Origin of the sequence: Streptantibioticus rubrisoli (genome assembly GCF_024436055.1) — a bacterium.
Classification (GTDB): domain Bacteria; phylum Actinomycetota; class Actinomycetes; order Streptomycetales; family Streptomycetaceae; genus Streptantibioticus_A; species Streptantibioticus_A rubrisoli.
This window is the reverse complement of the sequence record NZ_JANFNH010000029.1, coordinates 1-83,020: the sequence shown is the minus strand read 5'-3', so window position 1 is coordinate 83,020 and position 83,020 is coordinate 1. Positions and strand designations below refer to the sequence as shown.

The following is an 83,020-nucleotide window of genomic DNA, read 5'->3' as shown; positions in this document are numbered from 1 at the left end:
GTTCGCTCGCGCTGGCGGTACGGGTTTTGTCCCGCCCGCCCACCCGTGTGCCGTTTCGCCTTTGTGTGGCGTTGCGCACGGTGCGGGTTGTGGTGCGCTTCTGCGGTGCGGGTGTGTGCTTGACCGGGCCGCGGTCGCCAGCGCGCGGGCGAACACGAGGACCCGGGCGCCGTCCTGCGTGCCCGGTGGGCGATGATGGACTGCGGGTCTTCGTCCAGCAGGGCGGAAGGTCCGTGTACGTCATGTCATCGGCCGGGGGGCCGGGGCTCGCCCCCGGAAAACGCAGTCTGAAAGGTCCACCCTCGGTATGGCACCGCGCATGTTCCTCGTCCGGCACGGGCAGACCGAGTGGTCGGTCACCGGCCGCCACACCGGCCGCACCGACATCCCGCTCACCGAGGAGGGACGGCGCACCGCACGGCTGCTCGCCGACCGGCTGCGCCGCGCGCCCTGGAACGGCCTGCCGGACGTCGAGGTACGCACCAGCCCGCTGTCCCGCGCCCGGGAGACGTGCGAGCTGGCCGGGTTCGGCCCCCGCGCCAAGGAGTGGGAGACGCTCCTGGAGTGGGACTACGGCGACTACGAGGGCCTGACCCCGGCGGAGATACGGGCGGGCCGCCCGGACTGGCTGGTCTGGCGGGACGGCGCCGAGCGAGGCGAGACGGTCGCAGAGATGACCGCGCGGGCCGACGAGGCCGTGGCGTGGGCGCGGTCCGCCGACCGCGATGTGCTGGTGTTCGCCCACGGCCACTTCCTGCGCGCCCTCGGCGCGCGCTGGCTCGGCCATGACCTCGCCTTCGGCGCGACGATCAGGTTGGACCCGGCGTCGTTGTCCGTGCTGGGCTGGGCCTACGGCGCGCCCGCCATCGAGCGCTGGAACGACACGGGCCACCTCGACTGACGTCTCGGTGGGGATCGGGGCTTTTTTGGGGGGGCAAGCCCCCCAAACCCCCCAGCGGTCTTGGGTTGGTTGGGGGCATGCCCCCAAGCCCCCAGGACTCGAGTGGCTGGGGCAAGCCCCCAAATCTCACGGCGATCCGGGTTAGTTGGGGCGCAGGCCCCAAGCCTCCAGGGCCCGGCTAGTTGGGGGGCGAGCCCTAACCCCCCGGGCAAGCCCTCCAACCCCCAACCCCCCGGAGGGCGTTCTCACAGTGCGTGTTTGGCGATGTATCCGTTGAAGAACGCGGCCACCGCTGACCTGCGCCGGTACGGGCGCAGTGCGCGTGCCGCCAGGTCCAGCATGCCCTGGATGCGGGAGGACTTGACCCGCTCGCCCAGCAACTCCAGTGCCCGGCACCCCGCGTTGGCGGCCTCGTCGGGTTCGCCGCTCGCGGCCAGGTCACCGGCGAGCTCCGCGCTGTAGAGCGCGATGTTCCGGGTGAAGTGGGCGTCTTGGAGCGCGACGCCCCGGCGGGCGTGCGCCGCCGCGCGCCGGTAGTCGCCCAGTCGCGACCAGCACTGTGCCTCAAGCCCTGCCATCTCGGCCTCGCCGTAGAACGTCATCCACTCCGGATCGCAGTCGGCCGGGCCGCGCCCGTACAGCCGCTGCGCCCTCAGCAGCGCCCGCTCGCACGCCACCCGGTCGCCGAGCCCGGCCCAGCCGCCCGCCTCGCGCAGCGCCAGCAGCGACAGCAGCCGGGACGAGCCGAGCCGGGCCGCCGCCTGCTGGGCCGCCTGCGCGGCGCGTACCGCCTCCCGTGGCCGGTCGGCGTCCCGGGCCAGGAACGAGGTGTTGCAGAACGCGTGCGCCTCCAGCGCCGGATCGCCCGCCATCCGCGCGGTGGCCAGCGCTTCCGCGTAGTACGAGCGGGCCTCCTCGTGCCGCCCCGAGTCGTGCGCCAACCATCCGACGGAGATGGCCAGTTCCCCGGAACCGCTGTGCAGCCGGTCGGCCACCGGTTGGCTGTACGCGCCCTCTTCGAGCATCGAGTAGGCGTTGCGCAGCCAGTGCCCGGCGCGCTCGTAGAGTCCGTCCGCGCCGTGCCGGTCGTCGAGCAGCCGGATCTGGCGCACCGCCTCCTCCACGGTCCGCACCTCGGGGCCGCCGACGCGGCGGGGCGCGGCCGAGGCGGAGCCGCGCGGCAGCGTCGCCGCCAGCGCGGCGGCCGGGCCGCTGGTCATGAATGCGCGACGTAGCACGTCGCTCTCCTCGTCACTGTGGGTGTGTTCTTCGCGTGCGCCGAACCCGTACGCCTCCGGGCCGGAACCGGCCGCGGCAGCCGCCCGGCGGGCCTCGCGTGCCCGCCGCCCGCGCACCGTGTCGCGCGGTGCGAACCCGAGCTCCGCGAGCGAATAGCCGGGGAACATGTGCTTGAACACCCGCTCGTACGCGTAGTTGGGGCATCGGATCTCGCCGGACTCCACGCGCCCGATGTACCGGGCGTCGCAGCTCACTCGCTCGCCGATCTCGCGGGCCGCCCGCCGCACCGCCGCCGAGAACTCGCCCGGCGAAAGGTCGCCGCGCATCCGACGGAAGGCGGTGTTGGGTCCGGGACGGTCCGGTGTGGGTGAGGGTGCCATGGCGGGGCCTCCCCTGATCCTGCGGTCGTGTGCTGGTGGCTGATTCGGCGGACACGACCGTACCGACTGTGATCAGCCAACCACCCAATGTTTCGCTACAAAACGGATATCTCATCCAGCATTCGCCATTAAGTGCCATCCTTTGCGGCGGCACACGCCCGTAGCGGTTGACGGGGCGCGGCGTTGTGCATGGTGTACGGACGAGGCAGTTGCGCTCCCGACTGCGAGGAGGGTTCACCTTGTTGGACACCGGTGGGGCACACAGGTCGTATGCGACAGCGCGCGGTGACGGGCTGGCGCCCGCCCCCGCCTGGGAGCTGGTCACCGTGCCCTCCCGGCAGGGCCTGGAGGCGGTGGACATCCTGCGGCTGCGCACCGGCGTCGGACCGGTGCTGCACGACGCCTCCGGTGACACCCTCGGCTTTCTGGTGCCCACCGGTACCGCCGCCGACTGGGACCTGCCGGGCAGCGCCTGCACCCAGACCCACGGGCGGGGCCGCGACGAGGTCGGCGAGCCGCCGGTCGCGGGCACCCGCTGGCTGGTCGCTCCGGAGCACGGCATCCCGGTCAACGACCCGACGCTGCTGCGGCTGGCACTCGGTGAGGCCGCCCGTACCATCGAGGCCGCCGACGGCATCCAGGCTGTTGACGGGCGGTAGCCCCGCGGTGACCCGGGGGCCTCGCCGATACTGGTGGGGTGGCAGGCAACAGGCAAGGCAGGTCGCGCACCCCGGAGCCGGTGCGCGAGAAGGTCGACGGCGGCGTCGCGGAGCTGGTGCCCGACCGTGACCGGCCGCATGCCTGGTCACTGCTGATCGACGGTGCCCCGCAGTCCCATGTGGACCTTGACGATCCCACCCGGCTGGAGTTCGCCTACCAGCGGCGGCTCGGCCACGTCGTGGACCTGGTGAGCCCGCCCGGCCAGCCGCTGCACGTGGTGCACCTTGGCGGCGGGGCGCTGACCCTGCCGCGCTACGTCGCCGCGACCCGGCCCCGGTCCACCCAGCAGGTCATCGAGAACGACGCCGCCCTGGTCCAACTGGTGCGCAGGGAACTGCCGTTGGACCGGTCCTGGCGGATCCGGGTGCGCGGCGGGGACGCCCGCGAGGGCCTGGCCAAGCTCCCCGAGCACTGGGCGCACCTGATCATCGCCGATGTCTTCACCGGCGCCCGCACCCCCGCCCATCTGACCAGCACCGAGTTCCTCGCCGAGGTCGCTCGGGTGCTGCGGCCCAGCGGCTGGTACGCGGCCAACCTCGCCGACGGGCGGCGGCTGGACTTCCTGCGCTCCCAGGTCGCCACCGTACGGGCCTGCTTCACCGAGTGCCTGCTCGCCGCCGACCCGGCCGTACTGCGCGGCCGCCGCTTCGGCAACGCGCTGCTGCTGGGCACCGCGGGCGAACTCCCGGTCGCCGACCTGACCCGCCGCATCGCCACCGACCCGCACCCCGGTCGGGTCGAACACGGCCGCGCCCTGGCCGACTTCACAGCGGGCGCCGCCGCGGTCACCGACGCGACCGCCAAGCCGTCCCCGCCCCCACCGGACGACGCGTTCCACTGAGCGCTCCGCTGGGAGTGCCGCGATGCGCGGTCGATCGTCCGCGGCGCCGTTGTGGCTGGTCGCGCCCAGGCGGCGGAGCCGCACATGAACACAGCCCCGCGCCCCGTCAGGGCCCAACGGGGGTTCGGGGGCGAAGCTCCACCTGAGTCGTCAAGACTCATAGGTCTGAACGGTCGGCGCATGCCCGTTCCACGTACAGAACACCGAGGAGGCGTGACCGCCCGAGGTGAAGTCCACCCGTAGCCAGCCGTTCTGCTTCCATACCTGCATGGACCAGCCCGAGTTGGGCGTCGCGGACACCAACGAGGCCGAGGACGGCGCCAGATCGATCGCCACCCGGCCGCCGTTGACCGTGTAGCTGTAGACGGTCCCGGTGGACTGCGTCTGGTGCGGCGACAGTTGGGAGGCGGCGGGCTGGGACGGTGATGCTGACGGGGAGTCCTGCGGCCTGGGCCGGTGGGTGGACGAGGTCTCAGGACTGCTGCTGGGCAGCGCGCTGGCCGACGCGTCGCCCCCGGAGATCGGCAACGCGCGCGGCGGGTCGTACACCGTACCGGCCAACACGGTGTGAACCCCGTACCAGGACAGACCGATCGCCGCCCCCGTGGCCAACGCCCACGCACCGGTGTGAACCAACGCTCTTCGCACCCAACCATCCTGCCCCACCCGTCCCGGGCGCCGGAACGCGCCGGGAGCGGCTGGCCCGTTATGGCGTACGGTGCCGGGCATGGCAAGTGTGCTCGTGGTCGAGGACGACCAGTTCGTGCGTTCCGCGCTCATCCGCCACCTCAGCGAGGCATCGCACACCGTACGCAGTGTCGGCACCGCCCTGGAGGCGCTGCGCGAGGTGGCGCAGGTGGGGTTCGACGTGGTGATCCTGGACCTCGGCCTGCCCGACCTCGACGGCGCCGAGGCGCTGAAGATGCTGCGCGGCATCACCAACGTGCCGGTGATTGTGGCCACCGCGCGCGACGACGAGGCGGAGATCGTCCGGCTGCTCAACGACGGCGCCGACGACTACCTGGTCAAACCCTTCTCGGTGGAACACCTTTCGGCGCGGCTGGCCGCGGTACTGCGCCGCTCGCGCACCGCCGAGGCGTCCCCGGTGCTGCACGTCGGAGGACTGCGGATCGACGTGCAGCGGCGTGAGGCGCTGCTGGACGGCGCCGCGTTGGACCTGACCCGGCGCGAGTTCGACCTACTGGCCTTCCTCGCCGCCCGGCCCGGAGTGGTGGTGGCCCGCCGTGAACTGCTCGCCGAGGTGTGGCAGCAGGCCTACGGCGACGACCAGACCATCGATGTGCACCTGTCCTGGCTGCGCCGCAAACTCGGTGAGACCGCGGCGAGTCCGCGCTATCTGCACACCGTGCGCGGTGTCGGGGTCAAGCTGGAGCCGCCGGGGCCGCGGCCATGAGATGGGCACTGGTCAGAGTGGTCGTGGCGGTGACCGCCATGGTGGTGCTGGCGTTCGCCGTACCGCTCGGCCTGGTGGTACGGGAGATGGCCCGCGACCGCGCGCTGACCAACGCCGAGCGGCAGGCGGCGGCGATCGGCCCGGCCCTGGCCATCACCACCGACCGCACCCAGCTGGACCGTGCGGTCGCCTCCACCCAGGCGGGCGCCGACGGCCGGATCGCCGTCCACGTACCGGCCGCCGGATCCGGCGGGGAGGTCGAGATCGGCCGCCAGTGGGTCACCCGGGCCGACCTCGACACCGCCAGCAGGCTCGGCCGGGCGTCGACCCTGCGGGTGCCCGGCGGTTACGCGCTGCTGCAACCCACCGCCGTCAGTTCCGGCTCGATCGCCGTGGTCGAGGTCTTCGTGCCGGAGGGCGAGGTGACCCGCGGGGTGACCGCGGCATGGGCGGTGCTCGCGCTGGTCGGCGCCGGTCTGGTGGTGGGCTCGGTGGCGGTCGCCGACCGGCTGGGCACCCGGCTGGTCCGCCCGGCCCGGCGGCTGGCCGCCGCCGCCCGCGACCTCGGCCAGGGCCGGTTGGGGGTACGGGTACGTGAGGACGGGCCGTCCGAACTGCGCGCCGCCGCGGTCGCGTTCAACTCCATGGCCGACAAGGTCGCCCAACTACTCGCCAATGAACGGGAGTTGGCCGCCGACCTGTCGCACCGGTTGCGCACCCCGCTCACCGTGCTACGGCTGAACGCGGCATCGCTGGGCGACGGCCCGGCCGCCGAGCAGACACGGCAGGCGGTGGCCCAACTGGAGCGCGAGGTCGACCAGATCATCCGCACCGCGCGCGGCCAGGCCCAGCACTCCGCCTCGGCCAGCGCGGCGGCCGCGGGGTGCGACGCGGCAGAGGTGATCAGGGAGCGGATGGCGTTCTGGTCGGCGCTCGCCGAGGACCAGGGCCGCCGGGTGAGCACCGCGGGCGTGGACCGCCCGGCGCGGGTGCCGGTGGCCCGTGCCGAACTCGCCGCGGCGCTGGACGCGTTGCTCGGCAATGTCTTCCGGCACACCCCGGAGGGCACCGCGTTCGCCGTCGACGTGCACAGCTCCGAGGACGCGGTGATCGTGCTGGTCTCCGACGCCGGTCCCGGCATCAAGGACCCGGCGGCGGCGCTGCGGCGCGGGCAGGGTGACGGGCGCCCGGGCTCCACCGGCCTCGGGCTGGACATCGTGCGCCGGGTCGCCGAATCCACCGGCGGCGACGTGGCGTTGGGCCGCTCGGTGCTGGGCGGCACCGAGGTACGGGTGTGGCTGGCGCTGCAGCCCCGCACCCGGATCGGGGCGCGCCGGGGGCACCGGGTCGTACGGCGCCGCAGGGGGCTGGCGGCTGGGTCCTGGGTGTCGCGGATGCGGCCGTCCCGCAACCGCCGAACCGCGCCGTCTCGGCTGCTCGCCGCCGCGGCGGAGAACGTCCGCCGTCGCGACGGCTGATCGGCGTCCCCGAGGCCGCGTAGAAGCCCCCGAACCCCTCCCAGAACCGCTGCGACGGCGGGCGACCGAGGCGGCGCGGCGGCGAAGCATAACCCCTGCCGATGGGTTCCTTAAGCACGCCATAAGACCAGCCGTGCCCGCCCTGAACTGGCTTTTTGTCCGTTTTCCAGCCGCTAGCGTGCTGCCATCCCCCCACACCCCGGACACAGAGGTAGGCAACCCCGATGAGTAGTTCGCACCGCCACCGCGCCAGCCGCAGGCTCCAGTTGATCGGCGGCGTCGTGGTCTGCGCGGCGGTCGCGGGCACCGCGGTCGCCCTCGCGGGCTCGGCGCAGGCGGCCTCGCTGGGTGCCGCGTTCACCAAGACCAGCGGCTGGAGCGGTGGTTACACCGGCCAGTATGTGATCACCAACTCCTCGAACCAGGCGCTGTCCGGCTGGACGCTGAAGTTCGACCTGCCCAGCGGCACGAAGATCAGCTCGCTGTGGAACGGCAAGTACACCGCCAGCGGTCAGACGATCACCGTCACCGGTGAGTCCTGGGACAGCTCCATACCGGCCGGGAAGTCGGTCACCGTCGGCTTCGTCGCCATCGGCGGGTCCGCGGCCGCCCCGGCCAACTGCCTCATCAACGAAGGCAAGTGCTCGGCGGGTGAAGGACCCACCCCGACCCCCACCGGCCGCCCCACGGCCACCCCGCCCCCGTCCCCGACCGCCACTCCCACCCAGAGCCCGACACCGACCGCCACTCCCACCATCGTTACCGGCAACGGCAGTTCGGCCAACGCGGGCTTCTCCCCGTACGTCGACACCTCGCTCTACCCGGCGTACGACCTGGTGGCCGCCGAGAAGGCGACCGGCGTCAAGCAGTTCAACCTCGCCTTCATCACCGACGGCGGCTCCTGCACCCCCAAGTGGGGCGGCGTGACCGACCTGGGCGGTAACACCACCGCCGGTCAGATCGGCGCGCTGCGCGCGGCGGGCGGCGACGTACGGGTCTCCTTCGGCGGCGCCAACGGCAACGAGCTGGCCACCACCTGCTCGTCGGCGTCCGCGCTGGCGTCCGCGTACGGCAAGGTCATCGACCAGTACAAGCTCACCAAGGTCGACTTCGACGTGGAGGGCGGCGCGCTCACCAACACCTCCGCCAACACCCAGCGCGCCCAGGCCATCGCCCAACTGCAGAAGTCCCACCCGGGCCTTGAGGTCTCCTTCACACTGCCCGCCATGCCCACCGGGCTCACCCAGGACGGCATCAACCTGCTGGCCGACGCCAAGCGCAACGGCGTGGACATCAACGCGGTCAACATCATGGCGATGGACTACGGCTCGTCGTTCACCGGCGACATGGGCCAGTACGCCATCGACGGCGCCACCGCCACCCAGAGCCAGGTCAAGAGCGTGCTGGGGATCTCCGACGCGGACGCGTGGAAGAAGATCGCGGTCACTCCGATGATCGGGGTCAACGACGTCAGCACCGAGACCTTCACCGTGGCGGACGCCACCAAGCTGGCCGACTTCGCCAAGTCCAAGAACCTGGCGTGGCTGTCGATGTGGTCCGCGACCCGGGACAAGCAGTGCCCCGGTGGCGCCAAGAACTCCGCCGACGCGACCTGCTCGTCGATCAGCCAGGACCCGAACGCGTTCGCCAAGGCCTTCTCGGCATACGGCGGTTGATCAGCGCCGCCCCTTGAACCAGATGCCCCGACCGGACCCCCACCCGGCCGGGGCATCGCCATGCGCCATCAAAGGGGCGCGGGGCTGTGTTCATGTGCGGCTCCGCCGCCTGGGCGCGACCAGCCACGACGAAGCCGCGGACGATCGACGGCATATCACCGCACTCTCAAGCGACGGCATATCACCGCACTCCCAGCGGAGCGCTTCAGTAGTCCTGGGCGATCGCCTTGTGGTGCTGGACCACCTCTTCGATGATGAAGGTCAGGAACTTCTCCGCGAAGGCCGGGTCGAGATGGGCGTCCTCCGCCAGCTTCCGCAGCCGGGCGATCTGTGACACCTCGCGGGCGGGATCGGCCGGGGGCAGGTTGTGTGCCGCCTTGAGGTGGCCCACGGCCTGGGTGCACTTGAAGCGCTCGGCGAGCAGATGGACCAGGGCCGCGTCAAGGTTGTCGATACTGGCGCGCAGCCGCAGCAGCTCTCGCTGGGCCTGCTCGTCGAAGGCGGCGCCGTTGGTCACGTGGTCGCTCATCCCCGAAATGCTACAAGCCGCGCGAGGCCCTGCGGACCGCGTATCAGGAGGTGAGACGGTGGGTTCGGGTGCGCAGCTGGATCCCGTGCACCACCTCGACCACCCCGAGCACCACCAGCCAGACGCCCGCGACCACGGTCAGCACGGCGATGGAGCGGAACGGCTCGACGATCAGCACGATGCCGCCGAGCAGCGTGATGATGCCGAGGAACACCTGCCAGCCGCGCGCGGGCAGCTCATGGTGGGAGAGCGCGACCGCGGTCAGCATGACGCCGCGCAGCAGCCAGCCGAAGCCGATCCACAGGGCGAGCAGCAGCAGCGACTGCGCGGGCCCGCGGAAGCAGAGCAGTCCCAGCAGCACGCTCAGCGCGCCGGTGACGAAGCTGAGCACCCGCAGATGTCCCGGTACGTGGGTGCCGAACGCCCCCGCGAGCTGGAAGACACCGCTCACCAGCAGGTAGATGCCGAAGAGGTCGGCGACCACCACCAGCGAGGCCCCCGGCCACACCAGTAGGCAGATACCCACCGCCACCGCCACCACACCGGCGGTCAGCAGCACCTGCCAGGCGGAGTTGCCCAGTGCGGTCAGGAACGTCCCGGTGGGACCGGTGCCGTAGGGGCGCTGCTCGCCCCGCAGGCCGCCGGCGCTCGGGCTGTCGGAGGGGATCGTCATGAGCCTGCCTCCCTCATGGCGGACCGGACAACAGGACACAGCCATCCTCCCCCAGCAGATCCGTTCCCGCCCGCCGAGAACCCGCAGCCATGACAAAGGCCCGGTCCGCTTCCGCGGACCGGGCCTCACCGAGGCAACGAACCTCGAGCGGGGCCCGCCAAACACGGCCGGTTCGTGACGCACCAAGGTGCGGGTTGCGCGCCGATCTAGTCGAGTTCCCGGCCACTCCCTCCTGACATCCGGCAGCAGGGGTGGTTGGCTTCCGCGACGAGGTTCGCCGCGGTCAGGGCGCGCTTCCCGGTCGGCCGTGCCAGCTCCACCAGGTGGACGGCCCATGGTTTCCAGACGACGTCCCGGGTTCCGCTCCCGCCCGTCGGGTCCTCCCGCGTGCGCCGACCGGCCAGCGCGCGCCCTATCTCCTGCAGCATCGCCATCGGCTGGCGCGGTCGCTGGTCGGCGGGGGCCGGTCCCGCCTCTCGCGCCGCCGTTCCCTCGGCCGCGTGCGGGGAGAGCGACTCGTCGGTGACCCGATAGCGGACGGTGGTGACCTTCAACGGCAGCGCGAAGGAGGGCTCGGGAGCCATGGGCTCCTCGTGCGTCTCCTCGGCCACGGCGCGGTAGAAGGCGTCCGAGCCGCGCGCCTTCAGGGCCTTGATCAGCTCCGGCCCCGGGACCGCGGCATCGGGGAACTCCGATATGGCCAGGCCCGCGTACAGCCGGATGGGACGCGAGTGCTCGTCACACAGCACCTGGCCCGGGCGCTGCGGGTCGGCGGCGAGGAACGAGCGCATCAACAGCAGGGGGTGATCGGGGAGTTCGTACGCCCAAGCCGCCCACGCACCGCCAGGATGCTGCGACTCCTCCGCCCCCACGGCATCCTCCAGAAGGTGGTGCAGGCCGGCCTCCAGGTACGGCTGGGGCACCACCATCGCCCGGTGACCGTGATGGACCGTGCGGCCCACCAGAAAAGGCCACCCTCCTATCAGGCCGTCGCGGGAGCGGGAGGCGTTCACGGCGCGTCCTCTGGCCAGGCGTCCTCGGCACGCACCTTCGAGTCCGGGAAATGATGCTCGAAGTCGGTGAGTTGGGTTTCGATCTGCGCGAACATGCGATCGCAGGCGCGGCGCAGTTCCTCGGCGGCCCGGCTCTCCCTGCGGGACCTGCGGCGCGGCTCGGCGGCACGCTCGGTGCGTCGGCCGCCCCACCGAACCAGGCCCGTGAGAAATGTTCTCTCCAGGGTCTTCTCGGTGCCCTCACCGGCCACGTACCGGTTGATCCACTCTTCGAGCTGTGCCTCCGCGAACGGCATCAACCGGGCACCGCGCAGCAGTAACGACGCGGCCTTCCGCGGCAGACGACGCTCGTAGGTCAACCGGATGTCCTCCAGCATCCGGCTGTAGAAGTCGGGCAGCAGGGCCACGACCGGCACGTCGACGTTCCACGGAATCGGGCGCGCTCCGGGGACCTTGGTGATGCGGTCGTCGTCCTGGATGGCCGCGAAACCGCGGCCCACGGAGCTGACCGGGATGATCCGGACGGCGCCGCCCGTACGCTTGGCACGCCGATTCACCACCGCCGCGAAGTCCTTGTTCTTGCGGAGTTCGTCGATCACCAGGTCCAGGCTGATGTTCTGCTGCTCCAACAGGTCCCACTTGGTGATCACGAAGTGCACCACGCAGTCGGAGCGGCTCTCGGCGATCGTCGACAGGGTGGGCAGGACGTCATGGCGCAGATAGCGCTCGCCTTGCGGGTCCTTGCGCATCAGCTGCCGCAGCCGTCGGCCGTCGAGCAGCGCCAGCAGCACGTCCGCCTCTCGGATGTGGTCACGGAACTCCTGCTGGACAGGGCCCGCCGCGCCCTGCTCCTCGCCGGTCCTGCTAAGCCGCTCGCCGGAGTAGTCGATGTACTGGATCATGCACACCGGCTGTGCGTCGCCCGCGCTGTCCAGCGCGTTGAGGGTGAAGTTCAGCCGGGGTACGCGGTTGAGCGTGGTCGATTCCGGCCAGGGCAGGCCGGGGTCTGCGATGGTCGCCCAGAGTTCCTGGAGTTGGTTGCGTTCTGTGTCCGCCGCGGTGAGGTAGTAGGTCGCCGAGTCGAGGTTCTGCCGCTCGAATCCGAGCCTGCGGAACATCGCCGCCATGAACACGGTCTTGCCGGCGCCTACTTCGCCGAGCGTAACCACCTTGAATGTCTTCACCCGTCCCCCGAGTGCTGTGTGATGGTGCGTCAATAGTGGCAGAAAAGGTGCTTGAGCACAGAGCAGTTGGACGTGATGCGGTCGGGTCCCGATGACGCCCATCTGACCAGGGACAACACCCGCGGGGCGGCCGGAGCGGACGGGATGGCCCTCGGTTCCGCTGTGTTGACCGGAGCGGTACGGCAGTATGCGAGCAAGGCCAACCTGGTTGACCTGGCCGGTGGGGCAACGGCTACGGCATCACCGTGTACTCCACCGGTCCGGGCACACCACCCACATGCGGAAGGCCCGGCGGCGGGATCGGACATGGCCAGGCTGACGGGCCGTTCAGCCTGGCACTCTCGTGGCGCGGGTGAGGCGTCAGCGGGAATGCCTGTCGGCGACATCCTGCGGCGGCACGCCCGACGTCCCAAGCCCCCGCTGCCGCGTGCTCATCCTCGGTGGCGCCATCAAGGGCCGGCGGGCTGCGTTGGGCGGGCCAGTTCCGCTCTGCTGGTCGTGCCCTGTTTGCGGCCGATCTGCTCCATCAGACCGGTGACGTCCTGGGGTGTGAGAAGCAGGGCTTGGGCGACCTGGCGGTCGGTGTGGCCCGCGCGGACCAGCTCCAGCAGCCTGTGCTGGGTCAGGGAGAAGCTGGGACCCGGAGCCGGTGCTGGCTTCGGGTGTACGCCGAGCGCGGTCAGTGCCGTGCGTACCTGACCGGCCAGCAGGACGCTGCCGCAGGCGTCCGCGAGGCCCAGCGCCTCGCTGAGCGTCTGGCGGGCCTGGTCGGTTTGGTCGGCGCGCAGTAGGGCGGCCGCCAGGTCGTACTGGGCTCGGGCCAGTTCCAGGCGGGCGGGGGAGCGCTTCAGCAGGTCCACTGCCTGGTGCAGGAGCGCCTGACCTTCCCGGCCGCCCTGGATGGTGCCCAGGGTGCGCGAGGCGAGGCCGATCGCTCGTTCGGTCCCCCAGCGGTGGGCCAGCTCCAGCTCTTCGGTGGCGAGCTGGAGTGCGTCGGTGCGCTGTCCGAGCAGCAGGTGCAGCGCTGCCGCGCGGGACCGCCAGGGGGTCATCGCCAGGTTCGCCACGTGTGCGCGTGTCTCCTGCGCGCCGTATTCCTGCAGGACGGCAAGGGCGGCGGCCGGATTGCCGCGTGCCGCGTTCACGCGGGCGCGGGCCAGGTGCGCCAGGCCCTGCCAGGCCCAGCCCGCCCTGTCGTGTCCCGCATCCCGCGCGAGCGCCGCCGTCGCCGAGGGCAGGTCGCACCGTTCCAGCAGCGATTCGCCCAGCAGGGTCGTCATCGCCAGCCTGACCGACTCCATGCCTTCCTCGGTCGTCGTGCCGGGATACCCGAAATCGGTCGTGAGGGGGAGCTGTTGACCACGGCGGGCGTGGACGAGCAGTTGCCAGGTCATGGCGGCCGAGACCATCAGGAAGGAGCCGAACCGGCCGCCCACGTCGGCGATCTGGTCGAATTGCGCTACCGCGTCGTCGAGGCGGTCGGTGGCTACGAAGGCCAGTCCGGCCAGGCTCACGAGAATCTGCGAGGTGTCGATGCCCGCCAGCCCGCCCCTCAGGGCCCGGTCGAGGAGATCGTTGGTGACGGCGGCGCTGGCGTCCCCGGTGACGGCCGAGCCGGACAAGGCGGCCAGGACCACGCACTCACCGGGGGTGTCGCCAGCCAGCTTGTAGTCCCACAGCCGTCGGGCGAGCTGCCGGGCGGCGGGGAGCGTGGACAGCTGGTCATAGCCGATCAGCACCATCTGTGCCTGCAGGAACCATGACACCTCGCGGGCAAGGCCGGTGCCGTCGTCCGTGTGCCGCAGGTCCTCCACCGCCCGGCCGAGGACATCGAGGGCGCTTTCGTGCTGGTGCGCGAGGAACAGCGAGGTGCCGAGCCGGTAGGCCGCCTCGGCCCGCGAGTACGGGTCGGCCAACGCGTTCGAGGCCTGCGCCAGGTGGTGCCTGGCCGCGGCGACGTCGACCTGCAGCTCGTCCTTAGCCAACTCCAGCAGCAAGGGGCCACGCTCGTCGACGGACACGGGCTCGCGCAACGCCCGGCGCAGATAGGTCACGGTGGTCTCCGCGGCCCCCCGGCCGCGTGTCGTTCGCGCCGCCTGCCTCAACGCGGCCACCCGCCAGGCCTCACCGGCTGGTTCGGCCAGCAGGAGGTGGGCCGCCACGAGATCGTCGGCCGCGCCGTCGCGCCGGAGCAGTTCGGCGGCCCGCGCGTGTTCCACGGCCAGTTCCACCGGCCCCAGGACGGCTTCGGTGACAGCGGCGCGGACCAAGGGGTGATCGAACCGCGCCTGCTCGCCGGGCACGAGCACACCGATGTGCTGCAACCGGCGCCGGAGCTCGTTGGCCCTCGCCTCGCCCAGGCCCGCCAGCTCGGCCGTGACGTGCCAGGCAGTCCCGTCTCCCAGCACCGCCAGGGCCCGGACCAGCCGCAGGACGGGCTCCGGCTGGTCCGCCAGTCGCTTGACCACGGTGCCGGCCAGGATCCGGCCCCGGAACTCCTCGACCACGTGTGCCTGATCGTCGGTGGGCGTGACCTTGTCGCCAGCCAGGGTCCGCAGCAACCTGCCCAGCAGCAGCGGGCTCCCCTGCGTCGCCTCGGCGCAGGCAGCGACGAACCCGGGTTCGGCGGGCCCCAGACTCGCCCGCACCAGCCGCGCCACGCTGTCGGCCCCCAACCCCGACAGCTCGATCGTCCGGCAGTACGGCTGTTGGGCGATCTGGTCCAGCAGCGGTTCGACCTGGGGCCCGGCTTCCGGTCGTCCCGCCAGTACCAGCAGCAGCGGCAGGCCGCGAAGACGCCGCGCCAGGTACTCCAGCCATCGCACTGAGGGGACGTCCGCCCAGTGCACGTCGTCGACCACCAAGGCGACCGGGCCGTCATCGGTGATGTGCACCATCAGCCAGTACAGGCTGTGCAGGAGGCCCAGTGACGCCTCGGCGGGCAACTCCCCGGCCTCGCTGGCCCCCTGCGCGCGCAGCGCGTGTGACGCCAGCTCGGCCGGACCCGACAGCAGCCGCTCCCGCCCGGCGTGACCGGTTCGGGCCAGCAACGGCTCGGCCAGTTGCCGTAGCACCGAGAAGGCGAAGTCCTGCTCCATCTCCGCGCCACTCGCGCACGCCACCCGGATCTCCCGGGGGTGGTGGGCGGCCGCCCAGGCGTGCAGCAGCGAGGTCTTGCCCATGCCCGCGTCCGCCTGGACCAGTACCACGGCGCCCCGGCCCCCCAAGCCTGATCGGCCGCACGCGCCAGCACCGCCCACTGGTCCTGGCGCTCAAACAGCCCGGATTCCCTGACGCCGTCATCGGCGCCCCGGTCAACCCGCTTGCCCGTGCGGGCGGCCGCGAGCAGCGCGGCGGCGTCAGCGTCGGCCAGGCCCAGCGCCGATACCAGCCGCTGTACGGTGCGGCGTTGGGGGCGCTCCCGCCGCCCCCGCTCCAGATCCTGGATCGACCGGGCCGCCAACCCGGCGGCCTCGGCAAGCTCCTCCTGCGTCAGCCCCGCGACCCGGCGTAACTCCAGCAACATCTCACCGAATGCCGTCACCCCGCCCACCCCCAACTCCCCATGTCCCCCGGGACATCCCCCCGGGGGTATCCGGCACAGACTCCCCGCGCGCCGTACACCAGATCTCAACCACCGGTAATCGAACGGACCTTACCGACCGGACGGCCCTGGGCGCGTGCCCTATGCCCTGCGCAACGGGTTCGAGGCCGGGCCAGGCATCATCGCCGCCCGGTTCTTACGGTCCAACTTCCGGAAGTTCGTCGTGTCCTTCTTCGTGGCGCTCATGTCGGGGCCGGTGTTCTGCTGTACGCGATCAAGCAACTTCTCGTCGTCCACCCGCGCTTGTCCGCCTGGCTGTCTGCGCGTGCACTGAGAAAGTGGTGATCAGGGTGTTCGGTGTCCTGGGCCTGAGACCTGAAACCGAGGCCGTGTACGCGGCTCTGCTGGGCTGCCCGCAGGCGGACCTGTCGGATCTCCAGGTGATCACACAGCTGGCGGAGCAGGTCGTCCGAGAAGCACTGGACGACCTGGTCGACCGCTCGTTCGCGCGCCCGTCCCGGGACAACCCGGGCAGGCTCCGGGCCGTCAGCCCCCAACTGGCCCTGGATCTGATCATCCGTCGGCAGGAAGCCGATCTGGCACGCCGCAGCCAAAAGCTGGCCGCTGACCGGGCGGCCGCCGCCGAGGCGGTGGCCGCCTACGGCCACCTCACCCCCCACACCGCCGAGAACGGAACAGAACGCCTGGTCGGCCTGGACGCGATCGAGGCCCGACTCGAGATCCTCGCCACGGAAATGAAACGGGAGTGTTTGTCGGTCATGCCCGGCGGCGCGCAGTCCCAAGCCAGCCTGGAGGCCTCGCGCCCGCTGGACGCCGACGCGCTCAGCCGCGGCATGGCGATCCTCACGCTCTACCAGGACAGCGTCCGAAACGACCCGGCCACCCACACGTACGCGAAATGGCTGACCGATTCCGGAGGCGAGGTCCGCACCGCACCGCTCCTGCCCCCTCGCATGCTGCTCTTCGACCGCGAAGTCGCCCTCGTCCCCATCGATCCCAGCAACACCAAAGCAGGGGCACTGTGCACGCGCGAGCCCGGCATCGCGGCATCCCTGGTCAGCGTCTACGAGCAGGCCTGGGACACCGCCGTCCCCCTCGGCGCGGCAGTAACCCGTGACACCGAAAGCGGCCTGACCCAAGCAGAAACCGACCTGCTCGCTCTCCTGGCCGCTGGCATGACCGACGAAGCCGCAGCCAAGCGACTGGGCGTCGGACTGCGCACCGTACGCCGACACATGGCCGCACTCATGGAACGCCTGGGCGCCAGCAGCCGCTTCGAAGCGGGGCTCCGAGCCGCGCAAAAAGGCTGGCTGTGACATCGGAGCCGGTGCGGGACGCGTTGCGCAGCGGCGCGAGGAGGGCGCCTGCGACCTGGGGGAGACCTATCGAGCCGGTATGGCACCAAGATGCCGGGCATTCTGGTGCCACACCGAAACCGTTCCAGACAGTGCATGACATCGGGCATTCTCTTCGCAAGGCACTAGCCGGGCAGTCGAAATCCGACGGAAAACCGAGCTGAAATGCCCAAAAATATTAACCAAACATGCGGGGCTGCCATGTCGAAAATTTTCCTCCCTATCGCCGTCGTCGCCTTAGCGCTCTGCGGGTCGGCTTTCGACGCCGGATCCCTGACCTCGGCCGCTGGCACCGCCGGTACCGGATGGGCTGCGACTGCGGCCCCTGCCGGTGCCACAGCGACGGCGGGCCAGGCAGACGGCATCGGCTGGGACTGAGACCGTGTACCTCGTCCGCCTGGTACTTACCAACCCGGACCTGCCCCAGCCGGACTCCATGGCCGCCGAGAGGATTCTCGACGCGCTATGGGCGCACCTGGAACCGCGGTTCGGAATCGAGCACATACGAGCCCGGGCCGGCCCGGCAGGGATCAATCTCGGACTCTTCTTCCGCGACAACGAGTCGGATGCAGAGACAAACTCCGCCACCGCAATAGCAGATCTCCTGGCATGCATTCCGGAGTGGAAACCAGAGATACCGCCGTGAGTGGTCCATTCGCGGCACCATCGAGATCCCCGCAAATCTTCAATCAGGCAGTCATGCCGCGATTGCCGTCACATTGCACGGCGCACCCTGACGGTTCTCGCGGCGATTCGCCCCGTCCAACGCATTTCAAAGGAGAAGAACATGCACTCTGCCATAACCGGTGCCGCCGCCACGTCATCCACCGTCGGCACGGCACGATCCACGCGCCGTCGGCTCCCCCTGCGGAGAGCCTTGGTCGCCAGCGCAGTCCTGGCGTCGATGTTCTCCGCGGTCGGATCGGCGAACGCGGCCTCCGGCGTCACAATCCACAACCAGTACACCGGGAGCGTGCTCGACGCCCGGGGACAGGGCACCGGGAACTGGACCGAGATCTGGTCGTACTGGGCGAACGACCAGGACAACCAGAAGTGGACCTTCCATGAGGTGTCCACGGGCGTCTACAACATTCAGGGGCTGCAGAGCGGACGGTGCATAGACATCGCACACAGCGACTACGCCGGGCCCGGCTACAACCTCGTGCTGTGGGACTGCAACGGCAACGCCTCACAGAAGTGGATCGCCCATCCCCTGGCGAGCGGCGGCTACCAGCTACAAAGCTCCCTCAATCCCGCATGGTGCATGGCAACGGACGCGATCAACAACAACGTGAAGATCAACTGGTGCGACTCGGGCAGCGGCTCCCAGACCTACACCTGGTCCTGAGGTCAGCGCCCCGAACCAACTGGTGACGGCTCCCGTTTCGTCCGGCGGGCCGTCACCAGCCCCATTCGGAGGCCGCCCCGACCAGGAGGTCATCCTCACCGTCCACGAGCTCAAGCGCCTGGCCCGCAACGCCGCCGAGCTGATCACTCTGTCCGGCCAGCTCCAGGCCGCCGCCGCTCTCCTGCGGCTCGGCCTCGGAGACCAGGGGACGCCTCGTCTCCCGTGTCGCTGTCGCTGATCGGATCCTGTCGCTCGCCTGCGGATCGGTTCCGGGCCAAACGACGGACAAGCCCATGGTCTGCGGCTTCGCAGGCCATGGGCTTGTCTCTCAGGGTGAGTGACGGGACTCGAACCCGCGACATCCTGGACCACAACCAGGTGCTCTACCAGCTGAGCTACACCCACCATGACCGGCGCTTGACTGCTTCTCGCACCGGCCGAGAAGAAGCATACAGGGTTTTCGTGGGTGCTTGCGCCAGCCTTTTACGGGGCCTTGAGCTTTGACCTCATCCGGCGGGCAGCACGTACTTCGCCGCGATGGCCCGTGCGGTGTCGGTGTCCGGGCCGGGAGCCGGGACGAAGACCGCCTCGCGGTAGTAGCGAAGCTCCGCGATGCTCTCCTTGATGTCGGCCAGCGCCCGGTGGTTGCCGTTCTTCTGCGGGCTGTTGAAGTACGCCCGCGGATACCAGCGGCGGGACAGCTCCTTGATGGAGGAGACGTCCACGATCCGATAGTGCAGATGCTGTTCCAGCTCGGGCATGTCGCGGGCGAGGAAGCCCCGGTCGGTGCCCACCGAGTTTCCGCACAGTGGCGCCTTGCGCGGCTCCGGCACGAAGGCGCGCACATAGTCGAGCACCAGCTTCTCCGCCTCGGCGAGCGTCGTCCCACCGGACAGTTCCTCGAGCAGGCCGGAGGCGGTGTGCATCTCGCGCACCACCTCCGGCATGGTCTCCAGCGCCTCGGCTGGCGGCCGGATAACGATGTCCACCCCGTCACCGAGGACGTTCAGCTCGGAATCGGTGACTAGGGCGGCCACCTCGATCAGTGCGTCATGCCGGAGCGAGAGCCCGGTCATCTCGCAGTCGATCCACACCATGCGGTCGTTCATACGTCTCACCCTACGGGGCGATCCCGTTGACCTGGCATAGCCGTGCTACGAGCGGATCCCGGCAGCAGCCCCGGAACGGCTCCGGGACGCCCGCCCGGCCGCCCGCCGCGGTCGCCGCGCAGCCGGGTCAGCCCGGAGCCGGACAGTCCGGATATCTCCGGATTGTCCGCCCGGCCGTGCTGCTCGGGCATCCGCGCCGCGTACAGGTCCGACTCCGGCTTGCCCGGCTCGTACCGCTTGCCGGGCTCCAGCCGCCGTCCGGCCTGCGGGCCGTCCAGGGGCTGGGGGCCGCGCCGCTGGTGCGGCACGCCCTCGCTGGGCGCCTCACCGCGCTCGGGGCGCTCCGGTCGGTCGGCGCGGTCCTGGCGCTCGGTGCCCTCCTGTGGTCTGCGGGCCCGGAACGCCATCCGGTACGAGGCCGGGGACGAGCCCAGCTGCCGTCGGAAGTGCCCGCGCAGCGCCACCGGCGAGCGGAAGCCGCACCGTCCGGCCACCTCGTCCACCGAGTAGTCCGACGTCTCCAGCAGCCGCTGCGCCTGCAGCACCCGCTGGGTGATCAGCCACTGCAGCGGAGCGCTGCCGGTGAGCGAGCGGAACCGCCGGTCGAAGGTGCGACGGGACATATAGGCACGGGCGGCCAGGGTCTCCACGTCGAACTGCTCGTGGAGGTGCTCCAGCGCCCAGGCGACGACCTCGGCCAGCGGGTCCCCGCCGATCTCCTCTGGTAAGGACCTGTCGAGGTACCGCTCCTGCCCGCCGCTGCGCCGGGGCGGTACGACCAGGCGCCGGGCCAGCGCGTTGGCCGCCTCGGCCCCGTGGTCGGTCCGCACCACGTGCAGGCACAGATCGATACCGGCGGCCGTACCGGCCGAGGTGAGTATGTCCCCGTCGTCCACGTAGAGCTCGCGCGGATCGACGTGGACCGACGGATAGCGCTTGGCCAGCGTCGGCGCGTACATCCAGTGCGTGGTGGCCGGGCGGCCGTCCAGCAGCCCGGCGGCGGCCAGCACGAAGGCGCCGGTGCACAGGCCGATGATCCGCGCCCCCTCCTCGTGCGCCCGGCGCAGCGCGGCCAGCGCCGAGGCGGGCGGCGGCTGGGAGATCGAGCGCCAGGCGGGGACCACCACGGTCCCGGCCCGGCTCAGCGCGTCCAGCCCGTACGGGGCGGTCAGCTCCAGACCGCCGGTGGTGCGCAGCGGGCCGTCCTCACCGGCGCAGACCAGCAGCCGGTAGCGCGGTACACCGGCGTCCTGCCGGTCGACCCCGAAAACCGAGAGCGGGATGGAGCTCTCGAAGATCGGGCCGCCGCTGAACATGAGCACGGCGACGACCTCCTTGCGGCGCCGTGCGGAGAGTTTGCGGCCTGAGGTGCCGATGCTGGTGGCCGCGTTGGTGGTGATGGTGGTTCCTCCAGTGGCCGCACCACTGGTCGTGCCGCAGCAGCTCTGAACCGACGGGCGGAGGGACGGAGTTGACGAGATCGCGATCTCCGTCGCCGCACCGGTCCTGGAGTCCTGGGTCATGGCGGATGAGCCCCCCTCGGTCGACGCAACGTCCTTTCGGTACTGCACGTTTCCCCCGCCGTGTTACCCAAGATCGAATCTACTGTGTGTTCGCTCGGGATGCGGTGACAAGTTCACCATCCAGCACTAAGTCGACAAGACAACTTGGCGCGAAGCATTCGATCACGAAGCGTTCCACTCACCGGCTCCGCTGGGAAGTGCGCCTCGGTTATGCCCCTCGGTAACACACCGGTGCGGCTGGCTCGGTGAACCCCCCTGCTCCGCGTTTCCGCTGGTGGTGGGGGTGTTGGAAGCGGACGTTCCGGACACCCGTACGCCATGGAAAAGTTGGCCGAAAAGCATCGCCGATTCGACCGTGCCACCGAGCCAACGCGCCGTCGCGCGCCCCGATTTACACCTCGCGCCGCTGTGCCCACCGGGCGCCGCCCTGGTCCTGGGTGGATCGTGGGCACCGGCCATGACGCTCTGCGGCACGGCCTCGCGCGGGGATTCGCCGCGCCGGGGGGTGGTGGGGCGGTGTGAGGACGGCGGGTGGTTGAGCGTCAAACGGATTCCGCTCGGAAGTGCAACCGGCCGTCCGGTTTTCAGCCGCCAGGGCGGGGCGTCGGACGCCGGTTCGGGGCCGCGGTGGCCCACGTCGGCGACCAGAGAGGCATGAGGCGTTGCGCTTCCCGCCGGGCTCCGGCATTCTCCTGGAAACTCCGGGTACTAAGACCCACGGCGGGGCGTCCAACGGATCTGTCCACGAACGCGCCGCCGCCGTACTCTGGAGGCAGCGGGAGGGCAACGCCCTTACCGGCCAACCTGGCCGATCCCGCGGTCACCGCTGTCCGTGTCCGCTCTAGCGGCGCCCACCGCGCCGCCCTCGCCGAAAAACCCATCATGGCCGGTTACGAGCACCACGACCCCGCCGACGGCAAACCGCTCGCCGACTCGGCGGCGAAACCCGACGCGGCGGCGCAGGCGCGCCATTCTTGCGATCCGGCCTTCCAGCACGGCGTGGTCGTCGGATTCGACGGCTCGGTCTCCAGTGAGCGCGCCCTCGCCTATGCCATCGGCATGGCTCGGCGGTTGCGCTCGGGGCTGATCATCGTCCATGTGGCCAACCGGCTGCCCGCCACCGTCTGGGCCGGCTGCGAGCCGCCGGTCTTCGTGGACGTCCCGGACTACCGCACCGAGGTGCTCGGCCTGGAGCTGGCCTGCGCCGACTACCTGTCCGAGGTGTCGTGGATCCTCGTGGAGCGCGGCGGCGACATCTGCCACGAGCTGGAGGAGGTCGGCCGTGAGTACTCGGCGGATGCCATCGTGGTGGGGAGCACGCACGGTGTGATCGGCAAGATCTTCGGCTCGGTGGCGGGCCGCCTGGCCCGCCGCGCGCAGCGTCCGGTGATCGTGATCCCCTAGATAAAACGTTTTATCGGACCGGAGCTCCGGGGGTGGGCCCCCGGAGCTTCCCGCACCGCTACTCCACCGTCACCGACTTCGCCAGGTTCCGCGGCTTGTCGATGTCCCGGCCGAGCGCCAACGCCGCGTGGTACGCGAGGAGTTGCAGCGGGATGCCGAGCAGGATCGGGTCCAGCTCCGGCTCGTTGCGCGGCACAACGATCGTGTGGTCCGCGACCTCCTGCTCCTGGTGGCCCACCGCGAGGATGCGACCGCTGCGGGCCTTGATCTCCTCCAGCGTGGCGCGGTTCTTCTCCAGCAGCTCATCGTCCGGCACGATCGCCACCGACGGCACCTCGGGCTCGATCAGCGCCAGCGGCCCGTGCTTCAATTCCGAGGCGGGGTAGGCCTCGGCGTGGACGTAGGAGACCTCCTTGAGCTTCAGCGAGGCCTCGCGGGCCACCGGGTAGCCGCGCACCCGGCCGACGAACATCATGCTCTTGGCGTCCGCGTACTCGGCGGCCAGCTTCTTGATCTCCTCCTCGCCGCGCAGGATCTGCGAGATCTGGTCCGGCAGCTTGCGCAGCCCGGCGATGATCCGCTTGCCGTCGGCGACCGACAGGTCGCGCACCCGGCCCAGGTGCAGCGCCAGCAGCGCGAAGGCCACCGCGGTGTTGGTGAAGCACTTGGTGGACACCACGCACACCTCGGGCCCGGCGTGCACGTACACCCCGCCGTCCGTCTCCCGGGCGATGGCGCTGCCGACCACGTTGACCACGCCGAGCACCCGGGCGCCCTTGCGCTTGAGCTCCTGGACGGCGGCGAGCGTGTCATAGGTCTCGCCGGACTGGCTGACCGCGATGTAGAGCGTGTCGGGGTCCACCACCGGGTTGCGGTACCGGAACTCACTGGCGGGCTCGGCGTCGGCCGGGATCCGGGCCAGCTCCTCGATCATCTGGGCGCCGATCTGGCCCGCGTGGTACGCCGAACCGCAGCCGAGGATCTTCACCCGGCGCACCCCGCGCGCCTCCCGGGCGTCGATGCCCAGGCCGCCGAGGTGCACGGTGGCGAACCGGTCGTCGATCCGGCCGCGCAGTACCCGGTCCACGGCGTCCGCCTGCTCGCAGATCTCCTTGTGCATGTAGGTGTCGTGGCCGCCCATGTCATAGCTCTCGGCCTCCCACTCGATGGTCGTCGGCGAGGCGGCGGTACGGCTGCCCTCGGTGGTGTACGTGCGGTACTCACCGGCCTTGATGGTGGCCATCTCGCCGTCGTCCAGCGTGATCACCTGGCGGGTGTGCCGGACCAGGGCGGCCACGTCGGAGGCGACGAACATCTCGTTCTCACCGATGCCCAGTACCACCGGAGAGCCGTTGCGGGCGACCACGATGCGGTCGGCGAAGTCGGCGTGCAGTACCGCGATGCCGTAGGTGCCCTCCACGCGCGACAGCGCCTGCTGGACCCTGGCCTCCAGCGTCTCGGCGGTGGAGCGGCCGATCAGGTGCGACAGCACCTCGGAGTCGGTCTCGGAGGCGAACTCCACGCCGTCGGCGACGAGTTTGGCGCGAAGTTCGGCGGCGTTGTCGATGATGCCGTTGTGGACGACGGCGACCTTGCCCGCTGCGTCCAGGTGGGGATGTGCGTTGTCGTCGCTCGGCGCACCATGGGTCGCCCAACGGGTGTGGGCGATACCGGTGGTTCCGCTGAACCGCTTGGGTACCCGCGACTCCAGTTCGCGTACCCGGCCCTTGGCCTTGACGGTCTTCAGTCCCCCCGACTTGCCGCTGATCGCGACGCCCGCCGAGTCGTAGCCGCGGTACTCCAGTCGCTGCAGCCCCTCCAGCAGCAGCGGAGCGGCGTCACGTTTTCCGATATATCCGACGATCCCGCACATGGATGTCGTCCCTCCCTGGTGGTGCCTGATGCGTGTGGTGCTTGAGTGGCGCTCCTGCTGCCGCCGGAGGCGGTCAGCCGTAGACGATGCGGCGCAGTTGGCGCAGTGAGAACTCCGGTGGGGCCACCGCGCGGTGCGGCAGCTCCTCGGTGATCCGTTCGAAGATCTCGGCGTTCGCCAGGCCCTTGGCCTGTAGTTCCCGGTGGCGCCGGCGTACGTAGTCCTCCGCCGACTCGTCGAAGTACGCCAGCACGTCGAGGACCACCCGGGCGGCCTCGCCGCGTTGCAGCGTGGTGGTCCGCACCAGGTGGTCTACGAGCTCATCGTGAGCGGTCCGGCGTTCGAGCACCGGACGATCCTGCGGGAGGGAGGTCCCACAGTGCAACATTCCTGCCCGATATCGGGCAGCGACCGCCCGATTTCACAGCCAGACTGTGCGCGTAGTGGAATTTTGTCCCGGTTTAGGCTGTGAGCCCCAGCTCTCGGGCGATCAGCATGCGCTGCACCTCGCTGGTGCCCTCGCCGATCTCCAAGATCTTGGAGTCCCGCCAGAACCGCGCCACGGGGTACTCGTTCATGAAGCCGTAGCCGCCGTGGATCTGGGTGGCCTCACGGGCGTTGGTCACCGCGATCTCCGAGGAGTACAGCTTGGCCAGCGCCGCCTCCTTCTTGAACGGCTCGCCGTGCAGCAGCCGGGACGCCGCGTCCCGCCAGGCCAACCGAGCGGTGTGGGTGCGCATCTCCATGTCGGCCAGCTTGAACTGGATCGCCTGGTTGGCGCCGATCGGCCGCCCGAAGGCCTGCCGGGTCTTGGCGTACGACACCGACTCGTCCACACAGCCCTGGGCCAGACCGGTGGCCAGCGCCGAGATGGCGATCCGTCCCTCGTCCAGGATCCGCAGGAACTGGGCGTAGCCCCGGCCGATCTCACCCAGCAGGTTGGCCGCCGGGACCCGGCAGTCGGCGAAGGACAGCTCACGGGTGTCCGAGGCGTTCCAGCCGACCTTGGAGTAGGGGGCCGCGACGGTGAAGCCCGGCGTGCCGGACGGCACGATGATCGAGGAGATCTCCGGCCGCCCGTTCTCGTCCCGGCCGGTGACCGCGGTGACCGTGACCAGCCCCGTGATGTCCGTACCGGAGTTGGTGATGAAGCACTTGGTGCCGTTGATCACCCACTCGCCGGTGGCCTCGTCCAGCCGCGCGGTGGTGCGCGTGCCGCCCGCGTCGGAGCCGCACTCCGGCTCGGTGAGCCCGAACGCGCCGAGCATCTCACCCGAGCACAGCCTGGGCAGCCACTGGCGCTTCTGCTCCTCGGTGCCGAACCGGAAGATGGGCATCGCCCCCAGCGACACCCCAGCCTCCAGGGTGATCGCCACCGAGGAGTCCACCCGGGCCAGCTCCTCAAGCGCCAGGCACAGCGCGAAGTAGTCGCCGCCCATGCCGCCGTACTCCTCGGGGAACGGCAGCCCGAACAGCCCCATGCGTCCCATCTCGCGCACGATCTCGTACGGGAACTCATGGTGCTCGTAGAACTCCCCGATCTTCGGGGCGATCACGTCATGGGCGAACTCCTCGACGGTGCGCCGGAGTTCCTCGTATTCGGCGGGTAGCCGGTGGTCGATCGTCATGGAGTTCACTCCTTGTGGGAGAGGGCGCGAACGGTACGGGACGGGCTTGGTCGGCCCAGGTGTGCCGCCATCCACACGCTGGTGGCGGTGAGGCGGTCGAGGTCCACCCCGGTGTCGATGCCGAGACCGTTCAGCATCCAGACCAGGTCTTCTGTTGCGAGGTTGCCGGTGGCGCTCTTGGCGTACGGGCAGCCGCCGAGGCCTCCGGCCGAGGCGTCCACGGTGGCGACGCCCGACTGGAGCGCGGCCAGGGTGTTGGCGAGCGCCTGGCCGTAGGTGTCGTGGAAGTGCACCGCGAGCCGGTCGGCGGTCAGCCCGGCCTCGCGCAGCGCGGAGAGCAGGGCGGTGACATGGCCCGGGGTGGCCACGCCGATGGTGTCACCGAGGCTGAGTTCATGGCAGCCCAGGTCGAACAGCCGCCGCGCCACCGAGACCACCTGGCGCACCGGGACCGGGCCCTCCCAGGGGTCGCCGAAGCACATCGACAGATAGCCGCGCACCCGTGCGCCCGCAGCCCTGGCCCGGGACACCACCGGCTCGAACATGGCCAGTGACTCATCGACGGTCCGGTTGAGGTTGGCCTTGGCGAACGACTCGGTGGCGCTGCCGAACACCGCGATCTCCTCGACGCCGAGCGCCAACGCCCGTTCCAGTCCACGCTCGTTGGGCACCAAAGCCGGGAGCCGCACGTCCAGGCCGGACAGCATCGGCATCAGCTGTTCGGCGTCGGCGAGTTGGGGAACCCACTTGGGGTGGACGAAGCTGGTCGCCTCGATGGTCCGCAGCCCCGTCTCGGCCAGGCGCCGGATGAACTCCGCCTTCACCTCGGTGGGCACGACGGCCTTCTCGTTCTGCAACCCGTCACGCGGGCCCACTTCATGGATCCGCACCTGGCTCGGCAGGTCCTCCACGGGGAAGGGCATCGGCAGGCCGTTGCTTGTCATGACTCCTCCTGCGCAGCGGCGCTCGGGACGACCACGGCCAGCACCTGGTCCATGGCGACGGTGCTGCCCGCGGTGACGTCGATCTCGGTGACCGTGCCGTCGTGCGGGGCGGTGATGACGTGCTCCATCTTCATCGCCTCGACCACCAGCAGGCTCTGTCCGGCGGTGACCTGGTCCCCTGCGCTGACCTTGACCACGGTGACCGTGCCGGGCATCGGGGCGGTCAGGGTGTCGGTGCCGGACGCGCCCGCGGCACCGCGCAGCGCCGCCTCCACCGGATCGTGGTCGGTGATGTGCCAGGCGTCGCCATCCCGGCCCAGCCAGCCGTCGGCGTGGCGGAGGACATGGGTCACGCCGTCCCAGTGCAGTACCGCCCGGTCCTGGTCCAGGTGCAGCGTGGCGCTCACCGGCTCGGCGTCGCCGACCCTGACCAGCCCGGGGCGTACGCGCACCACCACCGGCTCTTGCCCGGGGACCCGCAGGTGGTGCACGGTCCACGCGGGCTCACCGCCCAGCCGCCAGCCGCTGGGCGCCGAGAACGGATCCGTCCACGTCGAGCCGTCCGGCGGGGTCAGCGCCGCCTGCCGTAGCAGCGCCGCCGCCGCGTACACCTCGTCCGGGACCCGGGCCGCGACCAGCGAGGCCGCGTCGCGGTCGATCAGACCGGTGTCCAGCTCCCCGGCGGTGACGGCCGGATGGCCCAACAGACGCCGCAGGAAAGCGGTGTTGGTGTCCACTCCGAGCACCACGGTGTCGGCGAGCGCGGCGCGCAGTCGGCGCAGCGCCGTCGGGCGGTCCGGACCGTGCGCGATCACCTTGGCCACCATGGGGTCGTACGCCGTGCCGACCTCGGTGCCCAGGGCCAGTCCCGAGTCGACGCGCACGCCCTCGCCGTCCGGTTCGTGCAGCGCCAGCACCGGTCCGGCCGAGGGCAGGAAGTCCACCCGGTCGCCGTTCACCCGGGCGGTCTCGGCGCAGATCCGGGCCTCCACGGCATGGCCGGTCAGGGCGATGTCGCCTTGCCCGAACGGCAGCCGCTCCCCGGCGGCGACCCGCAACTGCCACTCGACCAGATCGAGCCCGGTGACCAACTCGGTTACCGGATGCTCCACTTGGAGCCGGGTGTTCATCTCCATGAAGCAGTACGCGGCCGGATCCGCGCCGGGCACGATGAACTCCACCGTGCCCGCGCCCCGATAACCGCAGGAGCGGGCCGCCTGTACGGCGGCCTCGCCCATGGCCGCGCGAGTCGCCTCGTCCAGCAGTACGGAGGGCGCCTCCTCGATGACCTTCTGGTGGCGGCGCTGCAGCGAGCACTCGCGCTCACCGAGGTGCACCACCTGGCCGTGGCCGTCGGCCAGCACCTGGATCTCGATGTGCCTCGGGCGGTCGATCCACCGCTCGACCAGCAGGGTGTCATCGCCGAAGGAACCCAGCGCCTCCCGGCGGGCGGCGGCGATCTCCTCGGCCAGCCGCGCCTCGTCGCGTACCAGGCGCATACCCTTGCCGCCACCGCCCGCCGACGGCTTGAGCAGTACCGGCGTGCCGATCCGCCGGGCGGCGTCGATGAGTTGGGCATCGGTCAGGCCGCTGCCGTCGCTGCCGGGGACGACCGGGACGCCCGCCGCCCGTACCGTCTCCTTGGCACGGATCTTGTCGCCCATCAGCTCGATGGCCCCGGCCGGCGGGCCGATGAAGACCAGCTCGGCGTCCTCGCAGGCCCGGGCGAAGGCGGCGTTCTCGGCGAGGAAGCCATAGCCGGGGTGGACCGCCTCGGCGCCGGTGCGCCGCGCCGCCTCCAGCAGCCGCTCGATGGACAGATAGCTCTGGCTGGCCGCGGGCGGCCCGATGCGCACCGCCTGGTCGGCCTCCCGCACATGGCGCGCCTCGGCGTCTGCGTCGCTGTGGACCGCGACGGAGCGGATGCCGAGCCGCCGCAGGGTACGGATCACCCGGACGGCGATCTCGCCCCGGTTCGCCACAAGGACCGTCTCGAACATCTGGTGATCCCCCTACATCCGGAAGACGCCGTAGCCGGGAGCCAGTGGATCCCGTTGTGGAATGGGCGCGTTGGCGCAGGCCGTCAGGGCCAGGCCGAGGACCGTGCGGGTCTCCAGCGGGTCGATCACCCCGTCGTCCCAGAGCCGGGCGGTCGCGTAGTAGGCGTTGCCCTGAGATTCGTACTGGGCGCGGATCGGGGCCTTGAAGCGCTCCTCCTCCTCGATGGGCCACTGTTCGCCCGCCGCCTCCATCTGGTCCCGCTTGACGGTGGCGAGCACGGAGGCGGCCTGTTCGCCGCCCATCACCGAGATCTTCGCGTTGGGCCACATCCACAGGAAGCGGGGGGAGTAGGCCCGGCCGCACATCGAGTAGTTACCCGCGCCATAGGAGCCGCCGATCACCACGGTCAGCTTCGGCACCCGGGTGCAGGCGACGGCGGTGACCATCTTGGCACCGTGCTTGGCGATGCCGCCCGCCTCGTACTGCCTGCCGACCATGAAGCCGGAGATGTTCTGCAGGAACAGCAGCGGGATGCCGCGCTGGTCGCACAGTTCGATGAAGTGCGCGCCCTTGAGCGCCGATTCGGCGAAGAGGATGCCGTTGTTGGCGACGATGCCCACCGGGTGGCCGTGCAGCCGGGCGAAGCCGGTGACCAGGGTGGTGCCGTACTCCGCCTTGAACTCGGCGAACCGGCTGCCGTCCACCAGCCGGGCGATGACCTCCCGCACGTCGTACGGGGTGCGCGGGTCGACCGGCACCGCGCCGTACAGCCCGGCGGGGTCAACGGCTGGTTCCTCGACCGGAGTTACCGACCAGGGCAGCGGGCCGCGCTCTGGCAGGGTGCCGACGATGTTCCGCACGATGCGCAGTGCGTGTGCGTCGTCCTGCGCCAGGTGGTCGGTGACTCCGGAGACCTTGGAGTGCACCTCTCCGCCGCCCAACTCCTCGGCGGTGACCACCTCTCCTGTGGCCGCCTTCACCAGCGGCGGGCCGCCGAGGAAGATGGTGCCCTGGTTGCGGACGATCACCGCCTCGTCGCTCATCGCCGGGACGTACGCACCGCCCGCCGTGCAGGAGCCCAGCACCGCCGCGATCTGCGGGATGCCCCGGGCGGACATCGTGGCCTGGTTGTAGAAGATCCGGCCGAAGTGCTCGCGGTCCGGGAAGACCTCGTCCTGGCGCGGCAGGAAGGCGCCGCCGGAGTCCACCAGGTAGACGCACGGCAGCCGGTTGTCCAGCGCCACCTCCTGGGCGCGCAGATGCTTCTTGACCGTGATCGGGTAGTAGGTGCCGCCCTTGACCGTGGCGTCGTTGGCGACGACCACCACCTCGCGGCCCGCCACCCGGCCGATACCGGCGATCACTCCGGCCGCGGGCGCCTGCCCGTCGTACATCCCGTCCGCTGCCAGCGGGGCCAGCTCGAGGAAGGGTGAGCCCGGGTCCAGCAGCCCGTCCACCCGGTCCCGCGGCAGCAGCTTGCCGCGCGCGGTGTGCCGGGCGCGCGCCTTCTCGCCGCCGCCGAGCCGGGCGGCGGCGAGCTTCTCGCGCAGCCCGGCCGCCAGTTCGGCGTGCGCGGCCGCGTTGGCCGCGAAGGCCTCGGATGCCGGGTCGACCGCGCTGCGCAGCGCGGGTGGTGCCGTGTCACGCATTGCCTTGAGCCCCCTTGCCCACGGCGCGGATGTTAGTGGTCGTTAACCTGATGACCTCAGGTTAACGCCCGCTAACGGCCCTGTCTACAATTAATTTCATGCAGCCGACGAAGGCCGGGGCGACCCGGCGTGAGCAGATCCTCAAAGAAGCCGCGCAGCTGTTCGCCGAGCGCGGTTTCCACGGCGTCGGCGTCGACGAGATCGGTGCGGCGGTCGGCATCAGCGGTCCCGGCCTCTACCGGCACTTCGCGGGCAAGGACGCGATGCTCGCCGAGCTGCTGGTCGGCATCAGCGGCCGGTTGCTCGCCGAGGGCAAGCGCCGGGTGGCCGAGGCGGCGGACCCGGAGCACGCGCTGGACGCGCTGGTGCGCGGCCATGCCGAGTTCGCCCTGGACGACCGGCCGCTGATCGTGCTGCACGACCGCGAGCTGGACCGACTGCGGGACTCCGACCGCAAGCTGGTGCGCCAACTGCAGCGGCAGTACGTCGAGTTGTGGGTCGAGGTGGTGCGCCAGCGCCATCCGGACGCCACCGAGGTCGAGGCGCGGGCCGCGGTGCACGCGGTGTTCGGCCTGCTCAACTCCACGCCGCATCTCGGCCTGAGCGGTGAGCTGCCCGGTCGGCAGGCCGCCGGTGCGCTGCTGCGTCGCCTCGCGCTCGGCGCCTTCGCCGCCCTGGACGGCTCCGTCGCCCGGTAGTGCGGCCCTGGACAGATCGCTAACCGGGAAGTAACTTGCTGAGCGCTTGCTTAGGCTGAAACTCGCCCATGGGGAGGCGCAAGTGCGTCGCACGGTTTTCCACGAGGACCACGAGGCGTTCCGTTCCACGATCCGCGACTTCATCGCCGCCGAGGTCGCGCCGGTCTACCACGAGTGGGAAGCGGCCGGGCACGCACCGCGTGACTTCTACTACAAGCTCGGTGAGCTGGGCGTCTTCGGCATCGAGGTGCCCGAGGAGTACGGCGGCGCGGGCGAGCGCAGCTTCAAGTTCAACGCCGTCATCACCGAGGAACTGGCCCGCGCCGGGGTGAGCTTCGGCGGCAGCAGCGTGCACACCGCGCTCTGCTTGCCGTACCTGCTCAAGTACGCCAACGACGAGCAGAAGAAGCGCTGGCTGCCCGGGTTCGTCAGCGGCGAGATCATGACCGCCATCGCCATGACCGAACCCGGCACCGGCTCCGACCTGGCCGGAATGAAGACCACCGCCAAGCTGTCCGAGGACGGCACGCACTACGTGCTCAACGGCGCCAAGACCTTCATCACCGGCGGCGTGCTCGCCGACCGCGTCCTGGTCTGCTGCCGCACCTCGCCGCCGGACCCGCAGGACCGGCGCGGTGGGATCTCGATCCTCGTGGTGGACACCAAGAGCGAGGGATACGCGGTCGGCCGCAAGCTGGAGAAGCTGGGCCTGAAGGCCTCCGACACCGCCGAACTGTCCTTCACCGACGTCAAGGTACCGGTGGAGGACCTGCTGGGCGAGGAGGGCAAGGCGTTCGGCTACCTCGCCCACAACCTCCCGCAGGAGCGCCTGGGCATCGCCGTCAGCGCCTACGCCCAGGCGTCCGCGGCCGTACGGTTCGCGACCGAGTACGTCAGGGAGCGCACCGTCTTCGGCAAGACCGTCGCGGAGTTCCAGAACACCAAGTTCGTGCTGGCCGACTGCAAGGCCGAGGTGGACGCCGCGCAGGCGGTGGTCGACCGGGCGCTGGAGGCCCACGACGCCGGGGAGTTGACCGCCGCCGACGCCGCCTCCGCCAAGCTGTTCTGCACCGAGGTCGCCGCCCGCGTCATCGACAAGTGCCTCCAACTGCACGGCGGCTACGGCTACATGATGGAGTACCCGATCGCCCGGCTGTACGCCGACACCCGCGTCACCCGCATCTACGGCGGCACCAGCGAGGTCATGCGCTCCATCATCGCCAAGTCGCTCGGACTGTGACCACGGCGCGATGAACGAACCACTGCGTTCCCTGCTCGAACTGCTCGACCTGGAGCCGATCGAACGGGACATCTTCCGGGGCACCAGCCGCGCCGCCCTGGTGCCCAGGGTCTTCGGCGGCCAGGTCGCCGCCCAGGCGCTGGTCGCGGCTGGCCGCACGGTACCCGAGGAGCGGCACGCGCACTCGCTGCACGCCTACTTCCTGCGCCCCGGCGACCCGGGCGCGCCGATCGTCTACGACGTGGACCGGATCCGCGACGGGCGCTCCTTCACCACCCGTCGGGTGGTGGCGATCCAGCACGGTCAGCCGATCTTCCACCTGTCGGCGTCCTTCCAGACCCCTGAGGAAGGGCTGGAGCACCAGGAGCCGATGCCGCCCGCGCCGGATCCCGAGTCGCTGCCGACCGCCGAGGAACTGCTGCCCGAGCACGCCGACCGGTTCCCCGACCCGACCGTGGTGGACCGGCTGCTGGAGGCCCGTGCGGCGGTCGACCTGCGGTACGCGCAGGACCCGCCGTTCCTGACCGCCGGGCAGCGGCGCGAGCCGCGCTCACAGGTTTGGTTCCGTACCCGCGGCAAACTGGACGACGATCCGCTGCTGCACGTGTGCCTGGCCACCTATGTGTCGGACATGACGCTGCTGGACTCCATCCTGCTGGCGCATGGCCGTGGCGGCTGGGCGGTCGGCGACGTGGTGGGCGCCAGCCTGGACCACGCCATGTGGTTCCACCGGCCGTTCCGCGCCGACGAGTGGTTGCTGTACGACCAGCAGAGCCCGTCGGCGTCAGGCGGCCGCGGTCTGGGCACGGCACGGATCTACACCCAGGACGGCCAACTCGCCGTCTCGGTGATCCAGGAGGGCCTGGTACGGGTGCCGCGGTGAGCCCCTACGGCGGACTCCGGGGACAACGCGCTTGTGGAACACGGCGGTTGAACAGGCACCGCTCACCGTCACCGTGACCGCTCGCCGCCGCGGCGGTAAAGGCATTCCGTCGCGTCGGCGGACAACCCCCGCGGCGTGGACCGGCGGTGCCGAACCGGCTATTCGGCCAGCCCCGCGGCCGACAGCAGATAGGCGGTCATCGGCTCGTAGTGCCCTGGCTCCACGTGGTCGTCCAGCGGAACCGTGACCCGCAGCGAGCCCTCCGCCTCGCCGAGGAACAGCGCCGGGTCGTTGCAGTCCGCGTAGCCCACCGCCTCGATGCCGCGCTGGCCCGCGCACCCGGCCCAGCCGTGGTCGGCCACCACCAGATGCGGCAGCGGGCGACCCTCCCGCTCCATGGCGTCCAGGATCGCCGCCATGGGGTCGGGGGAGTGGGTGTGCACCAGCGCGGCGCCGCGCAGCACCATGGCGACGCCGCCCATCTGCAGCACCCGGCCGTCGTCCGCGCGCAGGCCCTGGGGAATCCCGACGATCTCGCACCCCGCGGCGCGCAGCGCGGCGGCCGTCGCGAGGTGGACGCCCAGTAGGCCACCCGGGTGACCGGTGGCGAGCAGTACCCGCTGCTTCCCGGCAGCGGCCTTGCGCAGCACGACGGCCATCCGCTCCAGCGCCTCGACGGTCAGCTCCGGGTCGATGGTGTCCTGCCCGGTCCGGTGCGCCGGGTCGGCGACCACGCCGCAGCGCTCGGCCATCACCTTCAGCACGGCGTCCTCGTCGGTCCAGCGGTCGCCGAGCTCCAGCCCCAGCCAGTAGTAGCGGTTACCGGCCGCCAACTCGCGGTAGTGCTCAAGGTTGTTCTCGCGAGGGGTGGCGACGTCCCCGGCGATCCGGGTCCGTACGAGGTGGTCGATCAGGGCCTGGCGGGACGGAGTGCGAACTGTCGGCATACCGCCCATTGTCTCGTGCCGGGGAACGGACGTACGACCAGTGGCCAATCGCAACGAAGGCGTGACCCTACCGGGTGGTTTACCGCGACGGCCGCGCATAACCGTCGCGCTCATACATAGCGCAGCGCAAACCACAGGTCGGCACGCACCTCGGCGTCGTCCAGGTCGGCGTCCAGCAGCGCCGCGGCCCGGGCGACGCGCTGCCGCACGGTGTTGCGGTGCACCCCGAGCGCCACGGCGGTGCGATCCCAGCTGCCGTGCAGCGAGAGCCAGGCGCGCAGGGTGTCGACCAGCGCCGGAGAGCCCGCCAGCGGCGCCAGCCGCGCCACCGCATAGGCCCGCGCCTCCCCTTCCGCCACCAGAGAGGCGAAACCGCCCCGTGCCGACCGGTGCCGCTCCAGCGCGGCCCGGTGCGCCACCGCCCGCCGCAACGCCGCCGCGGCCTGCGCGTCCGCCGTGGGCAGCGCGTCCGCCGGAACCGGCTCGCTGACCCCCAGCGTCCAGCCGGGCCGCCCGGTGACCTCGCGCCCCTCGGGCAGCAGCGCCCGCAGCGTGCCGTCGGCCGCGTCCACCAGCGCGGTGCCCAGGGCCGCCGCCAGCTCCCCGGCGGCCCGCCCTTCGGTCTCGGCGCCCCGGCGGCGGGCGTGCACCACCGTCCAGCGCCGCGTGCCGTCCGCCGCCTCGGTGAGCAGCGCGGCGGCCTCGTCCGGGGAGCCGCCCAGCAGCAGCCGCACCAGGGCCGTGGTGTGCCGCTCGTCGCCCGCGCCGCGGTAGGGGCCGGTCAGCAACGACAGCAGTACCGCCGCCATCGCCGCGATGGTCTGCTCACGGAACTCCCGCCGTTCGGCGGCCAGCACCAGCACCGGACCGCCTCCGGCCAGCGCGTAGGCGGCCAGCCGGGTGCCGCCGACGGTGTCGGTGGCGGACGCGGGGGCGCCCGGCCGGTCCGGGCGCACCACGGCGGCCAGCGCGTCGAGTGCCGTGCGCGCCTCGGGGCTCACCGGCGGCCCGGCCGCGTACAGCTCGGTACCGCGCGGGTCGATCAGCGCCGCCCGCGCGTCCAGGTGGTGGGCGAGCTGGCGCAGTACCGCGGGCACCGGTTCCGGTCGGGCGGCGGCGGAGGCCAGCCCCTGCTGTGCCTCGGTGATCCGGCGCAGCTCCCGGTGCCGGGCCTCGGCCATCGCCTGCCACACGGCCCGGGCGACGGCCGTGAACGGGGTGCGCGGCGGGACCTCCAGCAGCGGTAGCCCGTGCCGCTCGCAGGCGGCCACCAGGGCGGGCGGCGTGGTGTCGTACACCGGCGCCAGACCGAAGCCCAGGGCCGCGGCGCCCGCCTCCACGGTGCGCGCCACATAGTGCTCCAGATAGGCGCCGCCGGAGTCGGATCCGCCGTTCGCGGCGGCGTCCCCCGTGCCGCCCGCGAAGTGCACCCCGGCGGTCAGCAGCAGCTCGCCGCCCAGCAGATACGGCACCGGGTCGGCCATCTCGCTGGTGTGCACCCAGTACAGCAGGACCTCGTCCGGGGGCGGTCCGGCCACCTGCCGCAATCCGAGGTCGGCACGGAGCAGCAGCGAGGACAGTGGAACCGCGGTGGTGGGAGGCGTCAGTTCCGCCATGGATGTTCCATCCACTTCAGTGGGCGCGTATGGAGGAAACGTACACTTCAAGGCCGTTCATCGGCCACCTAGGGTCAACGCACGACTCGCACCCCCCGAAGTGGAGGCATGCGCATGACCCTGGACTACCTGGTGATCGCCGCCTATCTGCTGGCCATGCTCGGCATGGGCTGGTGGGGCATGCGCCGCGCCCGCTCCAAGAGCGACTTCCTGGTGGCCGGACGGCGGCTCGGCCCGGTGATGTACTCCGGCACCATGGCGGCGATCGTGCTCGGCGGCGCCTCCACCATCGGCGGGGTCGGCCTCGGCTACCGGTACGGCCTGTCCGGCGCGTGGATGGTGTTCACCATCGGGCTGGGCCTGCTGGCGCTGAGCGTCCTGTTCTCCGCGCGCATCGCCCGGCTGCGGGTCTACACCGTCTCCCAGATGCTGGACCTCAGGTACGGCGGCTCGGCCGGGGTGATCTCGGGCGTGGTGATGTGGGCGTACACCCTGATGCTCGCCGTCACCTCCACCATCGCCTACGCCACCATCTTCGACGTGCTCTTCGGCATGGACCGCACGCTGGCGATCGTGCTGGGCGGTGCGATCGTGGTCGGCTACTCCACGCTCGGCGGCATGTGGTCGATCACCTTGACCGACATGGTGCAGTTCGTGGTCAAGACGGTCGGTGTGCTGCTGCTCCTGCTGCCGATCGCGGTCGTCAAGGCCGGCGGGTTCGCGCGGATGCGGGCCGAGCTGCCGCACGAGTACTTCGCCCCGCTGGGCATCGGCGGGCAGACCGTGTTCACCTATGTGCTGATCTACACCTTCGGCATGCTGATCGGCCAGGACATCTGGCAGCGGGTGTTCACCGCGCGCAGCGACAAGGTGGCCAGGGCGGGCGGAACCGCCGCCGGTACATACTGTCTGCTGTACGCCCTCGCGGGGGCTGTCATCGGCACCGCGGCCAAGGCTCTGTACCCGCGGCTGACCAACGCCGACGACGCCTTCGCGACCATCGTCAAGGACACCCTGCCGGTGGGCGTACGGGGCCTGGTGCTGGCGGCGGCGCTGTCCGCGGTCATGTCCACCTCTTCCGGCGCGCTGATCGCCTGCGCGACGGTGGCCAACAACGACATCTGGGCGCGGCTGCGCGGCCGTTCGGCGCGCACCGAGGGCGAGCACGACGAGGTACGCGGCAACCGGCTGTTCATACTGCTGATGGGCCTGGCCGTGATCGGCATCGCGACCGCGCTCAGCAACGTGGTCGAGGCGCTGACCGTCGCCTACAACCTGCTCGTCGGCGGGCTCCTGGTGCCGATCCTCGGCGGCCTGCTGTGGCGGCGCGGCACCGGAGCCGGCGCGCTCGCCTCGGTCGCGGTGGGCGGCGTGACGGTGATCGGCCTGATGGCGTGGAAGGGCGTGCTGGCCAACGAGCCCGTCTACTGCGGACTGTTGGCCTCACTGGCCGCCTACGTGGCCGTCAGCCTGGCTTCCAGGCCGACGGACGCGGCGACGCTCGCCGCCTGGCGGGACCGGCTGGCCGGGGTCGGTCCCAAGGAGGCGGCACAACTCAACTGACCTCACTGACGGGGGCTTGGCCCCGAACCCCCACCGGGGCCACCGCCCCGGACCCCGCGGGGCTTCGGCCCCGCACCCCCTGGGGCCGACCCGGAAACCCGTTGCGGGCCTGGCCCCAAACCGCTTGAGAAAGAAGGAAGTTCACCCTCATGAGCACCATCGAGCCGCGCGGTCCCGTCGACTCCTCGCGCATCCCCCGTTACGCGGGCCCCGCCACCTTCGCCCGGCTGCCGCGGCTGGACGAGGTCGGCACCGCCGACGTGGCCGTCGTGGGCGTCCCGTTCGACAGCGGTGTCTCCTACCGGCCCGGCGCCCGCTTCGGCGGCAACGCGATCCGTGAGGCCTCTCGGCTGCTGCGCCCGTACAATCCGGCACAGGACGCCTCGCCGTTCGCCCTCGCACAGGTCGCCGACGCCGGTGACATCGCGGCCAACCCGTTCAACATCAACGAGGCCGTGGAGACCATCGAGGCCGCCGCCGATGACCTGCTCGGCACCGGCGCCCGCCTGATGACACTGGGCGGCGACCACACCATCGCGCTGCCGCTGCTGCGCGCCGTGGCCCGCAAGCACGGCCCGGTCGCACTGCTGCACTTCGACGCGCACCTGGACACCTGGGACACCTACTTCGGCGCCGAGTACACCCACGGCACCCCGTTCTGCCGGGCCGTCGAGGAGGGCATCCTCGACACCTCCGCCCTCTCGCACGTGGGCACCCGCGGCCCGCTGTACGGCAAGCAGGACCTGGACGACGACGAGAAGATGGGCTTCGGCATCGTCACCTCCGCCGACGTCATGCGGCGCGGTGTCGACGAGGTCGCCCAGCAGCTGCGCGAGCGCATCGGCGACCGCCCGCTGTACGTATCCATCGACATCGACGTCCTGGACCCGGCGCACGCCCCCGGCACCGGAACCCCCGAGGCGGGCGGCCTGACCTCGCGCGAACTGCTGGAGATCCTGCGCGGACTGGCCGACTGCCACCTGGTCTCCGCCGACGTGGTGGAGGTCGCCCCGGCCTACGACCACGCCGAGATCACCTCGGTGGCGGCCTCGCACACCGCCTACGAGCTGACCACGATCATGTCCCGGCAGATCGCCGCCGCGAAGCAGCGCCAGCAGCACAGCGCGGCCGCTCGATGACCGTGCGCAACGGCGGCGACCTGGTCGTCGAGTCGCTCACCGCGCTCGGCGCCACCACGGTGTTCGGGCTGCCGGGACAGCACGCGCTGGGCGCCTTCGACGCCCTGCGCCGGTCCCGGCTGGCCTACGTGGGGCTGCGCGTGGAGAACAACGCGGGTTTCGCCGCGGACGCCTTCGCCCGCGTCACCGGCACCGCCGCCCCCCTGCTGGTCTCCACCGGACCCGGCGCCCTGATGACACTGGCCGCGCTCCAGGAGTCGGCCGCCGCGTCGGCGCCCGTGGTGGCCATCGGCAGCCAGGTGCCGGTGGCCGGGCTGGGCGGTGGCCGCCACGGCTATCTGCATGAACTGGCCGACCAGAAGGCCTCGTTCCGGGACGTGGTCAAGTCCGTGCACCCGGTGCGCACCGCCTCGCAGATACCGTCGGCCATCGCCGCCGCCTGGGAGTCCGCGCTCACCGCGCCCTACGGCCCGGTGTGGGTGGAGATCCCGCAGGACGTGCTGCTCGGCGCGGTGGACGTGCCGCCGGTCGGCGCGCTGGAGGCGGCGCCGCGTCCGCTGCGCCCGCGACCGGAGCTGATCGCGGAGGCGGCGGCCCGGCTGTCGGCCGCGAAGCGGCCGGTGATCCTGGCGGGCGGCGGAGTGATCCGCTCCGGCGGTACGGCCGAACTCCTCGCGCTCGCCGAGAAGTTGAGCGCCCCGGTGGCCACCACCTTCGGCGGCAAGGGCGCGTTCCCCTGGGAGCACCCGCTGTCCCTGCAGTCCTGGCTGGAGGACCGGCACACCACCGAGTTCCTGGCCGACGCCGACGTGCTGCTGGTGGTCGGCTCGGGCCTGGGCGAACTGTCCTCGAACTACCACACCTTCCGGCCGCGCGGCCGGGTGATCCAGATCGAGGCGGACCTGGGCAAACTGGAGTCCAACCATCCGGGCCTGGGCATCCACGCCGACGCGGCACTCGCCCTGCGCGCCCTCGGCGAAGCCGTCGAGCGGCGCGACGACCCCGGCGCCCCCAAGGCCGCGGCCGAACTGCTGGGCCGGGTCCGGGACCGGCTGGCCGCCCAGGACCTGGAGACCGAACAGCGCGTACTGGCCGCGGTACACCAGGCGCTGCCGCAGGGTTCGCCCAGCTTCTGGGACATGACCATCCTCGCCTACTGGGCGTGGTCCGCCTGGCCCGGACCGATGCACTCCGCCCAGGGCGCGGGCGGCCTCGGCTACGGCTTCCCGGCCGCCCTGGGCGCCGCCGCCGCGGACCGCGACCGGCCCGTGCTGGCCGTCTCCGGCGACGGCGGCGCGATGTACTCGATCGCCGAACTGGCCACCGCCCGCCAGTACCACCTGCCGGTGACCTGGCTGATCGTCGACGACGGCGGCTACGGCATCCTGCGCGAGTACATGACCGGCGCCTTCGGCACCGCGACCGCCACCGAACTGTCCCGCCCCGACTTCGTGGCCCTCGCCGAGTCCTTCGGCGTCCCCGCGGTCCGCACCACCGTGGAGCGCCTAACGGCCGACCTGAACAAGTGCCTGACAACCCCCGGCCCCTCGGTGGTGGTCCTCCCTGCGCTGCTGCGCATGTTCGCGCCGACGCATCTGGAGCGGGACTGACCGTACCGGCCCTAGGTCCGCCGTCCCGTTCACGTCGGACCTTTGGCCGACCGTTTGTTGCCGCAGGATGAAATCCGCACGCCAAGGCGTTTGCAGTCACCGGTGGCGAAGTGGACTACGGAGGTTCCGGGTGGCGGCGAAGCAGCGAGGCGAGCGGGGCTGGTTGCGGCGGATATCCGCCGACTGCTGGCGGTACAGGCGCAACGTTCTGCTGGCGCTGGGGGCGTCGCTCGCCGGAATGGCCGTCATGGCGCTGGTACCGCTGCTGCCCCGGCTGATCATCGACGACGTGATCGTCCGGCACACCCGCGCCATGGGGCCGTGGGCGGGCCTGATGGTGCTCTCCGCGGTCGCGGTCTACGTCTTCACCTTCATGCGCCGCTACTACGGCGGACGGCTCGCCCTGGACGTCCAGCACGATCTGCGGACCGCCATGTTCCGGACGATCTCCCGGCTTGACGGCGCGCGGCAGGACGAACTGGACACCGGGCAGGTCGTCGGCCGGGCCACCAGCGACCTGCAGTTGATCCAGGGGATGTTGTTCATGTTGCCGATGATGATCGGCAACGTGCTGCTCTTCGTGATGTCCCTGGTCGTGATGGCGGTGCTGTCCCCGCTGCTGACCGTCATCGCGCTCGCCGTCGCCCCCGCCCTGTGGTTCCTCGCCGACCGCAGCCGCACCCGGTTGTTCCCCGCCACCTGGTACGCGCAGGGACAGGCCGCCGCCGTCGCGGGTGTCGTGGACGGCGCGGTCATCGGCGTCCGTGTGGTCAAGGGCTTCGGCCAGGAGGCGCAGGAGGAGCGCAAGCTGCGCGCCGTCAGCCGCGAGCTGTTCGCCGCCCGGCTGCGCACCGTACGGCTCAACGCCCGCTACAACCCGGCGCTCCAGGCGGTGCCCGCGCTCGGCCAGGTCGCGATGCTCGCCCTGGGCGGCTGGATGGCGGTCAACCACCAAATCAGCCTGGGCACCTTCGTCGCGTTCTCCACCTACCTCGCCCAACTCACCGGCCCGGTACGGATGCTGACCGTCATGCTCACCGTCGGCCAGCAGGCCCGCGCGGGCGTGGAACGGGTTTACCAGCTGATCGACACAGAACCGCGCATCAAGGAGGCGCCCGACGCGCACGCGCTGCCCGCCGACGCCGACGCCAGTGTCGAGTTCGACAACGTGACCTTCGGCTACGACCCGGAGCGCCCGGTGCTGAAGGACTTCTCGCTGCGCATCGAGCCCGGCGAGACGCTCGCCGTGGTCGGCGCGTCCGGATCCGGCAAGTCCACCGTCTCGCTGCTGCTGCCGCGCTTCTACGACGTGACCGGCGGAGCGGTGCGGGTGGGTGGCACCGATGTGCGGGAGCTGACCTTCGACTCGCTGCGCTCGGCCATCGGCCTGGTACCGGAGGACAGCTTCCTGTTCTCCGACACCATCCGCGCCAACATCCTCTACGGCCACCCGGACGCCACCGAGGAGCAGTTGCTCGCCGCCACCCGCGCCGCCCAGGCGCACGAGTTCATCACCGCGCTGCCCGACGGCTACGACACCGTGGTCGGCGAACAGGGCCTGACGCTCTCCGGCGGCCAGCGGCAGCGCGTCGCACTGGCCCGCGCCATGGTCACCGATCCGCGGCTGCTGCTCCTGGACGACGCCACGTCGGCCGTGGACGCCCGGGTCGAGGCGGAGATCCACGACGCGCTGCACGAGGTGATGCTCGGCCGTACCACACTGCTGATCGCCCACCGGCGCTCCACCCTGGCACTGGCCGACCGCATCGCGGTGCTGGACCACGGACGGTTGGTGGACGTGGGCACCCACGACGAACTCCAGGAGCGGTGCGCCCTGTACCGCAGGCTGCTCACCGATCCCGACGAGCTGGCGGCCGACGTCCGGGCCCCCGATCCCGCCGGGGCGTGCCAGGCGCTGGACGGCCGGTCGGGACTCACTGACGGCGAGGCGGCCGCCCCCGCCGCCACCGGCCTGGCGCCCGCTCCCGCCGCGCTGGCCGACGGGGCGCGCCGCACCGTACGGCACGTGGTGGACGGCATCACCCCGCACTTGTGGCGCAGGCCCAAGGAGGATCAGAACCCGGCCGAGGGCACCCAACCCACGGCGGCGGCCGCGGGACCCGGCCTGGCGGGCGCGCTCGCCGGAATGCCCGCCACCCCCGAACTCCTCGAGCGTGTCGCGGCGTTGCCGCCCGCCACCGACACCCCGGACATCGACGAGCAGCGCGCCCGGCAGGCCGATCACGCCTTCGGGCTGCGCGCCCTGCTGCGCGGCTTCCGAATACCGCTGCTGGCCAGCCTGGCATTGGTGGCCGTCGACGCACTGGCCGGACTGCTGCTGCCCATCCTGATCAGGCACGGCATCGACCAGGGTGTGGAGCGGCTGGCGCTGGGCGCGGTGTGGGCCGCCTCCGGCCTCGCCCTGCTCGTCGTCCTGGCCCAGTGGGCGGCGCAGATAGGCGAGGTCAAACTGACCGGCCGTACCGGCGAACGTGTTCTGTACTCGCTGCGCCTGAAGATCTTCGCGCATCTGCAGCGGCTCGGGCTCGACTACTACGAGCGCGAGTTGACCGGTCGCGTGATGACCCGGATGACCACCGACGTCGACGCCCTGTCGACCTTCCTGCAGACCGGCCTGGTCACCGCGGTGGTCAGTCTGCTGACCTTCTTCGGCATCCTGGTCGCCCTGCTGGCCCTCGATGTGCAACTGGCCCTCGTGGTCTTCGCCACGCTGCCGCCGCTGATCGCCGCGACGATCGTGTTCCGCCGCAAGTCGGTCAAGGCGTACGGGCTGGCCCGTGACAAGGTGGCCGCCGTCAACGCCGACCTCCAGGAGCATGTGGCGGGACTGCGGATCGTGCAGGCGTTCCGCGGCGAGCTGTCGGGTGCCCGGCGGTTCGCCGAACGCAGCGCGGAGTACCGGCAGGCGCGGGTGCGCGGCCAGTGGTACATCTCGGTCTACTTCCCGTTCGTACAGCTGCTGTCCAGCGTGGCCGCCGCCCTGGTGCTGATCGTCGGTGCTTCCCGGGTCGACGACCACACGCTGACCGCTGGTGCGCTGGTCGCCTACCTGCTCTACATCGACCTGTTCTTCTCGCCCGTACAGCAGTTGTCGCAGGTCTTCGACGGCTACCAGCAGGCCTCGGTGTCGCTGGGCCGGATCCGCGAGCTGCTGCGCGAGCCCACCGCGACCCCGCTGGCGGAGCGGCCGCGTCCGGTGCCGGAGGGCGGGCTGCGCGGCGAAGTCGCCTTCAACGACGTGCACTTCGCCTATGGCGACGGCAAACCGGCGCTGTCCGGCGTGCGGTTGCGGATTCCGGCCGGGCAGACGGTGGCCTTCGTCGGCGAGACCGGCGCGGGCAAGTCGACCCTGGTGAAGCTGGTGGCCCGGTTCTACGACCCGACCAGCGGCACGGTGCGCGTGGACGGCACAGACCTGCGCGAACTCGATCTGACCGGGTACCGGCGGCGGTTGGGCGTGGTGCCCCAGGAGCCGTACCTGTTCGCCGGGACGGTACGCGACGCCATCGCCTATGGGCGGCCGGACGCCACCGACGCCGAGGTGGAGGCGGCGGCCCGGGCGGTGGGGGCGCACGAGATGATCGCCGGCTTCCCGGACGGCTACCTGCACCGGGTGGGCGAGCGCGGTCGCAACCTGTCCGCGGGCCAGCGGCAACTGCTGGCGCTGGCCCGCGCCGAACTGGTCGACCCCGATGTGCTGTTGCTCGACGAGGCGACCGCCGCCCTGGACCTGGCCACCGAGGCACTGGTCAACGCCGCCGCCGACCGGCTGGCGGTGCGGCGCACCACGCTGGTGGTGGCCCACCGGCTCACCACCGCCGCGCGCGCCGACCGGGTGGTGGTGCTGGACCACGGCCGGGTGGTCGAGGACGGCACCCACGCCGAACTGCTCGCCCAGGACGGCAGGTACGCCCAGCTGTGGCGCACCTTCGCGGGCACCGACGAACACGCTGCGGTGTAGCGCGGGGCGCGGTCGCGTCACAACTTCCGCGCGCAGCCCACCTTGTGGTGCTGTACGCCCACGTACAGCGAGGTGGCGCGCGGGCAGTCCGCACGGCCGGTCACGACGGCGATCACCTTGTACTGCGGCGGATGCTTGCCCGAGCCGTCGCAGGCGGTCTCCTCGGCCTCGTCCGAATCTTCGGTGTAGACGCAGTCACCGACGATCGTGTTCGGGCCGCCGCCCATGCCGGGGTCGCCCGGGTGCGGCGGGCGCAGGTCGCGCAGACAGGCGTAGCCCTGCGCGTCGGGGCGGGCCGAGGCCTGGGCGGCGCTGGTGCCGCTGATGCTGAGCACGAAGTCGGTGGTGTCGGGGCAGTCCGGGCTCGCCGCGGACCCCGTGGCGCGGCGCACCGTCACCCGCGCCACCGCCGACGGGTCATCGCAGGACACCTGGTGGAAGGAGCCCCCGGTGCCGACCCGGTCATGCGCCGCGCACGCCCCCGCGGCCAGGAAGGCCGCGGCGCTCGGCGAGTTGGACGGGCTGCCGGACGGCGGGGTGTACGCACCGCTCCCGGTGAACCCCTGACTGGGCGCGCAGCCGACCAGCAGCAGCACGAGCGGCAGCACCGGGCCGTAACGGCTGATCCGGCGCGGTGAATTCCGCATGATGACCCCCACTCGCACGACTTCCCCGATATCGTCGCATTCACTCCTTTGCTGACGGGGTATCAGTGGTGGATCCGCACCCGAACGTGTAAGGGATCACTGCCGTGGGGCTGACGGAAAGCGGGCGCTGTGTGGCGCGCGAGCGGCCAAACCTGGAATCGGGGGATCGGGCAACGTCCGGGTCAGGCCGACTCGTTCAGTAGCCGCCCCAGGTGGCCGCGCGCCCCGTCGAGCAGCCCCGGCAGCTCCGGCACCGCCGGGAACCAGCGCTTCTCGTACTCCCAGCACAGCCAGCCGTCCCAGTCGTCACGGCTGAGCACCTCCACGCACTCGGTCAGCGGCAGCACTCCCTGCCCGAGCGGCAGCGGGGTCCGGTCCTCGGCCGAGGCGATGTCCTTGACCTGGACGTATCCCAGGTGCGGTGCCAGCGTCGGGTAGGAGGCGGAGGGCTGCTCACCGCCCAGCCAGGTGTGCATCACATCCCACAGCGCGCCCACCGCACGGTGCCCGACCAGCCCCAGGATCCGCTGCACATCGGCCGCGGTGCGGTGCGAGTCATGCGTCTCCACCAGGATCCGCACCTCCCGGTCCAGCGCGTACGGGGCGACCGCCGCCAACCGCCGGGCCGCGACGGCGTCCGCGCCGGTGGTGGCCTCGGCCGCGCCGGGGAAGACCCGCACGTACGGGGCGCCGAGGTCCGCGGCGAGCGCCACATGGGCCCGCAGCTCGGCCAGCACCGGTTCGTCCTCGCCCGATGCGGCCACCTTCACATACGAGCCGACGCCCAGCACCTCCACTCCGGCCTCCTCGAACTGCCGCACCACGGCGGCGCGTTCAGTGGCGGAGAGTGCGGTGTGCACCGGCTCCTCGGTGGCGTGCGCGCGCAGCTCCACGCCGTGGAAGCGGTGGTCGGCGGCGAGCCGGACCACCTGGGCCACCGGCATCCCGGGCACACCGAGGGTCGAGAACGCGATCTTCACCGGTCGGACCCTAGTCCCCGGTCACGGCCGTGTCACGGACGCGCGTCAGAGCACCAGCCGCCAGTCCTGCCCGACCAGGTCCTGACCGAAACTGTGGTGCGGCTTCTCGGCGACGAGTTCGAACCCCACCCGCTGGTAGATCGTCCGCGCCGCGACCAGAACGTCATTGGTCCACAGCACCAGCTCCCGGTATCCGGCCTTCCGCGCGAACTCCACGCACTCGCACACCAGTCGGTCACCGATGCCGTACCCCCGCGCGCTGGGCTCCACCAGCAGCAGCCGCAACCTGGCGGTGTCCGGCGCGGAATCCCGGACGCAGAAGACACACCCGACCGGCTCGCCCTCGAACTGGGCGATCCACGCGGCCTCCCGCTCCGGATCGTGCTTGGCCGCGAAGTCCGCCACTATCCGGGCCACCAGTGCCTCGTACTCCTCGTTCCAGCCGAACTCGCGCGCGTAGACGGCCGCGTTGCGCTGGATCACCCACCCCAGGTCGCCCGGCGCCGGGCGGCGCAGCGCGATGGCCCCCAGCCGCGGATGGGTGAGGATGTCCGTCACCGTGCGCAGCGCCTCGCCCAGCCGGTACCGCTGGCCATCGCCCAACCGGCCCACCAGATCGGTCACCGCCTGCTGTGACCGCTCCTCCAGCAGCACCGCCGCGGCGCGCCCGGTGTCGGTCAGCCGCGCCACCTGCACCCTGCGGTCCGCGGCGAGCGGTGCCCGCATGATCAGCCCGGCCTTCTCCAACCGGGTGAGCACCCGGCTCAGATGCGCCGCCTCCGCCCGGACGGTGTGCCGCAGTCGGGGCACCGGTAGCTCGGCGGTCTGGTTCAGCTCGTACAGCACCCGCGCCTCGGTGAGCGAGTACGGCGTCCCCAGGCGGCCCTCGTAGTCGAGCGCGCCGATCAGACTGGTGTAGAAGCGGTTGAACGCCCGTACCGCTTCGATCGTCGGGGCAAGTGACGCGGCGTCGCTCATACGGCTCCCCTCGGCGGGACTTGATCCTTGCGCAAACCTTGTCACCGACAAGGTTAGGTTCCGTTCCGCGGAACATCACCGGTTACGGTGGCTTCGAGCCGCCGGTTCACCACCTGTTCAGGAGGCGCGCGGCGGGGCGGTGGAGGCGCGCCGGACCAGTTGCGCGGTCACCATGGCGATCCCGCCGGGCGGCACCTCCTCCCGGCCCGTCACCAGGCGCCCGGCCCGCGCGCCCGCCTCGTGCAGCGGGAGCCGAACGGTGGTCAGGGCGGGTGCCGCGTCCACGCTGAAGGGCAGGTCGTCGAAGCCCGCGACGGACACGTCCTGCGGGACGCGCAGGTCCCGTTCGCGCAGTGCCGCGCAGACACCGAGCGCCGCGGTGTCGTTGGCGGCGACGATGGCCGTCAACTCCGGTGCGCGAGCGAGGAGTTCGCATGCGCCCTGGTAACCGGCGTGCCGGTGGTAGTCGCCGCCCACCGTGAGCCGATCGGCGTCGGCCGCCAGGCCGTGTTCGGCCAGTGCGGTGCGGTGGCCCTCCAGGCGGTGCCGGGTGGTGCTGCGGTCCTTGGGGCCGGTGATGTAGCCGATGTGACGGTGACCCAGCTCCAGCAGGTGCCCGGTGAGCCGCCGTGCGCCGCCCCGGTTGTCGAACGCCAGGGTTGCGGCGTCGCCGTCCAGCGGCAGCGGGGGCCGCCCGCAGAGCACGATCCGGGTGCCGTCGGTGGCCAGCCGGGAGAGCTTGGCGGTGACGGCGCGGGTGTGCTCGGCGTCCTCGGCGGCGCCGCCGGTGACGATCACCCCGGCCGCCCGCTGCCGTTGCAGCAGCGTCAGGTAGGTCAGTTCGGCCTTTGGGCAGCCGCCGGTGTTGCAGACGACGGCGAGCTTGCCGCCTCCCGTACCGCCGCTAGCTGGCGACCCGTGCGCGATCTCGGCCTGCGCGGCCCCCGCCATGATGCCGAAGAACGGGTCCGCGATGTCGTTGACCAGCACCCCGACCAGATCGGAGGTGGCCGCGGCAAGCCCCCTGGCCTGCCCGTTGACCACGTACTCCAACTCCTCGACGGCCCGCAGGACCCGGGCGCGGGTGCTGTCCGCCACCGGGTAGTTGCCGTTGAGCACACGCGAGACGGTGGCCGAGGACACCCCCGCCCGCGCCGCCACATCGGCCAAGGTCACGGTCATCGACGCTCCGCCTCCACCTGTGCCACCGAAGGGTTGCCCGCTTCGGCGACATGGTCTCACCGCCCGCGGCCCGGCCCCTTGAAGGGGTCGCATCGCGACGGTAGGTTCGCGGCGCAGTAAGCGCTTGCTATGGGTGTGAGCTCGTGCTGGAGAGGACTTTTCCGTGACGCGCAGGACCGTGCGGATCGCGATGAACGGTGTCACCGGACGCATGGGCTACCGCCAGCATCTCGTCCGCTCCCTCCTGGCGATCCGTGAAGAAGGCGGTCTGGAGCTCGAGGACGGCACCATACTGTGGCCCGAGCCGGTCCTCGTCGGCCGCCGCGCGCCCGCTCTGCGGGCCATCGCCGAGCGGCACGGGCTGGAGCACTGGACCACGGACCTCGACGCGGCGCTCGCCGACCCCTCGGTCGAGATCTACTTCGACGCCCAGGTCACCGCCGCCCGCGCCGCCGCCCTGCGCCGGGCCGTAGCCGCCGGTAAGCACCTGTACTGCGAGAAGCCGACCGCTGCCAGCCTCCAAGCGGCCCTGGAGATCGCCCGGTTGGCACAAGACGCCGGGGTCAGGACCGGAGTCGTCCAGGACAAGATCTTCCTGCCCGGACTGCGCAAGCTCAAGCGGCTGGTCGACGGCGGCTTCTTCGGCCGGATCCTTTCGGTGCGCGGCGAGTTCGGCTACTGGGTGTTCGAGGGCGACTGGCAGTCGGCGCAGCGCCCGTCGTGGAACTACCGTGCCGAGGACGGCGGCGGGATCACCATGGACATGTTTCCGCACTGGGAGTACGTGCTCCATGAACTCTTCGGCCGGATCACCACCGTTCAGGCGCTGACCGCCACCCACCTGCCACAGCGCTGGGACGAGTACGGCAAGCCGTACGCCGCGACCGCCGACGACGCCGTCTATGGAGTCTTCCAACTGGACGGCGGCGTGGTGGCGCAGATCAACTCCTCCTGGGCCGTGCGCGTCCACCGGGACGAACTCGTGGAGTTCCAGGTCGACGGCGAACACGGCTCCGCCGTCGCGGGCCTGCGCGACTGCCGCGTACAACACCGTGCCACCACCCCCAAGCCGGTGTGGAACCCCGACCTTCCCAGCACCGAACCGTTCCGCCAGCAGTGGCAGGAGGTGCCCGGCAACGGCGAGTTCGACAACGCCTTCAAGGCCCAGTGGGAGCTGTTCCTGCGCCATGTGGTGCTGGACGAGCCCTGGCGCTGGGACCTGCTCGCGGGAGCCCGTGGCGTTCAGCTCGCCGAACTGGGCCTTCGCTCCTCCGCCGAGGGCCGCCGCCTGGACGTGCCGGAGCTGACCCTGTGATCCGACTCCCGGACGAAAGCGGCCAGTTGCGCCCCCATCGACCCGGGCGCGCCAACGCCACCTACCCGCCCGGCCCCGCGCCACGCAGCCGTACCGTCTTCGCCGCCGCGCACGTCGTGGCCGACCCCTACCGTGCTGCCGCGGACACGCCCGACGCCATCGACTGGGACGCCACCTTGGCCTTCCGGCGCCATCTGTGGCGCCACGGCTTAGCGGTGGCCGAGGCGATGGACACCGCACAGCGCGGCATGGGCCTGGACTGGCCGACCGCGGCCGACCTGATCCGCCGCTCCGCCGCCGAGGCGCGCGCCATGGGCGGCAGGATCGCCGCTGGCGTGGGCACCGACCAACTCACCACCTCCGTATCGTCGTTGGCCGCCGTGGCGGCCGCCTACACCGAACAACTCGCCGCCGCCGAGGCATGCGGCGCACAACCGGTCCTGATGGCCTCCCGGGCCCTCGCCGCCCTCGCCACAGGTCCCGAGGACTACCTGGAGACCTACGGGCGGCTGCTCGACCAGTGCGCGCACCCCGTGATCCTGCACTGGCTCGGCCCGATGTTCGACCCTCAACTCACGGGCTACTGGGGCAGCACCGACCTCGACGCGGCCACCGAGACCCTGCTGACGCTGATCGCGGCGCACCCCGGCAAGATCGACGGCGTCAAGGTCTCCCTCCTCGACGCACACCGCGAGACCGAGCTGCGCCGCCGCCTACCGGACGGCGTGCGCTGCTACACCGGCGACGACTTCCACTACCCCGAACTGATCGAGGGCGACCAACACGGCTTCAGCCACGCCCTGTTGGGTGTCTTCGATCCGCTGGCACCGGTCGCGGCCGAGGCCGTACGCGTCCTCGACACGGGGGACACCCAGCGGTTCCGGTCGCTGCTCGACCCGACCGTCGAGCTGTCCCGGCACCTGTTCGGCACTCCGACCCGCTACTACAAGACGGGTGTGGTCTTCCTCGCCTGGCTCGGCGGCCACCAGTCGCACTTCACCATGCTCGGCGGTCTCCAGTCCGCCCGCTCCCTGACGCATCTGGCGCGCGCCTACGAACTAGCGGACCGCCTCGGCCTGTTCCCCGATCCTGATCTCGCGGCCTTCCGCCTCACCTCCTTCCTCGCCGTACATGGAGTCTCCCAGTGACCACTGACAATCGGGTCGGTGCGCACGGCCCGACGGGTGCGGGTGACCTCGCCCGGCTGAGCATCAACCAGCAGACCGTCCGGCAGCTGTCCATCCCGCAACTGGCCCGGTGCTGCCGTGCGTTGGGCATTCCCGGCGTCGGACTGTGGCGCTCCCCGGTCCAGGCGTGCGGCGTGCGGCGCGTCGCCCAAGTGGTGCGGGACGCGGGCCTGACGGTCACGTCCCTGTGCCGGGGCGGCTTCTTCACCGCCTCGGATCCGGGGCAGTGGGACGCCGCGCTGGCCGACAACCGAACGGCGATCGACGAGGCGGCCGCCTTGGGCACCAACACCCTGGTACTGGTCAGCGGTGGGCTTCCCACGGGCAGCAAGGACCTGGTGGCGGCCCGCGAGCGGGTCGCCGAGGCCCTCGGCCAACTCGTCCCGTACGCGACGGAGCACGGCGTACGGCTGGCCATCGAACCGCTGCACCCGATGTTCGCGTCCGACCGCTGTGTGGTCTCAACGCTCTGCCAGGCGCTGGACCTCGCGGAGCGCTTTCCGGCGGAGCACGTGGGCGTGGTCGTGGACACCTACCACCTGTGGTGGGACGAGCAGGTGCCCGGCCAACTCGCCCGCGCGGGGCGCTCGGGGCGCATCGCCGCCTTCCAACTCGCCGACTGGATCACCCCGTTGCCCGAGGGCTCCCTACTCGGCCGTGGCCAGCTCGGTGACGGCTGCGTCGATCTGCGCGGCTTCCGCGAACGGGTGGACGCGGTGGGCTACAGCGGTCCGGTGGAGGTCGAGGTCTTCAACCCGGGACTGTGGCACCGCCCAGGTATGGAGGTGCTGGAGGAGGTCGCAGAACGTTATCGCGAACATGTTTGGTAGTCGTGCGGGATTGCCCGGCTCATCAAGTCGTCGCCGAAAAATGTTCGTCTCCGCGTGCAACCATCCGGCTACGAGCGGTGTCGTATACGTCGTCAGGTTCCCGAGGGGGGCTTCGGGGAGCCGATGAGGGGGGAACACGAAGGGGTCCGGCCTCGGCCGGACCCCTTTCGCCATCGGTCTCGGATCAACTGGTGCGGTCACCGGGCACCGCGCTGCCGGTGTACCGACCAGCCGACGCCGCGCTCTGTCATCCGTGGAGTTGCCTACCCCTACCGCCGGGTCCGGGGTTCGGGGGTCCCGTCACAGCGCCGCCACCTCCGCCGCCGTCGGGTACGACTGCTGCGCCCCTGGACGGGTGACGGCCGTTGCGCCGACCCGCACGGCGAAGCGCACCGCCTCGGTCAACTCGTCCCCGGCCCCCCACCGCCAGGCCAGCGCACCGGTGAAGGCGTCGCCCGCGCCAGTGGTGTCCACCGCCCGCACCCGGGGGCTGGGGATGCGCACGGCGGTGCCGTCACCGGTCGCGGCCAGGGCACCCGCCGCACCGAGCGTCACCACCACCGAGCGCGGCCCGCGGGCCAGCAGCGCCTTGGCCCAGGCCTCCGGGGTGCCCTCGGCCGCCGCGGGGGCGTCACGCAGCAGGTACCTCGCCTCGTGCTCGTTGACCACCAGCAGATCGCAGGCGGCCAGCACCTCGACCGGCAGCGGAGCGGGCGGGGACGGGTTGAGTACCACCTTGGCCCCGGCCCGCCCGGCCGTGGTGACTGCCTCCGCGACGGTCTCCAGCGGGATTTCCAACTGGAGCGACACCACCTTCGCGGCGGCCATCAGCTCTCCGGCCGCGCGCACGTCGTCGGGCGTGAGGCGGGCATTGGCGCCAGGGGAGACCACGATGCTGTTGTCGCCCGACGGATCCACCGTGATCAGCGCTACACCGGTGGGCGCCGCGCCGATCAGCACACCCCGGGTGTCCACCCCACAGGCGCGCTGGGTGTCCAGCAGCAGACGGCCGTGGGCGTCGTCACCGACCCGTGCGAGCAGGCCCGTGGCGGCGCCGAGCCGGGCCGCGGCGACGGCCTGGTTGGCGCCCTTGCCGCCTGGGTGGGTGGCCAGGTCGGAGCCGAGTACGGTCTCCCCGGCCGCCGGTCGTCGCTCCACGGCGACCACCAGATCGGCGTTCGCCGACCCGACGACCAGCAGATCGTAGCCGTGCATCCTCGCGCTCCTCACGTTGTCCACAGGCGCCCGCGCCGGTTGTCCACAGGGCGGCCGGGGTGTCAGCGGCCGACGGTAACGTCGTATCAGTTCGTAGCCGCGAAGGGAGGGCGGGGCGATGGGGGCTGGACAGAATGCCGCCGCAGGAGGGTTCCGGCTGACCGTCCTCGAGGGCGTGCTGGAGCGGATCACATACGCGAACGAGGAGAACGGCTACACCGTCGCCCGCGTCGACACCGGCCGTGGCTCGGGTGACCTGCTGACCGTCGTCGGGGCGCTGCTGGGCGCGCAGCCGGGCGAGTCGCTGCGGATGGAGGGCCGCTGGGGTTCCCATCCGCAGTACGGCAAGCAGTTCACCGTGGAGAACTACACCACCGTGCTGCCCGCCACGATCCAGGGCATCCGCCGGTATCTCGGCTCGGGGCTGATCAAGGGCGTCGGCCCGCGGATCGCCGACCGTATCGTGGAGCACTTCGGCACCGACACCCTGGATGTGATCGAGCGCGAGCCCAAGCGTCTGATCGAGGTTCCCGGGCTAGGTCCGAAGCGCACTAAGAAGATCGCCGCCGCGTGGGAGGAGCAGAAGGCGATCAAGGAGGTGATGGTCTTCCTCCAGGGCGTCGGCGTATCCACCTCCATCGCGGTGCGCATCTACAAGCAGTACGGCGACGCCTCGATCTCCGTGGTCAAGAACCAGCCGTACCGGTTGGCGGCCGATGTGTGGGGCATCGGCTTCCTCACCGCCGACAAGATCGCCCAGGCGGTGGGCATACCGCACGACAGCCCGGACCGCGCCAAGGCCGGGTTGCAGTACGCCTTGTCCCAGGCCACCGACAACGGCAACTGCTTCCTGCCCGAGGAACGGCTGATCGCCGACGCGGTGAAGCTGCTCCAGGTGGACAGCGGCCTGGTCATCGACTGCCTGGCGGAGTTGGTCGCGGAGGAGGGCGTGGTCCGCGAGCGGGTGCCGGATCCGGAGGGTGGAGACCCGATCCGCGCGGTGTATCTGGTGCCGTTCCACCGTGCCGAGATCTCGCTCGCCGGTCAGTTGCTGCGGCTGCTGCGCGGCCCGGAGGACCGGATGCCCGCGTTCCGCGAGGTGGCCTGGGACAAGGCGCTGGCCTGGCTCAGGGACCGCACTGGCGCCGATCTGGCCCCCGAGCAGGAGCAGGCGGTACGGCTGGCGCTCACCGAGAAGGTGGCGGTGCTGACCGGCGGTCCAGGCTGCGGCAAGTCCTTCACGGTGAAGTCGGTGGTCACCCTCGCCCGCGCCAAGCAGGCCAAGGTGGTGCTCGCCGCCCCCACCGGCCGCGCCGCCAAGCGGCTCGCCGAGCTGACCGGCGCCGAGGCGTCCACGGTGCACCGCCTGCTGGAGCTCAAACCCGGCGGCGACGCGGCCTATGACCGGGACCGTCCGCTGGACGCCGACCTGGTGGTGGTCGACGAGGCCTCCATGCTGGACCTGATCCTGGCGAACAAGCTGGTCAAGGCGGTGCCACCGGGCGCTCATCTGCTGTTCGTGGGCGATGTGGACCAGTTGCCGAGCGTCGGCGCGGGCGAGGTGCTGCGGGACCTGCTGGCGGACGGCAGCCCGATCCCCGCGGTGCGGCTGACCCGGATCTTCCGGCAGGCCCAGCAGTCCGGTGTGGTCTCCAACGCACACCGGATCAACTCCGGCATACCGCCGGTCACCCAGGGCCTCACGGACTTCTTCTTGTTCGCCGAGGACGACACCGAGGAGGCCGGTCGGCTCACCGTGGACGTGGCGGCCCGGCGCATCCCGGCGAAGTTCGGTCTCGATCCGCGCCGTGACGTCCAGGTGCTCGCCCCGATGCACCGCGGACCGGCGGGCGCCGGAGCGCTCAACGGCCTGCTCCAGCAGGCGATCACCCCGGCCCGCCCCGATCTGCCGGAGCGCCGGTTCGGCGGCCGGGTCTTCCGCGTGGGCGACAAAGTCACCCAGATTCGAAACAACTACGAGAAAGGCGCGAACGGCGTCTTCAACGGCACGGTCGGCGTGGTGACCGCCCTCAACAACGAGGAGCAGCGGCTGATGGTGCGCACCGACGAGGACGAGGAGGTGAGCTACGACTTCGACGAGTTGGACGAGTTGGCGCACGCCTATGCCGTGACCATCCACCGCTCACAGGGCAGTGAGTACCCGGCTGTGGTGATCCCTGTCACCACGGGTGCGTGGATGATGTTGCAGCGCAATCTGCTCTATACAGCGGTGACCAGGGCAAAACGCCTCGTGGTGCTGGTGGGGTCGCGAAGGGCGATAGCGCAGGCGGTGCGTGCCGTTTCCGCGGGCCGCCGCTGTACGGCCCTTGACCACCGGCTGATGGGCGCTTTTCCCGGGGCCTGAGCGGGCGGCAGGACACCTTTGCGTCACGGAGCGATCCTGGGTGTTGAAGGGGGTCCAGCAGGAGGAATATAGGCACTGCGTGCCACATTTTGGCCTCTGACTGACCCCGGGTGCACGTATGTCTGGCAAATGGGGGAAGGTAGTAGCAGTCAGGGCACCTCGAAGAAGAGGCACAACGTCGGTGAGGGATGACGTGAGCGACAACTCTGTAGTACTGCGGTACGGGGACGGCGAGTACAGCTACCCGGTGGTCGAGAGCACCGTTGGCGACAAGGGCTTCGACATCGGCAAGCTGCGTGCCCAGACCGGGCTGGTCACCCTGGACAGCGGTTACGGGAACACCGCGGCTTACAAGTCCGCGATTACGTTCCTCGACGGTGAGCAGGGGATCCTGCGCTACCGCGGCTACCCCATCGAGCAGATCGCCGAGCGTGGCACGTTCCTGGAGACCGCCTACCTGCTGATCAACGGTGAGCTGCCGACCGTTGACCAGCTCAGCTCCTTCAAGGGCGACATCACCCAGCACACCCTGCTGCACGAGGACGTCAAACGGTTCTACGACGGCTTCCCGCGGGACGCGCATCCGATGGCGATGCTCTCCTCCGTGGTGAGCGCGCTGTCCACGTTCTACCAGGACAGCCACAATCCGTTCGATGAGAAGCAGCGCAACCTGTCCACGATCCGGCTGCTCGCCAAGCTGCCGACGATCGCGGCCTACGCCTACAAGAAGTCGGTCGGCCAGCCCTTCGTCTACCCGCGTAACGACCTTGGCTATGTCGAGAACTTCCTGCGGATGACCTTCGCCGTTCCGGCGCAGGAGTACGACCTGGACCCGGTCGTGGTCAACGCCCTGGACAAGCTGTTGATCCTGCACGCGGACCACGAGCAGAACTGCTCGACCTCCACGGTCCGCCTGGTCGGCTCCTCGCAGGCGAACATGTTCGCCTCGATCTCCGCGGGCATCAACGCGCTGTGGGGTCCGCTGCACGGCGGTGCCAACCAGTCGGTGCTGGAGATGCTGGAGAGCATCCAGGCCAGCGGCGGTGACGTCGACGGCTTCATCCGCAAGGTGAAGAACAAGGAGGACGGCGTCAAGCTGATGGGCTTCGGCCACCGGGTCTACAAGAACTTCGACCCGCGGGCGAGGATCATCAAGGCGGCGGCGCACGACGTGCTGTCCGCCCTCGGCAAGTCCGACGAGCTGCTGGACATCGCCCTCAAGCTCGAGGAACACGCTCTCAGCGACGACTACTTCGTCAGCCGCAAGCTGTACCCGAACGTGGACTTCTACACCGGTCTGATCTACCGGGCGATGGGCTTCCCGACCGAGATGTTCACCGTTCTCTTCGCGCTCGGCCGCCTCCCCGGCTGGATCGCTCAGTGGCAGGAGATGATCAAGGAGCCGGGCTCCCGCATCGGCCGCCCCCGCCAGATCTACACCGGCGTCGAAATCCGCGACTACATCCCGGTCGAGGAGCGCTAGTCCGCTTCCGCGGCGCAGTTGGCTCCTGCGCACCCCCTCCGACGAGGACGCCCCGCGGCACCCCCGTCCCCGGGGCCCATCGCCCGCAACGGCACGCATCGGCCGCCCCGTTTCCAGCGGGGTGAGCGAGCAGCGCCCGCAGGCGAGCGAAACCACAAACAAGGCAGCGCCCCGCGCCGGATCCCCCCACGGGTCCGGCGCGGGGCGCCCTGGATCCCGGAATCGGATCCCCCCACGGGTCCGTACCGGGCGTTCGGATGGGCATCATGCTTCCGTGCGCCATGCCGGGACGAAACAGTCCGGGAGGGCCGCTCAAGCTCTCCGGGCTTCGCCCCGGCCACGCGGGCCTGCCGTCCCCCAAGACGGCCGACCCCACACCGTCACCGAGTCCGCCGGGAGCCCGGTGATCGATCGGTTAGACCAACGACCCCCCTCCATGGTTACGTTGCCTTGAGTGTGATCTAGGTCTCCCTTGATCGCTGCCGTAGTGCAGGGCAAATAGGCACGGGCTACGCCAGATGCACGAGGCTCGTCGACACCGCCCCCTGCGCCCAACCGAGATTGACCATCGCGTAGCGTTAAACGCCCAGTCAGCAGCGGGTGTTGGGGCGGGCGAACGAAATGGTGCGGAACGAGACGGACGGTACGGCGGGCATGGCGCCAAGGACCGTTGTGGTCACCGGCGGTGGCACGGGCATCGGGCGTGCGGTGGCCGCCCGGTTCGCCGCGGCCGGCGACGACGTGGTGATCGTCGGACGGCGCCGTGAGGTGCTGCGCTCCGCCGCGGACGAACTCTCCGCCGAGCACGGCCGCAAGGTCACCCCGGTCATCTGCGACCTGGCTGATCCGGACGATGTGGAGGCGGCGCTGGGCCGGCTCCCTGAGCGCATCGACGTACTGGTCAACAACGCGGGTAGCCGGGAGGCCGCCGCGGGTGCCGGTCCGCACGCGGTACTGGCCCGCTGGCGCGGTGACTTCGAGCGCAACGTGCTGACCGCCGTACTGCTCACCGAGTCGGTGCGCGACCGGCTCACCCCGGAACGCGGCCGGGTGATCACGGTGACCTCGCTGGCCGCGCTGCGCGGTGGCGGCTCGTACGGCGCCTCGAAGGCCGCGCTGCACGCCTGGAACCACTCGTTGGCCGCCCAACTCGGCCCGCAGGGCGTGACGTGCAACATCGTGGCGCCGGGGACGGTCGCCGGGACCGAGTTCTTCGGCGCTCGGCTCAATGACGCGGAGCTGACCCGGCGGGCCGGGCGCACCCTGGTCGGCCGGGTCGGTCGGCCGAGCGATGTGGCCGCCGCAGTGGTGTTCCTCGCCTCACCCGACGCCGGGTTCATCACCGGCGAGATCCTGCAGTGCAACGGGGGCGAGCTGCTCGGGCGTTGACACCGCGGCCAGCGGCGCGAGGGGTCCGGGCCCGGAACCGGTGCGTGGTTCTGGGCCAGAACCTGCGCGTACCGGTCAGGCGCGGCCGGTGAGTTCGTATCCCGCCTCGTCAACGGCGGCGCGTACCGCGTCGTCGTCCAGCGGGGCGGTGGCGGTCACCGAGACCCTTCCAGCCTTGGCGTCGGCCTCGACGGTGGTGACCCCGGGCAGCGTGGACAGCTCTTCCTTGATCGCCTTCTCGCAGTGGCCGCAGCTCATGCCGGAAACCGCGTAGACGACGGTGGCGGTGTCGGAGTTGGTGGCGGTCATGGGTGTCCTCCGGGTGTGCGTGTCCGGTGTCGCCGGGGAGGCGGACGCCGCCTCCGTACGGTGAACCCTATACCCCCCACGGGTATTCCCAGGATTTTGGGGCGCCGGTGTGTCACCGGCGGTGCGGAGTGCGCCAACGCGCCGGAGTCCCCCTCAGGGCGGACGTTCGACAGCCGCTCCTACACCGTACAGAGCAGGTGCCGTCGTACTGGCGGATGGATTCCGCTGTGGACCCGTCGGATTCGCCGGAACGCGATTGCCCGGCCGGTACGCCACCTGGCACCGTCGTCATGGAACTGGCTGCATCCCGGGGTGGGGCTGTTCGAGGAGCCGGGCCGGACCCGGAATGAGGGACGGCGGCATGAGCGCTTCATCGGTCGTGGCGGCACTGGACTCGCTGGACTTCACGTCTGCGCCCTCGCAGCACCTGGCGGGCAACACGCCGTGGGGCTATGTGCTGTTGGCGCTGACCACCGCCCCGCCGCTGGTGCCGAACTCCGCCCTGCTGGTGACCGGTGGCATCCTCGCGGCCGACGGGCGGCTGAACATCTCCCTCGTCCTGCTGGTGGTCGCCGGTTCAGCGCTCGCCGGGGACCTGGTCATCCACCGCACCGGCCGGGCGGTCAGCGACCGGGTACGGGCACGGCTCCATCGGCGCCGCAGCCGCGGGCAGTTGCTGGAATGGGCGGTGGGCCGGATACAGCGGTACGGGATCCCGTTCGTCATCGGCTGCCGCTTCCTGCCGAGCGGCCGGGTGACCGGCGGACTGGCGGCCGGGATCGTGCGGTACCCGGCGCGCCGCTTCCTGATCGGCGCGTCGCTCGCGGAGGCGCTGTGGGCCACGTACTCGGTGGGCATCGGATATGTCGGCGGCCAGGCCACCGGGAACTCGCTGTACGCGATGGGGCTTGGCCTCGGGGTTTCGCTGGCCGTGGCGATATTGGGCGGCCTGGTGCAGTTCGCCGCCCGCCGCCACGCCCGGTCGGCGCCGGGCGCGGAGCCGCCCACCGCCCCCGACGGCCCCCAGCCCGCTCGCGCCCCGGCCTTGGAGGAAACGGCGCCAGACGTCGCCAGCGGATGACCAATCGGCCAACCGGACGCGGCTGTTCAGGCCGTGGGTGCTTCCGCGCCACCCATTCGCCCCGAGATCGTCCGTAGCGCTTCGGCCAGGTCAGAGGCTGAAGGGGCGCTGTCCGGATCGATCATCCACTGCACCATCACCCCGTTCAGCAGTGCGTAGTAGAACGAGCCGACGGTACGCGACTGCTGCTCGTCGAGCGTGCTCTGGTCAACTCCCAGGAACAGCGCCGCCATTGCCGAACGCGCCTGCCGCAGCCCCTCGACGAGGAACGCCCGCACCTCGGGCAGCCGGTCGACCTGGGTGAAGCTCTCGAAACTGGCGGCCCAAACCGGACGTTGCTCGTCGAGCGAGGCGATCATTCGGGTCCAGACCGCGACGAAACGTTCGAGCGGTGTGGCGTCGAGGTCGATTTCGGACGCCAGCGCGGTGCGCAGTTCCTCGCCCCACTCCTCGACCGTCCGCATCAGCGCCGCGTTCAGCAGCGCCTCCTTGGAGCCGTAGTGATAGCCGATGGAGGCCAGGTTGGTGCCCGAAGCCGCCACGATGTCGCGGGCCGTGGTGCGCGCGTAGCCCTTCTCCCGTAGGCAGCGCTTGGCACCCTCCAGCAGATCCTCGCGATGTCCCATGGCTCGATCGTAGCCCTGATTCTTACAGTCGTCCTATACAAACGTCTAGGACGCTCGTATAGTAGTTGTCGGGGCACAACACGGCGGCGGCGCCAGAGCCCTGACGCCGCCGTGCCATGTGGTCCTGCGCCACGATCACCAGTCCCGTTTCCCGCGTGACCGGTTGCCCGGTCGTCTGGAGGTCCACAGTCGAATGGTGTCCGCGTACCAGAAGGGCTTACCGCCCTCCACGACATCCGGTGGCGGCAGCAGGCCGTGCTTGCGGTACGAGCGCACGGTGTCGGTACGCACCCGGATATGCGCGGCGATGTCCGCGTACGACCACAGCGTTAGGTCCGGCATCTCTGACACCTCCACAGGGGGAGAGCCACAACGGATAGTGGCTGCTGTGCAGCCACTGTGTGCCTGGGCAACGGCGCCACCCGTTGCCGGACAGGCCCTGTGGGACATCTGTGACGGAGAATCGGCCTAATAGTGACAATCGTGCCGAGAGCGAGAAATGCCGTCAGATCGCTCGCGGTTGCTGCCACCAGTGCCGGCCGGTCGGTAGCTCGGCTGCCTGCGGTGCGCTCAGGTGCAGTACCTCGTAGTGCATCTCACCGTCCTGCCGCTCGACGGAGTGCTCCCAGAGTGTGAAGCGGATCAACTCCCAATGCCGGGGATCGATGGCGAGCGCCGAGGAGTGCACCCCGGGGGCGGACGCATGCGCCCGCAGTGCGTCGAGTTCACGAGCTACGAAGGAGGTGGGGTCGACGCCAGACGGTACGGGCCGGGTGTGGCGCGTGGCAGCGCGCGGGGCGCTGGCGAAGGCGGGGCCGCGCTCATAGCCGACGCCCGTCCAGTGCTCCACGGGCGGGCGCCCGAAGTCCTCGACGATGCCGTGGAATCCGCAGCCGCCCCAAAGGAACCTGTTCATGCCGTCGACCGAGTGCCACAGGTAGAACGGCGCGTACTGGTTCACCGGCGAGCCGCTTGCCCGCTCGCGGATCAGGTAGGCCTTCAACCCCAGGCCCGCAAAGGCGTCGAGGGCCGCACCCCGGGTCCTGACGCGGTGCCTGATGATGCCCATGTCGTAGTCGGCGGGCAGCGTGATCTGGTACTGCATGGCGTACATGGCGGTGTCAATCCCCTTCGGTGGCCGGGCGGTTGGCTGGTGTCAGGAGCGCCAGTACGCCGGTTACGGCGTGCTCGAACGGTTCCGGCGAGTCGGCGGCGCGGGCCAGTACGTAACCGCCCTGCAGCGTGGCGGCGATGGCGGCCGCGGTGGCCAACGGGTCCAGGTGCCCGCCGAGTTCGCCATGGGACTGGCCCTCCGCGATGACGTCGGCGAGGCGCTGTCGCAGCCAGCTGAACAACTCCTCCAGCGGCGCGCGCAGTTCGGGGCTGGCGATGATGTCCGGGTCCATCGTCAGGCGCCCGATCGGGCAGCCGCGCAACACATCGCGGTCCCGGCGCAGGTACGCGGTGATCCGCTCCAGGGCGGTACCGGGCGCGGACAGCAGGGCGTCGGCCGTCGTCCGCATCTGCTCGGCGGATCGTCGCACGGCGGCCAGCGCGAGGTCGGCCTTGCCGCTGAAGTGGTGGTACATGCTGCCCTGGCCCGCCCCGGAGCGTTGCAGGATCGCCTTCGGGCTGGTCCCCACGTAGCCGCGCTCCCAGAGCAGCTCACGGGTACTTTCGATCAGACGGTCAGCCGTGTCCATGCGCTCAGTGTACGTACTAGTAGTTACAATGCCAACATGGCCGCCGGATCCTGGGTGTCGGGACGCCTACGGGGTTACGGCGCCAGGAACGGGGTCGACGGCCTCCACGGCGCGCACCAAGGGGGCCAACTCCGGTTCCTGGGCCGCCTCGTCGAGGGCCTCGCGCAGGGCGGCGTCGTTGGTCGGACGGGCGGCGTCGAGCAGGGCCCGTCCGGCCTCGGTGACCTCGGTGTAGATGCCGCGCCGATCGTCGGCGCACAGATAGCGGGTGAGCAGGCCCTGGTCCTCCAGCTTGTTCACCACGCGTGTGGTGGCGCTCTGGCTGAGCACCACGGCCTTCGCCAACTGCTGCATCCGCATGTGGTGGCCCTGCTGGCGGCTGAGCACCCGGAGCACGGAGTACTCGGTCACACCGAGGCCGTGCGCGGCCTGCAGGGCGCGCTCGACGCGGCCCGCGATACGGGAGTGCAGAGCGGCCAGCGCACACCAGCCCTGGGCCAGCGCCTCTGCCGACTCCGACTGGTCCGTCCGGGACATCGCGTGCCCTCCTCGCAGCAAACGTCCCGCCCAGTGTAATTCTGCCCATCGCAGGCTAGCGGCCCCTGCAAGCACTGGAAGGGGAGGCGCCCCGGTCCATGGGTTCTCCCGCGCCCCACGGCTCCGGTGCCGCCTCCCCTTCGGCCACCACAATGGCTCCCGCCGCATGGCCGCGTATTGGAAAAATCCGCACTGCCCGGTAAGCCCACCGCCTCCACCCCGGTTGGCGCCCGTGCGCTCCTCGCTGCGCCTCGCGCGCTCCTGGACGCGCCCCCGCCCGACGGCGGGAACGCGTCACGGATTCATATGGGAATGCGCCGTCAACTGGTTTCCCGCAGCCCCCCGCAGGCCCGGCCGACACCCCCAACCACCAGGCAGAACAGGGGGACTTCGATCGGTAGCCCCAGGCACTATCCGGGTGGTAGGTCCAAAGGTAGGGGTACCCCCTAGATCACCCGTTCTGCTAGACATGGAGCCGGGCCGAGGAGTTCATGTCGAAGTGCCGGACCGGCAACGGCGCCCTCGCAGCAGCATGCGCGTAGGCACTCCGCAGGGACGATCCCGTTCGGCCGCACGTCGGGGAACCATAGGAAAGAGTTTCGGTGCAGTGGGTGAACTCCAGGACACCAGCCGTTGGATACGCCGTTTCCACCCTGCCGAGGAAAGCGGAGTACGTCTCGTCTGCCTGCCGCACGCCGGTGGGTCGGCGCCTTTCTACTTCCCGATGTCCCGTGCGCTCTCTCCTGCGGTAGACGTCCTTTCACTGCAGTACCCGGGTCGCCAGGACCGCCGCCAGGACCGTGCCATCGAGAACATCGATGAATACGCCGACGCGATCACGGCCGAACTCAAGCCGTGGTTGGACCGGCCGACGGCCCTGTTCGGCCACAGCATGGGGGCCGTTCTCGCCTTCGAGGTGACCCGGCGTCTGGAGCGCGATCTCGACTTCGTTCCGCTCGTCGTTTTCGCCTCCGGTCGGCGGGCCCCGTCCCGATACCGCGACGAAAAGGTGCACCTGCGCGACGACGACGGCATCGTCGAAGAAATGCGGGTGTTGAGCGGTACCAACCCGGAGATCCTCGGCAACGAGGAGATCCTGCGAATGGTGCTGCCCGCGATCCGTAGCGACTACACGGCAATCGAGAAGTACCGGGCCGCGCCCGGCGCCACGGTACGGGCTCCGATCACCGTGCTGACCGGCGACGACGACCCGCGGACCAGCCTGGAGGAGGCGCAGGCCTGGCGCGAGCACACCAGCGGTGCGTTCGACATCCATGCTTTTCCGGGCGGCCACTTCTTCTTGGCCAACCATCAGCAGCAGATCGTCAAGATCGTGTCCGCGGCGCTCACCAACCGAAGTGCCGCACTCTCCTAGCACAACTCGCAGGAGTATGCGGAGACCTGGCTGACCACCGGTCTCCCGAACCGTTTCGGATCCATGGTGCGCCCACCACCCCACGGGCCGCCAGGACCCGATCCGGAAAGACCTGACGATCTGTTCCCGGCCTTCCAGGGCCTGCGAACCCGTAATGGTTCCGATTTACACGCATTGCCGAGACATTAACTCGGGTGCGTCCCGGCGCAATGCGAATCGGGGGAAATTGTGTCACTGTCCGCGAAGTTGGTAGAGCGCGAGAGCCACATGGCCGCGCTGCATGAGCTGCTGCAGAGCGCGATGAAGGGCCGGGGCCGTGTGGCCCTGGTCAGCGGTGCGGTAGCCAGTGGAAAAACGGAACTGCTGGAAAGCTTTACCGAGCAGGCGATCGAGGAATCCGCCCTACTCCTCGACGCCACCGGCTCGCGGGCCGAACGCCCGCTGCCGTTCGGCATACTGAGAAAGATTTTCGACCACCCCTCGATATCGCCGCAGGTGCGATCCGACACTATACGGCTGTTGGACGAGGCGTCCCATGAGGCGGCGCCGCACGCCCGGATGCGCGCCATGCCCTTCGCCTCCTGGGCGCTGCTGCAACTCGCGAGGGAGCGGACCGTCGTCATCGCCATCGACGATGTGCACTACGCCGACGACCACTCCCTGCAGTTCCTGCTCTACCTGGCCCGACGGGTGCGCCAGGCACGGATACTGATCGTGCTGACCGAGGCCACCAGGCTGCGCCAGGAGCAACTGGCCTTCCACGCCGAGTTGCTGCGCCAGCCGCACTGCACCCGGGTCCAGGTGGGCATGCTGTCCCCCAAGGGCACCGCCACCGTGCTGGCCGGCCACTTCGCACCGTCCACCGCGTCCCGACTCGCCGCCGAGTGCCACCACATCACCGGCGGCAACCCGCTGCTGCTGCGCGCCCTGCTGGAGGACTGCCAGGGCGCCGAGCGCGGCGAGCCGTTCGGGCGCGTCGCACCCGCAGAAACGTTCTCACAGGCGGTGCGCGACTGCCTGCACCGCGGCGAGCCCGAGATGTTGACCGTGGCCCGAGGCGTGGCCGTACTGGGCGACGCCAGCTCAACCACCCTGCTCAGCCGGGTGCTTGAGATCCACGCCGAGTCGGCGGAACAGGGCGTCCAGGACCTGTGCCGCTGCGCCGTACTGGACGGCGCCACCTTCCGCGACGCCACGGCGCGCGCCGCCGTACTGGCCGCGACCCCCGCCGCCACCCTGTCCGCCCTGCACCTGCGCGCCGCTCAGCTGCTGCACAAGGACGGCGCCAGCGCCCCCGACGTGGCCCGCCACCTGCTCGCCGCACAGCAGGACGTCGAGCCGGACATGGTGCCGGTGCTCCAGGAGGCGGCCGAGTACGCCCTCGTCGACGACGACACCGAGTTCGCGCTGCGCTGCCTCGAACTCGCCCACGGAGCCTGCCGGATCGGCGCAACCCGCGCCGAGATCAAGGCCAAGCTGGTCAGCGTGGTCTGGCGCGACTGCCCGGCCGCCGCCGAGAAGCACCTTCCGCAACTCACCGCCGAACTGGAACCGGGACGGCTGCCGCGCCGCTATCTGGCGATGTCCATGTCGTACCTGGCGTGGTCCGGGCGGCTGGACGACGCGGTCGATTCGATCCGCGAACTGCAGTCCCGTACCGAACTGTCGCGCACCGAGCAGGAGCCGGGCTGTGACGAGGCGGCACTGGAGGCCGCCCGCCGCTGGCTGGCCATGGTCAGCCCGCCGCTGCAGTCCGTCTTCCCGGACTCCGGGATCAGCCGGTCGACGGCACAGGGCGGGGCCTGTGGCACCGTGGGCGACGCCCATACCCAGGCGGCTTCCGCCATCGCCGCGTCGCTCGCCGACGGTCGCGGCGAGAGCGCCGTTGCCGAGGCCCAGCGGGTGCTCCAGCGCTACCGGCTCAGCGACAGCACCCTGCAACCACTGGTCTTCGCCCTGCTGGCACTGCTGTACGCGGACCGTGCCGACCTGGCGCTGGCCTGGTGCGAGCGGCTGCTGGGCGAGTGCTCGGCCCGCCGCGCGCCCGCGTGGCACGGCCTGCTGTCCGCGGTGCGCGCCGAGATCGCGCTGCGCCAGGGCGACCTGCCCGCCGCCGCCCACCACGCCCGCTCCGCGATGTCGCTGATCTCACTGCAGAGTTGGGGCGTGCTCATCGCGTTGCCGCTGAGCACCCTGATCCAGGCCGAGACGGCGATGGGGCGGCACGACGAGGCGATGGCGCTGCTTGAACAGCCGGTGCCCGCCGCCCTGTTCCGCACCCTGCCGGGTCTGCACTACCTACGGGCCAGGGGCCGCAGCCACCTCGCCACCGGCCGCTACCACGCCGCCTTGGAGGACTTCCTGGCCTGCGGTCGGCTGATGGAGGAGTGGGGCGTCGACGCCGCCGAGCTGGTGCCATGGCGGATCGACGCCGCCGAGGCCTGGCTCGCCCTGGACGAGGCCGGGCAGGCCAGGACGCTGGCCGAACGGCAGCCGCTGCGCGGGGGTACGGGTACCAACCGCGCCCGCGGCGCGCAACTGCTGGTACTGGCCCGCACCGCGGACCTCAAGCGCCGTCTGTACCTGCTCAAGGAGGCGGTCGAGACGCTGGAGAGCGGTGACGACCGCCTCCAACTGGCGGCCGCGTTGGGCGAACTGGGCAACGGATACCGTGCGCTGGGCGAGTTCAACCGGGCGCGGCTGCTGGTGCGCAAGGCGTGGCACGTGGCCAAGGCGTGCGGGGCGGAGCCGTTGTGCCAGCAGTTGATGCCGGGGGACGCCGACGGCGAGGTCACCGTCGCCGGTCAGACGGATGTCTCACGTGAGGCGGAGGCGCTCACCGAGGCCGAGTCGCGGGTCGCGGTACTGGCCGCGCACGGGCACACCAACCGGGAGATCGCCACCAAGCTGTATGTGACGGTGAGCACCGTGGAGCAGCATCTCACCCGGATCTACCGCAAGTTGAAGGTCAAGCGCCGCCGCGACCTGCCGTCGAAGCTGGCCGAGAGCAGCCTGGCGGGCATCGCCTAGCGGCGAGGCCCGCGTGGCGGGTGGCTTCGGGGTGTGGGGGCCCGCCTCCCGCACCCCTGTGGCTGGGGGGAGTGCCCAGCGCTCAGCCCCCAGACACCGTCCCTCGGGCCCGGGCAAAGCGTTTCGGCGTGGCGCCCCCCGGTATTTCCAACGCTCAGGACAGCAGGCCGCGTTCCAGTGCGGTGATGACCGCCGCCGTGCGGTCTGAGACGTCCAACTTGCGGTACGCGCGCAGCAGATGCGTCTTCACCGTCGCCTCGCCGATGAACAGCTTCCTGCCGATCTCCGCGTTGGTCAGCCCCTGGCTGACCAACCGCAGCACCTCGATCTCCCGGTCGGACAGCGGCGGGGTCTCCACCGCCCGCGCCCGGAACAGCTTGGACGCCAGCGACGGCGTCAGCACCGTCTCACCGCGCGCCGCCGCCTGCACCGCGTTGATCAACTCCATCCGGGAACTGCCCTTGAGCAGGTATCCGGCCGCGCCCGCCTCCACGGCGCGCAGGATGTCCGCGTCGCTCTCGTACGTGGTGACGATGACGACCTTGCTGCGCGGTGAGGCGTGCAGGATGTGCCCGGTGGCGTCCACCCCGTCCATCCCGCCCATCCGCAGGTCGAGCAGCACGATGTCAGGCGTCAGATGGGACGCGAGGGCCACCGCCTCCTCACCGGATCCGGCCTGTCCGACGACGGTGATGCCCTCGGCGGACTCCAACATGGCGCACAGGCCCTCCCGTACCACGGGGTGGTCGTCGGCCAGCAGCACCCTGATCACGTTGTGGTCGGTCACGTCCTCATCCCTCGCTGGTCGGTTCAGCGGGCACCGTGACCTCGATGGTGGTGCCCTGTCCCGGGCGGCTGCTGACGGTCGCCACCCCGTTGATCTCGCGCGCCCTGGCCTGCATGCCGCGCAGTCCGAACCCGCCGCCGTCGCGGGCCACCGGCTGGTCCTGGAAGCCCTCGCCGTCGTCCCGCACCAGCAGGCGGACGCTGGCCTCCTCGAAGACCAGCACGACGTCCACGTTCCGCGCCTGCTTGGCGTGCTTGCGCACGTTCGCGAACGCCTCCTGCACCGACCGCAGCAGCACCACGCTGACCGCCATCGGCAGTGGCCGGTCCGCGCCCCGCACCGAACAGCGCACCGCCACACCGGCCTCCGCCTCCAGCCCCTCCGCCTGCCGCCGTACCGCCTGGACCAGCGAACTCTCCCGCAGCGCCGGAGGGGTGAGCGCGGCGACGAAGTCACGCGCCTCGGCCAGGCTGTCCTTGGCCACCCGCCCGGCCAGCCCCAGGTGCTGAAGGGCCAGCTGGGGGGCGTGGGTCACCTCCGACTCAGCCGCCTGCACCAGGCTGATGATGCTGGTCAGGCCCTGTGCCAGGGTGTCGTGGATCTCCCGGGCCAGCCGCTCGCGCTCCGCGGAGATCCCGGCCTCGTGGGACAGCCGGGCCAGCTGCTCACGGCTGCGCCGCAGCTCGTCGATCAACTCGGCGCGCTCCCGGCTCTGCCGCACCACCCGGGTGATCCACAGCCCCAGCAGTACGGACAGCGCTATGCCCAGCAGGGAGATGGGCAGCACGGTGCCCATGTCCCCGCCGGTCAGCCAGACCACCGTCACCGGCATCAAGCTGGCCAGCAGCACCACCGCGATCGCCGACGTGGTGGGCAACGCCATCATCAGCATCGGAACGATGGCGAACAGCGCGAAGGAACCCGAGATGTCGAACCCGGTGGCCACCGCGAACAGCGCGAACAGACCCAGTCCGAACACGACGTTGCGTCTGCTGACGGTCCGGTGGACGGTGTTGTGCAGCATCAGGCCCCGACCCAGCGCCGCGTACCACGGGACCGCCAGCGTCAGCGCTCCGATGGCGATGGCGCGCCGTGCCTGGTCGCCGTGGGTGGTGAACAGCAGCACGGTGGTGACGGCGTAACTGATGGCGAAGTACCCGTCCCACAGGGCGAACCAGCGGTTCTTGGCCTCGGGGGCCTCGTCCGCGGTCTGCTCCACCGCGTCCACCTGGGAGTTCACCGGGCTGTGAGTGCGCACAGCACACTTCCTACCACCCTTCGGTGTCCGCTTGTCCACCGACTGGTGGACAGCAGGTCCAACCGTTCAGTCGTCCCGGTGGAACGGGGTGCGCCCCTAGCGTGGAGTGCAGTGGCGCAGGGAGTGGCGCCAGACCAGGGAAGGCCAGCAGTCACATGAGCCCGTTTCTGACCGCGCTGATCGCCAGCGCGACGATCCTCATCATCATCCTGGCGACCGACCTCGGCCGCCGGCGCCTGACCAACATGCGGATGGCGCGGTCACTGATCGCGGTCGCCATCGTCATCGCGCTGTTTGTGCACTCGCTGCCGACCGGTGGCAACGACATCTCGCTGCAGCTCGTCGGCATCGGCGTGGGGGCCATCTGCGGTCTGATAGCCGGTGCCCTGCTGCCCGCCCACCGGGATCCGGCCACCGGCCACATCTTCACCAGGGGCGGTATCGGATACGCTCTGCTGTGGGTCATCCTGTCCAGCTCACGCGTCGTGTTCGCCTACGGGACCGAGCACTGGTTCCCGCAGGGAATCATCAAGTTCAGCATCGACTACAAGCTCAGCGGGCAGGACGTCTACGCGAACGCCTTCGTCTTCATGTCGCTGGCGATGGTGCTGGCCCGTACCGCGGTGCTGTTGACCCGGCGTCGCAAGCTGCTGGCACAGGGCAACGCCGCCACCAAGCAGGCCGAGCCCGTCCGCACCCACTAACTGCCCAGCGGCAACGACCGGTTGGAACGCTCAAGGAAGCAGTGGAACGCAATGGATGATGTGAGGCTCCGTCCGCCTCGGAACCGCGTCGAGCGCCGCGCCGTCGCCTGGTGGACCACGCAGTCGTCGATCTTCGCGCTGCCGCTGCCGATCGTGTTCGCGGTGCTCTATCTGTTCATCCCGCCGGCCAGGACCTGGTTCGGCTGGTGCCTGGCCATCACACTGGTTCCCGGGCTCGCCTACATGCTGGTGATGCCGGCGTGGCGGTACCGGGTCCACCGCTGGGAGACCACCAACGAGGCGGTGTACGCCTCGTCCGGGTGGCTGTGGCAGCGGTGGCGGGTGGTGCCGCTGTCCCGGGTCCAGACGGTGGACACGCTGCGCGGCCCGCTCCAGCAGATGTTCCGGCTCTCCGGGATCACCGTGACCACCGCCTCGGCCTCAGGCGCCGTGAAGATCAAGGGACTTGACCATCGGGTCGCCGCCGACGTGGTGGAGCACCTCACCAAGTACACGCAGGCGACGCCGGGAGACGCGGCATGAGCGCCGACGCCCCGGTCCGGCACCGCACGGACGCCGCGAACCCCGAGTGGGAGCGGCTCAACGCCCGGCTGATCCTGGTACACGCCAGCCTGCTGGCCGCCCCGCTCGCCTCTTGGGCGGCCACCCTGGTGGCCACCGGCGGCAAGGTCAACCTGCAGGCCCTGATCACCTTGGGTTCGCTGCTCATCACCTTCCTGGTGGTGACCAGCATCGGCATGATGCGGTACCTCACCACCCGGTACCGCATCACCGAGGACCGCGTGGAACTGCGTTCCGGACTGCTGTTCCGCAGCCACCGCGCGATACGGCTGGACCGCATCCGCAGCGTCGACCTGACCGCCAACCCGGTCCACCGCGTCTTCGGGCTCACCTCGCTGCGGATCGGCACCGGCGAACAGACCCACTCCGCGGGCCGCAAGCTCACCCTGGACGGCGTCAGCAAGGCCCAGGCCGCCGAACTGCGGCAGCGGCTGCTCAGCCGCAGGGACGCGCTCGGCGCGGCGGCGGTCGAGGACGACGGCCTGATCGCCGACATGGACTGGTCCTGGATCCGCTACGCCCCTTTGACCATCTGGGGCGTCGGCGGTGTGCTGGCCGCGGTCGGCACCGCGTACCGCACACTGCACGAGATGAAGGTCGACCCGCTGCAACTGGGGTTCGTCAAGGACATCGAGGCCCACTACGGATCCGTACCCCTGTGGTTCGGCATCCTGATCACACTGCTGATCATCGTGGTGCTCGGCGCCATCTTCTCCACCGCCACCTTCACCGAGGGCTGGTACGGCTACCGGCTCGAACGGGAGGACGGCGGCACCTTCCGGGTCCTGCGCGGACTGCTCGTCACCCGCTCCGTCACCATCGAGGAACGGCGGCTGCGCGGCGTGGAGTTGGGCGAGACGATGTTCCTGCGCTGGGCAGGCGGCGCCCGCCTCAACGCGGTGGCCAGCGGCCTGGGCGACCGGGACGAGAACCGCAAGCGCCGGATGCTCACGCCCCCCGTACCCCGTGCGGAGGCGCTGCGCGTCGCCGCCGACGTACTGTCCGAGGCCGAGTCCCCGACCTCGCTGACCGATCTCAGGCCGCACCCGCGCATCGCCCTTCGGCGCCGCGTCAACCGGGCGCTGACGGTCACCGCGCTGATCGTCATCCCGCTGGCCGCCCTCGGCCTGTGGCTGTCCACCGCGCTGCTCTACGCGGCCGTGGCCGCCGCCGTGGTGTTGCTGCCGGTCACGCTGGCGCTGGCGTACGACGCGTACCGCACCCTCGGGCACGGGATGCGCGGCCGCTACCTGGTGACCCGCTCGGGCACCTTCGCGCACCGCACGGTGGCGCTGCAGCGGGAGGGCATCATCGGCTGGAACATCTCCAGCTCGTTCTTCCAACGCCGTTCAGGACTGCTCACCTTGGGCGCCACCACGTCCGCCGGTGAGCACTGCTACAAGGTGCGGGACGTGACCGTGAGCGAGGGGTTGTCCTTCGCCGAGGAGGCGGTGCCGCACCTGCTCACCCCGTTCCTGGAGCGGGTACCCACCCACCGGCGGGACCGCAGGCGCCGCTGAACCCCCAACAGGCCAACTGTCCCAACCCCCGGGAAGTGGGGGGCGACTTGACCAGTCGCCCCCCACTTCTAGTGGTGCGCGGGGTGCTGTCGCCGCCGACGGCTCATCGCGCGGCCAGTTCGACCAGCCGCTCGACGACCGACGCCGGAGACGGCATCGTCGCGATCTCCTGCCGCACCTCGACCGCCGCGGTGCGCAGCTTCTCGTCATCCACCAGCCGACGCAGCAACTCCACGTCGAGGTCGGCGGCCGTGGCGCTGATCCCGGCACCCCGGTCGTGCACCGCCTGGGCGTTGACGAACCGGTCCGCGCCGTCCGGCAGGATGACCTGCGGAACACCGGCGTTGAGCCCGGCCAGCGTGGTGCCCGCGCCACCGTGGTGCACGGCGCCGACACAGGTCTGCATCAGCACGGTGAGCGGCACCCAGCCGACAACCCGCACGTTCGACGGCAGTTCGCCCAACGCGCTGGTGTCCACCTCGCCGAGGGCCAGTACGAACTCCGCGTCCACCTTGGGCGCCGCGGCCAACAGCCGCTGCACCGGACCGAGACCGGTGACGTGCACCGACGCGGTTCCCAACGTCACCGCGATACGCGGCCGTTCCGGCTTGTCCAGCACCCAGTCCGGCAGTACCGCACCGCTGTTGTACGGCACCGGGCGCATCGACCAGCCGTACGGCTCGGGCTCGACCATGCTCGGCGGCGCGATGTCGATGGTGCGCACCTGCTCCGGCACGCCGTCCACGCCGTGACGGCGCATGGTCTCGGTGAGTTGGGCGACGGTCAGCGCACGGATGTCACCGCCGCGCGCGAAGCCGAAGTTGTGCTGCACCGCCGGGATCCCAAGCTTCTGCGCGGCGATCAGGCCGGAGACGAAGATCTGCTCGTAGACGATCAGGTCCGGGCGGAACGCCTCGGCGGTGCGCACGACGCCGTCCGCCAGATGGTCGTTGAGGTGCGCGAACAACTGGATACCGGCCATCGGGTCCGGGCCTTCGGGCCTGCGTACCCGCTCCAGCAGCTCTGGCACGGTGCTCTGGAAGAAGCTTTCCAGCTCAAGGCCCGGCGCCACATCCGCCACATGCAGCCCGGCGTTGGCGACTTCCAGACCGTAGCTTCCGGTGGCCACCAGCACCTCATGACCGGCGGCCCGCAGCGCCCACTGCAGGGGAACCGTGGGGAAAACATGGCCGATGGCCGGATAGGAGACGAACAGCACGCGCATCGCCACGCGCTCCTTTCGGACTGCGTGAAATGCAGTCGGTATTCTTGACTTTTCCTGCTTGCCCAGCGCATTCTCATCGGGTTGCCCAAAGCCCGTCAAGGCGCCTGTTCACACCCAACGGATAGGGGTGAATAGGGGGTTTGGAGGGGTTACTTAAGGGCTGTGCTCCATGACAGGCTGCGAAATGGTCGTTGGATTCTGTCTGTCACGGTAATGGAGCGCGTTGATGAGTGGATCCGAGGATTTCACGCCCGAAAGCAGCGACGTGAAGGGCTTGGGTCCTGGCGTAGCGGGTCCCGACACGGCGGCGGACGCCACCGGCGACACGCCGTCCTGGCGGCAGCGGCTGGCCGAACTGCCCGCGGCCGAACAGGAACAAGCGCTGCTGGAGTGGCTGGACACCCTGGTGCGCGCCGCCCTGCGTGACTCGGCACCGGACCACCTCGACCCGCACCGCCCGTTCCTTGAGCTCGGCTTCGACTCGCTCGCCGCGGTCGACCTGCACAGCCGCATCACCGCGGCCACCGGACTGCGGCTTCCGGTCACCCTCGCCTTCGACCACCCCACCCCGTTCGCGCTGGCCCGCCAACTACGCGCCGAACTCCTCGGACTGACCGGGCAGGACGCTCCGGCCGCGGTGCCCGCCGCCTTCGCCGACGACGAGCCCATCGCCATCGTCGGCATGGGCTGCCGCTACCCCGGAGACGTACGGTCCCCGGAAGACCTGTGGAACATCGCGCTGCGCGGCGTCGACGCCATCACCGAATTCCCGTCCGGCCGCGGCTGGGACCTCGCCGGACTCTACGACCCCGACCCGGACCGGCCCGGCACCAGTTATGCCCGCGAGGGTGGATTCCTCCACGACGCCGACCAGTTCGACCCGGCGTTCTTCGGAATTTCGCCGCGCGAGGCACTCGCCATGGATCCGCAGCAGCGGCTGCTGCTGGAAACCTCCTGGGAAGCATTCGAACGCGCCGGAATAGACCCCGCCGGTTTTCGTGGCGATCAGGTCGGCGTCTTCGTCGGCCAGGAGACCCAGGACTACGGCCCGCGGCTGCACGAGGCCGAAGAGGGCTTCGAGGGCTACCTGGTGACCGGCAACGCGGCCAGCGTCGCATCCGGCCGCATCGCCTACACCTTCGGCTTCGAAGGCCCCACCGTCACCGTCGACACCGCCTGCTCCTCCTCGCTGGCCGCACTCCACCTCGCCGTACAGGCGCTGCGCAGCGGAGAGTGCTCCATGGCGCTCGCCGGTGGTGTGGCGGTCATGGCCAACCCCGGCTCGTTCATCGCCTTCAGCCGCCAGCGCGGCCTGGCCCCCGACGGCCGCTGCAAGCCGTTCGCCGCCGCGGCCGACGGCACCGCCTGGGGCGAGGGCGCCGGAATGCTGCTGGTCGAGCGGCTTCGCGACGCCCGCCGCAACGGCCACCCGGTCCTGGCGATCGTCCGCGGCACCGCGATCAACCAGGACGGCGCCAGCAACGGCCTGACCGCCCCCAGCGGACCGTCCCAACAGCGCGTCATCCGCCAGGCGTTGGCCAACGCCGGGCTGCAGGCGGCCGATGTGGACGCCGTCGAGGCGCACGGCACTGGCACCCGGCTCGGCGACCCCATCGAGGCGCAGGCGCTGATCGCCACCTACGGCCAGCACCGCCCCGACGACCAGCCGCTCTGGTTGGGCTCGCTGAAGTCCAACATCGGCCACACCCAGGCCGCCGCCGGTGTCGCTGGAGTCATCAAGATGGTGATGGCCATGCGGCACGGCGTACTGCCCCGCACGCTGCACATCGACCAGCCGACCCCGCACGTCGACTGGACGGCGGGCGCCGTCGAACTGCTCACCGACACCCGCGAGTGGCCGGACACCGGCCGGGTACGCAGGGCAGGTGTGTCCTCGTTCGGCATGAGCGGCACCAACGCCCACGCCATCATCGAACAGGCCCCCGCCGACGACACCAACGACACGGCGGAGCAGACCGGCCCGGCCACCCCGCCCGCCGTACTGCCGTGGCCGCTGTCCGCGAAGACCCCGGCCGCGCTGCGCGCCCAGGCAGAACGGCTGCACGCCCAACTCGCCGCCGAGCCCGAGTACGACACCCTCGACATCGGCTTCTCCCTGGCCACCACCCGGGCCACCTTCGAACAGCGCGCGGTGCTCGTCGCCAACGACCGCCCCGCCTTCCTCGACGCGCTACGCGCCCTCGCCGACGACACCGCGACGCCGTCCGTCGTGACCGGCGCCCCCGTCGCGGGTCGCACCGCCTTCCTGTTCACCGGCCAGGGCAGCCAACGCCTCGGCATGGGACGCGAGTTGTACGACACCTACCCGGTCTTCGCCGACGCGCTGGACGACGCCTGCTGGTACCTGGACGAGCACCTCGAACTGCCGCTGCTGGACGTGGTGTTCGGCGACGATTCCGAACCGATCGACCAGACCGCCTACACCCAGCCCGCGCTGTTCGCCATCGAGGTGGCGCTGTTCCGGCTGCTGGAGTCCTGGGGGCTGCGGCCCGACCTCCTCGCCGGCCACTCCATCGGCGAACTGGCCGCCGCCCATGTGGCGGGGGTGCTCACGCTGGAGGACGCCTGCGCACTGGTCGCCGCCCGCGGCCGGTTGATGCAGGAACTGCCCGGCGGCGGCGCCATGGTGGCCGTCGAGGCATCCGAGGCCGAGGTCGCGCCGCTGCTGGTCGAGGGCGTGAGCATCGCCGCGATCAACGGCCCCACGTCGATCGTCATCGCGGGCGACGAGGACGCGGTACTGGACATCGCCGCGCGCCTTGAGCAGCAGGGCCGCCGCACCAAGCGCCTCACGGTCAGCCACGCCTTCCACTCACCGCACATGGACGGCATGCTCGCCGAGTTCCGCCGCGTCGCACAGGTGGTGGAGTACCAGCCCCCACGCATCCCCATCGTCTCCACCCTCACCGGAACCACCGCCACCGCCGAGCAGCTGTGCTCACCCGAGTACTGGGTACGGCATGTGCGAGAAGCCGTCCGATTCCTCGACGGCGTACGGACGTTGGAGGCGCAGGGCGTCACCACGTATGTCGAACTCGGCCCGGACGGCGTGCTGTCCGCCATGGCCCAGCACTGCGTCACCGCCACCGGCGCCGCGTTCCTGCCCGTACTGCGCCGGGACCGCTCCGAGCCGCAGACCCTGACCACCGCCGTCGCCCAGGCCCATGTCCGGGGCAGGGCCGTGGACTGGGCCAAGGTCTACTCCGGCACCGGCGCACGACGCATCGAGCTGCCCACGTACGCCTTCCAACGCGAGCGGTTCTGGCTGGACAGCACCACAACGCGGGCCGAGGCGAACGACGTTGACGCCGCGGACGCCCGCTTCTGGGACGCGGTGGAACGCCAGGACCTCGACTCGCTCTCCGCCGAACTGGCGGTCAACATCGACCAGCCGCTGACCGAGGTGCTGCCCGCACTGTCGGCCTGGCGGCAGCAGCAGCGCGACCGCTCGGTGATCGACGGCTGGCGCTACCAGGCCACCTGGCAGCCGCTCACCGAGTCCACCACCCCCACCCCGCGCGGCACCTGGCTCGTGGTGGCCCCCACCAGCGCGCACACCGACGTGATCGACACCGTGCTGGCCGCCCTGGACGCCCAGCGCCTCGACATCAACCCCGCCGACACGACCCGCGCCCAACTGGCCGAGCAGCTCGCCGAACACCGCACCGTCGACGGTGTACTGTCCCTGCTCGCCCTCGACGAGGCCCACGGGCTGACCGCGTCCGCCGCACTGCTCCAGGCACTCGGCGACGCACACATCGACGCACCCCTGTGGTGCGCGACCCGCGGGGCCGTGTCCGTCGTCCGCTCCGACCGCCTGCGGGCCGTACCGCAAGCCGCCGTATGGGGCTTGGGCCGAGTGGCCGCCATGGAACTGCCCGAACGGTGGGGCGGCCTGGTGGACCTGCCCGAGACCCTGGACGAACGGGCCGCGGGCCGTCTGGCCTCCGTGCTGGCGGGGATTGGCGACGAGGACCAGGTCGCCGTGCGCGCTTCCGGTGTCTTCGGCCGCAGGCTCGTCCGCGCCTCGCAGGACGGCGCCGAAGGCAACCCGTGGACGCCGACCGGTACGGTGCTGGTCACCGGTGGCACGGGTGCGTTGGGTGCCGAGGTCGCCCGTTGGCTGGTGGCCAACGGCGCTGAGCACGTCCTGCTTACCAGTCGCCGTGGCATGGACGCCCCCGGAGCGGCCGAACTCCACGCCGAGTTGACCGTCACCGGAGCCCGGGTCACGATCGCGGCCTGCGACGCGGCCGACCGCGACGCCCTCGCCGAACTGCTCGCCACCATCCCGGCCGAGCACCCACTCACGGCCGTCGTTCATGCGGCAGGCGTGCTCGACGACGGCGTACTCGACGCCCTCACCCCCGAGCGCTTCGCCACCGTGCTGCGCGCCAAGGCAGTCTCCGCGCACAACCTGCACGAACTCACCCGCGACCATGACCTGTCGGCGTTCGTCCTCTTCTCCTCCGTCACCGGCACCCTCGGCGCGCCGGGCCAGGCCAACTACGCAGCGGCCAACGCCTACTTGGACGCCCTCGCCGAACAACGCCGTGCCGACGGCCTGCCCGCCACCTCGATCGCCTGGGGTCCTTGGGCCAACAGCGGCATGGCAGCCGACGAGTCCCTGGAACGCCGCATGCGGCGCGAAGGCATGCCGCCGATGGCACCGGCGTTGGCCATCCGCGCCCTGAGCCAGGCCATCGCACACGGCGACGCGACAGTCACCGTCGCCGACATCGACTGGGACCGCTACGCGCGCGAGACCACCGCCACACGGCCCAACCCGCTCATCGCCGACCTGCCCGAGGTGAAGCAGATCGGCTCTGGCCGGGTCATCACCGACGCCAACGCCGCCACCACCCTCACCGAACGGCTCACCGGCCTCACCGCTGCGGAACAGGACCGCGAACTCCTCGACCTGGTCCGCACCCAGGTCGCGACGGTACTCGGCCACACCAGCCGCGACTCGGTGGAAGCGGACCGCGCCTTCCGGGAACTCGGCTTCGACTCGCTGACCGCGATCGAACTACGCAACCGCCTGGGCGCCACGACCGAACTGCGCCTTCCGGCAACGCTGATCTACGACTACCCGACCGCCTCCGCCCTCGCGGCCTACCTGCGCGGCGAACTGCTGGGCAGCGCGGACACCTCCGGCAGCGGCACGCTTCCCCTGGCGAAGCCCGTCGAAGACGACCCCATCGCGATCGTGGCGATGAGCTGCCGTTTCCCCGGCGGCGTACGGTCGCCCGAGGAACTGTGGCGACTGCTCGTCGGCGGCGAAGACGCCATCGCCGAGTTCCCCACCGACCGAGGCTGGAACCTCGACCGCCTCTACAACCCCGACCCCGACCAGCAGGGCACCTCATACGTCCGCCACGGCGGCTTCCTCTACGACGCCGACCAGTTCGACGCCGAGTTCTTCGGCATCTCGCCGCGTGAGGCGCTGGCGATGGACCCGCAGCAGCGGCTGCTGCTGGAAACCTCATGGGAGGCCTTCGAGCGCGCGGGCATCGATCCGGTGGCGTTGCGCGGTAGCCGCACCGGTGTCTTCGCGGGCACCAACGGCCAGGACTACGCCTCGCTGATCACATCCCCGCCGAAGGGCCTTGAAGGCCACCTCGGCACCGGCAACGCGGCCAGCGTGGTCTCCGGGCGCATCGCTTACGTCTTCGGCCTCGAAGGCCCGGCCGTCACCGTCGACACCGCGTGCTCCTCATCGCTGGTCGCACTCCACCTGGCGGTCCAGGCACTGCGCAACGGCGAGTGCGAACTGGCGCTGGCCGGTGGCATCACCGTCATGTCCACCCCGGAAGCCTTCGTTGACTTCAGCCGTCAGCGTGGGTTGTCGGTGGACGGCCGGTGCAAGTCGTTCGCTGCGGGTGCGGATGGTACGGGGTGGGGTGAGGGTGTTGGCATGCTGCTGGTGGAGCGGCTGTCGGATGCCCGCAGGAATGGTCACCCGGTGTTGGCGGTGGTGCGTGGTAGTGCGATCAATCAGGATGGTGCGAGTAACGGCCTTACGGCGCCTAATGGTCCGTCGCAGCAGCGGGTGATTCGGCAGGCGTTGGCGTCCGCTGGTCTTTCGGCTGTGGATGTGGACGCGGTGGAGGCGCACGGTACGGGTACCACGTTGGGTGATCCGATCGAGGCGCAGGCGTTGCTGGCCACGTATGGGCAGGATCGGGTTGACGAGCGGCCGCTCTACCTGGGTTCGATCAAGTCGAACATCGGTCATACGCAGGCGGCGGCTGGTGTCGCTGGTGTGATCAAGATGGTGTTGGCGATGCGGCATGGTGTGTTGCCGCGCACCCTGCATGTGGATGAGCCGACGCCGCATGTGGACTGGTCGACGGGTGCGGTCTCGCTGCTGACGGAGTCGGTGCCGTGGCCGGAGACCGGACAACCGCGCCGCGCGGCCGTCTCAGCCTTCGGACTGAGCGGCACCAACGCCCACACCATCATCGAGCAGGCCCCGGACACGGACGCTCCGACCGAGGCCGGGGAAGCCGCCGCGCTGCCGGTCGTCCCGGTCGTCCCGGTGGTGCTGTCCGGCAAGAACGAGGACGCGCTACGTGCTCAGGCGGAGCGACTGCGCACCCGGGTTGCCGAGGACGACTCCGTCAAACTCGCCGACGTCGCCTATTCGTTGGCGACCACACGTTCTGCCTTGGATCGGCGTGCGGCTGTGGTCGCTGGTGACCGGGATGGGTTGCTGGGTGGGCTGGAGGCGCTGGCTGAGGGTCGTAGTGCCTCTGGTGTGGTTGAGGGTTCGCTGGTGGGTGGGAAGTTGGCGTTCCTGTTCACTGGTCAGGGCAGTCAGCGGCTGGGTATGGGTCGTGAGTTGTATGCGGCGTATCCGGTGTTCGCGGATGCGTTGGATGCGGTGTGCGCGGTGCTGGATGGGCATCTTGAGCGGCCGTTGTATGACGTGGTGTTCGGGTCGGATGCCGGGTTGTTGGATCAGACGGTTTACACGCAGCCTGCGTTGTTCGCGGTTGAGGTGGCGTTGTTCCGGTTGGTGGAGTCGTGGGGGCTGCGGCCTGACTTCCTGGCTGGGCACTCGATCGGTGAGCTGGCTGCGGCGCATGTGGCGGGTGTGTTGTCGCTGGATGATGCGTGTGCGTTGGTGGCGGCTCGTGGCCGTTTGATGCAGGAGCTGCCGTGCAGCGGTGGGGCGATGGTGGCGGTGCAGGCGTCCGAGGACGAGGTCGTCCCGCTGCTGGTTGAGGGCGTGAGCATTGCTGCGATCAATGGGCCGTCGTCGGTGGTGATCGCGGGTGACGAGTCCGCCGTGTTGGAGATCGCTTCCGGTTTCGAGGCGCGGGGTCGTAAGACCAAGCGTCTGACCGTCAGCCATGCGTTCCATTCGCCGCGTATGGACGGCATGTTGGAGGCGTTCCGCGAGGTGGCCGCGGGCTTGTCGTATGAGGCGCCGCGGATTCCGATCGTCTCGAACCTCACCGGTGCTGTGGTCTGCGCCGAGGAGATCTGTGCCCCGGAGTTCTGGGTGCGCCATGTGCGTGAGGCGGTCCGGTTCCTCGATGGTATGCGGGTGTTGGAGGCCGAGGGTGTGGCGACGTTCGTCGAGCTCGGCCCGGATGGTGTGTTGTCGGCCATGGCGCAGGAGTGCGTCACGGTCGAGGACGCGGTGTTCGTTCCCGTGCTGCGTCGCGACCGGCCTGAGGCGGAGTCGCTGACCGTCGCGTTGTCCCAGGCGCATGTGCGTGGTGTGACCGTGGACTGGGAGGCGTTCTTCGCGGGCACCGGTGTGCGCCGGGTGGATCTGCCCACGTATGCCTTCCAGCGGCAGCGTTACTGGCCGGGTATCGAGGCGCTGGGCGCCGGGGACCTCGAATCCGTTGGTTTGGGTGTTGCTGGTCATCCGTTGCTGGGTGCTGCGGTGGGGTTGGCTGGTAGTGGTGGTTTCCTGTTTACGGGTGTGTTGTCTGCTGGTTCGCGTGGGTGGGTTGCGGATCATGTGGTGTTGGGCTCGGTGTTGTTGCCGGGTACGGCGTTTGTGGAGTTGGCGGTTCATGCGGGTGCTGCGGTGGGGGTGGAGCGGCTTGAGGAGCTGACGTTGGAGGCGCCGTTGGTGCTTCCTTCCGGTGTGGGTGTGCGGTTGCAGTTGGTGGTGGAGGCTGCGGACGCGTCGGGGCGTCGGGGTTTTGCGGTGCATTCGCGGCGGCGTGATGCGGTGGCGGGTGAGCCGTGGGTGCGGCATGCCACGGGTGTGTTGGCTCCTGGTGTGGTGCCGGTTGGCGGGGATTTGGCGGTGTGGCCGCCGCAGGGTGCGGTGCCGGTTGCGGTTGATGGGTTGTATGGGGAGTTGGCGGAGGCTGGTCTGGCGTATGGGCCGGTCTTTCGTGGGCTTCGTGCGGTGTGGCGGCGGGATGGTGATCTGTTCGCCGAGGTCGCGTTGCCGCAGGAGGCGCGGGAGGAGGCGGGCGAGTACGGGCTGCACCCCGCACTGCTCGACGCCGCCTTGCATGCCGTCGGCGTGGACAGCGCCGAGCGCTTGGACGAGCTGAACGCCGGTCCGCTCGTTCCGTTCGCGTGGAGTGGTGTCTCGCTGTACGCGGTGGGGGCCTCGACGCTTCGGGTGCGGCTTTCCGAGCTGCGGCCGGGTGCGGTGTCGCTGCTGGTGGCTGATGGTTCCGGTCAGTTGGTGGCGTCCGTTGACTCGGTGGCGTTGCGTGCGGCTTCGGCTGAGCAGGTACGAGCCGCCGCCGGTGCCGGACATCATGAGTCGCTCTTCCAGTTGGAGTGGACCCCGGTCCCGGCGCCGGGCGCCCCTGGACTGTTCGCCGAGGACTGGGCCGTACTCAACAACGGTGACCTGTCCGCCTTGGTGGAGGCGGTCGATTCCGGTTCGCCGGTACCAAGCACGGTTGTGGTCGAGTATGCGGCTTACGCGGCTGCCGATTCACCCGTTGATGCCGATGCGGTGCGGGGTGCTACGCATCGTGTGTTGGGTTTGCTCCAGGCGTGGTTGGCGGATGAGCGGTTCGCTGATTCGCGTTTGGTGTTGGTCACTCGGGGTGCTGTGGAGGCGGTTCCGGGTGAGGGGGTTCGGGATCTGGCGTTTGCGGCTGCGCGGGGGCTGTTCCGCTCGGCGCAGTCGGAGAACCCGGGCCGCCTGGTACTGCTCGACATCGATGACTCCACGGCGCGTGTCGATCCGGGGCTACTTGCGCTGGACGAGCCGGAGTTGGCGGTGCGCGGCGGTGTGGTGCGTGCGCCACGTCTCGTACGTGTGCCGGTGAGCGGGGACGCGGACGCGCCGGGTGTCTTCGCTGGTGAGGGCACGGTGCTGGTCACCGGTGCCACGGGCACGCTGGGCGGTCTGGTCGCCCGGCACCTGGTGGTCGAGCACGGCGTTCGGCACCTGCTGCTCGTTAGCCGCCGTGGGGCCCAGGCGCCGGGTGCTGCCGAACTTGCCTCTACGCTGACGGATTTGGGTGCAGACGTCACGTGGGCTGCGTGTGATGTGGCTGACCGGGAGGCGTTGGCGGGTCTGCTGGGTTCGGTGCCGGTGGAGCGCCCGTTGGTGGGCGTGGTGCATGCCGCGGGTGTGTTGGACGACGGTGTGGTTTCGTCGTTGACGCCGGAGCGGGTGGATGGGGTGTTGCGTCCGAAGGTGGATGCGGCGCTGCATCTGCATGAGTTGACGCGGGATGCTGGTCTGCGGGCGTTTGTGTTGTTCTCTGGTGCGGCTGCGGCGTTCGGTGCTGCGGGGCAGGGGAGTTACGCGGCGGCGAACGCGTTCTTGGAGGCGTTGGCGCAGCGGCGGCGTGCGGAAGGTCTGCCTGCCACCGCGTTGGCGTGGGGCCTGTGGGCGCAGGCCAGCGGCATGACCGGGCACCTTGATGCGGTCGACCTGCGTCGCATAACCCGTGACGGCATGGCTCCGCTGTCCTCCGAAGAGGGCCTGGCGCTCTTCGATGCTGCCGGTGCGGCCGACCAGGCCGTCCTGCTACCGATGCGGCTCGACCTCGGCGCCGTACGTGCGGAGGCGAGCGCCACGGGCAACGTACCGGCGCTGTTCCGCGGCCTGGTGCGCGCGCCGATGCGCCGGGTGGCCAACGCGGACGGAGACAACGGCGGCAACACGCTCGGCCGGCGCCTGGCCGGTCTGCCGTCGGTCGAACAGGACCGGGAGCTACTGGAGTTGGTCCTCCGCAGCGTTGCCGGTGTGCTCGGCTATGCCGGATCCCAGTCGGTGGACTCCAGCCGGGCGTTCAAGGAGTTGGGTTTTGACTCGCTGACGGCGGTGGAGCTGCGCAACGATCTGAAGACGGTCACGGGGTTGCGGCTTCCGGCTACGTTGGTCTTCGATTATCCGACTCCTGCGGACCTGGCCCGGTTCCTGCGCGATGAGCTGGTGGGTGCGGACGAGGCGGACGCCGTGGTGACGGCGGGCGGTGCGGTCACGTCAGCGGTCGAGGATGACCTCATTGCGATTGTGGGGATGAGTTGTCGGTTCCCTGGTGGTGTGCAGTCGCCTGAGGATTTGTGGCAGTTGGTGCTGTCGGGTGGGGATGGGGTTTCCGGGTTCCCGGTGGA

General features: G+C 70.7%; 62 protein-coding genes, 1 tRNA gene and 1 pseudogene. 30 read left to right on the top strand and 34 right to left on the bottom strand.

Translation table 11 applies throughout. From position 1 onward, the window contains the following. Positions 1-307: 307 nt before the first annotated feature. Positions 308-901, top strand: a complete 594-nt coding sequence (locus NON19_RS21980; protein WP_255930548.1) for a histidine phosphatase family protein — start codon at positions 308-310, stop codon at positions 899-901. A gap of 245 nt (positions 902-1,146) precedes the next feature. Here the strand turns inward: NON19_RS21980 and NON19_RS33935 are convergent, their stop codons facing one another. Beyond that, positions 1,147-2,520, bottom strand: a complete 1,374-nt coding sequence (locus NON19_RS33935) for an NsdA family TPR-like regulatory protein (protein ID WP_255930546.1) — start codon at positions 2,518-2,520, stop codon at positions 1,147-1,149. A 239-nt stretch (positions 2,521-2,759) separates the two neighbouring features. Here NON19_RS33935 and NON19_RS21970 point away from each other — a divergent pair, with 239 nt between their 5' ends. Further along, entirely contained in the window at positions 2,760-3,179 is a 420-nt protein-coding gene (locus NON19_RS21970; protein ID WP_372514226.1) for a hypothetical protein, read from the top strand. Positions 3,180-3,217: 38 nt separating this feature from the next. Beyond that, positions 3,218-4,081: a spermidine synthase gene (locus NON19_RS21965; protein ID WP_255930544.1), complete on the top strand. Its 864-nt coding sequence runs from the start codon at positions 3,218-3,220 to the stop codon at positions 4,079-4,081. A 150-nt stretch (positions 4,082-4,231) separates the two neighbouring features. Here the strand turns inward: NON19_RS21965 and NON19_RS21960 are convergent, their stop codons facing one another. After that, complete coding sequence (locus tag NON19_RS21960; RefSeq protein ID WP_255930542.1) at positions 4,232-4,729, bottom strand: hypothetical protein; 498 nt, start codon at positions 4,727-4,729, stop codon at positions 4,232-4,234. A gap of 79 nt (positions 4,730-4,808) precedes the next feature. Between NON19_RS21960 and NON19_RS21955 the strand changes: the two genes are divergently transcribed. The 3 genes from NON19_RS21955 (at position 4,809) to NON19_RS21945 (ending at position 8,649) form a co-directional block, all read left to right on the top strand. Next, a complete protein-coding gene (locus NON19_RS21955; RefSeq protein ID WP_255930540.1) occupies positions 4,809-5,495 on the top strand; it encodes a response regulator transcription factor in 687 nt (228 codons plus the stop codon). Continuing rightward, positions 5,492-6,973 carry a sensor histidine kinase gene (locus NON19_RS21950; RefSeq protein ID WP_255930538.1) on the top strand — a complete coding sequence of 494 codons (1,482 nt, stop codon included), beginning with the start codon at positions 5,492-5,494 and terminating at the stop codon, positions 6,971-6,973. The genes NON19_RS21955 and NON19_RS21950 overlap by 4 nt, the downstream gene beginning before the upstream one ends. A gap of 224 nt (positions 6,974-7,197) precedes the next feature. After that, positions 7,198-8,649 carry a glycoside hydrolase family 18 protein gene (locus tag NON19_RS21945; RefSeq protein ID WP_255930535.1) on the top strand — a complete coding sequence of 484 codons (1,452 nt, stop codon included), beginning with the start codon at positions 7,198-7,200 and terminating at the stop codon, positions 8,647-8,649. 205 nt (positions 8,650-8,854) lie between these two features. Here the strand turns inward: NON19_RS21945 and NON19_RS21940 are convergent, their stop codons facing one another. From NON19_RS21940 to NON19_RS21910, 7 genes and pseudogenes are all read right to left on the bottom strand, one after another. Then, positions 8,855-9,178, bottom strand: a complete 324-nt coding sequence (locus tag NON19_RS21940; RefSeq protein ID WP_255930533.1) for a chorismate mutase — start codon at positions 9,176-9,178, stop codon at positions 8,855-8,857. Positions 9,179-9,221: 43 nt separating this feature from the next. Beyond that, on the bottom strand, positions 9,222-9,851 hold the full coding sequence (locus NON19_RS21935; protein WP_255930531.1) for an HdeD family acid-resistance protein: 630 nt from the start codon (positions 9,849-9,851) through the stop codon (positions 9,222-9,224). 206 nt (positions 9,852-10,057) lie between these two features. After that, positions 10,058-10,864 carry a hypothetical protein gene (locus tag NON19_RS21930; protein ID WP_255930529.1) on the bottom strand — a complete coding sequence of 269 codons (807 nt, stop codon included), beginning with the start codon at positions 10,862-10,864 and terminating at the stop codon, positions 10,058-10,060. Then, a complete protein-coding gene (locus NON19_RS21925; protein WP_255930527.1) occupies positions 10,861-12,048 on the bottom strand; it encodes a hypothetical protein in 1,188 nt (395 codons plus the stop codon). The genes NON19_RS21930 and NON19_RS21925 overlap by 4 nt, the downstream gene beginning before the upstream one ends. Positions 12,049-12,497: 449 nt before the next feature. Continuing rightward, positions 12,498-15,257, bottom strand: a complete 2,760-nt coding sequence (locus tag NON19_RS21920; RefSeq protein ID WP_255930526.1) for an AAA family ATPase — start codon at positions 15,255-15,257, stop codon at positions 12,498-12,500. Between the two features lie 149 nt (positions 15,258-15,406). After that, positions 15,407-15,574: pseudogene (locus NON19_RS21915) on the bottom strand (helix-turn-helix domain-containing protein); the annotation flags it as partial. Positions 15,575-15,733: 159 nt separating this feature from the next. After that, entirely contained in the window at positions 15,734-15,889 is a 156-nt protein-coding gene (locus NON19_RS21910) for a hypothetical protein (protein ID WP_255930525.1), read from the bottom strand. 41 nt (positions 15,890-15,930) lie between these two features. Between NON19_RS21910 and NON19_RS21905 the strand changes: the two genes are divergently transcribed. The 3 genes from NON19_RS21905 (at position 15,931) to NON19_RS21895 (ending at position 18,316) form a co-directional block, all read left to right on the top strand. Beyond that, entirely contained in the window at positions 15,931-16,929 is a 999-nt protein-coding gene (locus tag NON19_RS21905) for a LuxR C-terminal-related transcriptional regulator (RefSeq protein ID WP_255930524.1), read from the top strand. A 421-nt stretch (positions 16,930-17,350) separates the two neighbouring features. After that, on the top strand, positions 17,351-17,614 hold the full coding sequence (locus NON19_RS21900) for a hypothetical protein (RefSeq protein ID WP_255930523.1): 264 nt from the start codon (positions 17,351-17,353) through the stop codon (positions 17,612-17,614). 141 nt (positions 17,615-17,755) lie between these two features. Next, positions 17,756-18,316: an RICIN domain-containing protein gene (locus NON19_RS21895; protein WP_255930522.1), complete on the top strand. Its 561-nt coding sequence runs from the start codon at positions 17,756-17,758 to the stop codon at positions 18,314-18,316. Positions 18,317-18,648: 332 nt separating this feature from the next. Here the strand turns inward: NON19_RS21895 and NON19_RS21890 are convergent. The 3 genes from NON19_RS21890 to NON19_RS21880 form a co-directional block, all read right to left on the bottom strand. Next, positions 18,649-18,721: transfer RNA gene (locus tag NON19_RS21890), tRNA-His, on the bottom strand. 101 nt (positions 18,722-18,822) lie between these two features. Beyond that, a complete protein-coding gene (gene orn, locus NON19_RS21885) occupies positions 18,823-19,425 on the bottom strand; it encodes an oligoribonuclease (RefSeq protein ID WP_255930521.1) in 603 nt (200 codons plus the stop codon). A 5-nt stretch (positions 19,426-19,430) separates the two neighbouring features. Beyond that, a complete protein-coding gene (locus NON19_RS21880) occupies positions 19,431-20,741 on the bottom strand; it encodes a helix-turn-helix domain-containing protein (protein WP_255930558.1) in 1,311 nt (436 codons plus the stop codon). A 1,089-nt stretch (positions 20,742-21,830) separates the two neighbouring features. Here NON19_RS21880 and NON19_RS21875 point away from each other — a divergent pair. Beyond that, on the top strand, positions 21,831-22,352 hold the full coding sequence (locus NON19_RS21875; RefSeq protein ID WP_255930520.1) for a universal stress protein: 522 nt from the start codon (positions 21,831-21,833) through the stop codon (positions 22,350-22,352). Positions 22,353-22,410: 58 nt separating this feature from the next. Here NON19_RS21875 and glmS read toward each other — a convergent pair whose 3' ends face one another. The 6 genes from glmS to NON19_RS21845 all read right to left on the bottom strand — a co-directional run bounded on the left by glmS (position 22,411) and on the right by NON19_RS21845 (position 30,447). Beyond that, the gene (gene glmS / locus NON19_RS21870; RefSeq protein WP_255930518.1) at positions 22,411-24,225 is read right to left on the bottom strand and encodes a glutamine--fructose-6-phosphate transaminase (isomerizing); all 1,815 of its coding nucleotides are present in this window, start codon (positions 24,223-24,225) and stop codon (positions 22,411-22,413) included. Between the two features lie 73 nt (positions 24,226-24,298). After that, positions 24,299-24,574 carry a hypothetical protein gene (locus tag NON19_RS21865; protein ID WP_255930516.1) on the bottom strand — a complete coding sequence of 92 codons (276 nt, stop codon included), beginning with the start codon at positions 24,572-24,574 and terminating at the stop codon, positions 24,299-24,301. 112 nt (positions 24,575-24,686) lie between these two features. Next, positions 24,687-25,853 (bottom strand): acyl-CoA dehydrogenase family protein, encoded by a 1,167-nt coding sequence (locus NON19_RS21860; RefSeq protein ID WP_255930514.1) that lies wholly within the window; start codon positions 25,851-25,853, stop codon positions 24,687-24,689. 5 nt (positions 25,854-25,858) lie between these two features. Next, on the bottom strand, positions 25,859-26,797 hold the full coding sequence (locus NON19_RS21855) for a hydroxymethylglutaryl-CoA lyase (RefSeq protein WP_303654123.1): 939 nt from the start codon (positions 26,795-26,797) through the stop codon (positions 25,859-25,861). Next, positions 26,794-28,797, bottom strand: a complete 2,004-nt coding sequence (locus NON19_RS21850; RefSeq protein ID WP_255930512.1) for an acetyl/propionyl/methylcrotonyl-CoA carboxylase subunit alpha — start codon at positions 28,795-28,797, stop codon at positions 26,794-26,796. The genes NON19_RS21855 and NON19_RS21850 overlap by 4 nt, the downstream gene beginning before the upstream one ends. A gap of 12 nt (positions 28,798-28,809) precedes the next feature. Then, positions 28,810-30,447, bottom strand: coding sequence for a carboxyl transferase domain-containing protein (locus NON19_RS21845; protein ID WP_255930510.1), 1,638 nt, complete (start codon positions 30,445-30,447; stop codon positions 28,810-28,812). A 98-nt stretch (positions 30,448-30,545) separates the two neighbouring features. Here NON19_RS21845 and NON19_RS21840 point away from each other — a divergent pair, with 98 nt between their 5' ends. From NON19_RS21840 to tesB, 3 genes are all read left to right on the top strand, one after another. Then, positions 30,546-31,145, top strand: a complete 600-nt coding sequence (locus tag NON19_RS21840) for an SACE_7040 family transcriptional regulator (protein WP_255930508.1) — start codon at positions 30,546-30,548, stop codon at positions 31,143-31,145. A gap of 82 nt (positions 31,146-31,227) precedes the next feature. Then, positions 31,228-32,385 (top strand): acyl-CoA dehydrogenase family protein, encoded by a 1,158-nt coding sequence (locus tag NON19_RS21835; RefSeq protein WP_255930506.1) that lies wholly within the window; start codon positions 31,228-31,230, stop codon positions 32,383-32,385. A gap of 10 nt (positions 32,386-32,395) precedes the next feature. Next, positions 32,396-33,268 (top strand): acyl-CoA thioesterase II, encoded by an 873-nt coding sequence (gene tesB / locus NON19_RS21830; RefSeq protein WP_255930504.1) that lies wholly within the window; start codon positions 32,396-32,398, stop codon positions 33,266-33,268. 158 nt (positions 33,269-33,426) lie between these two features. Here the strand turns inward: tesB and NON19_RS21825 are convergent, their stop codons facing one another. Further along, the gene (locus NON19_RS21825) at positions 33,427-34,224 is read right to left on the bottom strand and encodes a phosphatase (RefSeq protein ID WP_255930502.1); all 798 of its coding nucleotides are present in this window, start codon (positions 34,222-34,224) and stop codon (positions 33,427-33,429) included. 101 nt (positions 34,225-34,325) lie between these two features. Then, positions 34,326-35,831 carry a PucR family transcriptional regulator gene (locus NON19_RS21820; RefSeq protein ID WP_255930500.1) on the bottom strand — a complete coding sequence of 502 codons (1,506 nt, stop codon included), beginning with the start codon at positions 35,829-35,831 and terminating at the stop codon, positions 34,326-34,328. A 114-nt stretch (positions 35,832-35,945) separates the two neighbouring features. Between NON19_RS21820 and NON19_RS21815 the strand changes: the two genes are divergently transcribed. From NON19_RS21815 to NON19_RS21800, 4 genes are all read left to right on the top strand, one after another. After that, positions 35,946-37,394, top strand: coding sequence for a sodium:solute symporter family protein (locus tag NON19_RS21815; RefSeq protein WP_255930498.1), 1,449 nt, complete (start codon positions 35,946-35,948; stop codon positions 37,392-37,394). A gap of 149 nt (positions 37,395-37,543) precedes the next feature. After that, a complete protein-coding gene (gene speB, locus NON19_RS21810) occupies positions 37,544-38,533 on the top strand; it encodes an agmatinase (protein ID WP_255930496.1) in 990 nt (329 codons plus the stop codon). Continuing rightward, entirely contained in the window at positions 38,530-40,143 is a 1,614-nt protein-coding gene (locus tag NON19_RS21805) for a thiamine pyrophosphate-binding protein (RefSeq protein WP_255930494.1), read from the top strand. Before speB ends, NON19_RS21805 begins: the two co-directional genes overlap by 4 nt. Before the next feature lie 130 nt (positions 40,144-40,273). Continuing rightward, on the top strand, positions 40,274-44,125 hold the full coding sequence (locus tag NON19_RS21800; protein ID WP_255930492.1) for an ABC transporter ATP-binding protein: 3,852 nt from the start codon (positions 40,274-40,276) through the stop codon (positions 44,123-44,125). A 17-nt stretch (positions 44,126-44,142) separates the two neighbouring features. Here the strand turns inward: NON19_RS21800 and NON19_RS21795 are convergent, their stop codons facing one another. From NON19_RS21795 to NON19_RS21780, 4 genes are all read right to left on the bottom strand, one after another. Beyond that, positions 44,143-44,772, bottom strand: a complete 630-nt coding sequence (locus NON19_RS21795) for a hypothetical protein (protein ID WP_255930490.1) — start codon at positions 44,770-44,772, stop codon at positions 44,143-44,145. A gap of 182 nt (positions 44,773-44,954) precedes the next feature. Then, positions 44,955-45,752, bottom strand: coding sequence for a sugar phosphate isomerase/epimerase family protein (locus NON19_RS21790; RefSeq protein WP_255930488.1), 798 nt, complete (start codon positions 45,750-45,752; stop codon positions 44,955-44,957). A gap of 45 nt (positions 45,753-45,797) precedes the next feature. After that, positions 45,798-46,730, bottom strand: a complete 933-nt coding sequence (locus NON19_RS21785) for a bifunctional helix-turn-helix transcriptional regulator/GNAT family N-acetyltransferase (protein WP_255930486.1) — start codon at positions 46,728-46,730, stop codon at positions 45,798-45,800. Between the two features lie 117 nt (positions 46,731-46,847). After that, positions 46,848-47,912, bottom strand: coding sequence for a LacI family DNA-binding transcriptional regulator (locus tag NON19_RS21780; RefSeq protein WP_255930484.1), 1,065 nt, complete (start codon positions 47,910-47,912; stop codon positions 46,848-46,850). Between the two features lie 163 nt (positions 47,913-48,075). Here NON19_RS21780 and NON19_RS21775 point away from each other — a divergent pair, with 163 nt between their 5' ends. From NON19_RS21775 to NON19_RS21765, 3 genes are read left to right on the top strand one after another with little or no spacing between them, the layout of a single operon-like run. Further along, positions 48,076-49,227: a Gfo/Idh/MocA family protein gene (locus NON19_RS21775; protein WP_255930482.1), complete on the top strand. Its 1,152-nt coding sequence runs from the start codon at positions 48,076-48,078 to the stop codon at positions 49,225-49,227. Then, the gene (locus NON19_RS21770) at positions 49,224-50,375 is read left to right on the top strand and encodes a dihydrodipicolinate synthase family protein (RefSeq protein ID WP_308213713.1); all 1,152 of its coding nucleotides are present in this window, start codon (positions 49,224-49,226) and stop codon (positions 50,373-50,375) included. The genes NON19_RS21775 and NON19_RS21770 overlap by 4 nt, the downstream gene beginning before the upstream one ends. Next, complete coding sequence (locus NON19_RS21765; protein WP_255930480.1) at positions 50,372-51,244, top strand: sugar phosphate isomerase/epimerase family protein; 873 nt, start codon at positions 50,372-50,374, stop codon at positions 51,242-51,244. The genes NON19_RS21770 and NON19_RS21765 overlap by 4 nt, the downstream gene beginning before the upstream one ends. A gap of 300 nt (positions 51,245-51,544) precedes the next feature. On the opposite strand, the gene rbsK is transcribed toward NON19_RS21765, so the two are convergent. Next, positions 51,545-52,459 carry a ribokinase gene (rbsK, locus tag NON19_RS21760; protein ID WP_255930478.1) on the bottom strand — a complete coding sequence of 305 codons (915 nt, stop codon included), beginning with the start codon at positions 52,457-52,459 and terminating at the stop codon, positions 51,545-51,547. Positions 52,460-52,577: 118 nt separating this feature from the next. Between rbsK and recD2 the strand changes: the two genes are divergently transcribed. The 3 genes from recD2 to NON19_RS21745 all read left to right on the top strand — a co-directional run bounded on the left by recD2 (position 52,578) and on the right by NON19_RS21745 (position 57,696). Beyond that, positions 52,578-54,824, top strand: coding sequence for an SF1B family DNA helicase RecD2 (gene recD2 / locus NON19_RS21755; protein WP_255930477.1), 2,247 nt, complete (start codon positions 52,578-52,580; stop codon positions 54,822-54,824). Between the two features lie 193 nt (positions 54,825-55,017). Beyond that, entirely contained in the window at positions 55,018-56,307 is a 1,290-nt protein-coding gene (locus NON19_RS21750; RefSeq protein ID WP_255930476.1) for a citrate synthase, read from the top strand. Between the two features lie 621 nt (positions 56,308-56,928). Next, positions 56,929-57,696: an SDR family NAD(P)-dependent oxidoreductase gene (locus tag NON19_RS21745; RefSeq protein WP_255930475.1), complete on the top strand. Its 768-nt coding sequence runs from the start codon at positions 56,929-56,931 to the stop codon at positions 57,694-57,696. A 75-nt stretch (positions 57,697-57,771) separates the two neighbouring features. On the opposite strand, the gene NON19_RS21740 is transcribed toward NON19_RS21745, so the two are convergent. Continuing rightward, positions 57,772-58,005, bottom strand: a complete 234-nt coding sequence (locus NON19_RS21740; protein ID WP_255930474.1) for a heavy-metal-associated domain-containing protein — start codon at positions 58,003-58,005, stop codon at positions 57,772-57,774. Between the two features lie 361 nt (positions 58,006-58,366). On the opposite strand from NON19_RS21740, the gene NON19_RS21735 reads away from it, so the two are divergent. After that, positions 58,367-59,086, top strand: a complete 720-nt coding sequence (locus NON19_RS21735) for a DedA family protein (protein WP_255930473.1) — start codon at positions 58,367-58,369, stop codon at positions 59,084-59,086. Between the two features lie 26 nt (positions 59,087-59,112). On the opposite strand, the gene NON19_RS21730 is transcribed toward NON19_RS21735, so the two are convergent. The 5 genes from NON19_RS21730 to NON19_RS21710 form a co-directional block, all read right to left on the bottom strand. Further along, complete coding sequence (locus NON19_RS21730) at positions 59,113-59,712, bottom strand: TetR/AcrR family transcriptional regulator (protein WP_255930472.1); 600 nt, start codon at positions 59,710-59,712, stop codon at positions 59,113-59,115. A gap of 135 nt (positions 59,713-59,847) precedes the next feature. Next, positions 59,848-60,054, bottom strand: coding sequence for a MarR family transcriptional regulator (locus NON19_RS21725; protein ID WP_255930471.1), 207 nt, complete (start codon positions 60,052-60,054; stop codon positions 59,848-59,850). A 163-nt stretch (positions 60,055-60,217) separates the two neighbouring features. After that, the gene (locus NON19_RS21720) at positions 60,218-60,826 is read right to left on the bottom strand and encodes a DUF4865 family protein (protein WP_255930470.1); all 609 of its coding nucleotides are present in this window, start codon (positions 60,824-60,826) and stop codon (positions 60,218-60,220) included. 7 nt (positions 60,827-60,833) lie between these two features. Continuing rightward, positions 60,834-61,415: a TetR/AcrR family transcriptional regulator gene (locus NON19_RS21715; protein ID WP_255930468.1), complete on the bottom strand. Its 582-nt coding sequence runs from the start codon at positions 61,413-61,415 to the stop codon at positions 60,834-60,836. Positions 61,416-61,481: 66 nt separating this feature from the next. Then, the gene (locus NON19_RS21710; RefSeq protein ID WP_255930466.1) at positions 61,482-61,952 is read right to left on the bottom strand and encodes a MarR family winged helix-turn-helix transcriptional regulator; all 471 of its coding nucleotides are present in this window, start codon (positions 61,950-61,952) and stop codon (positions 61,482-61,484) included. 499 nt (positions 61,953-62,451) lie between these two features. On the opposite strand from NON19_RS21710, the gene NON19_RS21705 reads away from it, so the two are divergent. Beyond that, a complete protein-coding gene (locus NON19_RS21705; protein ID WP_372514224.1) occupies positions 62,452-63,327 on the top strand; it encodes a thioesterase II family protein in 876 nt (291 codons plus the stop codon). A gap of 246 nt (positions 63,328-63,573) precedes the next feature. Next, entirely contained in the window at positions 63,574-66,357 is a 2,784-nt protein-coding gene (locus NON19_RS21700) for a helix-turn-helix transcriptional regulator (RefSeq protein WP_255930465.1), read from the top strand. Positions 66,358-66,511: 154 nt separating this feature from the next. On the opposite strand, the gene NON19_RS21695 is transcribed toward NON19_RS21700, so the two are convergent. Together NON19_RS21695 and NON19_RS21690 are read right to left on the bottom strand one after the other, a co-directional pair. Further along, positions 66,512-67,129 (bottom strand): response regulator, encoded by a 618-nt coding sequence (locus NON19_RS21695; RefSeq protein WP_443729343.1) that lies wholly within the window; start codon positions 67,127-67,129, stop codon positions 66,512-66,514. Positions 67,130-67,148: 19 nt separating this feature from the next. After that, positions 67,149-68,402 carry a sensor histidine kinase gene (locus tag NON19_RS21690; protein WP_255930463.1) on the bottom strand — a complete coding sequence of 418 codons (1,254 nt, stop codon included), beginning with the start codon at positions 68,400-68,402 and terminating at the stop codon, positions 67,149-67,151. A 155-nt stretch (positions 68,403-68,557) separates the two neighbouring features. On the opposite strand from NON19_RS21690, the gene NON19_RS21685 reads away from it, so the two are divergent. Genes NON19_RS21685 through NON19_RS21675 form a run of 3 tightly spaced genes read left to right on the top strand, consistent with a single transcriptional unit; the run spans position 68,558 to position 71,208 of the window. After that, positions 68,558-69,106, top strand: a complete 549-nt coding sequence (locus tag NON19_RS21685) for a hypothetical protein (RefSeq protein ID WP_255930462.1) — start codon at positions 68,558-68,560, stop codon at positions 69,104-69,106. 51 nt (positions 69,107-69,157) lie between these two features. Continuing rightward, complete coding sequence (locus tag NON19_RS21680) at positions 69,158-69,649, top strand: PH domain-containing protein (RefSeq protein ID WP_255930461.1); 492 nt, start codon at positions 69,158-69,160, stop codon at positions 69,647-69,649. Next, positions 69,646-71,208 (top strand): PH domain-containing protein, encoded by a 1,563-nt coding sequence (locus NON19_RS21675; protein ID WP_255930460.1) that lies wholly within the window; start codon positions 69,646-69,648, stop codon positions 71,206-71,208. The genes NON19_RS21680 and NON19_RS21675 overlap by 4 nt, the downstream gene beginning before the upstream one ends. 103 nt (positions 71,209-71,311) lie before the next feature. Here NON19_RS21675 and NON19_RS21670 read toward each other — a convergent pair whose 3' ends face one another. Beyond that, positions 71,312-72,433: a nucleotide disphospho-sugar-binding domain-containing protein gene (locus NON19_RS21670; protein ID WP_255930459.1), complete on the bottom strand. Its 1,122-nt coding sequence runs from the start codon at positions 72,431-72,433 to the stop codon at positions 71,312-71,314. 223 nt (positions 72,434-72,656) lie between these two features. On the opposite strand from NON19_RS21670, the gene NON19_RS33210 reads away from it, so the two are divergent. Next, a partial coding sequence (locus NON19_RS33210; protein WP_443729342.1) for a type I polyketide synthase occupies positions 72,657-83,020 on the top strand: 10,364 nt, incomplete at its 3' end.

What these genes read in the sequence shown, in the direction of transcription:
- NON19_RS21875 (WP_255930520.1), top strand. Translation starts at nt 21,831, where the DNA reads ATGGCCGGTTACGAGCACCACGACCCCGCCGACGGCAAACCGCTCGCC.
- NON19_RS21670 (WP_255930459.1), bottom strand. Translation starts at nt 72,433, where the DNA reads ATGCGCGTGCTGTTCGTCTCCTATCCGGCCATCGGCCATGTTTTCCCC.
- NON19_RS21680 (WP_255930461.1), top strand. Translation starts at nt 69,158, where the DNA reads ATGGATGATGTGAGGCTCCGTCCGCCTCGGAACCGCGTCGAGCGCCGC.
- NON19_RS21725 (WP_255930471.1), bottom strand. Translation starts at nt 60,054, where the DNA reads ATGCCGGACCTAACGCTGTGGTCGTACGCGGACATCGCCGCGCATATC.
- NON19_RS21745 (WP_255930475.1), top strand. Translation starts at nt 56,929, where the DNA reads ATGGTGCGGAACGAGACGGACGGTACGGCGGGCATGGCGCCAAGGACC.
- NON19_RS21710 (WP_255930466.1), bottom strand. Translation starts at nt 61,952, where the DNA reads ATGTCCCGGACGGACCAGTCGGAGTCGGCAGAGGCGCTGGCCCAGGGC.
- NON19_RS21945 (WP_255930535.1), top strand. Translation starts at nt 7,198, where the DNA reads ATGAGTAGTTCGCACCGCCACCGCGCCAGCCGCAGGCTCCAGTTGATC.
- NON19_RS21860 (WP_255930514.1), bottom strand. Translation starts at nt 25,853, where the DNA reads ATGACGATCGACCACCGGCTACCCGCCGAATACGAGGAACTCCGGCGC.
- NON19_RS21855 (WP_303654123.1), bottom strand. Translation starts at nt 26,797, where the DNA reads ATGACAAGCAACGGCCTGCCGATGCCCTTCCCCGTGGAGGACCTGCCG.
- NON19_RS21730 (WP_255930472.1), bottom strand. Translation starts at nt 59,712, where the DNA reads ATGGGACATCGCGAGGATCTGCTGGAGGGTGCCAAGCGCTGCCTACGG.
- NON19_RS21805 (WP_255930494.1), top strand. Translation starts at nt 38,530, where the DNA reads ATGACCGTGCGCAACGGCGGCGACCTGGTCGTCGAGTCGCTCACCGCG.
- NON19_RS21815 (WP_255930498.1), top strand. Translation starts at nt 35,946, where the DNA reads ATGACCCTGGACTACCTGGTGATCGCCGCCTATCTGCTGGCCATGCTC.
- NON19_RS21735 (WP_255930473.1), top strand. Translation starts at nt 58,367, where the DNA reads ATGAGCGCTTCATCGGTCGTGGCGGCACTGGACTCGCTGGACTTCACG.
- NON19_RS21675 (WP_255930460.1), top strand. Translation starts at nt 69,646, where the DNA reads ATGAGCGCCGACGCCCCGGTCCGGCACCGCACGGACGCCGCGAACCCC.
- orn (WP_255930521.1), bottom strand. Translation starts at nt 19,425, where the DNA reads ATGAACGACCGCATGGTGTGGATCGACTGCGAGATGACCGGGCTCTCG.
- NON19_RS21740 (WP_255930474.1), bottom strand. Translation starts at nt 58,005, where the DNA reads ATGACCGCCACCAACTCCGACACCGCCACCGTCGTCTACGCGGTTTCC.
- NON19_RS21980 (WP_255930548.1), top strand. Translation starts at nt 308, where the DNA reads ATGGCACCGCGCATGTTCCTCGTCCGGCACGGGCAGACCGAGTGGTCG.
- NON19_RS21840 (WP_255930508.1), top strand. Translation starts at nt 30,546, where the DNA reads ATGCAGCCGACGAAGGCCGGGGCGACCCGGCGTGAGCAGATCCTCAAA.
- NON19_RS21845 (WP_255930510.1), bottom strand. Translation starts at nt 30,447, where the DNA reads ATGCGTGACACGGCACCACCCGCGCTGCGCAGCGCGGTCGACCCGGCA.
- NON19_RS21685 (WP_255930462.1), top strand. Translation starts at nt 68,558, where the DNA reads ATGAGCCCGTTTCTGACCGCGCTGATCGCCAGCGCGACGATCCTCATC.
- NON19_RS21720 (WP_255930470.1), bottom strand. Translation starts at nt 60,826, where the DNA reads ATGTACGCCATGCAGTACCAGATCACGCTGCCCGCCGACTACGACATG.
- rbsK (WP_255930478.1), bottom strand. Translation starts at nt 52,459, where the DNA reads ATGCACGGCTACGATCTGCTGGTCGTCGGGTCGGCGAACGCCGATCTG.
- NON19_RS21950 (WP_255930538.1), top strand. Translation starts at nt 5,492, where the DNA reads ATGAGATGGGCACTGGTCAGAGTGGTCGTGGCGGTGACCGCCATGGTG.
- NON19_RS21955 (WP_255930540.1), top strand. Translation starts at nt 4,809, where the DNA reads ATGGCAAGTGTGCTCGTGGTCGAGGACGACCAGTTCGTGCGTTCCGCG.
- NON19_RS33935 (WP_255930546.1), bottom strand. Translation starts at nt 2,520, where the DNA reads ATGGCACCCTCACCCACACCGGACCGTCCCGGACCCAACACCGCCTTC.
- NON19_RS21820 (WP_255930500.1), bottom strand. Translation starts at nt 35,831, where the DNA reads ATGGCGGAACTGACGCCTCCCACCACCGCGGTTCCACTGTCCTCGCTG.
- recD2 (WP_255930477.1), top strand. Translation starts at nt 52,578, where the DNA reads ATGGGGGCTGGACAGAATGCCGCCGCAGGAGGGTTCCGGCTGACCGTC.
- NON19_RS21895 (WP_255930522.1), top strand. Translation starts at nt 17,756, where the DNA reads ATGCACTCTGCCATAACCGGTGCCGCCGCCACGTCATCCACCGTCGGC.
- tesB (WP_255930504.1), top strand. Translation starts at nt 32,396, where the DNA reads ATGAACGAACCACTGCGTTCCCTGCTCGAACTGCTCGACCTGGAGCCG.
- NON19_RS21880 (WP_255930558.1), bottom strand. Translation starts at nt 20,741, where the DNA reads ATGTTCAGCGGCGGCCCGATCTTCGAGAGCTCCATCCCGCTCTCGGTT.
- NON19_RS21935 (WP_255930531.1), bottom strand. Translation starts at nt 9,851, where the DNA reads ATGACGATCCCCTCCGACAGCCCGAGCGCCGGCGGCCTGCGGGGCGAG.
- NON19_RS21850 (WP_255930512.1), bottom strand. Translation starts at nt 28,797, where the DNA reads ATGTTCGAGACGGTCCTTGTGGCGAACCGGGGCGAGATCGCCGTCCGG.
- NON19_RS21715 (WP_255930468.1), bottom strand. Translation starts at nt 61,415, where the DNA reads ATGGACACGGCTGACCGTCTGATCGAAAGTACCCGTGAGCTGCTCTGG.
- NON19_RS21785 (WP_255930486.1), bottom strand. Translation starts at nt 46,730, where the DNA reads ATGAGCGACGCCGCGTCACTTGCCCCGACGATCGAAGCGGTACGGGCG.
- glmS (WP_255930518.1), bottom strand. Translation starts at nt 24,225, where the DNA reads ATGTGCGGGATCGTCGGATATATCGGAAAACGTGACGCCGCTCCGCTG.
- NON19_RS21825 (WP_255930502.1), bottom strand. Translation starts at nt 34,224, where the DNA reads ATGGGCGGTATGCCGACAGTTCGCACTCCGTCCCGCCAGGCCCTGATC.
- speB (WP_255930496.1), top strand. Translation starts at nt 37,544, where the DNA reads ATGAGCACCATCGAGCCGCGCGGTCCCGTCGACTCCTCGCGCATCCCC.
- NON19_RS21780 (WP_255930484.1), bottom strand. Translation starts at nt 47,912, where the DNA reads ATGACCGTGACCTTGGCCGATGTGGCGGCGCGGGCGGGGGTGTCCTCG.
- NON19_RS21795 (WP_255930490.1), bottom strand. Translation starts at nt 44,772, where the DNA reads ATGCGGAATTCACCGCGCCGGATCAGCCGTTACGGCCCGGTGCTGCCG.
- NON19_RS21940 (WP_255930533.1), bottom strand. Translation starts at nt 9,178, where the DNA reads ATGAGCGACCACGTGACCAACGGCGCCGCCTTCGACGAGCAGGCCCAG.